Here is a 115343-nt window from a genome sequence, read left to right on the forward strand (position 1 = left end):
AACGGCAGTTCCTGACCATCAGTAACCGTTTCATCTACTTTTCCCATTGGAGGATGTTCAAGGTGACCATCTTTGAGAAGAGGGAGCTGCCCCTCAATATATGGTTTATCCAGCTCATGCGCATATATCTTGACTTGTGAGCCACACTCCTGCAAAATCTCGGGAAGACACCCGATATGGTCCATATCCTGATGCGTCAAAATCACTGCTTTAAGTTGGCTGATCGGCACACCAATCTTTTCGAGTGCGATACACAAATCGTCATATTGTCCAGGGAATCCGGTATCAATTAACACAACCATTTCTTCATCCCATATCAGCACAGGGTGAATTATATTCCCCTCAAAATCAAGCTGAAGCATCGTTATTCCCTTTGAAATTTCCATAATATCAGACCTCCGAGAGTTGAATTTCATATACATCGTTGCTCGTTATATTTCTTATGTAAACGAATAAAGACTGCAAAAAGATACGTTGGGGTGTTTATAGGGTGTACTTATAGAAATATTCAATGAATGGGGGAATTGACGCTTGCTGTTGGGAATGATAATTTAGATATATCATTTAAACCAATAAGTCCAATAAGATAAAGGGGGTATGTGGAATGACACATATCGTGCATGCAGCAGCTGAAGATATTCGGAGCGAGGAATCGCTACTATTGATCAAGGAACTGAGTGAAGAACTCGGTTTGTTATATGGCGGTGATGGAACGGCGGGATTTCAACTGTCAGACGTTGAGGTGCCCCGTGCGGCTTTTATCGTTGCCAGGATCGACGGGTATCCGGTTGGTTGCGGAGCACTTAGACCCCTTGATGAAACATCTGTAGAAGTTAAACGCATGTATACACGCAGTGGTTACCGCCGTAAGGGAATTGCCCAAGCTATATTGGCCGAGGCAGAGCGTCTTGCGAACGAACTTGGTTATACCAATCTGAAACTGCAAACTGGTCCCTTGCAACCAGAAGCTGCAGCGCTGTATGAGCGTGTAGGGTATTATCGGATTCCTGTTTTCAGTGGAAATTGGGACAGAGTGTTGGCCTACCAGAAAGATCTGGTACACGAAAAAGTATAATTATACGCATCACAGCTTTTATTTGCTGAACGGACAGAGGAACAGAAGATAAAAGTAAAAAAGTCGCCGATTGGCGACTTTTTGCATTTTAACATACTGCATTTACTCCAATTATCTCATCTGAAATATAGACAAAAGCGTTCAATCCGTTGCGCTATTATTGATCGAAGGTTCTTGATGTTGGACACCCCATTCGCATAGTCCTTCCAAAACGGGCAATAACGTTTCAGCTTTGGCTGTCAGACGGTACTCGACTTTAGGAGGGACTTGGGGATACTCTTTCCGTTCGACCATACCATCTGCTTCTAATTCTTTGAGTTGTGAACTCAGCGTTTTATACGTGATAGCGCCGATCTGTCTTTTTAGTTCATTGAAACGGACAGGTGGGTTTTCTGCCAGAAGATACAAAATCACCATTTTCCATTTACCACCAATAACAGACAACGTATATCCAAAAGGGGTATCTTGAATGTTTTTAACTTTACCGTGGTATTCAGCCATACTCATCATTTACACTATCCTTCCGGGTAGTACCTATCATAAAAGACCGTACTATTTATTTGTTTGGGATCAGTTTATACTAACCTTACTTTGAAGTAAAGGAGATTTACGATGACTCAAAAAACAATACGTCTGCTTATGCCACAATGGCAAGGTGGAGATAATCCTAACTACTCTTTTGGAGCGGAGCTGCTTGCATGGCTTGCACCTGACAATGATCAACCTCTCATTCATGTTCCTGTTGAGGCTTATGATGGAACATCTCTGGTAAGCGAGAACGGGATAAAAGGTAGAACACAACTACTTCAGCAATTGCAGGCTGCCCAACATATTATTCAAGCTCACCAGCCCGATCGCATTGTCATGTTTGGCGGTGACTGTTTGGTTGAACAAGCCCCGTTTGCTTATTTAAATGAACGATATGGCGGAGAACTTGGTTTGATATGGATTGATGCACATGGTGATCTGGTTAGATACGAGGGCTATGACAACGGTCATACTTTACCGCTCGGGAACCTTCTTGGGGAAGGCGATCCGGAGTTTGCCAAACATGTGAGTGTCCCTTTGAAGCCCGAACATGTCTTCATGGCCGGGTTGACAACCCCCACGGAACAGGAAACCGAAGTGATTCAAAGATTGGGTATCCGAACGGCTGGAACTGAAGAATTAACCCATGGCCTGGATTCGATTAAGAAGTGGATTAAAGAGACTGGGTTCAAACACCTGGCAATTCATCTTGATCTGGATGTGCTTGATCCCAACATGTTCCGTTCATTGTTATTCGCCAAACCTGGGGAACCTTATGTGTTTTCACCAGCGGGAACCATGCAAATACCTCACTTGCTTCGTCTGATCAAAGAACTGTCTGAAGAAACAGATGTAGTTGGATTAGGGATAACTGAGCATATGCCGTGGGATGCCATTAACTTGAAGAATTTGCTTGGAGAAATACCTATCCTGAACCAGTGATATAGGCAATAAGTCGCCAGAATATATCAGAATACTGATATAAAGAGTCAAAATATAGGAAGATTACAGATAGAAATATCAATATTATTATATGGGTGGTTCGACGAGAATCAGAAATTAAACAAACTGAGGAGAGACACCCAGATGGTCACGTTATTGTTAATCATTATTTATCTCGCATTTATAGGGCTGGGATTACCGGATGCTTTACTTGGCAGTGCCTGGTCCGTTATGAAAAACGATATACATGCGACAACAGAAATGGCTGGTTACATATCGCTAATCATTTCATTTAGTACAGTAGTGTCCAGTCTAACGGCCAGCCGATTGTTACACCGGTTCGGAACGGGTAAAGTCACGTTATTCAGTATCCTCTCAACAACGATTGCGCTGTTGGGATTCTCATTTTCTGAGAATTTTGTGTTTTTACTGATTCTGGCGATCCCTCTCGGCTTAGGTGCAGGTTCGGTGGATGCGGCACTAAGTAATTATGTAGCATTGCATTTCAAGGCCAAGCATATGAACTGGTTGCATTGTTTCTGGGGAATTGGCGCAGTGACAGGCCCACTCGTTATGGCATATTGGCTGAATCAAGCAAACAACTGGCGTGCAGGATACGTTACTGTGGCGTTGATTTTGCTTGGGATCGTGGTGGTCTTATTATCAACTTTGTCTCTATGGAAGATTTTTGAGAAGGGAAGAGTAGAGGGTTCAGGCGATGAGAAGAAACGCGTAAGCAACCGTGAGGCCATACGTATCCCCGGCGTGAAAATGTCGATGATTGCGATGCTCTGTTACAACGGTTCCGAAACTGCTGCCGGTCTGTGGATGGCTTCTTTCTTCATTGTTAGCAAAGGAGTTTCCCCAGGTACTGCCGCAGCACTATCCTCCCTATTTTTTATTGGCATCATCTTGGGACGTGTGATCTCAGGTTTTCTTTCCACTCATGTATCCAGCAAAATTCTCATCAGGTATGGTGGAATCGTTGGATGCTTCGGGCTGGTTATCCTGGTTATGCCGATTCCGTATTGGATTGCCGCAGGGGCATTATTCATCGTGGGATTGGGCGGAGCACCGATCTATCCGAGTATTGTTCATGCGACACCGGAACGCTTCGGTGAGAAGGCATCCCCAAGTGTAATTGGACTTGAAATGGCCAGTGCCTATACAGGTTCAACACTCATCCCGTTAGGTATGGGACTTATAGCCAGCCAATGGGGAATGTCAATGGTACCCCTGATCCTGCTGATTCTGTTCAGTGTTATGTTCGCGGCTACAGAGCTGGTTAACAGAAGCAACAAGGCTACGCGCCTGACCGTCTAGCTCTTGCTATAGGTCATTAAGGTTCTGCCACTATACAACAAAGGAACAACCATCGCTGGTTGTTCCTTTTGGTGTGTGGACTATTTTTTATAAGAAGATCAGTAACAATGTTCCTGCAGCAAAACAGTAATACGAAAAGTATTTCAGATTGCCTTTGGCCATAATGCCCATAAACCATCTCATGGAGAAATACGTGACAAAGAGTGTCGTGATGAATGCGATCAGATAAGGGATAGCCAGTTGTGATCGATTCGGATCATTGGCAATGTCGGATACCCCCATGATGAGTCCGCCAATACTTATGGGAATGTACAGCATAAAGGAGAACTTCAAAGCCGTTTCCTGTTTCATGCCAACAGCGATGGACGCAATTACAGTTGCCCCTGAGCGGCTAATCCCCGGAATAAGAGCGACCGCCTGAGCCAGACCTACCAACAATGCATCTTTCGTAGACAGATCACCGTCTTGCTTGCGACCACGAAGATTACGAATAAGCCACAAGGCAACCCCGGTGATTAATAGCGCGATGGAAACGGTATATACGGATGAGAAGATTTCTTCAATCCGGTCCTTGAACAGGACTGCAACGACAGCAGCAGGGATCGTACCAATAATTATGTATAAGCAAAACATGAAGTCTGCTCGATATTCTTCTTTACGAGTACGCAGGTAACCTAATGCACCAATAATCAACTTTTTGATATCTTCCCGGAAAATAAAAATAATAGCGATAAGTGATGCTGTGTTTGTTAAAATCTCAAATGACAATCCATTCTGCTTGATGCCCATAAGTTTCTGGGCGATGATCAGATGACCGCTTGAGGAGACGGGGATTGGCTCCGTCGCACCTTGAACAATACCTAAAAACAAATACTTTAACCACAATATAATCTCTTCCATGTTGTCCTCCTTTAATACGTTTCATTGGCTTTCCAATGATCTCTCTTTTTAATAAAAGTGACTTGTCTACTCTATTGATGATAGCTGTTTAAGTTGGTGACTTGCAAGTTAGAGTTCATAGAGGGGGTGAAATAAACATAGCTTGTCAAATCCTGCATAGCATGATATCGTTGATAACGATTATCAATATCAACGAAAAGGTGGGTTTATTTTGCGTAAACAGATAAAATCAATATGGATCATGATGGCACTTTTCTTGCTGATTGTACTTAGTGCATGTGGTCAGTCTGCTACGACCAATAGTACAACCGGGGACAGCACGAATGCGGCTGCGGAGACAGAAACCAAGACGAACTCGGATTCAGCTTCTTCCGCTGATAAAGCGGCAACTGCCGAAGAGGAACTTATTACATATCAATCGGATGCAGGCGAAGTACAGGTACCGAAGAATCCTAAGCGCATTATTGATTTGACATCATTTTCGACAGGCTACTTTGTTGCTCTGGATGCACCGGTAGTCGGCGCTTTATCAGGAGCGATGAACAACAAATATATCAAGGATCAACTTGCAGCGGCGGGCACAAGTGATCTGGGTCAAGAGCCTACACCAGAGAAACTAATCAGTTTAAAACCTGACTTATTTATCGTGTACACTGGAACAGAGGGCATCGACAAGCTGGAGCAGATTGCGCCTGTTGTACAAATTGCATATGGTAAGCGAAATTTCAAGGATCTAATGCTTGAAATGGGTAAGCTCACCAATAGAGAAGACGCAGCGAAAGCTTGGAATGCTAAATGGGAAGCGAAGATCAACGAACTGAAGCCCAAGGTTCAGGAAGCTGTAGGAGATCGTACCGTTTCCATACTGAATCCATACGCCAAAGGATTATTTGTATTTGGTCATAACTATGGTCGAGGCGGTGAAATTATTTACGGGGAGTTTGATCTCAAGGCACCGGCCAAGGCCCAAGCTGAAGCGATTGACAGCGGAACTGGATGGGCTTCGATCTCCATGGAACTATTACCGGAGTATGCGGGGGATATCATCTTCACCAGCCCGTGGTCGGGAGACACAACCGATCCAAAGATCGTATATGATAATACATTGTGGAAAAAATTGCCTGCCGTGAAGGCGAATCATGTGTTCCAGCTTGATCCGACTTCAGACTCGTACAACGATCCGTTAACGTTGGAAGGTCAGCTACAATTTATTTCCGATAGCCTGCTTACCGCGAAGTAAGATTAGACTGCATAAATGGTAATATTGGAGCATTTCTAAACGTCGTTACAAGACGGGGGAAATGCTCTTTTTATGAGCTTAGAATGTTATATACGTCGATCTTGGATGGATTTTGACCAATGTAATTAAGCTTGATACAATAGGATAACAGCTGATGAAAATTAAATATCAAGTGGGGTGATCTAGATTGCAGCAAAAGAGTGAACGTTTGAATGTTTGGTTGGCTTTCTCTAACATTCATACCCATCTGAACGAGAAGCTGGAACAAGCTCTGCTTCAACAATATGACTTATCTTTGAAGGAATTTTATGTGTTAAACTTCATATATAATGCGGAGGGTAAGGAATTACGCTTACAGCAACTTCAAGAACTAGTAGGGTTGAGCCAAAGTGCTACTTCCAGGCTCGTCGTTAGGATGGAAGCCAAAGACTGTGGGGCTCTGGAAAGACATGCATGTGAAGATGACCGACGTGGCATTTACACTCGTATTACGGAGCTTGGAGAGAATAAATACAAGAAAGCACTTCAAACGTTTAATCAGGTCTTGCAAACTGAATTGGAACAGGATGGATTTGAGACTCGATTAGAGAACCTCACTAAAGAATTGTTCTAAGGCTAGGGGAAATATAGGGTAATGTAGTCATTTACCCTATAAGAAGACTTGACACTCATTAATATATCCGTTAAATTAAATGCATGCGCATGAATTTAATATGGGTGCGGTGATTTTGTATAAAGGAGGTATTGAACATGAAGGTCTTCGTTGTAGGATCAAATGGACAGATTGGTCAACAGCTTATTCATCTTTTGAAGAATAGTGAAGAACACACCGTTCTTGCCATGGTACGAAAACAAGAACAGGTAGATTCATTTGCAGCACAGGGTGTGGAAACGGTGCTTGCCGACTTGGAAGGTACGGTTGACTCACTTGTAGCTGCTACAACGGGTTGTGATGCCATTGTATTTGCGGCTGGTTCTGGCGGTACAACGGGATATGATAAAACACTCCTGATTGATCTGGATGGTGCCGGGAAAACCATTGAAGCGGCTCAAAAAGCGGGTATTGATCGATTTATCATGGTGAGTGCGATCCAAGCCAATAATCGTGAGAACTGGCATGATAACATCCTTCCATATTATGCAGCGAAACACTATGCTGATAGATTGTTAGAGATCAGTGGATTAACATATACCATTATACGTCCAGGGATTCTAATGAATGAACCTGGAACAGGTAAAGTTACTGCTGCTGAGAATATCACAACCGGTAACATTGCTCGTGAAGATGTAGCTCATGTGATTTTGGCCAGTTTGAGTGAGAAGAATACCTACAAGCGTTCATTTGATCTAATCGCTGGTGAGGATACAATATCTGAGGCATTGAGTGGGCTTTGATCCAAAACAAAATTTTCGACGATATCTGATGAGTTAAGAGAGGGCTATACAATGATTATGTTGATGCTTTTGACCTTCATATTAGGTATCTTCATCGTTGTACGTCAATTTTGGCCAGTGCGCAATCTTGAATATATAGATTATCAAGTATTCCTCAGACAAGAGCGTGATTTTCGGCAGTATAAAGTGATTGATATTCGAGATGCGACGGATTATATGGCTAATCCTACTCCGGATACGATTAACATCTCATTGGGGCGTCTTGCTTTCACATGGGAAAAATACCTTCTTCGAGAAGATAACGTAATTATAATGTCACCTGGTATGCTTCAATCCAAAAAGGCTGTTCGTATTTTGCGAAAGCATGGATTTGAATGTATTTATGTAATGAAGTAAATGATAAATGTGAGATCTAAATCATACGAGTTATTAATTGTAGGCATTAATTTGATGCTTGCGCATGCATTTTTATTATTCATGATTCATGATGAAAAGGGGAGTTTTATTTTGATGACAGATTTGTTTAGTCCATATTCTTTTAAAAGCCTGGAGCTTAAAAACCGTGTTGTAATGGCTCCAATGTGCCAATATTCAGTTGAGCAAAAAGATGGTATTGCAACAGATTGGCATTATATGCACTACGTAAGTCGTGCCGTGGGAGGAACAGGTCTCATTATCATTGAAATGACAGATGTGGAGCCGGATGGCCGAATCTCAGATTATGATCTTGGGTTATGGTCAGATGAACAGATCCCAGCTCTGAAGCGGATCGTAGATGCGTGTCACAGTTATGGTGCCAAGGTCGGTATCCAGATTGCTCATGCGGGCCGCAAAGCAGAAGATGCCGAAGTACCAGTAGCTCCTTCCGCGATCGCATTTGATGAGAATTCCAAGCAACCAAGAGCGCTCACGACGGACGAAGTAAAAGGAATGGTTGAGAAATTCCGTAGTGCAGTATCACGTGCTGTGAAAGCTGGTTTTGATGCGATTGAGCTTCATGGCGCACATGGATATCTGATTCATCAGTTCCATTCTCCACTAACAAACAAGCGAGAAGACGAATATGGTCAAGATTTAACGTTATTTGGACGGGAGATCATTCAGGCTGCAAAGGCAGAGATGCCAAAAGACATGCCCCTGATGATGCGTATTTCAGCCAAAGAATATGTCGAAGGTGGCTATGGCATTAACGAAAGTTCCAAGTTTGCCAAAGCTTATAAAGAGGCAGGCGTTGACGTATTTGACATCTCATCTGGTGGCGAGGGACCTATTGGTGCATCGGGCAGACCAGGAACTCACGCAGCTTATCAAGTACCTCTCGCTAAAGCAATCAAAGAAGCTCTTGATGTGCCTGTGATTGCTGTTGGAAGGCTGGACGACCCGAAATTGGCAAATGCAGTCATCGGAAATGAAGAAGCTGATCTCGTTGCAGTCGGAAGAGGGTTGTTAAGAAATCCTTACTGGGCCTTGGAAGCTGCGTCTGCTTTGCGCAAGACAACGGACGTTCCAAAACAATATACGACTGGTTTTTAATAAATTAATCATTTAATGTTAATGATTTAGTGATCTTCATTAATACATGAATAAGAAAGGACTCCGACTGACAAAACAGAAGGAGTCCTTTTTGGGATTGAACTAGACAAGGTAAAGGAACGATACTAGCGAGTAACCAGTCAAGAGATGGTAGTCGTTTCATCGGCTCTGCCTCTCAAGCGTTTAATATCTTCTCTGGGCGGAAATCCGAACATGCGAGAATATTCACGGCTGAATTGGGAAGGGCTCTCGTAACCTACCTGAAATGCTACATCTGCTGCATCGGTGGACTTGGATAATAACAAGCGGCGCGCTTCTTGCAGCCTAAGTTGTTTTTGAAACTGAATCGGACTCATGGCAGTCACTTCTTTAAAGTGTCTGTGCAGCGAGGCAGTACTCATATTGGCCAAATCGGCCAATTCCTCAACCCGAAAATTCCGCTCAGAGTGATTCATAATATATTCAATAACGTCTCTGATTCGATAGGTATGGCTGCCCTCCATGGTAGCTTGTTCCAGGGCAGTCCCATGTGGGCCTTTCAGAACTTTATAGAGAATTTCCTTTTTGAACAAAGGAGCGAGCAGAGGGATATCTTCCGAATGATCTTCCAACAAACGGGCTAACCTGAAGACTGCATCCAGCAGAGACGGCTCAGCTTGGCTGACAAACATGGCACGTCTCGTTGTTTTCCGCGGTCTTGCTGGGAAATCGGAATGGTTCAATACCTCCAGAATCTCACTGGATGTGAATTCAAGTTTCAGGGCCAGATAGGGAGCCTCAGACGAGGCTTGAATTACTTGTCCACTAACCGGCAAGTCAACGGTTGCCACGATATAACTTCCTGGACCATACCGGAAACGATCCTGTCCCAGCAGGACCTCTTTTTCACCCTGAACGATAATGCAAAAGGATGGTTCATTCACTCTAAATATAGGTTCAGTAACGACCGATTCACGGATTAGAAATAATGAAGGGATTACCGTAGGATGCACCCCGTCCTTGTCAGAAAAACGGTCAATGAGTGTGGCTAATTCGTTCTGTTGTTCATGTATTTGATCAGACATGCAAAGTTCTCCTTTTTCCTCACAACATAATAATCACATTCTATCGTATATTGACCGAAGGCGGTAGAAAACGGATAGGAATAGGCAAACATTTGATGTGAATGGATAAGACATGCTGATTGCTGGTTACATAATCACAAGTACACAGGTCATGATATACAACAAGTACAGAAGATATACACTTACGGTTCAGCTAATACATGATAAGATGAGAATGAAAAGGGTATCTGCATCTTTTATTTACTGATCGTTCCCGATGTGTTAGATTGATTTTGGGAGGGAAGTTGAATGGCTAGAAGTAAAGAGTTTGAAGTGAATGAAGTATTGGATAAAGCAATGAAGATCTTCTGGGAACAAGGTTACGAGAAGACGTCGATGAGTGATCTGGTTGAGCATATGGGCATTCATCGCAGAAGTATATATGATACGTTCGACGATAAACATACGCTGTTTTTGAAGGCTATGGATCGTTATAGTGGCAAGATCAGCGCCACATTACTCGCAGAAATCAAGGCATCCAAGACGGCAGTGGAAGCACTGCATAAAATTTTCGATGTTATGATCAGTGCAGTAGAGGATACGCCATCGGGATGCTTGATCGTGAACTCCGCCGTGGAGCTAGGCACACGTGATCAGGAAGTGGACAACCGATCTCTTGAATCGTTTAACGAAGCTGAGCGGATGTTCGAGCAGATCATTCAATGGGGGCAGCGGGAGGGAGAATTCTCTTCTGATCATGATGCAAAGGAAATGGCAGAGTACCTGCACAATATTTCTGTCGGCATTAGAGCCATGGCAAGAACCTCGACGGATAAGGAAAAATTAAACCGGATTATCCATGTAACGATGAAACTTTTGGAAAAATGATGAGTAGAGACATACCCAAAAAAGTAGCTTGAAATCCGTTAGAGGACTTCAAGCTACTTTTTTTTGCGCTAATTTTAGAAAATAGAAAGCATGAACCATCAATTGGTGATGGCATTTTCCATCGGTTTAATTTTGTGAATCTCTTCGGTCCCAGCCTCCAAAGCTGTTTCGTAGTAGGAGCGTTTGTGCTCGATGACTTCCATGGTTCTTCTTAGTTCCTCCATTTGTGCTTCCACAATAGCTTTTCGCTCCGTAAACATGTCATATCTTTGCTTCAGCGAGGAGTCCCCTTCAGAGCACCATTCAATGAAGTCTTTAATGTCTTTAATAGGCATGCCGGTCAGCTTCAGACATTGGATGATCTTTAAAAAGTCAATGTCGGAGTCTTTGAACAAACGTGTTCCACTTGTGGTACGTTCCACAAAAGGCATGAGTCCTTCCTTGTCGTAGTAACGCAATGTATATACCGTAAGGTCTAATTTTTTGGCAACTTCACCGATTGAATAGGTCATTTTCATAAAATTCCTTTCTACTGGGGGTAGACTTCGAGTTAACTCTAGGATGATCCGAGTGAATTCTAACATGTTGGATTACTGGATGTCAAAGTACGTTGGAGATAAAAAAATAAGATAAACATTTGACCTAGAGTTAACTAGAGGGGGTAAGATTATTTTGAACTTTAAATTACTAGGAGGTTATATCATTGATTATAGCTAAAGCCAGAGCCGTTGACGGACCAGACCAACAATTCAGAAGTGCTGAAATCAAACGACGTGATCTGGATACCAATGATGTATTAATCGAGATTAAATATGCCGGTATCTGCCATTCTGACATCCATACTGCCCACGGTGAATGGGGCCCTGTGAATTATCCACTCGTTCCTGGACACGAGATTGCCGGGATTGTAACCGATGTAGGAACCGGAGTCTCCAAATACAAGGTCGGTGACCGAGTAGGGGTCGGATGTATGGTGGACTCTTGTGGTGAATGTGTTAACTGTCGCAAAGGTGAAGAGCAATACTGTCTCAAAGGAAATATTCAAACTTACGCTGGAGTAGACAAATACGGTGAGCCTACGCAAGGTGGATATTCAACTCATATTGTTGTCGTAGAGGATTTCGTCGTTCGCATCCCTGATAACATTGCACTTGATGCTGCTGCACCTTTGCTGTGTGCCGGTATTACGACGTATTCACCACTTCATCACTGGGGAGCTGGCCCAGGTAAGAAGGTTGCTGTTGTAGGTATGGGTGGTCTAGGTCATATGGCTGTCAAAATTGCACATGCGATGGGTGCGGAAGTAACGGTTCTCTCCCAATCCTTGAGCAAAAAAGAAGATGGACTGCAATTTGGTGCAGATCACTACTTTGCCACAAGCGAACCGGAAACATTCGAGAAACTTGCAGGCACATTTGATCTGATGATCAACACAGTAAGTGCGAATATTGACATTAACGCTTATTTCTCACTGCTCACACTGGATGGCACACTCGTGAACGTGGGTGCTCCTGCTGAGCCACTAGCCGTAAACGTATTTTCTCTTATCGGCCATCGCCGTTCATTCGCAGGTTCCATGATTGGTGGCATCCGTGAGACGCAGGAAATGCTTGATTTCTGTGCAGAACATAATATTGCGCCTAACATTGAGGTTATCTCCGCTGACCAGATTGACGAAGCATACAAACGTGTACTGGCTTCCGACGTGAAATATCGCTTTGTTATTGATATCGGCACCATGTAATTGTGAAGTGTGCAATAATGATAGTTAAAGATAGAAAAAAAGCAGCTGCCGCCAAGGTCAGCTGCTTTTTGCTTTTCAGCCTGTTAATTGCTGATCGTACTAAAACCTGCGCTCTTATCGCAACGAACAGAAGATACCTGCGTCTAATAACCTAGTTGGAAAAATATGAAAGGAGCGGTATGAGAAAGATGACAGTATCATTTTCACATCAGCCGGAAGGTTACGAATGTCCATTTTGTCGTATTTGGGGTATCGAGCGACCTGATCAGGGAACAAAACAAAGGGATATCATCTATCAGAATGAAATGGTAACGGCATTTATAGCGGGCAAATGGTGGCCAAACAATAAAGGACATGTTCTTATTGTTCCGAATCAACATTTCGAGAATATCTTTGAACTCCCTGCGGATTACGCTGTTGAAATTCACCGCGCGGCTCAGCTTACAGCATTTGCAATGAAAAGTACATATGGATGTGATGGGATTTCGACACGGCAACATAATGAACCTGCTGGCAATCAAGACGTCTGGCATTATCATCTCCATGTTTACCCCAGATACGTGAACGATCAACTTTATCTGACAAATGGTTCGCAGTCCGATCCAGATGAACGCGCTCTCTATGCGGATAAGTTGCGATCTTGGATAAAGGAAAACATTTAAAGTCTAGCAGGCTGCTCATTTTTTGTTGAGTTATCGGCAGATAAGGGTTTTTGAATTTGATATTCATGATAGAATAAGATTGAATTGGACAATATAAGTAGTAGATTTCTTGTTATAGGGGGAAACTAATGGAGACCTTTGCAGAATTTATAGCACGCATCGATAACCCGGAACACCAGGCACGAACGGAAGAAGTTTTGAACTGGGTCACTGAAAACTTCCCGAATTTAAAACAAAAAATAGCCTGGAATCAACCGATGTTTACCGACCATGAGACCTTTATTATTGGCTTTAGTGTATCCAAGCAACACTTGGCTGTTGCTCCCGAGAAGGCAGGAATTAATCGTTTTTCGGAAGAGATCACACAGGCGGGTTATGATCACACCAAAGAGTTGGTGCGGATGAAGTGGAAACAGGAGATTGATTTTTCGTTACTTGAGAGAATGATTGAGTTCAATATAGCGGATAAGGCAGAATGTTCAACATTCTGGCGCAAATAAATCGCGATATAAAAAGAAGACCCCCAACTTCCGGATACGGAAAGAGGAGGTCTTCTATATTTTAAGCAAAAACGATTATTGAGCACCTACTACAGGGTGAGGTACATAGGGTTCTTCAAGGAATGAGACGTCTTCTGAGGTCAACTTAACAGATAGAGCACCTACCGCATCTTCCAGATGCGATATTTTGGTGGCACCGATAATTGGTGCCGCTACAGTGTCTTTTTGCAGCAACCAGGCAAGTGCAATGTGTGTGCGAGGGACACCGTATTTTTCTGCAATGGATGCAACTCGTTCAACAACAAGCCGATCCGCATCACTTGTCGCATTGTACTTGGATTTCTGAATTTTGTCTGTCTCGGATCGAAGTGTTGATACGGACCAGTCACGGGTTAACCTGCCTGAAGCAAGAGGACTGTAGGGAGTCACACCAATCTTTTCTTCCTTGCATAAAGGCAACATTTCTCGTTCCTCTTCACGGTAGATGAGATTCAGGTGGTTTTGCATGGAGACAAACTTGGTCCAACCATTTTTCTCTGCTACATGTAATGCTTTTTGGAACTGCCATGCAAACATGGCCGAAGCGCCAATATATCTCACTTTACCGGACTTCACCACATCATGTAAGGCTTCCATGGTTTCTTCAATAGGCGTATTGTAGTCCCAACGATGAATGATATAGAGATCCACATAATCGGTTTCCAATCGTTTCAGGCTTTTATCAATCTCACTCAGGATGGCTTTTCTGGAAAGACCAGAACCGTTGGGTCCTTGATGCATTTGTCCGTGTACTTTGGTTGCAATGACAACCTCATCACGATTGGCATAATCCTTTAATGCCCGACCAAGGTATTCCTCGCTTGTACCCAGAGAGTATACATTAGCTGTATCGAAGAAATTAATGCCTAGATCCAGCGCTTTCTTTATCACCGGGCGAGAATTTTCTTCATTCAGTACCCATTCATGAACCCATTTACTGGCATCCCCAAATCCCATACATCCTAGGCAAAATCGAGATACGTCCAAGCCTGTATTACCAAGTTTAGTATATTCCATGTCATGTTCAAATCCTTTCTAATGTTTATTATTGCCACCTGTAGGGTGATCTATATACACATTATTATGTCATAACGAAGGGAACAACCTGTACCACATTTCTATCAAAGTTTTGCCTAATCCTATCAGAATCTCTGAATTTGAATCAGTTGAGCCCATTAAAGTTCTCATATAAAAAGAACAAACCACTCGTTTCTCCGTTGGAGATTCAAATGGCTTGTTCATAAAATATTATTTAATCATTGTTTGATGAATCCAATCGCTTATTTTGGTTAATTTAAGATTGGCTTTGATATTATCATCTAACTCTTCATACCGTGGAAGAAGATCTGTATGCCCATCAATCCATTGGTACAATCCTTTAAGACCTGCTGCTGTCTCACTTCCCAACAAAGGCTGAATCGCTGCTTCAAAATGATCAAAAGGTAGAGACATGAAGCTGATCTTTTCACCTAATACAGCACTGAATTGTTCCGCTAATTGTGTACCTGTCAGGGCTTCTAATCCGGGTGCTGGGATAATGCTTCCTGCCAATTCCGAATGAGTCAAGGCATAATAGTGGAATTGAGCTGCATCGTTTAAGCTAATCCAGGAGATCGGCTTGTCTGCTGGTACCGGGTAGGCCAAAACGCCATTGTTCAGTATTCCGGGAATCAGGAAGTTTTCCAAGTATACAATGGGTTCCACAATGATATATGGAAGACCACTTTGCTGCAATTCGTGGATAACTTCACGTTTCAATTCAATTCCTTTGGAATGGGTGATAGGGTCAGGAACATAGGTACCTGTGTTAACTACAATCAATTTAACGTTTGCCTGTATAGCAGCATCAATTGCATTTTTGGTATATTGTCTGATCTTATCCGGATTGAACTCCACCGGCAGGTTCAGGAAGACTTTACTTACACCTTCATGCGCCGTATGGAGCTGTTCCACATCTGATAGATCCCCGATGAAAGCTTCAATGTTTTGTTCCTTCAGTGTGTTGGCTGTTGCCTCATTTCGAGTAATCGTGCGAACCTCACAACCGTGTTGAACGAGTAATTGAGCGACAGCGCCGCCTTGGGAGCCCGATGCCCCATATACTAAAAATCGATCATTCTGTGTCATAGTGGTCAATAACTTCCTTTCAATATGTGATTGGAATGAATGAGTTAACACTCAGCATTGACCTCAGCATAACGGATTTAGAATAGGAGCGTAAGTACGCACATTAATGATATAAAGTATCCCTTGGGATACTATGGGAAGGCGTTTTACATATGTTTCGATCCCCAATCACCTAACTGAAACAAGATCGAAGTCAGGCTTTGTCCTTTTTCTGTAAGGGAATATTCGACTTTAGGCGGAACTACAGGGTGGGTAACACGGTTTATCAAACCAGCTTCTTCAAGTTCTCGTAATTGCCTGGTTAATGTGCGATGCGTAATGGGGTCAAGCATTTTCTGTAATTCATTGAATCGAATTGTTGAATGGCGGATGAGACGATTTATAATTAATAACTTCCATTTCCCACCAATCATATTGACTGCAAACTCAACAGGACACCGGTCCTCCACAGGTTCTATATTCATGTTTATGTATCCCTCCCAAAAGCATCAACTCATGTTTCATGTTTCGTTCATTTTATCGAATTTATAAAGGGGTGTATAGCTTACAGCGCATTCAGGGTATGACCATGCCCAGGACACAAAAAAAGATGCCCCAGTGTAGCTCGAGGGACACCTTATATAATATAAATTATTGTTCAACTCAGACAGAACAAAAAAAGCATTGAACGTGAAAAAAAGCCATGATATAATCTATAGCGCACTTGACATTTATATTGAATGTAAAGGGTGAATCATTATTTATCCTAATTTAATTTTACATCCGACATTCCGATTTGTCAATGCTCTTTTTTTGGTCCTAATAAATGGAAAAGGGAGTGGACTCATTCATGGATAAAAAAGTGGAATGGAAGTTGGAAGAGGAAAGACTAGTGCAGGTGAGGAACAAACTTCAGGCACGACTCGACGAGTTAGAACCGAAGGTTGCCGGACTGCATGAACAGGCTGCCGAAATTCGTAAACGGTTCTGGGAAGAAGTGACGATTAATACCGGTTCGTACACGGATTTTGAAGATGCATTCTATACCATTAATCAGCAGTCGAGAGTGTTGGCGGAGAGGGAGCGCGGGCACAAGCTGTTAACACAACAATGGAAAAATACAAAGAGACTGCTTCCAACGCCGTATTTTGGCCGTTTCGACTATAAGGAAAAAGGCATGACATTGACTGAACAGATCTACATCGGTGTATCATCCTTCATGGATGAAGATGGATTGAACTTTCTAATCTATGACTGGCGTACGCCAATTGCAAGTCTGTACTATGATCACTCTCCCGGGCCAGCAAGTTATGACACACCTTCAGGACGAATCGACGGAAAGATGGAGCTCAAGCGTCAATTCCAGATTCAACATGGGCAGCTTCATAGCATGTTTGATTCAACTGAGACGATTGGTGACGAACTGTTGCAGCAAGTGCTCGCCAGGGGAGCAGACTCACAAATGAAGAGTATTGTAGCAACTATCCAGAAGGAACAAAACGCCATCATCCGTGATGACCGAAGCCGAATGCTTATCGTTCAGGGGGCAGCTGGCAGTGGTAAGACGTCGGCTGCGTTACAGCGAGTCGCTTACTTACTATATAAACACCGCCAGACAGTTAAAGCAGATCAGATTGTACTTTTCTCGCCGAATCCGATGTTTACCAGTTATATCTCGACTGTGCTCCCGGAACTTGGGGAAGAGAATATGCAGCAGACGACTTTCCAGGAATATCTGAATTATTGGCTGGATTCCTCCATCCGACCAGAGGATGCCTTTGATCAGATTGAATATGTGCTGACAGCTCAGAATGATCCGGGATATGAAGCTCGTATGGAGGCGATCAAGTACAAAGCTTCCGAGACATTCCTGCAAGTGCTCCAAAACTACGGTAAGTGGTTAGGAAGAGAGGGGATGCGGTTTAACGGCATTCAATTTCGGGGACGTGAATTCATCAGTTCAGACCAAATCAAGACCCAATTTTACAGTTTGGATCAGAATCTTACCTTGTCCAACCGTATACTTCTTTTGCAGGAATGGCTGCTGAGAGAACTTGTTTCGCTGGAACGTCTGGAACGGGAAGCAGACTGGGTTCTGGAGGAGTTGAATTATCTGGACACGGATGAGTATGTGGAAGCTTTCCGCATGTTGCACAAAGAAAAGCCTGTGTTCGATGTAGCGGAAAAATACGCAGCACGAGATAACGGTAATGACAGCACAGTGCAAGATGAGGGTGCCTTTAACTTTGCAGTGCGAGAAGAGGAGCTGCTTCGTCAGAAACTGGTGAAAGACATGTTTAAACCGTTAAGAAAGAGTGTGCGGAAATTCCAGTTCGTGGATGTGAAAGGTATATACGAACAACTATTTGTAGATGAAGCCGCTTATCGGGAACAAACGAATGGGGCAATCCCCCCACAGCACTGGCCTGAGATCTGTAAACAGACCAAGACCATGATCCTTCAGAACAAGCTGTTCCATGAGGATGCTACTCCGTATTTATATGTAAAAGAGATGATCGAAGGCGTACGGACGAACACAGAGATTCGTTATGTCTTTGTCGATGAAGGCCAGGATTATTCGGCGTTTCAATACGAATATCTCAAGAAACTGTTTCCTCGTGCCCGCATGACGGTGCTGGGGGATTTCGGGCAAGCCATCTTTATGCAGGCTACGGATTTGGCAGCACCCAACTCGCCACTGGTTCACCTTTACGGAGCAGGCGAAACTACATTGATACGGCTCGTACGCAGTTATCGTTCAACCAAAGAGATTGTTGAATTCACGAGACAGATGTTACCAGGGGGAGAAGAGATTAGACCGTTTGAAAGGGGAGATCAGAAGCCTCTTTTAACAGGATTGAAGGACGAAAAACTGCGTGGTGCGCAGATTCTCGCAGACATCGCCGCGCTTAAGGCGGAGGGGTTTGATTCCATCGCTGTGATTACGAAAACCGCGGCTGAAAGCCGTGACGCCTATGAAAGGTTGCAAAGTCAAGGCGGCGAAGGGTTGCAGCTCATAACAAAGGACACACAGATTTTCGAAAAAGGAATCATGGTTATTCCTGTGTATCTCGCCAAAGGCGTTGAGTTCGATGCTGTCCTGGTCTATGATGCTTCACCCGTTGCTTACAGCCAGGAATATGATCGCAAGCTTCTGTATACGGCATGCACACGGGCCATGCACCGACTTCATCTATATACAGTGAGTGACTGGTCACCATTTGTGCAGGCGTTCCCTGCGAATCTGTATGACATAAGAACGTAATTCATAAGTAAAGTAAATCCATCTTAAATGAAGGACCACAGAAAGATGCTCGGAGCCTTATTTCAAAGGTTATCGGGCATCTTCTTTTATTAAAGACATGAATCATAAAAGTTATTCTTTACTGATCGTTCCCGATGTGATAGATTGTTATTAGAGATTATGAGAATGATCATTCCCATAACAACTCGAAAATGAATACATTCTCAATGAGAGGGAGTAATAATAAATGAATATTTCCAAACAAGTTGCTATTGTAAGTGGGGCTAATCGAGGGTTGGGCAAGGAGCTTGCTCTTGAACTGCTGGCGAGGGGAACCAAAGTGTATGCTGGGGCACGAAACCCTGAATCCATTGATCTGCCCGGGGCTATTCCACTGCAACTCGATATTACGGATCCACAATCTGTCATGGCTGCAGCTGAGATAGCTAGTGATGTAACCCTTCTAATCAATAATGCCGGTTCCGCTACGGGTGCTTCTCTGCTCACGGGTGAGCTGAACGATATTCACTTGGAATTCAATACACATGTATTCGGTACGCTTTCAATGATTCGTGCGTTTGCACCGGTAATAGAGAAGAATGGGGGAGGTTCGATACTGAATATCCTGTCTGCTCTATCTTGGCTCAGCCTTGGTAATTCAGGAGCATATTCAGCTGCAAAGTCCGCTCAGTGGGGAATTACGAATGCATTACGTCTCGAATTAGCCCCTAAGAACGTTAGCGTTGCCGGATTGCACGTGGCGTTCATGGATACGGATATGACGGCAGGTATCGATGCACCAAAAACGAGCCCAACGGATATTGCCAAAATTGCAATAGATTCCATTGAAGCGGATCTCTACGAAATTATTGCTGATGATACTAGTCGGAATGTACAACAGGGTCTTGCTGGTGGTGTTGCTGCCCTTTACCCGCAATTGTTTCAAAAATAGAGAGGTGTAGATACATTTCTCGCTATAAATAAAACAACCCCCGCCAGATCTGGTGGGGGTTAAGTCTGTCATGAATTCTCTAATTCCATTCCTTCAAGAACGGTGAGAATATGAGGTTTAACCTTTAACTGCACCGGCAGTAAGGCCGCTGACAATATATTTTTGCCCGAATAGATACAGGATGAATACAGGCAGGGAAGTAAGCACGAGATTGGCGAAGATCAGGTTCCAGTCCCGGCTATATTTGCCGTAGAAATTGTAGATCGACAGTGGCATCGTCCATGTGGAACTGTCTGTCAGGAAGTACACCGGAATTGTAATGTCATTCCAGACGGACATGAACACCATGATGGCTACCGTTGCGTTAACGGGCAGGATGAGCGGTGTGACGATGCGGAAGAACACCCCGAACACACTTGCTCCTTCCAGAAATGCCACTTCGTCCAGCGCTCGTGGAATGGTTTTGATGAATCCACTATACAAGAATACACTGAAAGCTGTATTTAACGCGGCGTAGATCAGGATGACACTTGTGATGCTGCCGTAGAATCCCAATCCCTGTACGACACGTATGGTCGTAATAATCGACATTGGCGCAATCAGTCCCATGAAGAAATACATGTAGATCGTGCCGGATAGTTTGGTTTCCCGACGTGCCAGAATGAATGCCGCTGCCGAAGAAGCAACGATATTAATGATGGAAGATACGCCAGTAATCAAAATGCTGTTGAAGAACGCTCGCGACAGACCACCTTCCTGGAAGACACGAACATAGTTCGAGAACTGCCATGTTTCCGGAAAACTCAGGGAGAAGCTAAGCACTTCGGCGCTGGTTTTAAATGAACCAAAGATCAGAATGACAAGTGGCAACAGAACGATAAGAGAGGCCAGAATCAGGAAACCTTCCACGATATAGTTGCGGATGGCGAGTTTGCGTGTATAGCCCATGTTATTCCGTAACCTCCTTACGCCGCATGAAGATCAATAGCGGTATAGCAATAATGGTAACGACCACGAAGAGAAGTGTGTTGACCGCGGTACCAAGTCCCCAGTTGCCTTCGCCGAAAGATCGCAGAATGATCGTACCTACGACCTGGGAAGCGTTACCCGGGCCACCACCGGTCATGACATATACTTCTGAGAATACTTTGAGTCCACCGATCAATGTCAGCATCAGGTTAATGTTAATCGCGGGCAGCAAGAGTGGTAATGTGATCTTGAAAAAACTTCTCCACGAACTTGCGCCATCAATCTTGGCTGCTTCGTAATACTCTTGAGAAATGGACTGCAGGCCCGCCAGATAGATAGCCATCTGGAACCCTGCACTCTGCCAGATCGAGACGATGGCAATCGTCCAGATCACAATCGATGGGTTGGTCAGCCAAGCTTGGCTTAACGAATGTAATCCTACAGATTCCAACAAATTGTTGATTGTACCTTCGGTACGCAACATGGGAGTGAACAGAATGCTGATCACAAGGATGCTGAGAATAGAAGGGGAGTAGAATATCGCGCGTAGCAGGTTCTTTGTTCTTAATCGCATGTTAAGTCCTACGGCCAGCAATAGGCCGATAACGTTTTTGCCAACGACAGTGACGATTGCAAATATCGCCGTGTTTTTCAGCGCCAGAATAAGCGTTTTGTCCGAGAAAATTTTCTGGAAATTATCCCACCCGATGAACTTCAGCTCCAGCCGATCCAGCCGCCAATCCGTGAATGAATAATAGAAAGCGGCGAGAGCAGGCACAACAAAAAAGATGGAGTAGATAATCAGTGCGGGAAATATCATGTAATACGAGTACAGATTTTTAGTCCTTTTCATGTCTCACACTCCGTTATAACTAGGCAGCATAACGACCGATCCTGTTATGCTGCCTTATATTTCACTTTTTAGAAACCTTCTACGCCTTTATCCTGCATCAGCTGACTGAACTTCTCATCCCAGGATTTCAGTACTTCTTCCGGTGACAATCCACCCGCAAATTGATCCTGCAATAATCGGTACAGTTCGCTGCGATCAACCAGCATGTATGCATCCGTTGTCAGCACAGTTTTCTTCGGCGTAATATAATTATCTACAATATCCTGTTTGTAAGCTGGCAGTTCCGGTGTAGTAACGTCACTGAAATTAGATACGTATCCTTTGGAATCGACGATCTGTTGTGCGACATCCTTGGAAGCGATATAGTCTAGGAACTGTTTGGCTTCATCCAAATGTTTGGATTTCTTCGGAATGAACAGTTGTCCGCCCAGTGGACTTGCACCCAGACCGGCATTATCCGACGATGGAATCGGGAATACGCCCAGTTCCATATTTGGATCTTGCTCGGCCACGCCTTCAATTAACCAATCGCCCATAAACATCATGGCCACTTCCTTGTTCAGGAATTTACCTACGGCCATGTCATAGCTGTCGCTAAGCACATCCGTGTTGGTGTAACCTTTGGTGTAAATTTCATATTGTTGTTCCAGGAATGTTTTGAATTCCGGGATATCAGACCATTTTTTCTTGTTGCTGTTCAAGTCATCAAAAAACGTCGGTTCATTTTTGGCTACAAAATCGGCAAAAGCTGCAGCAGGCCAGATGTTGGCAGCCCAGGCATCTTTGTACGGCATAAATACAGGTGTAATGCCACTTGCTTTGATTTTTTCACAGATCGCCAGGAATTCTTCGTAGTTGGTTGGAAGCGACAACCCGAGTTCTTCAAAGATTTGTTTGTTATAAACGACCCCTTGCATCCCCGTATCTTGGCTGACATGGAAGCTGTAGAGATGACCACCAGAAGAGAGGACGTCTTTGTTCACAATTCTGCTTGCCCAAGGCTCGTTATCCAGAATCTCGAAGTTACGTTCAAGGTTCAGGTCTGTGACTGCGCTCGCCAGATTGTACTGAATAATGTCAGGCGTTTCATCTACAGCCAGTTTGGTTTGCAGTACAGTTGTCGTTTGTTCCGCTGGAATCAGCTGCAAATTGACACGAATGTTCGTTTGTTTTTCGAATGCATCAAGAATGTCCTGCTGGATGAAAGCAGAGTCCTGAGAACTTTTAGAGATTGCCAGCTCCAATGTGACTTTGCCACTCTTGCTGTCCCCGCCAGCAGCTGTGCCGGAATCCGTACCTCCTGATCCACAAGCCGTTAATGAGACCGATAATAAACTGGCCAGAATAATGGAAAACACCTTTTTTCTTTTTATTGTTTTCAATGCAAATCCCCCTCTGAAACGTGTAGTGAATCCGTTTACAAGTCCGATTATAGATTCTTTTCTCGCCCCGGTACATGTCTGTGCTTGAACGTTGATGTGTAAAATCCTGAACTTGAAATCGCTATCATTTCATGAAATACCGTGATAGAGTAGACATGAATATAAGGGATTTCACATCATGTCAGAACAGGAGGGCATCTCTGAGAATGGCAAAGCTCATACATAAAGCAACTCAATTCAGTTTGCAGACAAAGGTGTTTTTGACATTTCTGGCTCTGCTTTTGTTTGTGCTGGGCTGTTTTATCGTGTATGTAAATGTGATCGTTGTCCGCCCGCTCAAACTGAAAACAGAGCAGGATACGCTCGTTACAGCTACGAAGGTAAGAGAGCAAGTTGATCTATACGTAGAACAACAGAACCAGATGTCGCAGCGAATATTATCCAGCAAAAATATATTTGTAGCCATGGACAAGAGCTCCTCAGCTCATAGTAACTATGAAAGACTGAAGCAAATTCGGATCATCAAAGACATCATGTTTCAGGCCATCGGGCCGAGCATGAATATCAAGGACATGTCCATCTACGACAATCACGGGGTTCTCCTGACATCATATCTGGGTTCGGGTAATCCTCCCGCAATCCTGAACACCATGATGGAGAGTAGTCAGGTCGGACGAGATTGGACGGAAAGTGGTTTTGTTCTGCTGCGTCAAGACGATACGATCTCATTTGTGCGCACGATCAATGATCAGAACGGCAAGGTGTACGGTTATCTTAGCATCCAGATGGAACAGGCCTATATACAGAACCTAACAGAGGGTATTACCGCTGGCGAAGTCTATATTCTGAATGAACAAGGCGAGCAGATGACAGGTTCGGAAGCGGGTGTGACATTTACCAATTGGACAAAGCCTGCATCAGACGAGGGACTGGATGTGGACAAAAACGACAATTATATCACGCATTCCACTTCACCCAGTACAGGCTGGATCACGTATATCATAACGCCCAAAAAATCTGTTCTAGGCTCGATCCATTCGGTTCAGACGATGTCCATTCTGCTGATTACAGCACTGATGCTGGTTTCATTTGTGTATATCTTCCTGTCGACACGTAACCTGCTGCTGCCTATCCGCAAGCTACGCGGTCAGATCTGGCGCATGAACTACAGCAATATGAATCTGAAAGTGGATGAAACGCCGAAGAATAACGATCTCTTATTACTTAACGAAGCCTTTCAGGATCTGATGGAGAGGCTGCAACAATCCATTGACCGGGAAAAATCGGCGCTTCATGAAGAAGTAAAGGCGCGTAATTCGGCGCTGCAAGCCCAGATTGCACCTCATTTTATTCATAATGTTCTATACCTGATCAGTATTGCCGCCCAAGAGGGGAAGACCAAAGTTGTATCGGATATGTGCAAACATCTTTCGGACAGTCTGCGTTATATTGTCTCTTCACCATACGCGCATGTGACTTTGGCTGAGGAGCTTCAACATACGAGACATTATCTGTCCCTTGTACAACAAAAGTACGAAGAGGATCTGGAGTGGGACATCTGTGCTGATGAGCTGGCGAACGATATCCGATTGCCGCGGTTGGTCATTCAGCCGTTTGTGGAAAACTGCATTGAACATGCCTTTGCCAACACCACGCCGCCTTGGCGTATCCAGATTACCGTGAAGCAATATAACGGATTATGGGCTTTGGAGATCAAAGATAACGGAGAGGGCTTTCCACCGGATAAGATCCAGGAGATTTTAGCCAATATTCAGGCATCGGGTTCCGGAATGAACCAGACTGCTGATCGTGGAACAGCCCTTGGTAACATGGGGATTATCAATAGTGTCAATCGACTCAAACTAATGTATAACAACCGGCTTTTTATTAATATATTTAACAATCATGCGGAAGAGCAACATGGAGCAACGATTCAAATCATCGGCTCACTGACGAGAGATTTTTACTAGCAAGGGGGTATAGGCGATGTATAACGTTATGATCGTTGAGGATAGCAAACCGATATTACGTAATATTAAAATGCTCTTGGAAACGCTGAGCTTCCCGATTCGTGTAGCGGCTACGGCAACGAATGGCGAGAAAGCCTTGGCGGCGATAAAGCAGTCACCGATTGATCTGCTGTTGACCGATATACGAATGCCGAAAATGGACGGACTGTCCCTGATTGAGCAAGCCAAAATTGCCAACCCGGATCTGAAGGTCATCTTGATTAGCGGTTACAGCGATTTTGAATACACAAGAAAAGCATTGAACCTGCAAGTGTTTGACTATTTGTTAAAACCCGTCGAGCGAGAGGCGCTTGAAGAAGTCATGGGTCGGGTAATTGACCAACTTGATCAACAGATGTCCAAGGAACTGCTGGATTTGCAGGAAATCATTCATCCCCAATGTGAGACTACGTCGAAACAGGGGGAGCATTTTCCGCCTTTATTCAGCCAGATGATGATCATTATGAGCAGACAGCCTTTTACCGCAGGGCATGAACGTTGGGTGCAGGTGGAACTTGAGGGTTTAGTGCAGGATTTTTTTGCATTCCATCCTTGTCGTGTTTACACCAGTCAAACTTCATATCAATTTATCGCTTTTGTCAACAAGAGTGCACTTGAGGTGTACTCTTCCGTACATGAATGTCTTGAATCGATGCGACGGCATTTGGTTGCGCATGACATCGATGCAATCATTGGAGGACAACTTCTATTCGCTGAGTCTGGTAATCTGCCGGAGCTCTATCACCGAATGTCGTCCATTTTGTCTGAGCAGCAACGGTTGAAACAAGGAATAGTGTTGGATACCGGGAATCCGGTGTCGATGGCCAGATCTGAGACAGGCTGTCTGGATCCGCTGCAGGAATCAGCTTTTGTACAGATGATACAGGCTCGGCAGAAAGAACGGTTTGCTTTTAAGTTATCCGAATTGCTGAATCGATGGGCAGAGGAAAATGTACATATGACCGAGGTGGAGCGGTTTATTGGATTGATTGTAGACACGTTTGCTCATCTGTACGAGGAACAGGGGTCGGGCATAAGATTGGGTCTGGAGCTTCGGTCAAGACAATTCGCCCAGGCACAGTCCTATGCCGATTTTTGCCGGGAACTGGCGGAATGGACGGGACAGTGCTTCGATATGCTGCAATCCCACGTTCGAAAAAGCAAGGCGATCCTGTTTGAACAGATTGACGATTACGTAAAACTAAATAAATACTCTCAATTATCTATCAACGACATTGCCATGAAGTTTCACGTTAGCCCGTCGTACGTCAGCAGAGTGATCAAAAATGCAACACAAATTACGTTTGTCCAGTATTACACCCGGCTTCGCATTCAGGAGGCCTGCAGACTGATGGAAAGTCAACCCGACATGAAGTTTAAGGAGGTTTCCGATTTACTTTCATTTAGCGACCAGCACTATTTCTCGAAGGTGTTCAAAGAGTATACGGGGCTAAGTCCTACGGATTATAAACAACAGATGTCTGGTATAAAGACCCAATCATAGTTAACAAACCCTTTTTAATTATGTTATAATACTAAACAAATACGGCTTGTTACTGAATTCATTCAGGCAATACCTATGTATATACATGCTCAAAGTTTCTTTGGGTGTGCATATATATGGGTTTTTTTGCGTTTACTGGCCGATTAGTTCTACCAAAAATGAATAAAGAGAGGAAGATTGAACTTGAAAAAGGAAAGTGAAAAAAGGTCATTTTATAAGAAAGGAGGAGCCGTTTTACGATTAATGAGCACTCGACTCATTGCAGCTTTCCTTGCGGTACTTATTATCCCGACTGCACTTATCGGTTATTTCTCATATGATAGTGCCAAAGATCAGGTACAACAAAAAATGACGGATCCCATCAACACCATTTTAACCATGACAGGGCAGCATATTAACAATCTGGTGGGGGAAAAAGCAGCATTATTGAGTTACATAGACAGTATGTATGGCACCACCCCCAGTCAGACGAACAACGAAGCAGTACAAGTAGGAATCGACCAATTAGCTGATACATATCCTGATATTCTTGCCATAACCGTAGGCAACGACCAAGGCAGTAATATATCTTCTCCAGCAATTGAGGATGCAACATATGATCCACGCAGCACAGATTGGTATTCTAATGGTGAAAGTAAGAATGGATCACTCTATTTTTCGAGTATTATGAAAGATCCGGTATCCGGGAAGATTTATGTAGAGATTTCAAAAGCTCTGTCAAATGAACAAGGTGTAGCAAGTATTAAACTTGATCTGGAGCCATTAGCAAAAGCGTTATCATATGTTGATGTAGGAGGCAATGGAAGTCTGATTGTGGTTGACTCCAATCGAACGATTGCGGCTTGGTCCGGTGCGATTGCAAAAGGTGGAGGAGGAGAGCTCGGCGGAGCACTTATTGAGGGAATTCCAGTCCATCCTAATACGGCTTCAAGTTCCGATGAACCGATGGCATTTTCCCAATTTGTTAGAACGGATCTGGCGTATGATCTGGAGGTATATAACGGTGTTAATGCTTTGACGGGTTGGAATGTCATTGCTTTGATGGGCCATGAAGATTTTATCGCCGCAGCGAAACCCATCATGATATCGAGTCTAACGGTCATTGTTATATCTGTATTGATTGCCGGTGTAATTATTTTCTTCATTCTGAGATCTTTTATTGTACCTATGCAAAAACTGCGAAAGGCAACCCGCAGCGTAAGCGAAGGGAATCTGTCTGAACGAGTGAATCTTAAAACCGAAAACGAATTTGGTATATTGGCAAATGATTTTGACCAAATGACCATCTCCCTTCAATCAGTGGTTGCTGAACTTCACCAGACGTCATCGTTGTTAAGTCACTCTTCCCAGATGATTCAGGAAAGTACAGAACAAACCACCCAATCGGTTCAACATGTGGCTGAAACCATGCAACAGACTGCGGAATCAGCTATCGTTGGGGCGGAGAATTCGGAACAAACCGCGAATGCCGTAGAAGAGATGGCGAGAGGCATCAGTTCAATTGCAGAATCTGCGAGTGCGATTGTGGATTCGGCTGAAGAGACGGAGCGCGCTGTTGCTAACGGTGGGAAAACGATAAACCAGGTCGGAGAACAAATGGAACACATTCTCGGAGCTGTTGAAGAAACCTCGGCATTGATTAATGAGCTGTCCAGTCTCTCCACCGAAGCTAATCGAATGAATGAAGCGATTGCGGATATCTCTCGGCAAACCAATCTTCTGTCACTGAATGCCTCTATTGAGGCATCAAGAGCAGGAGAACACGGAAAAGGTTTTGCTGTCGTTGCTGGTGAGGTGCGCACGTTATCGATGCAATCCAAACAAAGTGCGGACGACATTGGCGCTACCATTGGTAAAATGCTCGATCTGATTGCCAAATCCACGTCTCTTATGAATGATAAAGTTCGTAATCAAGTCGGTGAAGGAATGCGGATCAGCCAAGAAGCTTCTGCAACCATATCGAACATTGAACAATATACAACGCATATCGTGGATCAAATTCAGGATATTTCCGCTGTCTCAGAACAGTTGTCAGCCAGTACGGAAGAAGTCTCGGCTACCGTTGCCGCGATGAGTCATATCTCTAAAGTGTCGGCTGATAGTGCTCAGACAACTTCAGCAGCAGCCCAAGAACAAATGGCGGCGATGCAGGAGATATCGGCATCATCTGCACAGCTCTCCAAAACAGCTGAGAACATGCAAGAATTGGTTCGCCGCTTTAAGCTTTAGAGTAGAAGTAAGTAAATGTGTAAAGAAATATGTAAAGAGACATGTAAAGCACCAGGCGCTCCCCCAATGGAGCGCCTTTTTGCATGTAGTAAGATTAGTAAGAATGTGACACCTTATCCCCGAACATATCCTTTTGATTCTTTTTTCGGAAACTTCGTGGTGATTCACCAACCGTTTTGGTAAATAAAATCGTAAAGTAATTGGGGTTATCATAACCGACCAGTTTGGCAATTTCCCATATTTTTTTGTTGGTTGAGACTAATAATCGGGTGGCTTCACCCATTCTTCGTTGAATCAGGTAATGATAAGGAGAAGTGCCATAGTGATTTTTATACATATGAATTAAATAATAAAAATCGATATGAAATTGATCTGCCAATTCTTTGAGCTTAATGTTTTGCCGATAGTTGGTATCCAAATAGTCTTTAATGCTCTCAGCAAGGGTATTGCTCTCAACTGTCTCCCCACTAGGAAGCTGTTGACGGGACTGCCGATCGATGATCAGAAGTATTGCTTTCAGGACATGCCCAGAGATCGACTCGTATCCATGTTCCCGGATTGAAAATTCATTGAAGAGAGTCTGCATTAACGAATGGAGCTCATCGGAATATCGGTTGGCTCGAATGATCGGATTGTTAGAGGGAGGGATGACCCAATCCTCAAGGGTCTGGGTGCCTTCTGTAAAACGAAAGCCGCAATAAAAGGTGGATAACGGGAATTCAGGATTGGACTTCTCCTCGTGAAGAGTACCCTTGTTATATATGAGCATGTCCCCTTTTTGAGCCCAGTGTTTGGTACCGTCAATGGTGAACAATCCTTTGCCTTCAGTTACGTAAATAATCTCATGCAGATCGTCATGTTTATGCGTCGGAAAACTCCAATGGGGATTGTCGGCCAGTTTGCCTACATAAATAATGGTGCAATCTCGATTTGGATGCCGTTGGCCGGATTCGTGGTGTGTATTCATCTATGTCTTCCCTTCAGAATCAGTAATGAAAGTCTGTGTTGAAATGACAACATATATAATGTTTTGCAATAAAACCACAACAACCTTGATTGTCGCCATGGTATATCTGACAGTACAATTTCACTATCCAAAATGTACTATATATCGAAAGTGAAGGGATGGGAAAGCAGAAAATACATGAATTAATGATCGTAGACAGAATTGAAGCGCTTGCAACAATAGAAAGGATTAGTGAGTATTGATTTATGACTAGAAATAGAGAGAACCTACTTATTTTAACGCTTACGCTTGTTAGCTTTGTATTAGGAACAACCGAGTATGTCATCGTGGGTGTGTTGAAGGAAATTGAAAGTTACATGAAAGTATCACTTGCTGCCGCAGGTATGCTTGTCTCCGGTTTTGCGATTGCATACGCAGTGGGTACACCATTTGCTGTGGCCTTCTTAGCCAAAATATCCAGAAGAAGTTCCATATTGATTGGATTTGCAATCGTGTTAGCATTAAATCTATTGACCGTGTTCTCAACAACGTTCTCTTCTCTGATGGCCATTCGCATCGTGTCGGCCGTTGCTTGTGGACTTACGATATCACTTTCGATCTCGATTGTAAGCGACGCAGTGAACCGGGAGCGAAGAGGGGAAGCTATCGCCTGGATTTTGGGCGGATTTTCAATCGCAAATGTGCTGGGTGTTCCGCTCGGTACTTTTATCGGACAACATCTGAGCTGGTCCATGACGTTTGTTGTTACGGCATGCATAGGTGTTGTGCCGCTGGTGTTCATGTTCCGTATTCTGCCACGCCAAACAACAACGATTGCAGGTTCGTTCAGTGATCAGATGTCTCTCTTTTTAAAACCACGGATATTGCTGGCCTGTCTGATCCCTGTACTGGGAAACAGCTGTATTTTCGTCGTTTTTACGTACATTACGCCACTCCTGAGTGAGACGATGGGTGTGCCAGTACAATGGATTAGTGCCATACTCCTGATCTATGGAGCCTGCAGCATCCTGAGTAACTGGATTGGTGCCAAAATAGCCAAGGGTGACTTCCTGCCCAAGCTCAAGCGGCTTTTCGTCATCCAAGCCATACTGTTCCTTGGCATGAGTTTTACCGTTTCTAATGTGTGGATGGGCTTGGCATTCCTGTTCCTGATTGGATGTCTGTCATCCTCCATGAGCGCGGCATCCCAGTTATATTTGTTTGATGTGTCAGGATCGATCGCGCCGGGGTCCAAAGCATTTGCATCTACACTCCTGCCTGTGGCGGCCAATGTGGGTATAGCGTTAGGCTCTGGTGTCGGGGGAATTGCCGTCAATATGGGTGGTGTCCAGTGGGTGCCTCCAGTTGCTGTGATGCTTGCCTTGCTGGCTTTTGTCGTTACCCTGATATGCCAGCGTTCCATCCAATTGAATTCAGACGAAGCAACCACTGTAAAAGCAGCTTAGATGAGATGCTGTCTAAACTAAACGGATGAATGCATATATATGGTATATGAACTACAAACAAAGTCGCTGTTATGCGGCTTTGTTTGTTTTTTTAGTTTTCCAGCATTCCGGATGAAACGGGTTCGTAGATGATAGAGGTAGGATAATGCAATAATTCAGTGAATTTATATATGAAGAGATCTGATAAAATGAATGAAAAGCTTGGAGGTAATGCCATGAAAAAGCCCATGATCGGTGTACTGCCTTTATATGATACTGACAAAAAAAGTTACTGGATGCTTCCAGATTATATGAACGCCATAGAAGGAGCAGACGGGATTCCAATTATGCTTCCTTTGACAACGGATACCGAAATCATAGCAACGCTGGCTAATCAGTTCGATGGTTTCCTGTTCACCGGGGGACATGATCTCAATCCTGAGCTGTATCATGAGCATGCTGAGGTTACCTGTGGAGAGTTGTGTATTGAACGCGATATGATGGAGTCGATATTATTACAAAAGGTAATTGAGCTTGATAAGCCTGCCTTTGGCATATGCCGTGGACTACAGCTATTTAACGTTATGTTGGGTGGGACGTTATATCAAGACATTCCAACTAGCCTTCAACTTCATGGGAACAAGATCGTTAATCATAAGCAAAGTCCGCCGTATACGGATCTTGTACATGATGTACATATTGAGAAAAATAATATCCTATACGATATTTTGCAAACCGATACGATAAAAGTGAACAGCTACCACCATCAGGGAATCAAAATGTTATCGGATAAGTTAACTGCTGTGGCCGTCGCTGAAGATGGACTCGTTGAATCCGTGGTCATGCCAAACCGCTCGTTTGTTTTGGCTGTGCAGTGGCATCCAGAGTACAGCTATAAAGTAGATGACTACAGTCAGAAGTTATTTGCGGCGTTTGTTAATGCTGCTAAATCCCCACGCTATACTATCCATATTGAAGACATCACCGCATAAAATGTGAAAAAGAAAAAAAGACCTCCTGTTTATAAAAACTGAGGAGGTCTTTGTATTGGTTAATGCAGTCGTAATAGTAATCATGGTATCGCCGTTCTATTGGCAGAATTATTTTGATCCAGACTTCGTGTTGGCATGCTCTGCAGCATTCAGGGAAGCAATCAGCTTCTCGCCTTCAACATCCAGGTTTGGTAGAATGCGATCCAGCCATTTTGGAAGTGCCCAAGCTTTGTCTCCGAAAATAGCCATGATGGCAGGGACCAAGCCCATACGGATGATAAAAGCATCAATCAGAATGCCTACCGCCAAAGTGAAACCAATCTGCTTGATCATGACATCGTCAGTGAATATAAATCCTGCAAATACAGAGACCATAATCACTGCTGCGGCAACAACCACGCGACTTACCTGATTGTACCCATGAACAACGGATTCGGTCCCGCGATGACCATGCACATAGGATTCCCGCATGGAGCTCACAAGGAAGACTTGATAGTCCATCGCCAGGCCATACAGGATACCTGTTACGATGATCGGCATAAAGCTCAGCAACGGGCCGCCGGTATCGAAACCAAAGAGCGAATGCAGCCAGCCCCATTGGAATACAGCAGTGGTGATCCCGAATGTAGCCAGGATACTAAGCAGGAAGCCAATTGTTGCTTTGATGGGAACGATAATCGAACGGAATACGAGTAACAGGATGATCAGCGAGAGCAGGATGATGATGCCTACATAAATAGGGAACACCTGCGCCAGTTTGGCTGACATATCGATGTTAACAGCTGTGAGTCCAGTAACTCCGAGTTTCACATCATAGGTCTGTGCGATGCTGGAATCAGCCGCGCGTAGATCAGTGACCAGTGTTTTAGTGAGATTATCGTTAGGACCCGTTTTTGGAATGAGACTAAAGATAGCCAAATCTTCTGTCATCCCAAGCGGTGTAACCTGTGCAACGTTGTTTTGACCTTGAAGCTCCATCACCAGACCACCCAAGAGTTCCGGTGTAACTTTTGCGGAAGACTGATTAGGCTCTGCGACCAGAATAAGGGGTCCGTTGAATCCATCTCCGAAACCTTCGGAGATGGCATCGTAGCTTTGTCTTGCAGTTGTATCCAGATTCGCTGAGGAAGCGCCGGGGATACCCATTTCCATTTTCGCGATAGGTGTCGCGGCAAAACCAAGAATGACGATGATGGCGATAATGGTAGCCCAACGATTTTTGATAACGAATTTCACCCATCTGTTCGCGACTCCGTGGTTAGTGGCTTTAGGATGTTTCGCGCTTTTCTCACGAGCTTTGGCGGAACAGATGCGTTCTCCTACCAATCCCAGTAAGGCCGGCAACAGGGTTAAAGCAACAAATACGTTGATGAGCACGGTGGCAGCTGCGACCAAAGCCATCGTAGACAAGAATGTGAGACCGATGACAAGCATACCGCACAGTGCAATAATGACGGTTAATCCGGCAAAAAATACTGCGCTGCCCGATGTACCAATGGCTCTGGCCGTTGCTTCTTTTGCGCTCAAGCCTTGATCAATGATCATTCGACGCTGGCGATTAACAATGAAGAGCGCATAATCGATTCCAACAGCCAATCCAACCATTAGAGCTAGAACGGAAGTGACACTAGGCATTTCAATGAATTTGGAGATGGAGAACGCACCACCAACTCCAATGGCAACACCGAGGAGTGCAGTGATCAGAGGTAGACCTGCTGCAACAACGGAGCCAAGGGTGATCAGCAATACAATGATAGCAATGACCAGTCCGACAATCTCTGCCGAGCCGACTCCAATCGATACCGTTTTGAGCGTTTCGCCCGGCAGCACCTTAATATTGGTTCCTTGCTCTACCGTCATAACGGACTGAATAACGGAATCAAATACATCCTGTGTTATGGCAGACTGTTCAATTGTAAATTGGAACTGGAACAGTGCAATGCTGCCGTCTGAAGAGATCAGCATTCCAGGTACAGGAACACCATCCACCATCAAAGGTCCATAGGGAGGAGGCGTGGTTGTTGCGGATTGCGCCATATCAGTAGCCTGAGCATTCTGAGCCATTTCCGCCTGAGCACCCGAATTACCCGCTTCAGCTGCATAGTCCGCAGGGTTAATGACTTTGTCTAATCCGTAAACTTCATTAACACCTTTCATCATGGCGGCCAAACGTTCAGGCGTATCCAAACGCTCGTTGTCTGGAGCTTTGAAGACAACACTTCCTTGACCGCCGGAGGCGGCAGGCAGTTCTTTTGCCAATTGATCCAGAACCTTCTGTGACTCTGTGCCTTCAATCTTCATTTCGGAACTGATGTGAATACCATTGATGCTGATCATGGAGATGACAATTCCCAGAATTAAAACCCAGCCAATGATGAAATAGGCAGGTTTGCTAAAAGCGGTTTTCCCCACTCTGTATAATAATGTAGACATTTCTCTATTTTACACTCCTCTATGATGAATGTGGATGGTTGGCATGTTCAAATCCTGCCCGTAAATGATTAAACGTGGTTTCCAAAAATTGATCGAATGTTAAAACACCGGGCTTGGTATCTTCAGTAATGACTTGTCCGGGCAGTAACACATTGAGTCTTCCATCAATTAATGGCAGTATTGTTCCATATAGTGCGTTGATCAAAAGATAAGTATAGATCTCGTCATACTTCCCGTTAGATAAGTCTAATAAGGTATCTTGTGCCTGCGTCTGCATCCGGTGCATGGCTCCAAGGTAATGCGGTTCAAGCACGGGATAGGTCTGGGATAGCGATAGTAGCTGATGAAGTCTTCCTATTAGTTCTGTTGTAAGCTGCATCTTGATCAGGTTATACAGTACGTCAAGCAAGGAGACGTTGTCGGGCAATTCGGTGAGCAACTCTTCGAGTTCCGTTGTATTCTGAACGGATATTGCGCCTCTGGCTACTGCCTCTTCCTTACATGTGAAGTAGTTTGCAAATGTTCTGCGGGAACAACCCACCTGATGCACGATATCTTCGACCGTAAAGCCATCAAGCCCATGTTCAAGGGTAAGTTCAAATGCAGCACTAGCAAGTGCTTTTTCAGTTGCTTCTTTCTTCAAATGTCGCAAGTTTCGTTTGATCATTATTCTCCGCTTATGCGTTCACCTCCAACACCAATGACTATGGTTTAATTCTTTTAAGAAGAGCACACTTACTTAATATGCACTTTGTGAGGTTTATCATAACAAACAAGTTGCCCATTGTGCAAATTTACTCATTGTGCAATTATTTTATATGACAGCTATACTGCGAATCAATGCTTCAACTCCTGAGGAATGAATGTTAAAATCAATAGAAAAACTTGGGGCGATAACGAGATATGAGTAGTCGTAAACAAAGTTTATTGGAAACAGCACTTGCACTATTTTTAGAGCACAGCTATGCAAATACAACAATCCAGATGATCTTGGATCAATCGGGTGTATCCAAAGGCACATTCTACAAATTCTTCAGTTCAAAAGAAGACTGTTTATATTCTATTATTGATCAGCGTATGCAAGAGGATGTTTTCATTCGTAAAGAGCTTGAACAAAATCACTATACATCGGATTATGACCTGCTCGTAGATCAGATTGCGATTCCTATGTCTGTACCTAATAAAGAGCGAGTATGGGAATTATATTGGACGGGTTTTTATTCCGGGGAGATCAACTCAGCCAAACTGGCTACAGTTCACCTAAAATGGCTGTCCACACGCTTGATTCAGGTGTACGGGAACGATATTAGCTTATATGCCAACGAAGGGGCCATATTGTGCTACGGCATATTACATCAGATTGCCAACACATCAAGAAGTCTAAATACGCAAAAACCGGTATGGAGCGAAGTGGTTCCCAAAGTATTAACGTACATTGAAGTGATCCTAAGAACAATGCATCAGAGAAATGAACATATTTTCGACTTTCAGTCTCTCTATTTCCTGAATGCGGATGAGCGTAACCATGATATGGGTCTGGACATCGATAATATATTGATCGAATTTGATGAGTTCAACAACCGTGTACAAAAATCCAAGGAATCTGCATCATTCAAGCAACTTTCGAAGGGGCTCTTAGCGCTATTACAAGATCAAGAGGATTTAAATATTCCTGTAATCGAAGTGGTGCTGCAAGCGTTTCACAAAGAGTACAAATCCAGTGCGTTTCAATCTGAAGCCAATAGACTGACCGAAGCCTGTTGGTGGTATTTGGAACTAGTGAAGCAACGTAATTAATATGGGGGTTGGCTCGTAGCCGACCTCTTTTTTTGTTTTTTTATGTCTGTGGTTATTATTAATATACTATTAGTATATTAATAAATTGTTGTTATAACAGTTGTTTTGTACTGTTTAAACTATGATATTTGAAATTAATTATACGAGTAGTATATAATCGGAATGAACATATATTTCCATAGATTTGAAGCACTTCACTTCGAAAGGAAGATTTATATGAATAATTCGAATAACCAGACCTCAGAAAAAGTAGAATTTAATTTGTTTAGCGAAGAAAATAGTAAAGATCCATTTGCCATGTTTGCACAGATGCGTGCCAAAGGTTCCGTTGTCCCTATTCCTAATCCAATGGGTGGAGCAGGGCAAACCTGGATTGTAACTCGGATGGACGTTGCCATGGAAGTGCTGAAAGATCACTCTCGATTTACGGTAGATATGAACTCTATTGATAGTGGCAATGATATTCGAAAGAATCTCTCAGGTGAGCTTGGTTCATCGGAACCCCAGACCTTTTTTACCGGAAAGTCGATGCTTTTTGTTGATGAACCGGATCACCGAAGACTGCGTAGCCTGGTTTCCAAAGCGTTCACGCCAAGATATATGGAAAGCCTGCGTCCACGCGTCCAGGAAATTGCCGATGAGTTGATTGACCAATTCGAAGGAAAAGGAGAGATGGATCTTGTAAAAGACTATGCCTATCCTTTCCCAATCAACGTTATTTCCGAGATGTTGGGTATACCTCAGGAAGACCGACCTCAGATCCATGTATGGTCTGAAGCTATTGCAAAAGGTCTTGGTTTTGGTAAACAGGACCCTGCCGTAGCGCAGCACTTGCGATCATTCGCAGAGTACACCTCGCAACTTGTGGCGAACAAACGAGTAGAACCTTCAGATGACCTCATCAGTCAATTGATTGCGATTGAGGAGGAGGGAGATCGACTGAATGAAGATGAATTAATATCCATGATCACGTTATTGATATTTGCTGGACATGAGACAACTTCCAATCTGATTGCAACTGGTTCTTATCTTCTTCTGACCCATCCCGAACAACTGGAACAACTGAAACAAGATCTGAATCTGGTTCCTTCTGCGGTGGAGGAGTTGCTACGATATAACGGACCCGCCACTTCCTCAGGTCCTCGTTATGCAACGCAGGACACGGAGCTGGATGGACAATTGATTCAAAAGGGAGACGTTGTGATTCCCCTTCTGAAATCAGCGAATCGGGACGAGCAGCAGTTCACTGATCCCGAAGAGTTGGATATCGAACGCAAAATAAAACGGCATTTGGCCTTTGGACACGGCATTCATATGTGTCTTGGCGCTCCGCTTGCTCGTGTAGAAGGGGACGTGGCGTTTACTACGCTTTTACGTCGGCTACCGGATATTCAGCTCAGTATTCCTCAGGAAGAGATTCATTGGCACTCTGCTTTGTCATCACAGGGATTGGCAGCATTGCCCGTAAAATTTTAATAGATAAACTTAGTGTAACCCATTGGAGTATGACGAATTTTCGTCATACTCTTTATTTGTATAGATGATAGAATGGAATGAACAAGAAACATATTAATGGATTGAACACTGCTTAATGTAAAAGATAAAGTGGGATACATAATTTTTGTGGTGGAGGTAAACCTTATGAATAAAGATGAACAATTCATGCATAAAGCCATTGAGATTGCTCTGCAAGCTGGCAAAGAAGGAAACGAACCATTCGGCTCATGATCAATTAGCGGAAATTGCTGGTGGCAACATCATGATCTCGTGTGAAGAAGTATTCGACAAAAGTCCTCAAAAGCCTGAGGTAGTAGGGAAACTACTGGGCGCAGAAGGGTTAAAAGTATTCGAAGGATATTCAATTTCATTCCTAGTCGTTATCCGGACAAAAAATTATTTTTTGATAATTGCTTGATTTTTTTTTCAACGTCTGATAGTGTAAGACCTGTGATTTTGGGAAGTTAATTTATCAATATGAATTAGAGCTTTCCAGCAGATAATTTTGACCACTTCACCAGGAAGTTAAGGCCATACGGACAGCCGGGTCAAACGCCGATTGGCAACTTACGTTGCTTTATTGATTGAGTTCAAAGCTCAAATTTTATAAGTTGGTTACTTTACAACCAGTGCAATTGCACATCAACTTGTGAAACGGTCAATAAGAGTGGTAAAGGCGAATTATTTGCTATATAGACTCTGATCCAATATTGATATACATGAAGAAGCTTTCCGCCAAAGGAGTTCTTGTGAACTTTTTTGGTCATGGAGACTTCACGTCTTTTTTATGATGTATATCGATAAGCAAGTGTGATGATGCGCGATTGCGAGCATTTTTCACCTTGCTTTTTTTGTTGTCTTGTTGTCGCCGTATTAAACCAATTTAAAAAAAATACATATTGGGATAGGAGAATGTAAAATGGGAAAAGCACTAATCATCGGCGCCGGCGGCGTTGCTTCCGTGGCAGTACACAAATGCGTTCAAAACAGCGAAGTTTTTGAGGAAATCTGCATCGCGAGTCGTACAAAATCCAAATGTGATGAACTCAAAGCCAAGCTGGACGGCGGAAAAACAAAAATTACAACAGCACAAGTAGATGCTGACAATGTTGACGAACTGATCGCTCTGATCAACGAAGTTAAACCTGATATCGTTATGAACCTTGCTTTGCCGTATCAAGATCTGACAATCATGGATGCTTGTCTTGCAACTAAAACAAATTACATGGACACAGCGAACTATGAGCCACATGATACAGCGAAGTTTGAATACAGCTGGCAATGGGATTACAAAGAGCGTTTTGAACAAGCAGGCATCACTGCATTGCTCGGAAGTGGATTTGACCCAGGTGTGACTGGCGTATTCTCCGCTTATGCCCTGAAGCACTACTTTGACGAAATTGAGTACATCGACATTCTGGACTGCAATGGCGGCGACCATGGCTATCCGTTCGCAACCAACTTCAACCCTGAGATCAACATTCGCGAAGTATCTGCGAACGGAAGATACTGGGAGAATGGTGAATGGATCGAAACAAAACCGATGGAAATCAAACGTGTCTACGACTTCAAAGAAGTTGGAGAGAAAGACATGTACCTGTTGTACCATGAGGAATTGGAATCTTTGGCAAAAAACATGCCAGGTCTGAAACGTATCCGTTTCTTCATGACATTTGGTCAAAGCTACCTGACTCACTTGAAAGCTCTTGAAAATGTAGGCATGACTTCAATCGAGCCTATTGAATATGAAGGTAAACAAATTATTCCACTGCAATTCCTGAAAGCAGTACTGCCTGATCCAGCATCCCTTGGACCACGTACTGTAGGTAAAACAAACATCGGTTGTATTTTCAAAGGTAAAAAAGACGGCAAAGACAAAACATATTATGTTTACAATATCTGTGATCACCAAGAGTGTTATAAAGAAGTGGGTTCCCAAGCGATCTCTTACACAACAGGCGTTCCAGCAATGATCGGTGCAGCAATGGTCATGACAGGCAAATGGAACAAACCAGGCGTATATAATGTAGAAGAGTTCAACCCAGATCCATTCATGGAAGAGTTGAACAAATGGGGTCTCCCATGGGTAGAAGACTTCAACCCGGTACTCGTTGATGAGCTGCCAGAAGAAGTTAAAGAATCGGAGCTTGTTCGCTAAAATGCGGTTCGAGCAATTACCGACACCATGTTTTGTTGTTGACGAGGCGCTTATTGAGAAAAACCTGAAAATCCTGAACGGTGTTATGCAGCGTACAGGTGCCAAAATCGTACTGGCTCAAAAAGCATTCTCCATGACTGCGATGTATCCGCTGATTGGAGAATACCTGAGCGGTGCAACGGCGAGCGGTTTGTATGAAGCGCGTCTGGGCCATGAGGAAATGGGCAAAGAGAATCATGTCTTTGCTCCAGCATATCGTGCAGAAGAGATCGACGAGATTATCTCTATCTGCGACCACATTATTTTCAACTCATTTTCACAGCTTGCAAAATTCAAGGATAAGGCGCTTCAAGCTGGCCGTAAGGTCGGCTTGCGCGTCAACCCTGAATGCTCCACCCAAGAAGGACATGAGATCTACGATCCGTGTTCTCCGGGTTCGCGTTTTGGCGCGAAACTGGAGGATTTCGATGAAGACCTGTTGGAAGGTGTCTCTGGACTGCACTTCCACACACTGTGTCAGCAAAATTCCGACGATCTGGAGACTACGCTGAATGCAGTTGTCGAGAAGTTCGGACAATGGTTGCCGCAGATGGAATGGATCAACTTCGGCGGTGGGCACCATATCACACGTGAAGATTATGATATTCCAAGACTGGAAGCATGCATCAAACGTATGCAGAACGATTATGGCCTGGAAGTATATCTGGAGCCGGGAGAAGCTGTTGCGCTGAACGCGGGTTATCTGGTGACCTCTGTGCTGGACTTCCATAAGAACGGTATGGACATCGCTATTCTGGATACTTCAGCTACGTGTCATATGCCGGATGTGCTGGAAATGCCATATCGCCCGCCGCTGATCGGTTCGGGAGAAGTGGGTGAGAAGGCTCATCTGTATCGTCTAGGTGGACAAACCTGTCTGTCTGGTGACGTAATTGGGGATTATTCATTCGATCAGCCTTTGCAAGAAGGCGACCGTCTGGTATTCGAGGACATGGCGATTTACTCCATGGTGAAAACCAACACCTTCAACGGCATGCCGCTTCCAGCGATTGCAGTCAAAAGAAAAGACGGCGATTGCGAAGTTGTTCGCGAATTCGGATATCAGGATTTCAAAATGAGGCTGGCATAATTACTTCATTATATAGTAGGTATTAATATAGAATTGAAAATAAATACAAAGAAGGGAACCTGGAGACAGGTTCCCTTTTTAACGTCCAATGAAGTTTAACGATTAGATTTAATGATGTTTATCAGTGAGGTTAGGTGAATGTTTACCAGTATTGAGCCGACTTAGCTTCGACTTCGGTTTTCGGGTTAATTTTTCGGTTTCGAGGCTGCTCGTGCAGCGTACGGAAAAATCGGTTCTATTAGTTCAAAGTCATACGTCAACCCATCCACAATGCCGACTACACTTTCACTGTCATACAACTCCAGCAAAAATCCAGCCATTTGTTCCGCCGTATGGAACTTGGGAACTCTGCCTTCATATTCAAACTCGTCTACATTAAAGGAATGTTTCGCAAATTCCGTCTCGGTTGCAGCCGGTGCGAGAACTTTAGCTTGCATCGCTGCGTTCTTACCTTTTAACTCTTGCGCAAGTCCTTCGGTAAAGGCACTAACATAGAACTTGGTTGCGCAGTAGGTTACTGCATCGGCTACAATCGTATATCCACCACCAGAGGAGATATTAATGATCTGTGTGCCATCAACATCTGCATAATCACGTACATACAGGGAAGAAAGAATCGTAAGAGCTTCTATATTTAGATGAAGCATCTGCTCAATCTTGGGCAGATGTTGTTCGCCAACGGAAGCGAAATTCCCGAATCCTGCGTTGTTAATCCACGTCTCAATGGAGTAAGCCTGAAGACTCTCGTAGAATTGATGCACATTAGCGGCAATGGACAGATCCACTTCGCGAATGACAACATCCAGATCAGGATTGATTTCAGCTACTTTTGCTTTTAACTTGTCCAATTCATCGGTTCTGCGTGCTGCCAGAATCATATTTTTGCCACGAGCTGCAAAAGCTAAAGCAGCTTCATATCCAATGCCTGAACTGGCACCGGTAATCACTGTATATTTCATGGGAATTCCTCCTGGATCTGATTTCTTTTTTTATTGTGATGTGACCACGAGTTGATTATACTGATTAGAGCTTACTCTAAGTCAAGCGGGAAAATGGAGGGGAGGTTAACCATGCATACCATTGGTGAAGTGGCAGAATTACTCCATATCAGTGCACATACGTTGCGTTATTATGAGAAGGAACAGATTGTAACTCCTCTCCGAGATGCCAGTGGAGACAGGCGATACAATGAGTCACACCTGAAGTGGCTGCAATTTGTAATCAAATTAAAAGAGACTCAAATGCCCATTGCTATTATTAAGAAATATGCGTCCTTGTTTCAGGAAGGGGAGCATACGGCGGGGGATCGTTTGAAGCTGCTGGAGGAGCATAAAGAGTCGATTCAAAAACAGATGCACATACTTAACACAGCAGATGAGATGCTTGAGCATAAAATTTCGTCGTATCGGGCGCTCATCGGACAATGAAGTAACACACACAAATGACGATCTATTGCCAAAACAGTGATTTTTATTATAGACTGTTTTTTATCGGTTGTTCATCAAGGGGGAAATGCAATGCATCAAAACAGAAAACAAAAGTCAAACAAGTTAAAGATCCTCTCCAAAGTATTATTGATTATCATTGGGGGATTTATAACGGCATATGGCCTGGAAGCCATATTGATCCCGAATAATGTCTCAGATGGTGGTGTCACAGGTCTGAGTATCGTAGGATCACAGCTGTTCGGATTACCACTGGGGATGCTCATCGGGATTATTAACATTCCATTTGTGTGGCTCGGGTACAAGCAAATCGGAAAAAGCTTTGCGTTATATTCGATCATCGGTATTGCTTCACTCGCAATCAGCACCAGTCTGATGCACCATATACCAACCATCATTGAAGGTGATACCTTGCTTGTTACGGTTGTCGGCGGGATTATCATCGGTTTTGGTATGGGACTTGCATTACGTAATGGCGGGGCATTGGATGGCATAGATATGCTGGCTGTACTCCTTTCGCGAAAAGTACCTTTTGGAACCAGTGATCTCATCCTGTTCCTCAACATGTTTGTATTTATTGTCGTTTCTACCGTGTTTGGTCTGCAAGGCGCGATCTTGTCAGGACTTGCGTATTTTATTGCTTCTAAAGTAATACATATTGTTGAAGAGGGCTTGAGCGGTTCCAAAACGTTTAAAATTATTACGAATCAACCTGAGATTATGGTTGAAACCATTCGGGACCGTTTAGGCCGTGGAGCAACGTATACCGAGGCTTACGGTGGCTACTCTAATGAGCAATTCAAGGAAATTACTTGTGTCATTAACCGGATGGAAGAGAGTAAAATTAAAGATATCATTCACGAAATTGACCCAACTGCTTTTGTAGTCGTATACGATGTAGCTGAAGTCAGAGGTGGTAATTTCAAAAAGAAAGATATTCACTGATTCCGAAAAACAAAATTAACTTATACGTAGTTGGTCAACCAGGAACTTCTGGTTGGCTTTTTTTGTATGTTCACAGCGTAACTTGGAGTTTTAACAGGCGGATTTTCTTATTAGTTTGATACGAATATTTAAATTTGCAATTAAAATAAATGTGGTTTATTATTATATCAAATGATATAAAGTACTATCATTATTAAATGGAATGTTGATTACAAAACAACAACATGAATGCAGAAGAGGAGAATGTTTTATGGCGTGGTTATTCCTTATTCTTGGAGGGATTTTAGAGGTGGGTTGGGCATTAGGTTTGTCATTCTCCGATGGTTTTTCGAAAATCGAGATCGTAATCCCCACGGTTATTTTAATGATTGGCAGCTTCTACTTCTTTGCAAAATCCACTAAAGTACTTCCTGTATCAACGGCTTATGCGGTGTTTACCGGACTTGGTTCATTTGGAACCGCAATTGTGGGAATGATTTTTTTGGGGGACTCCGTAAGTGCAATCAAAATCGTGCTGGTCATGATATTAATCAGTTGCATCATCGGTCTGAAATTTGTATCCAATGAACCTAAACCAAAGGCAGGTGTATAGAATATGAGTTGGTTTTTCTTGATCTTAGCTGGTTTATTTGAAGTTGGCGGTGTAATATTTCTGAAACTTTCAGATGGATTTACCAAATTGAAACATACATTGATGTTCGCTATGTTTCTGGGATTAAGTTTCATTTTTCTTTCCCTGTCTTTGAGAGAGATACCAATCAGCATTGGTTATGGAATCTGGACAGGTATTGGGGCATCGGGCAGTGTACTATTAGGGATGTATGTATTCAAAGAGCCCAAAAATGCAAAGAAATTGGCTATCGTTAGTGGGATTATCGTCAGTATTGTGGGATTGAAACTAGTCTCTTAACTGGATAAATTAGCTGTACTAACAACGGAACGATATCCATCTCATCTATATTCATGCATAAGTACAGCTCTCTTATGGAAAACTTCTGTAGTACGAATTAAATTGCATGACTTCAAGTATGTATGGGAGGTTAGCATAGTGACAAAGCAGGACCCGCAAGAGCTTTTGAAGCAAAAACATGAACTGGATGAGCAAAAAAGACAGTTCACTAATTTTTCCCGAAATATTTCAGGTCATGGTGAGGTTGAAGCTGGTCAAGAGTTCAGTGTTGACCGGGTACCAGATGACCAAAACCGTATGAAATCGGTTGAGAACAGACGCGGCGAAGTCTAAAACGTTACAACATAAGCCGATCCTTTCATGGATCGGCTTATTCGTGCGTAGCATTTTATCGAATAGGAAGATATATGTTGTAGTTGAGAATGATTATCGATAGAATGGAGAAAAGTGAAAATATCCGCTGATTTTGCTGATGTTTTGCTAACTTAATGGGTTGTGGAAGGTGAAGGAAGAGATGCACGTAGAAGAGCATGTGAAGTTATGGAATCTGGCCTCAATTAAAATATGGGAAGTGCGTCACGTCGTCGTGCGCGCTGGCGAACCCATCCATGCCTATCGATTTCCAATTAGCGGTTTTATATATACAGTTCGCGGCAATGCAACGATTACACTGGATGATACGATGTACGCGATCGATCAGATGCAAGTCTTACATGGAGGCAAGGGGGTATGGATGAATATTTCCCTGAACGAGGATTCATTCGAATTTTATTTGATGTTTTATCGGGCTAATTTGTCGTTATCCAATACTCGTGAGAATCAAGCTCTGCTCAGGCGACATGTCCCGTTTCACGTGCAATATGCTTTCGCCCCAAGCTATCCCATTGACTTATATGATAAAGTCCAAAGAATAGAGCAACATTGGGAACGGACGGATGCGTTCTCGAAATTTCAGGTAAAGACATTATTTTATCAATTTATTAATGAATTAATGAGACAGTTAAGTGCACAAGGAATTGAGACTGCCAAGCCTGATCTGGTAGCTCAAGCCGTTCGTTATCTTCAAGAGAACTACATGTTGCCCGTTATGGTCGATCCGCTCGCAGAACTTCTGGACTGCAGTGCAGGGCATCTGTCGAGAACGTTCAAGAAAGAGACAGGCAGCAGTCTGATTACCTATTTAACTCGGATACGGATGTACAAAGCCAAGGAGTTGCTGTTGCACACAGATGCATCTCTTCAGAAGATTGCCGAGGCAATCGGCATTCCAGATGTGATCTATTTTAATCGTTTGTTTAAAAAGCATGTTGGCCTTTCACCAGGTCGGTTCAAACAAAAATGTATCGCCATGCCAACCGGTCAGAATAATGCTATCCAAGAATCAGAATTGTCCATTGTCAGTCCCATGCATCACGGTTATGATCCTATTGATGATGATAATTATTATCAATACAACTCAAAAGGAGAATCACTTACATCTATGAGATCGAGAAAACCCGTTGCATTGCTTTTGATGCTCAGCCTTACATTATTAATATCAGCCTGTTCCCCTTCTCAGGGCAGTTCAGCAACAAGCAGTAATGGAACAAGCGGTAACAATGCTCCAACCACCGAAGTCGCGCAATCCACCGAATCAGCAGTACAGGAGCGTGTTGTTAAACATCCTTGGGGAGAAACTGTCATCAAAGGTGATCCTCAGCATATTATTTCGTTGTTCCCGGCTGCAACTGACTATTTGTTAGCACTCGGTATTGTACCCCAGGCAGCATCCAGTAATGAGGAGGGGAGTGATCAGTTTCCTACCTACCTGTCCGATCAACTACAAGGAAAAGAAAATCTGGGCTGGCAGGTTGATCCCAACTACGAAAGCATATTGGCGGCAGAGCCAGACCTGATTATCGGTCAGGATTTCATGAGTGATGCCTATGACAGCCTTAGCAAAATTGCCCCTACCTTGCTGGCAGAGAAGCTGCAGGACGAGCAAGGTATTATTCGTATGAAGACAAGCCTGTTACATATGGGAGATATGTTAGGGAAGACGGATCAGGCCAAACAGGTCATTAAAGAATACGAAAAGAAGGCTGCAGAAGCCCGTGAGAAAATCAAGCAATCCATCGGAGACGAGACCGTGATGTTCCTGCGTTTATCCGATAAAGAAGTGCGTTATTACAGTAAAAGAAACTACGAGGTTCTGTACGACGATCTAGGCTTGACACCTCCTGTATCCATACCTGACCCGACAGATTCAATGAAAGTAATCTCCATGGAGTCGTTACCATCGATTAACCCGGATCATATTTTCCTGTTGTCATCAGACGAGAATGAAACGACAGAATTGCAAAAAACAGCAGTGTGGAAAAGCCTGAATGCTGTTAAAAACAACAATGTCTACATCGTTGACTACGGCTTGTGGTTCCAAGGTCCGGGAGGACCCATTGGACAGAGCAAGATTATCGACGAAGCGGTAAATTTCCTTACCCAATAAATAAGGAAACTAGACAGGAGGATTAATGCATATGGAAACGTCCGTCGTAGAGAAGCTCATTCGTGAACGAAGAACCATTCGTCAGTTCAATGGCAAACCGCTGGCGAAAGAAACGATCATGCACTTGCTGGAAGCGGCCGTGTGGGCACCTGTTCATTCCCGTAAAGAGCCATGGCGCTTCATATTATTTGTAGAAGAAGGTCGGAAGCAATTTGCTGATGCGGTGCTACATACGTTTTCCAAAGATGAGCGGGAGCGCTGGACAGAGAAGTTGCAAAAGGACTATTGCGAATCTATCCAAGCCCATCTGCTGGTTGTGATTGAGGCTGATCCGAGACAACGGGTATGGGAAGATGCTGTGGGGGCTAGTGCTGCCCTTATTCAAAATATTCAACTCCTGGCATGGGAGCAGGATATCGGGGTAGTGTGGAAGACAAATGAATATAATTTTGACCCTGATTTCTACGCCAAGACAGGTGTAAAAGCAGGGGAGAGAATCATTGGCACACTTCATCTGGGGTATTTTGATACAAACAAGGCTCCCAAACCTCGTCCTCGCACACCCGTAGAAGAATTGATGACCTTTGTCTCCACGGCAAGAGCAGAAGTACAGTAGTAGCGATACTTCATACGGTTCCGAGCTGTGAAACGAACCCATTGTAAGCCGCGAACATAGCGGCTTTTTTGCATAATTGAATATCGATGTTGATTGGATGTCAGACATTGAGGAGTTCAAACTGTTTCTGATTAACGTTATCTCACACTGCCTGCCAAATTATGAACGAAATGAAATACAAATTCGGCGGTCAATAAATGGATGGTTGAGGCCATATAGGTGGTAGTCAATCGTTGTAAAAGGTCGTATATTAATAATATGTCGATTGTGGGAGTGAACATGTACCACATCGCAAAATGATAAACGATTTTACATAGAAGGACGGGAAAAAATGGACTTTAAACCGCTTGCTTCATTTATTGACCGCATTACATCCTGGCGTGTACCGTGGGCAGAGGTGCTGGTGATGCATCGAAATGATACCGTTTTCCATTATCGTAATGGATACGCCAATCTGGAAGAGAAAACACCTATCGGTGATGGAGCTATCTTCAATCTATACTCCATGACCAAAATTATGACCTGCGTGGCAGGATTGCAACTGGTGGAGAGAGGCGAAATGCTGCTAAGCGACTCACTGTCTGATTATCTGCCAGAGTATGCTGAGATGACGGTAAAGAAAACGATGCCGAACGGGGAGATCCGACTGGAAAAGGCGACAAGAGCCATTACAGTACGTGATTTGTTCACCATGACCGCCGGGTTCTCGTATGACGTGGGTAGTCCAAGCATTCAAGAAGCTGTAAAAAGCACCGACGGAACATTACCAACACGTGACTTCGCGAGAGCGCTTGCGAAAGAACCACTGCTGTTTGAACCAGGGACACACTGGAATTACAGCATGTGCCATGATGTGTTAGGAGCCTTGGTGGAAGTGGTAAGTGGCAAACGCTTTGGTACGTATCTGCGGGACGAAATTACCGGACCCCTTGGCATGAACGATACAGCGTTTAATCTGAACGATGAGCAGCAGACACGCCTGATTCCACAGTATGCTTATAATGATGAGTTTGAAAAGGCTGTACGTTTTGACGGCAATGGATTCCGTGTGGGTACGGAGCTGGAAAGCGGCGGTGCAGGGTTGCTATCAACCGTTAGCGATTATGCACGTTTTCTGAACGCGCTTACTGGGCATGGTACGAGTCCCCAAGGCGTGCGCATTCTGTCACAAGCTTCAGTGGAACTGATGCGAACGGACCACCTGAACGAGATGACTCGTGCTGATTATTCCTGGGATCATATGTATGGATACGGCTATGGACTGGGGGTTCGCACACATATCTCCAAAGCAGCAAGCGGCTCACTGAGTCCAATTGGCGAATTTGGATGGAGCGGCGCTGCTGGTTGTATGGCTATTATTGATCCGGATTCAGAGCTTACAGTTATGTATGCACAGCACCTGCTGAACAGTCAGGAGCCATACGTTCAACGACGCTTACGTAATGTGGTTTACTCCTGTCTATAAATCATATCGTATTCGAAGTTACTTGAAGAGCCGCTAAATAGCGGCTTTTTTATGTTATATGGATCGAAATCTATTAATTAGATTGTTATTTCTTTATTAGAAAGGGTATGTTATCATTCTTAGGAAAATAGTACTAGTAGGAGGATATGCTTATTGAACATGAACTTAAATTCATTACATAGTTTGATCAAGATTACACGCTAGCAAGTACCTGTTTGAATGTTGAGATTGTGAACGATTCATAATTAGAAAAAGCTGTTAGATTTTATTTTTTACTCAAAGGAGAGTCATCGATGATACACCCTAAACACAATGCAAAATGGGCTTCTCTGGCCGTACTTACCTTAATCGCCTATGTTCTGAGCGCATTGCTTCTGCTACCACCCAATGCTGCTGCCAAAGGAGAGCAAATCTCCGCCAAAGAGCTCGAAAGTATGAGCCGGCTTTCATTTACGCTTCGTGATGCCAAACAAACGGCTTACACCGTTTATATTTTCGCTTATGATGAACAGAAGAGAACGCTGACCGAAGAAAATGGCTGGACCAACAATAAAAAAGGCGACAAGAGTTATTCAGGCACGTATCGTGCAGCCTTGCTGAAAAAAGGTGCAGCATACGGAACTGTTCAGGCAGCAAAACTGGATCTGAATACGATTATTTTGCCTCAAACCTGGAACTTCGTTGTGAAAAGCAAAGAGGCTAGTACACCAGACATGCTGATGATCACCGATTGGGGAACTTCTAATTTTAATGAGGTGAAAACGTATATTGTTCGTTCCGGGGAATTGCGCCGTGTAACATATGTCGATAATAAGGGAAAAAAAATCGACGATTCCTACTCTGCAAGCAGAGATGATGGAATCCGTACTCTTTCAGGTGCCCGAGTGCAGTTCAAAAATTACAACAACCTTCAATTCGTCTATGGAGTTGATACGTTTAAGCTGAATGTGAACAAATTGGAATTACGCTTGGAAGATACGCGAAACCTTCGTTCAGAAGCTTGGCCAAACTCGGGTGTTGGCGATCGCGCTTACCTGAAAAGCCTAAAGGAAGCCGCTTTAAAGGGTGTGCTGCCAGGCCGGACGGACATCAAGATTGGTATGACGCTTCAAAATGCGCAAAAAAAGCTGGGGAAACCCAATTCTCGTTCAAACGGGGAATGGGGAGCGTACTATTTTTATTCTAAATTCGGCGTCGGGTTTGATTCATACATGCACGAGCTTACCAATAAATCACGTATTGCCGTTTTTGATTTGTACAATGAAAAGCAGAATCTTTCACCACGGAATGTGAAAATATGGATGGGAAAACCTTCCTCAGAATATTACAATGAAGTCGTGGTTGGTTATGAGATGGTATACCAATTGGGTAATCACGCCATTGTATTCACTTATGAGGAAGAAGAGGACTTGATTGATTTTACGAGTATATATTAAGGTATAGCATTCATCGTAAAGAAATGAAGCATAGCTTAATCACATTTACAAAAAAAAGCCGCTGATTAGCGGCTTTTTTTGTTATCCATGAAAGTGGGAGCGTAGTCTATTTCATTGGAGTGTTATTAGAGCTTTGCACAGAACGTACACGATTAACTAAATAAATGCCGACTGACACGAACAGTAATGCGGCCAGATTTTTCAGTTCCAGAATCGTTTCCCCCAGGAATAACGCTGATAATAAAGCTCCAAATACAGGGATTAGGAAGTTATAGACAGACACTCTTCCGACCTTGTTGTACTTGAGAAGCATATTCCATAGACAAAATGCAACAGATGACAGCAAAGCCAGGTAGATTAAGTTACTGGTGGATTCCAGGGTGAAATGGGTGACCCGACCGCCGAGTGATAGACCTAACAGCGTAAGTACCAGTCCCCCGACGAATAAGCTGACACCTGTTATGATCAGAACATCGATGGTGGCGGTGAGACGTTTTGCGTAAAGGGCCGTAACGGAAAAAACAAGTGCCGCTATAATAACGAACCCTTCACCTGTGAATGAAAAGGAAAAAGCAAGCAGATCCGTATGGAAGTTTACGATGATTACGCCAACGAATCCAAGCAAGCAACCAACGATTTTATTTCTGCTTAATTTGTCGTTTTTATAGATGAAATGGGCCAGAACAACACTGAAAAAGGTCGTAGTTGCGTTCATAATAGAGCCTTTGACACCTGTCGTATTGGCTACGCCAACGTAAAAAAACATATATTGCAAACCGGTTTGCAATATACCTAACATGATGAGGCCTGTCCACTGAGGCTTGGTTAATTGGAGCTTCTGTTTTCTAACGATACGAGACAGGAGCAAGAGCAGCATACCCGCCAGTGTAAACCGGTATCCGGCAAATACATACTTAGAAGCAATATCTTCCGGCAGAATGTTAAACGCGATATATCCAAGTTTGATGGATGGGTACGCACTTCCCCATAACAAGCAACACAGGCTTGCCACGAGCATGACAAAAATGGGATCACTAAATTTACTCGGTTTCTCAAGGGTATTTCTCTCTATCACTTTCGATCTTCTCCTCACATTTCATGTACATATGTATGTATGAATCTATTAATATCCTCACTGACCATATCACATATCGCTAATCTTTGTAATGATAATTAATAAACCGCTCCTCAGCTGATAAGAATATCAAGAAGGAACGGTTCATGAGGAGTCTATGTTATAGATTCCTTTCTAGTAAAATCCCAACTTGTTCTGCGACAATATGAGGTTGCCGGGGTAATCCATTGGTGAAATAGAATTCCACGATACCAACGATTGCTGTACCAAAGAACGTGAGAATCACTTCTTTTGTTAGTCCTTTATTTTTCCCCTCCGTTATATTCACCTCATCTTCCAGTTCTTCAATGACAAGAGCCAGGAAGCGATTGCGGAAAAAAGGGGCTCCTTTACTCAGTAACATAGCCGAGAAAAATGAATAGTGAACTTCAAAATATTCGAACCAAAGTACATTGCTTTCTATAAAATCCAGATCGGATGCTTCCTTGCACAATCTTCTTAGTTCATCGATATGTTCTTCAATTAATTTATCCAGCAAGTCAAATTTGTCCGAATAGTAATGGTATATCGTTCTGCGGCCGACATTTGCATTATCAGAGATATCTTGCATCGTAATGGTATCAAAAGGTTTCTCATTCATGAGTTTGATAAAAGCGGATTTGATCGCTTCCTGAGACTTAAGTATTCTTCGATCTGTGATAGAAACGATAGTAATCACCATTCTTTCCAAAGAGTAATTGCACAAATGTTGTCTTCTTGCGCCATAAGGCACAGATCGAGTTCATTTGATCCTTGCAGAGGCAGTGCAATTACTTTATATTATACACGAATGTGCGATATCGCACGTATGTGTGTAATCATATTTAGGTCAACATAGGAGCAGGACGGATTAATCAATAAGATCACATTGGAGGAAATGAAATGGCTAAACATGAAGAAGTTAAAGATGGAGTGATATTCCCGGTAGGAGAAAAAAACGAAGCATTTTCCCAATATTTCATAGGGCAAAGTTATCTCCAATCCTTGGTTGCTGATCCCAAAGTGAATGTGGGTGTTGGGAATGTTACGTTTGAACCGGGATGCAGAAATAACTGGCATATCCATCGCGGTGGATTTCAGCTGTTGTTAGTGACTGGTGGGGAAGGTTGGTATCAGGAAGAAGGAAAACCTGCTCAATTCCTCAAAGCCGGCGATGTTATTGTGACTCATGATGGTGTGAAACACTGGCATGGGGCCGCTAAAGATAGTTGGTTTGAACACATTGCGATCACTGCAGGTACACCGGAATGGTTGGAACCTGTTACAGATGAAGTTTATGGGGAGTTATAAAATAAACGCTATGAATTGATTTATTCGAAAATGGTACTATCTAATTTGTTAATTAAAGGCTAATTAAGTTCAGGAGATTGCTGATTCTTATGTTGATCTGTTGCCATCACTCTCCGTTTTAATCGAGTGATGGCTCTTTACATCTATGAAGTATCAATCTCCTGGCAGGAAGAAACCATGATATAGATGAATTCTAGTGCACTTTATGTATACTTGGAGAAATTTCCAGAATGAAAACGCTTGTCAAATTAAAAATAATATGATAATTTAATGTCTGTAACCGGTTACACATAGAGGAGAGCAACTTATGACAACAATTAAAGACGTAGCTCAACTGGCTGGCGTATCTGTTGCCACCGTATCCAGAGTCATTAATGATAGAGGTTATGTTCATGCGGACACACGCAAGAAAGTGGAAAATGCTGTGAAGGCGCTTAACTTTTCACCAAATGAAGTGGCCCGCTCATTATATAAACGCAAGTCCAAACTGATTGGCCTGTTGTTGCCGGATATTACGAACCCTTATTTCCCGCAGTTAGCCCGCGGCGTAGAGGACCGGATGCAGGAGCAGGATTACAGACTGATATTCGGAAATAGTGATGAGGATGAACGGAAGGAGCAGGATTACATCCAGACGTTTATCCAGAACAACGTGGTTGGTGTGATCTCTTCAACGAACTACCCTCATTCTTCGATATATGAAAAACTGAAGATTCCCGTTGTGTTTCTGGACAGAACTTCACTGGATCGTCCATCCGTGTATGCGGACGGTAGGGAAGGTGGAAGACTAGCTGCAAGGGAGATTATCAAACGCGGCAGTCGCCGGATCACAGTTATGCAGGGACCGTCACAGATCAGACCCGCTCAGGATCGTTTTGAAGGGGCGATTGAAATCATCCGTGATGCTGAGTTAGACTACCGGGTAATCCAGACGACCTCATTTTCATTTAATGAGGCAAGTGTATGGGCTGAAGAATTATTCAGGAAGTATGCGGACACAGACGGGGTCATTGCCAGCAATGACATCGCAGCCATGGCAGTACTGCATGAGGCATCACGAATCGGAAGAAAGGTTCCTGATGACGTACAAGTGATTGGTTTCGATGATATTCCGATGAGCAGCCTGTTATCGCCGGCATTGTCCACCATCCGTCAGCCAGCATACGAGATGGGAAGAGAAGCGGCGGGATTACTTATCCAGCTTGTGGAACAAGCTGCAATAGAGAATAAAAACATACAGTTGCCCGTGAGTTTCATCGAACGGGGCACTACGAGAAAGGTGAGATCAGATGGCTAAAATATGTGTAATTGGAAGCAGTTCAATGGATCTGGTTGTTACTTCGTCAAGACGGCCGGGGGCGGGTGAAACCGTTCTTGGCGATAGCTTCAAAACGGTCCCTGGAGGTAAGGGAGCCAATCAGGCTGTTGCTGCTGCACGATTGGGTGCCGAGGTTGCGATGATCGGCCGGGTAGGCGACGATGCTTTTGGCAAAGATATTTTAGAGAACTTTAGAGCAAATGCTGTAAATACGCAAAATGTGAAACCGGTTACACATTTAGAAAGTGGAACGGCTCATATCATTCTGTCAGAAGGTGATAATAGTATCGTAGTGGTTGAAGCAGCGAATCGGGAAGTCACTCCTGCATATGTCGATGAAGCAGCTGAAGTGATCCGCGATGCAGATGTCGTATTAATTCAGCAGGAAATTCCGGAGGAAACGGTTGTGCATGTGAGTGCATTGTGTGCAGAATTCGGAACACCGCTACTGCTTAATCCCGCTCCGGCGAGAACATTGCCGCAAGAAGTGATCGACAATGCCGCATATATCACGCCGAACGAGCATGAAGCCGAGATTTTGTTTCAGGGCATGAGTCCTGCACAGGCATTACGTCAGTATCCTAACAAGTTGTTCATTACGGAGGGCAGTAAAGGTGTACGGTACTTTGATGGCACTGACGAAATTCTAGTCCCAACTTATAAAGTTGAGGCTGTTGATACTACGGGGGCAGGGGATACGTTCAACGCCGCATTTGCAGTTGCTTTGGCTGAAGGAAAAGCGTTACAAGAGAGTATACGCTTCGCCAATCGGGCTGCATCGTTGTCCGTCACCAAGTTCGGAGCGCAGGGCGGCATGCCGACGCGTGATGAAGTAGAGGAGAGCTTGTAATGAAAAGAAATGGCATGTTGAATAGTCACATTTCCAAGATTTTGTCTGATCTGGGCCATACGGACATGATTGCGATTGCGGATGCAGGTCTGCCGGTACCGGACGGGGTACTCAAAATTGATCTGGCCCTTAAACTGGGAACACCAAGTTTTCGCGAAGTGGTGGAAGCGATCGCAGAAGATATGGTCATTGAGAAAGTCATTGTGGCTGAAGAGATTTGCGAAGGCAATCCCGTAGCCATGCAATTCATCACAGAGAAATTCGGGGTAGAAGCAATCGATGCTTCCGTCAGCCACGAACAATTCAAAGCATTAACACGGCAGGTGAAAGCTGTTATCCGCACAGGTGAAGCCACACCCTATGCCAATTGCATTTTACAATCGGGAGTCCATTTCGGTTAAAAGGAGGTTGCGTAATGCACATTCAGATGCAAGACATTCATAAAGCGTTTGGAACGAATCAGGTGCTGAGCGGAGTGGATTTTGAACTAAAAGATGGTGAAGTTCATGCCCTGATGGGGGAGAATGGAGCCGGCAAATCCACACTGATGAATATCCTGATTGGTCTTCATCAGCGTGATCAGGGAACCATCAGCATAGACGGAGAAGAAAACTATTTTGCAAGTCCGAAGGAAGCCGAGAAACTGGGTATCACATTCATACATCAGGAACTGAATGTATGGCCTGAAATGACGGTGCTGGATAACCTCTTTATTGGTAAGGAAATGACATCATCATTCGGATTGCTCAACACAAGACAAATGAAAGCGCTTGCCAAAGAACAGTTCGCCAAGCTTTCCGTAGACATACCACTGGAACGTCCTGTGGGAGAGTGCTCTGTCGGGCAACAACAGATGATCGAGATTGCCAAAGCGCTAATGACAGATGCCAAAGTCATCATTATGGATGAGCCAACAGCAGCACTTACGGAGCGTGAGATCCAGAAGCTGTTTGGTGTAATCAGCTCGCTGAAGAAGGAAGGCGTATCCATCGTCTATATTTCTCACCGAATGGAGGAGATATTCACGATCTGTGACCGGATTACCATCATGCGTGACGGAAGAACGGTAGACACACAAGCTATTCCGCAGACAAGCTTTGATGAAGTGGTGCGGAAAATGGTAGGTCGTGAACTTACCGAGCGTTATCCTGTCCGGAATCCTTCTTATGGTGAAGTTGTCCTCGAAGTAAGGAATGCAAGTAGCAAAGGTCTATTCGAGAATATTAACTTCACCGTGAGAGCGGGGGAAATACTCGGTTTCTCAGGACTCATGGGTTCTGGACGAACAGAGATCATGAGAACCATCTTTGGTTTGGATACGTTGGATAGCGGTGAAATCTTCATCCGCGGCAAAAAAGCGAACATTCGTAAACCGGCAGATGCAGTGAAACATGGAATCGGGTTTATTACAGAAGACCGCAAAGATGAGGGGCTGGTGTTAGACTTTTCTATTCGAGAAAATATGGCGTTGACGAATCTGTTCAGTTTCTCAAACAAAGGTTTCATTTCAGCTTCGAAAGAACAAGACTTCGTAGATACATTGATCAAACGTCTACAGATCAAAACACAATCCTCCGAAACGGCAGCAAGGAATCTATCCGGGGGTAACCAGCAAAAGGTGGTTATCGCGAAATGGGTTGGTATCGGTCCAAGCGTACTTATCCTGGATGAACCTACCCGCGGAGTGGATGTTGGAGCGAAGCGCGAAATCTATGAATTGATGAATGAACTGACAGACCGCGGTGTTGCAATCATCATGGTATCGTCGGAGCTACCTGAAGTGCTTGGCATGAGCGACCGAATCGCAGTTGTGCATGAAGGACACATCAGTGGCGAGGTTGCAAGGGAAGTAGCAACACAAGAACACATTATGACATTGGCCACAGGGGGACAGTGATATGACAACAATGCAGGAAAACAAAACGGCTAAAAGCGGCTTCCGTTTCTCAAGTGTGATACAAAAATTAGGACCGCTGCTCGGTTTAATCATTCTTATTCTCATCGTATCGGTGTTGAATCCAAGTTTCTTGGAACCGCTTAATATCTTAAATTTATTGCGTCAAGTCTCGATTAATGCGCTGATTGCTTTTGGTATGACGTTTGTTATCCTGACGGGTGGAATCGATTTGTCGGTCGGCTCGATCCTGGCTTTATCCAGTGCTTTTGTAGCAAATATGATGTTGTCTGGTCTCGATCCGATCTTGTCCATCATTATTGGTGTAGCACTTGGTGGTGTCATGGGTATGGTGAACGGACTAATGATTACCAAAGGTAAAATGGCTCCGTTTATCGCTACATTGGCAACCATGACGATATTCAGAGGACTGACATTGGTGTACACCAATGGTAATCCAATTACAGGACTCGGGGATAACCTGTTGTTCCAACTGTTTGGCCGCGGTTACCTGCTGGGCATTCCGGTACCTGCAATCACGATGCTGATTACCTTCATGATTCTGTGGATTGTTTTGCATAAAACGGCTTTTGGTCGTAAAACGTACGCCATCGGCGGTAATGAGAAAGCTTCCATTATCTCGGGTATCAAAGTTAATCGCGTGAAAATTATGATCTACTCCCTGACAGGTATGCTCGCTGCTCTGGCAGGTGCAATTCTGACATCGCGTTTGAATTCAGCGCAACCAACGGCAGGTACATCCTACGAGCTGGATGCAATCGCAGCAGTTGTATTGGGTGGTACAAGTCTTGCTGGAGGACGCGGACGCATCGTTGGTACACTGATCGGTGTTCTGATTATCGGCGTGTTGAATAATGGATTGAACTTGCTTGAAGTAAACTCATTTTATCAAATGGTTGTAAAAGGTATCGTCATTGCCATTGCTGTCCTGCTGGACCGCAAGAAAACAGCATAAGGAGAGAAGCGAATATGAAAAAGTGGACTGTAACACTCATAAGTATGCTGATGATCATCGTTCTGGCCGGGTGCTCTCTGGAGCCACCGGAATGGGCGAAACCTAACCCAAACAAAAGTAACGGACAGAAGAAAATAGGTTTGTCGATATCTACACTAAACAATCCATTCTTTGTATCACTGAAGGACGGGGTAATGGCTGAAGCCAAAAAACAGGGAATACAGGTCATCGTGGTGGATGCGCAGAACGATTCGGCGAAACAAACCAATGATGTGGATGATCTCATTCAGCAAGGTGTTAGTGCACTTCTGATTAACCCCGCGGACTCTGCAGCGATCTCCACAGCGGTTCAATCCGCTAATAGTGTGGGCATTCCTGTGATCACGCTGGATCGCTCCGCAGATAAAGGCGAAGTGGCGGCACTAGTGGCATCTGATAACGTTAAAGGTGGACGCATGGCAGCTGATTATTTTGTGGAACAATTGGGTGAGGGAGCAAAAGTCATTGAACTTGAGGGTGTGCCTGGTGCTTCCGCAACAAGAGAACGGGGTAAAGGTTTCCATGAAGTGGCTGACAAGCAACTTGATGTGGTTTCCAAACAATCTGCTGATTTCGATCGCTCCAAAGGATTAAATGTCATGGAGAACTTGCTACAAGGTAATCCAGACGTACAAGCGGTATTTGCCCATAATGACGAGATGGCACTTGGTGCAATTGAAGCGATTCAAAGCTCAGGTAAAGACATTCCGGTCATCGGATTTGATGGTAATGATGATGCAATCAAATCCATTCAGGATGGGAAATTGACGGCAACAGTCGCTCAGCAGCCTATACTGATTGGCCAACTGGCGTTGCAAGCAGCTCTGGATGTGCTCAGTGGCAAGCAGGTGGAGTCATCGATTCCCGCTGAATTGAAGCTGGTAACGAAGGAAAATGTGAATGAGTAAATCATCATAAAACATGTATCTTCTTGGACATGAACATAGAACTAAACCAAGCCGCTAATTTAGCGGCTTTTTTCATTTTGGAAGAAGCGTGGGGGCATCACATCAATCAGATTATTGACTTTTAAAAGCATATTAAAGGAACCCCAATTGAATTAATGTCTACTTTGTCGTTTTGGACTGTTCCAAAATAGCATTTTTGGATATGTATATCCAATCCATGCGTTGCTATACTAGCATGACGTTCCACACAGTCTTCACAATACATAAGGAGGAGCTAATCTCATTGATTCATTCCTGTTCGGAATAGAAAGAAGGTGGCTGACATGAAACATCTAGTAGAAGAAAATCTTCAAGCTGTAAGACAGCAAATGGCATTGGCCTGCCAGGCTTCAGGTCGCAACATAGAGGACATCAAGTTGTTGCTCGCGACCAAAACGGTACCGCTAGAGAAATTACAAATAGCTATTCAAGCAGGTGAGGTCCTGTTTGGAGAAAACAAAGCTCAAGAACTCCGAGACAAATTCCCACTCATGGAACAAAGCAAGCAGGTGGAATGGCATTTTATCGGACATCTGCAAACAAATAAAGTAAAGGACGTAGTTAAATATGTTACTCTCATCCATTCCGTAGATCCTCTGAAACTGGGTCAAGCGTTACATAACCAGCTTCTCAAAGAGAATAAGACCTTAGACATTCTTGTGCAAATTAATACGTCCTACGAAGAAAGTAAATTTGGTGCCTCTCCAGAAACAGCCGTTGAGCTTGTAGAACAGTTGTCTCAATTCGAGACATTAAACGTGAAAGGTCTAATGACCATTGGAAAACTGAATGCGACAAACGAAGAAACGCGACATTGTTTTCGATTGTTAAACCAGATCCGTACACAGATTAAAGAGAAAAATATTCCACGCGTAGAAATGGATATTTTATCGATGGGTATGTCTGGTGACTTCCAAGTCGCCATTGAAGAAGGAGCTACAATGATACGTGTAGGGACAAGTGTATTTGGTCAACGCTATTTACCGGACGAGTATTACTGGAATGAAAACACACGCATCGATGATTAAGTGAGAGGTAGTGTTAAATATGAAGACAGCATCCCCTTCGTTACGCGGCCGTGATTTGATATCTCCGGTGATCGCCGCTTTAATATCCGTAATTGTTAATTACGGGGGTACGTTTATCCTTGTTTTTCAAGCTGCAAAAGTGGCTGGTTTAAGCCCGGAAATGACCGCTTCCTGGATTTGGTCCATCTCGATTGGGGTAGGCGTAACGGGAATTTGGCTCAGTTATCGATATAAGGAACCGATTATTACAGCCTGGTCTACACCGGGTGTGGCGTTTCTCGTTTCAGCATTAGCGGTAACCCCTTATCCAGAAGCTATTGGCGCTTACATGATTTCAGCAGTCGGATTTATTATTTTAGGTTTGTCAGGCATGTTTGAACGTTTCGTTCGACTTATTCCCCCAGGCATCGCTTCCGGATTGTTAGCCGGTATTTTACTACAGTTTGGTATTTCGGCCTTTGGAGGGGCGAAGGTAGATCCTTTGCTTGTGATTGTACTGTTTGCAGGCTATATCGTGCTAAGAAGGTTTACTTCCCGTTACGCCATTGTTGGCATATTGGCAATCGGTTTGATTTATTTGATATGCATGGGGAAAACAGACTTCAGTACAATCCAATTGGCTGTAGCATCGCCTGTATTTGTTGTTCCAGCGTTTTCGTTAAACGCCTTACTTGGCGTTGCCTTACCGCTGTTCATTATTACCTTGACGGGGCAGTATATGCCCGGAATGCTTGTTCTGCGTAATGATGGATTCAAGACAAGTGCCAATCCTATTTTAGCTGTAACAGGTTTGGGTTCGCTTCTTGCAGCCCCATTCGGATCACATGCTTTTAATGTGGCAGCTATTACAGCAGCGATTTGTACAGGAAAGGATGCACATGAGGATTCAACCAAACGTTATATTGCAGGTATTGTTTGTGGTGTTTTTTATATTTTTGTCGGCATTTTTGGCGTAACATTGGCTGCTCTGTTTTTGATTCTTCCTGCTACCTTTATTGCAACATTAGCGGGATTAGCCTTACTTGGAACGATCGGTGGCAGTCTTGCCAATGCATTAACGGACCCTAAGGGACGTGAAACTGCATTGATTACGTTTTTGGCGACAGCAGCGAATGTGACTTTGCTTGGTGTGGGTGGTGCATTTTGGGGACTGTTTGCAGGAATGATGGCACATCTACTGATGAATAGTAAATTTCCCAAAAAACAACTTGGAACGAATAAATAACCGTAATATGGAGAGGAAGATGTTCATGAAACATTTGGAGAAGCAAGATAAAGTAATAGGAATGGCTGTCCAGCAAGAGCTTGGAAGGCAGCGGGATAAGATAGAACTGATTGCATCAGAGAATTTTGTAAGTCAAGCTGTGATGGAAGCAACAGGTTCGGTATTGACCAATAAATATGCGGAGGGGTATCCGGGCAGAAGATATTATGGCGGGTGTGAGCATGTCGATACAGTCGAAGAGATAGCAAATAGCCGCCTTAAAGCACTTTTTGGCGCTGAACATACGAATGTGCAGCCTCACTCCGGTTCTCAGGCCAACATGGCAGTATATTTTGCCTCGGTTGAGATTGGGGACACAATACTTGGCATGAATCTATCCCAGGGTGGTCATCTAACACACGGAAGTACTGTTAATTTTTCAGGTAGGTTTTACAATTTTGTTTCATATGGTGTCGATGCACAGACGGGTCGCATTGACTTTGACGAAGTACGTAAACTTGCTTATAAGTATCGTCCACGCATGATTGTTGCAGGTGGAAGTGCATACCCGCGGACCATTGAGTTTGAATTATTTGCCCAGATTGCCGCCGAAGTGGGAGCTCTTTTCTTTGTAGATATGGCGCATATAGCAGGAATTGTTGCGGCAGGTTTGCATCCTAACCCGGTACCACATGCCCATTTTGTTTCAACCACCACACACAAGACCTTACGAGGACCACGAGGGGGAGCCATTTTGTGCCGGGAGCCCTGGGCAAAGGCGATAGACAAAGCTGTATTCCCGGGGACTCAGGGCGGGCCATTCATGCACGTTATCGCGGGGAAAGCGGTGGCATTAGGCGAGGCATTGCAAACCGAGTTCACAACATATATTGAAGGTGTTCTGAATAACGCCAACGTATTGGCAGAAACTTTAATGAATGAAGGACTTACCCTTGTATCGGGAGGAACAGATAATCATATCGTGTTGGTTGACTTACGAACTATGGGCCTTACAGGCAAAGAAGCCGAAGCTTTACTGGATGAAGTAGGGATTACGGCCAATAAAAATGCAATTCCTCACGATACGGCAAGTCCTTTGGTTACAAGCGGTATTCGTTTTGGAACTCCGGCTATGACTTCAAGAGGGCTTGGAGCCAGGGAAATGAAAGAAATTGCTCAGCTGATAGGGCTTGCTTTTAAAAATCCAAAGAACTCGGATGTGAAAAATCAAATATTAGGTAGTGTCCGTGAAATCACTTCGCAATTTCCTCTATATGAAGGGCTTAAATAGCTCAACAGCAGACACAAATAGAGCCTGCAATTGTTCCTAATAGATAACAATTGCAGGCTCGTAATGTGCTTGTTTATATTGAAACTTAAGACAGCCCTAGTAGGCTATACCTACACGAGACTGTACATACTCATCAGACATTAATTGCTGATAAGCAAACTCCGCAGTATCGATTACAGATATAGAAGTTCCACCGTCAGGCAAATAGTCGCGCTCAACCCGGTACTTACCAAGAGATTCTCCATCAAATAAGTAGGTAGGACACACGATGGTCCATTCTAACTCTGAAGCCTTCAGAATGTTGTACATCTCCAGATGCTCCTCAGCGGCTCGCGTGGACTTACGTTTGGACTCAGGGGATTGAAAACGAAGCAAGCCAGGATCCGTTCGACTTTCCAATATTCCTGCGGTACCAATGGTAATGATTCTTTTGATACGCTCCTGAGCCATAGCCTCAACAATATGTCCCATGGATTGCGATAATGTAGTCGTTCCATCGGTACTTAAGGAACTAACAACGAGATCCACACCCTGTATGGCGTGATGAATATCCTCTTTGACTAAAGCGTTTCCTTGATGTAGAACGAAATTGTCATCGTTGATTTGTACCTTTTCCGGGCTTCTAACCAGTGCAGTTACATGATGATTGGAACGTAGGGCATTGGAGACGAAATGACCTCCAACCCGTCCGGTGGCTCCTAACACTAAAATTTTCATTACAAAAAACATCCTTTCGAATCCGATTGCAGAGCATGTTCTCCATCATAATACAATCTTTGCAAGCCGATGTATGCCTTCCTCAATCTGCTCCTCATCCACTTTCGCAAAACCTAATATCCATCCTTTTCGATGACTCTCCAAGCAATATCTACTAAGCGGATACACGCGTACACCTTGATCAAGAGCAGCATTTGTCACCGCTTCTTCGTCAAATGACGTTTCAGATTCTAGAAGCATATGTAATCCCGTTTCCACACCACTTAATGTAAATCGTGAGCCTAACCCAGAAGCAACAATGGCTTTGGTCATGACTTCGTGTCTGCGTCGATATATGTTCCGAACTCTTCTCATATGGCGCATAAAATGACCACGCTCAATAAAATGAGTTAGCGTTAATTGTTCCATAATCGGCAGATGACGATAGGTTAATTCATGAACTTGGGTAAGGCGATCGATGGCTATTTTGGGGCCGATGATAGCGGATAGTCGAATGCCAGGTGCAACCATTTTGGAAAAACTCATCATATAAAGCGTATTCTGAGGTTGCTGACTAAATATAGTTGGAAGTGGATCTCCACGGTACCTAAATTCGCTATCGTAGTCATCCTCAACAATCCAATATCGATGATGAGCTGCCAAGTGCATCAATTGTTGCCTGCGTGGCTCCGACATAATAACACCAACGGCGCATTGATGAGAAGGTGTGACAAATACGAGTTTTGTCTGTGGGTGAATATGATCTACACATAATCCATACTCATCAACCGGAACGGGATCGACTTGCATCCGGCGGTATTTCATCGCCATCCAAGCGGCAGGGAAGCCGGGATCTTCAACCGAAACTCTGTCTCCCTCACTTAAGAGAGCCTGGGCAATTAAATCAATGCTATGTTGTGCACCTGAGGTTAACAAGATTTGATCAACATCGATATGAATGCCTCGTTCAAGTGACAAATAACGTTGAATCTGCTCTCTTAACGCCAATAACCCTCTGGCATCACCATAAGCCCAAAGATCCAGATTGGGTTCAGTAGAAGCTTGTAAAAAGGATTGCCTCCAGGCTTTTGTGAAACTTTCATCCAGATAAGGCTCGTGGGGATTAAAATCAATTTCTATTTTGCGATTGTCTCTATTGCCAAACCAACTATGCAGATGACCAATCGATTCGTTTAGTGTAGGCAGATCGGGCGGAATAGGCCCTTGCATCGTGATGCCTTCTGATGAGCGAGGTGCATATGTCCAATCACTAACTCTTGTCCCGGCTCGTCGGGAGGTTACCGTATACCCTCGACTGAATAATTCCTCGTACACAATCTGTATGGTTGAGCGTGAAACACCAATTAATTGAGCAAGTTCGCGTGAGGGGAGCAGCAATTCGCCTGGTTGCCATTTCCCGGTTGTGATATTATGAATCGCTTGATCCAAAAGTTGCTGCCAGATCGGGCGTTGGTCATTCCGATTAACTTTTAGCATTGCTTCAACTCCATTACTCATGGTGAATTATGGATTGCATTTATTTATGTGCTTAGCCATCTTACTGGCACTCCATTGATTGATATACCATTATAGCAAAAGTTTAATTTGCAAACAAAACAAAGCTGAACTAAAGCGATTTTTACCGTGTGTCCAACCTATTTTGGTCGGTCCTGCTTGGTTCATACTCGATTCATATTCAAGCCACAGACAGTTCATCTTCTTCGGTTACACTACGGGAGTACGAACACAGAGATTCCTAATCCATAGACTAGACAGGAGAAGATGAGATTGACACGAAAGAAACGAACGTCTATCGCCGCCATAACTTTGGTGTTTGCAATGATGTCCCCAATGTCGGCCATGGCCACACCCGCTACCAGTAACGGTAGTAGCTCTACGTATGATCTAACTAAAAAGGCAGTAAGTGCAAAGGCCAAGGTACTCACTGAATCATACGCTACGACAAGTGTGCAATACGCACTGATGGATGAGGGCGAGATTGTGATCTCCGGTCAGGCGGGCAAAAATGACCTGATAAACAACATCCCGCTTTCTTCAGATACCATGTATGGCATTGGTTCAACCAGCAAAATGATGCTCACAACCGCCGTAATGAAGCTAGTGGACCAGGGCAAGATCGATCTTGATGATCCTGTCGAGAAGTATATTCCGGACTTTAAAATGAAAGACAAGCGTTACCAACAGATTACACCACGCATGTTACTGAATCATTCATCCGGACTTCTCGGAACGTCAAGTAACAGTGCAATACTGTTTGGAGATAATGATACCCATGCACATGATACGTTATTGGAACAATTGGCGACGCAACATCTGAAGGCCGATCCTGGCGCATACTCGGTGTATAGTAATGACGGTTTTACATTAGCTGAAATTTTGGTTGAGCGGGTCAGTGGCATGGACTTCACAACTTTCATGCACCGGTACATAACCGAGCCTCTTGGTATGGAGCATACCAAAACACCGCAGGATATTGTAGAGCTTAGCAAGATGGCAGCAACATATGCCCCTTCGGATGAGGAGCAACTTCCATTAGAGACTACAAATATGATTGCCTCGGGAGGCATCTATTCCACCGCTGAAGATCTGGTTCAGTTCTCGAAAATCTTTACAGGTGAGGTTGAAGGTGTTCTTTCGGAGGAATCCGTAGAGGCCATGGAGCAAGAAGAATACAAGAGAGGCATGTGGCCGGAAGAAGGCGATTCTTCTATTGGTTACGGCCTGGGCTGGGACAGCGTGAACCTGTTTCCTTTTAATGATTACGGCATCCAGGCAGTAAGCAAAGGTGGCAATACAATAACCTATCATTCCTCATTGATTGTACTTCCGGAGTATAATATGGCTGCTGCCGTGACCTCTTCGGGTGGTCATAGTTCAACGGATCAATTGCTGGCAACTGAGCTGTTGCTTAGTGCGCTTGAGGAGAAGAATATCATTCCAGAGCGTAAACCGGAGAAGTCACATGATGCACCGGTGAAAACAACCATGCCGAAGGAACTTACACAGCACACAGGCATGTACGCGGGTGGGGCAAACATGTTAATGAAGATGGACGTAAAAGATGATGGGCAATTAACGCTATCTAATCTGTCGACTCCTAACAGTCCTGATCAGACCTATACGTACACCCCTGATGGATCATTTGTTAATGATGCGGCTACGGAAAAGCTGAAGTTCGTTCAGGAAGTCAACGGGCACACATATTTGTGGTCTCGCTCGTATCAGTCTGTTCCTGGACTTGGACAAGTTGCTTCCTCGGAATATAAAGCAGAAAAGCTTGAAACCAATGAATTGTCTGCAGAAGTAAAGGCCGCATGGCAGAAACGGGAAGGCAAAGCCTACGTCTTGGTCAATGAAAAATACACATCAACACTGTACAACGCAGCGATGCCGATGATTCCCATTCATACTTTTAATGAGCTGCCGGGTTATGTCTACACGAATAAAATCGTTGGAGCTAACCAAGCTGTGAACCAATTGCAAATTCCTGGATTAGCGGGCCGTGACACGATGGAGTTTAATTTCTATGAGGAAAATGGCGTGGAATATGTTACAGCTGGAGGCAACGTTTATGCTGCTCAAGACATCATCAAACCGATCTATGCGGGAAAACAATCGAAGACAACGATTCAGGCAAATGGTCATGCCACATGGTATTCGATTCCTGCATCAGCTGCAGGTAAAGAAATGACGGTCAAGATGTCTGCAAACAGCGCATTTGCTGTATATAACCAAGCTGGCATAGGCATTAATCATACAGTGGTCAGTGGACAAAACGAAATTGTATTGCCTGAGAACGGAACTATTGTATTCGCGGGTGAAGCTGGTTCGAAGTTCGAGATTGTATTGACAACCAGAGCAAATTAATAGATTATAAAAAACTGTACAATAAAAAGTCGCGGAAATCGCGGCTTTTTTGAGTTTTAAATTTTAAATAATACGTTTTAAAGTAAATGTACCTTTTTTCAGATTCACAATGTAATATTGGGTTTCGCGAAGCTTACCTAAAGGGTAAGTATTAAAAGGACTTTTACTGGTTGGAAAAAAATGATGGAGGAAAATGTTGCAAGTGGAAAGGCAAAGCATTGATTGTTAATATACAGTAAATAATAACAATCAAATGGGCAGAAGATCTACAAAAAGCATAACCGTAATACCGATTCCAAAGAAAATAATGATTATTCGGACAATACCGAGACGGGGAGGACACATGAAAACAACGAAGATCTCATTTTTTATACTTTCACTGATGCTGCTCCTGGTGAGCGGTCTATCAGGATGGGTAGGGAACGCTGCCGCAGCGTCCGATTCCGGTAAAACCTATGTTATCGGAACTGATGTCACATTTGCTCCATTCGAATATGAAGATGAGAATGGTGATTTTGTTGGTATCGACATGGATTTGCTGGATGCCATCGCCAAAGATCAAAATTTCAAGTATCAAATCAAATCCCTGGGATTTAACGCGGCTGTACAGGCACTTGAGGCCAATCAGGTCGATGGTGTAATCGCAGGGATGAGTATTACGGATGAGCGAAAAGCGAAATTTGATTTTTCAGAGCCATATTATGATTCAGGCGTTGTTATGGGGATTAGTTCCAATAATGATACCATTAAAAGTTACGAAGATCTTCGTGGTAAAAAGGTCGCTGTAAAAACGGGAACAGAAGGGTACAGCTTTGCTGAGTCCATCGCCTCAAAATATGGCTTTACCGTTGTCCCATTCGATGAATCATATCAAATGTATGATGATGTAAAGACCGGTAATTCGGTGGCCTGTTTTGAAGATGAACCCGTTCTAAGGTATGGGGTAAAGCAGAATAATGGTTTAAAAATCGTTACCGCCAAAGAAGACGGGGCTTCCTACGGATTTGCGGTAAGTAAGGGTAAAAATCAGGAACTTCTGGAGATGTTCAATGCTGGTCTTGTGAATATCAAAGCTAACGGTGAGTACAAGCGCATTATCGAAGAATATGTTGGAGAGAATGCCCAAGTCGCAAATCTGGGGCGTTGGGAGTTAATACAGAAATCTCTTCCTGCACTTTTTAAAGGTCTGGGAAAAACACTTTTATACACGATTGTATCCCTGTTCTTCGCGTTTATCATCGGTCTGATTTTCGGATTCATGAAGGTGGGACAGAACAAATTCCTTCGAGTTGTTGCCACCGTATTTGTGGATATCTTCCGCGGTATTCCGCTGATTGTCCTGGCATTCTTTATCTATTTCGGGATTCCACAGGCGATGGGCTTCACGATGCCATTGTTCCTGGCGGCTATTCTGACACTTAGTCTGAATGCAGGGGCGTACGTAACCGAGATTATCCGAGGCGGGATTCAATCGATTGATCGTGGTCAGATGGAAGCTGCCCGTTCATTGGGCATTCCTTATCGCAAAGCGATGATAAAGATCGTTATTCCGCAGGCAGTGCGGGTTATGATTCCTTCCTTCATTAACCAGATGGTTATCACGTTGAAGGATACGTCAATCTTATCCGTTATTGGTCTCGTAGAGTTGACACAATCGGGTAAAATTGTTATTGCAAGAACGTTCTCCTCTTTTGACATTTGGTTAACGGTTGCGGTTATGTACCTGATTGTCATTATCACATTGACCAAAATTGCTGATTATCTGGAGGTGAAGGTTCGTCGTGGCTAAAATAAAAGTTGAAGGTTTGAAGAAAAGTTTCGGCTCGAATCAGGTCCTCAAGGGAATTGATGTGGCGGTCAACGAAGGAGAAGTTGTCTGTGTCATCGGGCCTTCCGGTTCGGGAAAAAGTACCTTCTTGCGCTGCATTAACCAATTAGATGTGATTACGGCAGGCCGGGTTATTGTGGATGATCAGGATCTGAATGACCCTAAAACCAACCTGAACAAAGCTCGCGAAAATATTGGAATGGTATTTCAACATTTTAACTTGTTCCCTCATTTTAGTGTGCTTAAAAACATCATGTTTGCGCCCAGAGAACTCGGGATATTAAATGCACAGCAGGCGCGTGATACAGCACTCAAATTACTTGAGCGTGTGGGTTTGTCTGATAAAGCAGATAGCTTCCCAACACAACTGTCAGGTGGACAAAAGCAACGTGTAGCTATCGCTCGTGCGCTTGCTATGAATCCGGATGTTATGTTATTTGATGAACCGACTTCAGCTCTTGACCCTGAAATGGTAGGAGAAGTTCTTGGTGTTATGAAGGACCTCGCGAGCGAAGGTATGACGATGATGATCGTTACCCATGAGATGGGTTTTGCCCGTGAAGTAGCTGATCGTGTGATCTTCATGGACGGTGGTTATATTGTCGAGCAGGGCACTCCTGAAGAGATATTTGGAAATCCGAAGAATGAGCGGACGATCAGCTTTTTGGAGAAGGTACTCTAGCACTGAATCGAGAATGAATACATTGAAAGTCGCTATTTTAGCGGCTTTTTTTGTTATATTTATGAGGTGATTTAATAGAAAGACCGAACAAACTAAGCCAAGAAAGTGAGGTCTATGCTCTATGGAAAACGTGTCACAAGAAGATCAACTGCAATCCATTAAAGCCTTTCAATCAACCATCCGCAAATCGGAAAATGCCTTAGTGAATATGACTGAGAAAAGGAATAACACAACATTGTTACAGAAACGTCTCCAAGCTTTATACATCGGCCTAGCACTGTTGGATAAACACTGGAATCAAAAAGCTCATTCATACACCAAGGAAGATATAACAGAAGCCCGTCTTGTTTTGATTGGATTGTTTCCATCCCTTGAGAACATGTATGCCAAGTCCAAAGAAGGTAGCCCACAAAAGACTCTTCTGGAAAGAAGGATTAAAGCATTTCATCTGGCCGTTCAAGCCATGGATACATACTGATGAAATGAGAGAGAGGTCTGTCTAATGAACGACAGACCTCTCTTTTTCTTTTGCAAGCTTAGGAAAACCGATAGAGACGCACACCGTGCGCAGGTACAGTAGTAACTAAGGTATTCTCTGTTAATTGAACTGCTTCTCGGCTCCACAATTCAGTACCTTCGGTGCCAGACAGTCCGACCTCATCAATGGACAGATCCACAGGTAAAGCATTCTCACCGATGTTGAACACAGCGACGTAAGAGGAACCATCCGTATGCTGGGCAGTCCACACAATAAGATCTTCTTTGCGTAAGGCTTCTCTGGCTCCGTAACTCTCGCGATGCATTCGCAGAACCTCACGATTGGTTAACAGGGACAGTGTCCAGTCATCGTTATCTCGCAGTTCACCACCAAAAATGAGCGGGGAACGGAAGATGCTCCACAGTGACATCATCGTCAACTGCTCGTCAGGTGTGAACCGAGTCCAGCGATCTGCTCCACCACCGTCTACAGAACGGATACCGATATGACCCAAAGGCAACATATCACAGTCTGGCCAGCAGCCTGCTTGGGGAACTCCCTGCCACGTCCGGCAGCGGTCGAACATATCCAATAATAGCGGCCAAAGGTCCCAGAAATCGTCCGTGACACGCCACATGTTGGCATGATCAGCCAAGAATTCTGAGTATTCCACCGGAGCAGGGCCAGGAGAGAGACTTAGTACCATGGGCCGACCGGAGCGCTCAATCGCTTTGGATATCATTTCGATCTCTGGCTGATGGGTGTCATAGAGCCTTGAAGCAGCAATATCGTCTACCTTGACCAAGTCAACGCCCCATTGTGCATACAGTTTAAAAAGGGAATCGTAGTAGGCCTGAGCGCCTTCTTTTGAGCTATCAACACCATACATATCTGTATTCCACGGACAGATGGAATTCGGATGAGCAATATCGCGCGCAGTGGCGGTTGTGCCCAGGATTGGAGTAGCGGCATGTGCAGCTTGACGTGGAATACCGCGCATGATGTGAATGCCAAATTGCAGCCCAAGACTATGAACGTAGTCGGCTAATGGCTTAAATCCCTGTCCACCTGCAGCGGAGGGAAACCGATTCTCGGCAGGCATAAGCCGCGAATATTCATCCATGATGAGTGGAACGAACGGACGATATTGCGAAGAATTGGCCAAAGGCTCATACCATTGAATGTCGACCGTAATGTAGCTCCAACCGAAGTCTTTAAGATGTTCTGCCATGTACTCGGCGTTGCCACGAATTTCGTCTTCTGTAACGGCCGCACCGTAACAATCCCAGCTGTTCCAACCAAGCGGTGGAGTTGATGCTGCAAGCGTATGATTCATGGGAATGCTCCTTTATGGATTAATTATTGCTCTCGCTCAATTCATCATAATAAAGGATTTTATTAATATCTACAGTAATGTTGAGTGTAGAATAGCAAAATATTGCGGTTAATCAAAGAACAATTTACGGTACACAAGGCTTTCTCCGCCACTACGAAATTCACCTGGCGTAACGCCGGTTATGCTGCGAAAGGCTTTGATAAAATAACTTCCGCTGGAATACCCGACTTGCGCGGCAATGACTTCAATGCTAAGAGAAGTTCCGCGCAGCAGTTCCATTGCTTTCTCGGTACGTACACGGGTCAGATAAGCACCTGGCGTCAAGCCCGTACTGGAGGAAAAGCGACGTATAAAATGATATTTGGAAAGGGAAACATGCTCCGCAAGGTGATCGATACTGATCATCTTGGAGTAGTTGTTTTCTATGTATTCAACGGCTATTTGAATGTTTTCAGACCAATTCTCCCTGTTGCGCAATGTTGTTTTCTGTAATCGAGTCAATTCTGTCATGAACTGATATACGCTGGATGATGCGATCAGAGGATCCGTGATTCTGCCTGCCGCCGCATCAGTCACGATCATCCGCAACAGTCGGATGGGTGTACAATCAGCGGGAAGATAGGGAACTTCTCCCGCTTCACGAAGAAATTTTCGCCAATGGGGCAGAATAAGAGTGGGCCTGAACAGCAGGAACAGAAACTCCCAAGGTTCTTTTGATGCTGAATGGTAGTAATAGCGATGTGGCCCTGGAATTTCTGCCAAAAAAGCTTGTCCTGCGGTAACATGATGAATGCGATTATTCGACTCAAATACACCTTCACCCGAGATTGTATATTGGAATAACAGGAGAGGCCCGTCCGAACGTTCGAGTCCATCCCAATGATAAGAAGGATCGGTTATTGAATCACATCCTGCCGCATACAGTACACACAATTGGAGCTCCTTGTCTTCCGCGAATCGAAACCCATAGGTTCCTCTAGGGATATTCATGTCAGCTCTCCTTGTTGCCCTGAATTTTTACTGCGCTCCGCGAATGAAAATATCTACTAGCTTTTGGCCCAATGAAAGATTGGAACCATATTTATGCAGGTTATCTTCCCGATTACCCATTAACATCAAGGTCGAGAAGGTCTCTGCCAGGAAAAATGGATCGTCCGTTCGCAGTCTGTTTTCATCCATTGCCCGTTGGAAATGGGAGGCTAACACTTCATGAATCTGATGCTCCGCGTTGCGTATATCCTGAATTTGAGCTGGTTCAAGAAAAGGTTCAGCTTCTCTGAGCATGGTTTCAATCTCCGCATGTGGATTGCCCAGTCTGGCCTCTGCCAGACGAACAAGCCCCGACTCCAGATTCTCGGCTTGATCAAGGATATGCGAGGTTAACCGGCTCACATTCTGTAACATCGTTGTAAAGGCAACCTTAAAAAGCTCTGGTTTGCTGGTGAAATGATAATAAATGGTTGGTTTTGACACGCTGCATGTTTTGCCAATTTGCTGAAGCGTGACTGTTTCGTAGCCATACTCCATGAATAAATGTGAAGCAGTTTGAATAATGGTTTGCTGAATTGAGATATCGTCGTTGCCATGTTTGGGTCTTCCAGGCAATCTTTTAGGTGATTTTTCTGTCATTGGACTTCCCTCCATGAATATTTTATGACAAATAACGATAGTAAGCAAAATCATCTTGTAATTATACTTACCGGTAAGTATAATTATGAAGAGTTAAAAAAGACATATCATTATCCTCATACTAAGGTGGTTTTAAGGTTGAAAACAGCACAACGTACTAACAAATGGAAAAAAATAATCATGTGGACCATCTTGTCCATCGTTATCATCGTGGCCGGCGTTTACGTATATCTCAATTCGGTTACGTATAGTCCCTCTGAGCGAGCTGAAACGGCGATGACAAGTGATGCTCAGGTTAATGTCGCCAAGCTTAAGGACGGTTACCGATTTGAACTCGTGGGTACAGAGATAACCAAACCGAATATTATTTTTTATCCAGGTGGTCTGGTTGAACCTGAAAGTTATTCTCCACTTGCCAGAGAAATGGCAGAACAGGGTCACCGCGTATATATCGCGAACATGCCAATAAACTTGGCGATTTTCGGTCAAAACAAGGCTGATTCCTTTATCGAGGAACATTCTGACGAAGCGTTTGTTATTGGTGGTCATTCGTTGGGAGGGTCATTTGCATCACGGTATGCTACGGAGCACAATGAGAAGTTGGAAGGAGTCTTTTTCTTGGCTTCTTATGCAGATGAAGGAGGTAGCTTGAAGAATACGGACTTGTCTATCTTACAGATTACAGGCTCGGATGACGGAGTGCTTAACAGGGAAGACTGGGAGAATGCCAAAGCAAATCTTCCGGAAGACACGACATATGTGAGTATTGAGGGTGGAAATCACGGTCAATTTGGTTCATATGGCATGCAAAAAGGAGATAATCAACCTGCAATTACGGAAGAAAAGCAGTTGGAAGAGGTAGTTGTTGCCCTAGAGAACTGGATGGGTACATTAAATTAAACTGTTAAATGAATGTGTTGAATAGATAATTACGTGGTACGATTAAAGTCGCTATTTTAGTGGCTTTTTTTGTTGAACGATATATGTATCAATGGAGCAAAGTAGGCTTAGCTGCTTTTACCGATTGGATTTGTCTCAATGATTGGCTTACAGAATTGCATTAATTACTACAAATCGTTAACATTAGAAGCATTGTCATCGAAATAGCACCAAAACGGAAGACAGCAAGAGCAAGAACATCAAAAGGAGAAAAGATTATGTTTTTCAGAAAATTTGCTTACACGTTAGTGATCATCATCGCTGCATTATTGTTCTCAGGTTGTACGTCAGAGTCTTTGCGTGATCTCGGATCACCTCAAGTTTCGGAGGATATGGGATTTGATGAGGTTGCCAATTATATCTCGGAACACAATGAACTCCCACCAAATTACATTACCAAGAAAGAGGCCAGAGAACTGGGATGGGAACCAAGCGAAGGTAACCTGCGAGAAGTTGCTCCAGGCAAAAACATCGGCGGCGACGTGTTCAGGAACCGGGAAGGATTACTCCCCAACAAAAAAGGCCGGATCTGGTACGAAGCCGATATAAATTACTCAGGAGGACGACGCGGAAGCGACCGAATTCTATACTCGAATGACGGTCTAATCTACCAGACGACAGATCATTACAAGTCATTTGAACAGTTAAAATAAACGGAGGAAATGATATGAGCATCATTCAGATTAACGGAAACGACTTTCACAGCAAGGAAGAGCTTCATCAAATTTTGCAGAACCAGCTTGAGTTAGACGAGAGCTATGGAGGCAATTTGGACGCACTATGGGATGTCTTAACTGGGGCTGTAAGCATGCCGCTTACTGTTCAATGGATTGGTTTTGAGAAAAGCAAAGAGATTCTTGGAGATTACGCTGACCAAGTCATGGAATTGTTGCGGGATGTGGAAGGTGAGATCCAAGGATTTACGTTGGAATTATATTATTGAAAAGTAGCTTTGGCTTTATAAGGCGATGGGCAACCATCGCTTTTTTGGTCTTCACATTTTTACTGAGACTCATGTCTAGATCATGCTAATTTCATGGCTTAATAATCAAGGTTGGGGTGATTAGACTTCCTTATACTTTAAACATGGAATAGGGTAGGCAGGATTGTAGTCGTTTACTAACGGTTGAATATGTAAGCGTATACTATATCAAAGTGAACCATCGTAATGTCTGGATTGGTTATAACGACTAACACCATTTAGGGGGCAGAAAAATAATGAGAGCCATTTCAAAAATGCTAGGAGCATGTCTCGTAACAAGTGTTGTGTTAGTTTCCGCCGGTTGCGGAAACGCTGGAGAGAATTCCGAATCAAATACGAGTGACCCCAACAGCCCAATTACATTTACCTTCTTCGGTGCAGATGCAAGTCCCAACTGGAACAAAATGCAGGATGCGGTAGGGAAGAAAATTACGGAAGAAACCGGTGTAAGTATTGATGCAGAATTCGATATTTCGAGCGGAGGCGGAAACGACCGCATTTCCCTGATGGCTGCCAGCGGCGATTATCCGGATTTGATATTCCCCAAAGGGAACTTGACCAGACTCGTTGATGCCGGGGCAATGATTGATTTGACAGATCTGATCGAAGAACATGCCCCCAACTTGAAAAAGATCTACGGTGAGCACTTCAAGCGGTTGAAATACAGCAATGACGATCCTTCAATCTATTGGATTCCAACGAATGGTGCGATCGATCAGGTCAGCTTTGATGCCACGAATGGTACTGCCATTCAACATCGTGTAGTCAAGGAACTCGGGTATCCTGAGATCAAAACCTTAAACGATTTCGAAAAAGTGCTACGTGAATATTACGAGAAACATCCGACCACAGATGATGGCCAACCCACAATTCCGCTGACGCTTAGTGCAGATGGATGGCGGCGAATGATCACTGTTACTGATCCCGCTGTCATGTCTACTGGAGGACCTGGAGATGGTGAATATTTCATCAACCCGGACACCTACGAAGCCGTTCTGCATTACAAACGTCCCGAGGAGAAAGAATATTTCCGTTGGTTGAACAAGATGTACAATGAAGGCTTGCTGGACAAGGACAGTTTTGTTCAGAAGGATGACCAGTATAAGTCCAAAATCGCCAGTGGTCGCGTGTTATCCTTGCTTGATCCAAGCTGGGGATTCAGTGATGCGGAAAATGCTTTGAAAAGCGCAGGAAAAGATGATATGGCCTACGGATTCTATCCGGTCACGCTAGATGACAGTTTTCAGCGGAAAGACTTCCAGAATATCGGCTTTGATGGTTATGGCATTGGCATAACAGTCGATTGTGAAGATCCTGTCCGTGCTATTAAATTTTTGGACTGGATGTCCTCTGAAGAAGGGCAAGTATTGAGAAACTGGGGCGTTGAAGGCGAGCAATATAATGTGGAAGACGGTGTTCGCACCATCCAGGCCGATGTACAGGAACGTAAAAACAAAGACAATAACACATTCACCAAAGAAACCGGAGTAGGCTTGTATTACATTTTTGGTGCTCACTACGGGGATGGCGTTAAAGATTCAACGGATAACTACTATACAACGAATTATCCTGAACAGATTCAGCAAAGTTATTCTGATGAGGAAAAAGAAGCTTTGAAAGGCTATGGCATCACCACATGGAAGGATTTGTTCCCTTCCGAAGAGGAGTTTCCGGTGAAAGAGTGGGGCGCGGCTTACAATATGCCGATTCCTTCGGATAGCGGGGATTATAACGTTGTGTATCAGAAAACGCAGGATATTATTCAGAAACGGATCGCCGAAGCGATTACATCCTCTCCGAGTGCCTTTGAAGGCATATACGACAATATGATTACCGAACTTGATAATGCAGGTGCAGTAGCCATGGAACAGCAATATACGGAGTGGATTAAAGATCGCGTTCGATTGTGGACGGGTAAAGAGATCAATTAACTGGCGTATAATCACAGTAATGCATTGTTTGCAGATCCGAAGTAGTATATCAAGAACTTAAAGAACATCGAGCCATGCAGGATGGCTTGATGTTTTTTAGTTTACATTGAATGAGCTCACCATTATTTTGGCAGTGCTTCAATTGCATCACGTCTTTGTTTGATATATCTACCGGGGGAGATGCCAACCATTTTGGTAAAACTGCGAATAAAATTGGCATAGTCACTAAAGCCCGATTGAAAGCATGCATCCGTAATACTCATTCCTTCTGACAGGTGGAATTTGGCCCGTTCAATACGACGACCCAAAATGTAGGAACGGATGGTTAATCCAGTATGCTTTTTGAACTGGCGGCTGATATAAGTACTGTTCATGTAGAACACTTCAGCAAGTTTGCGAAGCGTAATGTCTTGATTTAGATGTGTTTCAATATAATCCATGGTTTCACGAACCAGTTCAGGCATAATGTCATTGGGAACAAAGGAATTGTTATGAAACCAGACGTTAATCATGACCAACAATTGGGCTACGGCTGCATTTATTTTGATATCGGTGCCATAAGCATCGGAAGCAAGCAATCCTTCCAGTTCGTTTGTACATTGCAGCATCTGTTTCAAGTTATAGTCGTCTAAATGTACGATGTTGCCTGTTCCTTTGGGGCGATGATCAAAACATGACGATAGATTGGTTGATGGTGTGGAAAGTTGAAATAGATATGTTTTTTTGAGGTTGATTGTAATTCGCTCATACTCAGATTCATCCAGAATAAAGGCTCGGTGCATCTCCTCGGGTGACATCACAAGCAGATCACCAGGCTGTACATGGTAACATCGATTTTCTACATAAAAGTGAACGTTGCCACGAAGAAACAGGTAGATCTCGTATGCATTATGGCGATGATAGCTCGTTTCCAGCTTATACGTCGTTACGCTGTGTAGATATAAGAGCTCAGGCTGGATGGGATCATAAAAACACTCAGAGGATCCACTCATGAAGTACCTCCCGTCATTTCACGCAATAAATAGAGCGGTTAACGCAATGAAATTGTACTCAGCTTACCTTAAAATGTAATCATCCTATCATGATACCTTTTGTATTGCAAACGCTTTCTCGTAAAAATACACAACTAAAAACGATTATAGGGGGATTCTTTTGATGAATCATCATTCTACACCACAAGCTGGTGAGCAAAAGCAAGACCAAGCTGCCAATCTGGAGCGTATTCCAGGGGAGATTGGAAAGCTTCGTCCCAACGGTAACCCTTTGGTGGCCCACAAATTTGGAGCCGATCCCTATGCTTTAGTATTTAACAATCGAGTCTACTTATATATGACTAGTGATAAGCTGGAATATGATAAGGACGGTCTTCCTCAGAAAAACAGCTACAGTTCAATCAACCGGATTACGGTCATTTCTTCGGATGACTTAATCAACTGGACCGATCATGGGGAGATCAGAGTTGCTGGACCTCAAGGCGCAGCAACATGGGCTTCACAATCCTGGGCCCCGGCAGCTGCTCATCGAATCTTGGATGGAAAGAACTGTTTCTTTCTTTATTTCGCCAACAATGCCAGTGGAATAGGTGTACTGTCTGCACCCACACCTGTAGGTCCGTGGATAGACCCTATAGGAAAAGCACTTATTACAAGAGAGACTCCGGGAGTGGAGGAAGTAACCTGGCTATTCGATCCGGCTGTCATTGTAGATGATGATCATCAGGCCTACATTTATTTCGGTGGTGGTATTCCACAGGGGAAAGCAGAAAGACCGGATACGGCAAGAGTGATGCGATTGGGAGACGATATGATCAGCGTTGTTGGCAAAGCGAAGGTTATTCAGGCGCCTTATATGTTTGAAGATTCAGGGATACATAAATATAATAATAGTTACTACTTTACGTATTGTTCCAATTTTATTGAGGGTGATCGGCCAGAGGGCAGCCCACCACCTGGTGAGATAGCATATATGACCAGTGTTCAGCCAATGGGGCCATGGACATATCAGGGTACGCTACTCCAGAATCCAGGACACTTTTTTGATATTGGCGGCAACAATCACCATGCTATATTTCAACTATCGGATCAATGGTACATTGCCTATCATGCCCAGACATTATGCCAAGCCATGGATATTCCCGAAGGTTACCGTTCAACACATCTGAATCGAGTCGAACATGATGAGGCCACGGGTAAGATCAAGAAGGTACATGCCGATTATCAGGGCGTAGATCAAATCAAATGCTTCGATCCTTATGGGCGGGTAAGCGGTTCAACGATTGGATGGAGTAGCGGAGTATCAACAGAGCAATATCTTGACTCTGGTGAGATGTCTGCATCAGATTCGAATATGATTTCCGCTAAACTGCAAAATGACAGCTGGATAGCTATATCGAAGGTGGACTTTGAAAGTGAAGGACCCACAACCTTCACAGCCACGATTGCGAATCAAGGAACCGAAGGTACGTTAGAACTTCGACTTGATCGTGCAGACGGACTGTTAATTGGAGAAATCATTGTTCCGCCTGCGACCGAATCCCTTCACTGGATGGAACTAACAACTAAGGTTACGGGTGCGAAAGGTGTGCAAGACTTGTATATTAAGCTTAAAAGTTCAACAGACAGCTCAACCATCCTTTTAAGAGAATGGAAGTTTAACAGACAAAATGAGGTGTAATTAAAGTATGTATCCGAATCCGATTATTTGGGCCGATTACCCGGATCTTGACGTTATTCGTGTAGAAGACACATATTATATGGTCAGTACAACCATGCATATGATGCCGGGATGTGTCATCCTGCGTTCATATGACCTGATCCATTGGGAAGTAGCAACATATGTATACGACACATTGGACGATACACCTGCCCAACGGCTGGTGGATGGTCATCACGTTTATAGTAAAGGCATGTGGGCTGCATCACTCCGCTATCATCAAGGGATGTTCTATGTGATCTTTGTTGCGAATGATACCCGTAAGACATACTTGTATACGTCGACCTCCATCTCGGGAGTGTGGAAGAAACAGATCGTGGAAGGGTTCTACCATGATTGCTCCTTATTTTTTGACGATGATGAACGAGCATATCTCGTGTACGGTAATACCGAGATCTATCTGACCGAATTAAGCTCTGATCTGTCCGGGCCCAAACCTGGTGGAGTGCATCGCTTGATTGTAAAAGACGAGCAGCCTCATCACCTTGGTTATGAAGGAGCACATTTTTACAAGATCAATGGTAAATATATTGTGTTCCTGATTCATATAACAAAAGCTTCCGGACGGAGAACACAGGCGTTTTATATGGCAGATTCTCTGGAAGATGTCTTCACTGGTGGAGAAGTATTTAATGACGATATGGATTATTTCAATTCAGGTGTTGCTCAGGGCGGTATCGTGGATACACCGGATGGAGACTGGTATGCAATGCTGTTTCAGGATCATGGGGCTGTTGGCCGGGTTCCTGTTTTGGTTCCGCTACACTTTGATCAAGGTAAACCGATCTTTGCAAGCAAAGCGCCGAAGCAGATTGATATCCCGAGCACGAGACCAGAGCACCGTTATAACCCGTTAGTGGGTAGCGACAGTTTCAATTATGAACCCGAAGAAGATGGAAACATCCGCCTCCGTGATTTTTGGCAATGGAATCATACACCTAATCATGAACTTTGGTCCGTTACAGAGAAACCGGGAGTGTATCGTGTTCGAACGGGACAGATCAGCCCAAATCTGACGTTTGCGGTCAACACACTAACCCAGCGTTCAATGGGGCCCGCTTGTGAAGCAATAGTTACGCTTGACGGCGATCGTCTCAATGATGGGGATTATGCCGGGTTGTGCTTTCTGATCGGTTCGTACGGTATGATCGCTCTCACGAAGCAGGATAGCAAGTTTTACTTGGTCATGCATGCCAGAGATAGTGAGGATTCAACCATATTTGGTAATCTGATCGACCAGAAGCCAGCCACTGAACATGAACGTATCCCGGTATCAGATTCAGTAGTTAAACTAAAAGCATTCGGAAATTTTGAGAACAATCTGGATGAGTGCTCTTTTGCCTATTTCGATGGAACTGAATGGAGAGATATAGGGATTGTTCACAAAATGATATATAAACTGGATCATTTTATGGGTTGCCGAACAGGGTTGTTTGTATATTCAACTGAAATAGCTGGAGGAACAGCTGACTTTTCGAATTTTGAATATCGCGTGATTAATCCTGATGAGAAACAATGAAAATACGTAAAAGCCGCCCAACGGCGGCTTTTCGTATTCAATGAGTACAAGTTGTTGTACAATGATATGGATTAAAGTTGACAGAGAGAAGAGAGTTGTTCAAACCGAACTGGGGGCATGTCGTCATGTATAAGAGATGTCTGGACATAACAAGATGGACCTTCATTCTGTTCCTTGCTGTATCCATACCAGCAGGTCATACCGAAGGTAATACCAAACAACATCATCCGCAGCAAGATGGGCAGCAGATTCAACTTCCCGCTACGTTTGAGAGGTATTCTCCTCCCATCGTGGTCTCTTTTGTCAGGGAAACGGGAGATGACCTTGAGCGCATGATTAGTCAGTTACCTGGTGAGACGATACTGGATAATCGCTGGACTCGTTTGTACGAGAAAGAGCTAGGTATTCAAATTCACTATGACTGGACTGCTAAGGGAGATGTATACAATCAGAAGTTGGGTGTATCCCTTGCTGCAGGACGTTTTCCAGATGTGGTGAAAGTTAATCCATATCAACTTAGACAACTGAGCAACGCTGGAATGATCGAAGATTTAACCCATGTGTACCAAGAGTATGCTTCCCCACTTACAAAGAGTATATTGGAGGCGGAGGGAAGAGGCGCATTTGATGCGGCAACCATTGATGGCAAACTCATGGCTATTCCCGAATCATCTTCCTCCATTGAGACAGCGCAGTACCTGTGGATTAGAACCGATTGGTTGGAGCAACTGGGGCTACGGCCGCCTGAAACGATAGAAGAGCTTCTCCAGGTTTCGAAAGCGTTTACAGAGGAGGACCCCGACGGGAACGGAGAGCATGATACATACGGACTTGCGCTAACGAACCATCTATGGGATCCAGTTATGGGAGCTGCAGGGTTCATGTCCGGCTACGGTGCCTACCCTAATATATGGGTTAAAGATGCAGAAGGAAACCTCACTTATGGAGGTATACAGCCTGAAGTTCGGGAGGCTCTGAAAGTACTGCAAACGTTGTATCGTGAAGGCCAACTTGATCCGGATTTTGGTTATAAAAGTGGAAACAAGGCGTTTCGTCTAGTTCAAGATGGAAAAATAGGGATGCTTTACGGCGAACAGTGGACATCCTTTATGCTTCAGAGCACCCGTGATACAGATACAGGTATAGATGTAGAATGGCAGGCATATCCGATTGTTGCCAAGTCGGACCGGAGTCTGTTCGTACCGCTACGTTCCAACACTGGGCAATACTTTGCTGTAAAAAAAGGCTTCTCTAATCCGGAAGTTGTTGTAAAGCTCATGAATCTGCATCTGGACATCAACTGGGGGGATCAGGCACAGTATGAAACATACTACAATGACGACTCCCGAGCTGTGTGGATGCTTTCACCAGTAACTCCTTTTCCCGGTAATAAAAATATAGATGCATACAAACAAATTCGGGATGCCAGAAGTACAGGAGACTTCTCGGCTCTGCAGAATGAAGCTCTCGCCATTCACAAACGCATTGTGGCCTATGAATTGGAAGATGTAGAGAGCGGCTGGGGTTGGAAACAAACCTATGGGCCTTCGGGTGCTTTTAGCATTGCAGATTCTTACGAGAAGAACGGCCAACTTCTCTATGATCAATTCACGGGCGGAATTACGGACACGATGGTTGATCGACAAATTATTCTTCGGGATCTTCAGCTTGAAGCCTATATGAACATTATTCTAGGCAGGTCGATAGATGAGTTTGATCAATTCGTTGAGAACTGGCGCAAGCTGGGGGGAGATCAGATCACATCGGAGGTTAACGCGTGGTTTCGCGCCAGCAAGCCAAAGGAGCGCTAATGTTCACTTTATTTTTACAAGGAACCCACTCAGCCTTTGGCATTGGAGGTGAATGTATTGATCAAGATCCCTGCTAAATCATGGTTTAACAGTATATTTGCGCGATTAATAATCACCTATCTGGTATTTGTGCTCCCCCTTATTCTTCTTGGCGTGTATCTGTATCATTGGAGTTATGACAATGCAAGTCAGGAAATATCGTTGTCAACGGAAAGACGGTTGAACCAATATGTAGTGGAATTGAACAGAGAGATAGAATGGATGGAATTACAGCAGTTTGATATCGTTGAGGATCGAAAACTCAATCGTCTAGCCATTCTCTGGGACATGATGGATCAGGTTGAGCGGCGTGATACATTAAATTACCTGACTGAACGACTCGCTTCATTCAAGAATAGCACTGCTTATATCAAAAACGTTCATGTACATATCCCTTCTGTTGGCAAAAGTATATCCGCGATCCAAGGCATCGATGATTTCGATAAAAGTTCTTATCTATATTTCAGTTCAGGCATGCAAGGAAAAGGTACACGTTTCACGGTGAAAGAGGACGCCTTGAACTTAAGTGCCGTCAGGCTGACAGGCACGAGAGGAGAACCCCCGCTTTTTGTCATTCAGGTGGAGCTGGATACATACCATTTTCAGAATGAACTCACACGGCTTAATTTGTACCCGGAGAGTTCAACGTTTCTGATTGAGGACAAAACGGGGCATGCCATCACAGATAAACAACAAGCTAGTGTTATTCTCGCGAATTACCGTGAGCACAGTGTAAAGGGTACACTTGATGGCTTTCGGATGAAGGTGGGGGACACCATGTACCATGTTAGTCAGTTGCATATGGACTCCCTGGGCTTATCCGTAGCTACATATCTACCCGAGGCAATTGTTACCAAGCCACTTAGCAAGTTCTATCATTGGGCTTGGCTGTTTGCAATTACATCATTTGTTGCCATCACGGCGTATCTCTATTCAAGTTACAAGTTGATTCATATCCCGTTGCTGTTGTTGGTGAAAAGATTCAAAAAAATGGAGGGAGGCATGCTCGATGTCCCCATTGCGCATAACCGAAAGGATGAATTTGGCTTCCTCTACACCCGTTTTAATCTAATGATTGAAAATCTTCAATCCCTTATCGATCGAGATTTTAAGAAAACATTGATGATGCAGCGGGCCGAGTTGAAACAGCTTCAATCGCAGATTAATCCTCATTTTCTGTACAATAGCTTCTTTATTCTGAATTCACTGGCAAGGACAGGAGAAACCGAACGTATTGAGCAATTCACGAACATGCTTGGAGAGTATTTCAGGTTCATTACGCGGAATGAAACAGACCATGTGAAGTTGAAAGTGGAAGTTGAGCATTCACGAATCTATACAGAGATTCAACAATTACGATTCTCCAGACGAATCAAAGTTGATTTTGGGCCACTACCTGCTGAGATGGAACATATTAAAGTTCCCAGACTCATTATTCAACCTATTATTGAGAATGCCTACGAACACAGCCTTGAAAAGAATACGGACTCCGGTCTTCTAATTATTGGGTTTAATATGGAAGGTTCATATGCCGAGATCACCGTAGAGGATAATGGAAATGAGTTGGAAGAGCAACACATTCAAACTCTTCAACATCGTTTGCATAAGGACGGAGGTACAGACGAAATGACCGCGTTAATAAATATTCATCGACGTTTGGTCCTGACGTATGGAGAAGGAAGTGGCCTTTTCCTATCCAGAAGTGAACTGCAAGGGTTAAAAGTCACAATTCGAATCCAGTGGAAAGAGGGGGAAAACGAATGTATCGACTTTTGATTGTAGATGACGAGGAGATTATTACGGATAGTCTCTATGAAACGTTCGCCAGACATATACCCGAACAGCTTGATGTATGTAAGGCCTACTCTGCAACAGAAGCATTGTCCTGGATGCAACGGTCGAGAATTGACATTGTTCTAACGGACATCCGTATGCCGGGCATGAGTGGGTTGGAACTGACAGAGCGGATTCAAGCCAGTTGGCCGAATTGTCGCGTCATTTTTCTGACAGGACATAGCGATTTTGATTATGCATATCAAGCTTTTCAGATGGCTAATGTGCGTTACTTGCTCAAAACGGAAGGTTATGACAAGGTGATGTCTGTTGTAGAAGATGTGATGGAAGAGATCCGGCAAAGTCACAGCATGGTTGAGTTGTTGGAACATTCTCATAAAGTCAATTCGCAGCTTGCACTGATACAGCAAAAAGAGTATTTGCGGAAGTTACTTCAAGACTGTACGGCGGTTATAGATTCTACTATGGATATGCAGGACGAATTATTCAAACGAGATATAAGATTACAGAACAACTCACCTGTGTATCTCATACTGGGTCGGTTCAATAATTTGCCAGAAAAAGGTTCGGACCTCACACAAGTCCAAGAATCTGTGCGCATTATCGGCTCTTCTCTGATGAATGAGCGTACAGTGTGCGCAAGTGTAACGGACCATTATGGGGATACGATCTGGCTGCTTCAGCCGAAGCAGGAGGAAGAGATGACAAATGATAAACTTGTGCGATTTCTAGAAGGTACACTGGAACTGGTACAGGAAGCATGCATGGTATCACTCGGCGTATCCATTGCTTTTTCATTAAGTAGTCGCAGCTGCAATTGGTCCGAGTTAACCAAACAATATGAACGTCTGAGATTACTCCAGTGGATGAAAATTGGGGATGGTGTATCCATGGTACTCACGGATCATCGTAATGATCTCTCATCTGATGTACCCAAAGAATCCATGCGGATCTCAAACCGGATCGAGATTATGTCAGGATATTTGGAAACGGGACGAATTCAGCCATTTTACGATATATTTGAGGAGCTTGCAGGAGAACTGCTGCAACAGGAAATTACGATGGAACGTGCCATGGAGACATACTACAATCTGGCATTATTATTGCATTCAACGATCAATCGTTGGGGTCTTCAACAGAAAATCCCGGATCAACGAAGCTTGCTGCACTTAGGGGAGTATACATGCATGAAGGATGCAGTACAATTTCTATATCGTGCTGCTGATGAATTAGTCCGCTACAAAAGATCAAATGAACAGGAACGCGCTAACGTTGTCATTCATTCCTTATGCAGTTACGTCAAGGAGAATCTGGAGAAAGATCTCTCTCTGGTGAGACTGGCAGAACTTCATCATTTTAATCCATCCTATCTGTCGCGATTCTTTAAGCAGGAAATGGGAATAAACGTGTCAGAGTTCATTGACGACTGCCGAATACGGAAAGCCAAAGAATTGCTTCAGAACACAAATCTTATGGTGCGTGAGGTCGCACTTCAAGTGGGGTACGAGGCTGCCCATTCATTTACCCGACTTTTTAAGAAAATAACGGGAATGACTCCCCAAGAATACCGGGAATCCCTTTTGGTACGTTAACGGTGAATACTCTGGAATTGACCAAACCCAAACAACCACAAAAAAACGCAGGAAGTAGAATACATCCCCTGCGTTTTTTTGTGGTTATTATCTAATTGATAAACAAACCGATTCGGCGACCCACCTTTAGGCCGTGTGGATTTTTTGTCTTCTATAAGCATTGGGACTCGATCCGGCATACGCTTTGAACTTTTTATAGAACCAATCAATATCCTTATAACCTACCTCAATAGCAATCTCATATATTCGCAGATTCGTGGAAGACAACAACTGCTGTGCCTTTTCCATACGTTGCTGGAGCATATAATCATTGAAAGACATCTTCTCTTCCAGCTTGAACTTCTGTCCAAGGTACGCACAGTTAAAATGAAGCATGTCAGAGATCTTCTTCAGCGTGATTTCATCACTCAGATGATCCCGTACATAGGCCTTAACGATACGAATAACATGACTGGAGTGCATGGGTTTACCGTTCATTTGAACGGGTGTTTTGAAGAACGACGACGTTTTGTGTGCCGGGTCGGTTTCAAGGTGGGATCTAAGTCCATGCAGACTGTTAAGTAAAGAAGAAGGACTAACAGGATACGGGAGATAATCATTTACCTGATACGTCAGGGCTTTGCGTACAAACCTGAAGTGATCTCTTCCACCCATCAGGAGGATAGGTATCTGACTTTTTTTTCGAATGTCATTGCATAACCAGAGCCCCGCGGTATCAAACCTCTCTGTATGTACCATAACAAGGGAAAAGTCTCGTTCTGACAATGCGGTCAAAGCCTCGGCCGATGAGAACACACAATTTGCGATAGTATATTGAGCTTTGCTCCGTAGCAACATCTGTTGCAACTCTCCGCACAAACGACGGCTGAAATCCACAAGTAAAATATCATACATGAAGCAATACCTCACCTTCTGCTGAATTGTAATGCGCTAGATTAACTGAAATTTGACTTAATTTCATTATGGTAATAAAAGAAAGCGCATACAATGTGCATATTTTTGTAGACAGTGCATTTCTTTACCAATTAAAACCTATAATGCACTTTGCTCGTGCAAAATTACGCAAATCTATATTCAGCCCGGGTAAACATCTGTATTTCGGCAGGTTGTTTGCGCTTTCATTTGAACGATACACTGTGATAGCAAACGACAATCAGGGGGGAAGACGATGAGAAAACACAAGTTCATGCTACTGAGCCTGGTATTTGCGGTCTTATTGGTGATTGCTGCATGCAGTTCTGCACCTACCGCTCAACCCGAGCCGGAAAAGACAACACCACAGGAGGAACAAAAACCCGCGGAAACCGAGCCAAAGAATGAAAACTCCACGCCAGAAATGGACTTTGACATGGGTGGCAGAACGATCAAGGTTGTTGCTTGGTGGGACATGGAAATACAGGGGAACAACCCGGACAACATTCAACGCCTTGAGAATCTCGAAGCGCTGAAGAAAAAACACAACTTTAATATTGAATATGTTTCCATCGATTTTGGTGAATATCAGGAAAAAGTAGTTGCTTCCCTGATGGCCGGTGAACCGCTTGGCGATCTGGTGAGACTGGGCAAAAACTATGCCATTCCGGCATTGACCAAACAGGATCTGTTATGGCCGGTGGATGATTATATTAAAAACGACAAGGTATTCAACCAGAAAACAACCAAGGAATACATGCAGTATGAAGGCAAAGGTTACGGCTTTACCGAGGACCAGTCCTCGTTTATCAACGGGATTTTCTATAATCGCACACTCATGCAAGAGCTCGGCTTGAAGCCACTTCAGGAGTATGTGGATGCCGATGAATGGAACTGGGATACGTTTATCAGCGTTGCCAAGCAAGCGAACAAAGATCGAAACAATGATGGCAAGCTAGACACTTGGGGACTCGCTCAAACGGGCTTGCTGGAACCGATTCTGTATTCCAACGAGGCTTCTCTGACCAAAGAGGATAAGCAGAACCTGGAAGATCCAAAAACGAAAGAAGCGTTGAACTTCCTGTCCAAACTGGCTACCGAGAAGGTCGGTAGAGCTTCTGAGGGCGGAGATTGGACAGAGCCATCCACGTTCTTCCGTCAAGGCAACACCTTGATGTATTCAGGTGCCATGTACGAAGTTGAAGGTATTATGACGGATATGAAGGACTACGATATTGGTTTTGTACCGTTTCCAAAAGGTCCAAGTGCAACAGCGTATCACTCCGGTGAGTCACGTTACCAAGCTATAACGATTCCAAAAGCAGTAGAGAATCCGGAACAACTGATGTACATCTGGGAGAAAATTAATGAGATCGAATCGATCTATGAGTATCCGGGACAATCCACACTGGAGACACATCTGACCGATGAAGCAGATATCAACAACGCCAGAGAGGTTGCGGAAGGTATGTTGGTTCTCGACCATAACACATTCCCGTCCTTGCCGTTCTGGGATTTTGATGGGGAACTCAAAGAAGGGGTATCCGTATCTACGCTGATCGAGAAATACAAGGCTCCTTTCCAGGCTGCGATTGATGAGGTTTACAAATAAGTATCACGTTACACGGGCAGAACGCACCAGTGAAGGTGCGGTCTGTCCGGGTTAGTCAATCGTTCAGTTCTCTCAACGCTTACAGGAAAGGGGATACATTCAAACATGCGGTCACGTAAGAAAAAGGGACTAATCCTGGTGCTTGTCCTGGCCTTGGTGCTCTCCATATGGACACTATATCCATCGCGGGATCGTAATCCGGGAACGGTACATGCGCTTGAGGACTTTGAGGCGGTATCGGGAACCGAGGATTCATTCAGTTATGAGCATTATCTGACTGCTAATGATAATACGGCCAAACCGGATGAAATTGTACGCATCGAAGGCGAATCTTATGTTCAGGCAGAGGATGGAGAATTTGAGGTTGTGCAAGGGTACGCCGGATTAGACGGAAATGCCGTAATTACGCCGGAAACTGGAACCATTCGCTGGGATGTTCCCGTTCAAGTGAGCGGTTTGTACAACATTCGCATTCACTATTATCCCGTAGAAGGCAAAAGCTCCGGGATCGAACGCAGGCTTGAGCTTAATGGTAAGGTCCCGTTCAGAGGGGCCGATATTCTTCTGTTTGACAGGGTATGGGGGAATCGCGAGGACAACGTCCGGCAGGACGATCGTGGCAACGAGCTTAGACCAAGACAAGTGGAACAGCCCGAATGGCAGCTGACTTCCTTCAAGGACAGCGCAGGGTACTTCGAGGAACCGTTTCAGTTTTATTTTGAAAAAGGCAGTCAGAAGTTATCGCTTACTTCATTAAGAGAAAGCATGGCGATCGATTATATTGAGCTATATCAAGAAAGCGAAGTTCCTTCCTATGCAGAGCTGGAGCAAACCTATGCCTCACTCGGTTTGAAACAATCGGCTCCTGTCATGCTGAAAGTACAGGGGGAGGAAGCTGTCAGCAAATCATCCCCTACACTGGCACCAATCTCGGACCGATCAAGCCCTTCACTCGAGCCTTATAATGTATCGAAAATTCGGATGAACGCCATCGGGGGCATTAACTGGAAACTGCCGGGCGAATGGATTGAATGGGAAATTGACGTGCCTGAAGACGGACTGTATCAACTGGCGCTTAAGGTAAAGCAGGATCAATTGCGTGGCATCTATGCCACCCGCAGTCTGACGATTAACGGCGAAGTTCCGTTTAAGGAAATGAAACGCATTCGATTTAACTACAGCCCGGCCTGGCAAACTCAGGTGTTGGGTTCGGGAGAGGATAAGCCATATCAGTTTCATCTTGAAAAAGGGAAACACCGAATCCGAATGACAGTTACACTTGGCGACATCGCTCCGCTGCTGCGGACCGTGGAATCCAGCGTGCTGGAACTGAATGAGATGTATCGCAAAATATTAATGATCACCTCCAACAGTCCGGACCCACTGCGGGATTACCAGCTGGAACGGCGTATTCCAGAGATGACGGAGGTGTTTGAACGACAAGCTGACACCTTGCGCTCCGTTGCAGATTACCTGGAAAAGGCCACGGGTGAGCAAAGTGACAAAGTGGCCGTACTGCACGCTATGGTATTGCAGCTTGAAGATATGGCGGCCAGACCAGAGACGGTTCCCAAACGGCTGGATACGTTCAAAATTAACGTAGGTGGTCTCGGCACATGGATTCTATCGGTACGTGAACAGCCGATTACGTTGGATTACCTTGTTGTATCTCCGCCGGGTGAATCGTTGCCCAAAGCGGAAGCGAGCACCGTCCAGCAGGTGAAGCACGAACTGGGCGCATATGTTGCCTCGTATACCGAAGATTACGACAGCATTGGCAACGTGGAACAAAAGAAGGATGCCATCACCGTATGGATCACGACCGGACGAGATCAGGCCCAAGTACTGAAAGGCATGATCGACGATTCGTTTACCCCGGATACGGATGTGTCCGTGCAGTTACGTCTCGTTCCGCCTAATATTTTACTGCCCGCAACACTCTCGGGGGAAGGCCCGGATGTAGCCATGCAGATGGGCGAAGACATTCCGGTGAACTATGCGATGAGGAATGCAACGGCGGATCTGAGCCAGTTCCCTGATTTCGAGGAAATTTCGGGCAGGTTCCGTGAAAGCGGATTGACGCCATACCGCTACAACGACGGGGTATATGCCCTTCCGGAGCAGCAGCATTTTCCAATGCTCTTTTACCGCAAAGATATTCTGAATGAACTGGGCCTCGAACCGCCAAAAACGTGGCAAGACGTATATAACGCCATCGCCGTGCTGCAGAAGCATAACATGGAGTTTTATCTACCGATTGAGGATACGCTGAACAATGCCAACCTGGTTCCGAATTCAACCTTTGCGATGTTGTTATATCAGAATGACGGAACGTTCTACACCGAAGACCAGAAGAAAAGTGCACTGGATTCGGAGATTTCAATGGACGCGTTCAAACGTTGGACACAATTTTATACCAATTACAAGTTTCCGCTCAAAGCTGACTTTCCGAACCGGTTCCGTACCGGGGAAATGCCGATCGGAATTGCTGATTACACCACGTATAACATGCTGACGGTTATGGCTCCGGAAATCCGCAATCTCTGGGACTTTACGATTGTTCCGGGTACACAGCTTCCGGATGGATCCATACGGCATGAAGTGGCCAGCGCTACGAGCGCGGTGATGATGCTCGAAAATGCCGACAACAAGGAAGCGGCGTGGAAGTTCATGAAGTGGTGGACTGCTGAGCAGACCCAGATTGAATACGGGAGAGAAATGGAAGGTCTTATGGGAGCGGCTGCCCGTTACCCGACGGCCAATATCGAAGCCTTGAAGCAATTGCCTTGGCCTGTGAAGGATTATCAAAATCTCGAGAAACAATGGGAATGGGTACAGGGAATCCCGCAGCTTCCTGGAGGTTACTTCACGGGACGACATCTGGACAACGCCTTCCGTAAGGTGGTCAATGCAAATGAAAATCCGCGTGAAGCCTTATCGGACTATGTATTGTACATTGATGATGAAATTGAGTTGAAACGCAAGGAATTTAATCTGAAATAGAGGAAAGGGAGGGTAACGGTTGCAAGCTAAAACTACCAAGACAGCCGCCGCTCCTGCCGTCCATACCCGCCAGGTCGGCTGGTGGTCCCTATTGAAGCGGGATCTGTATCTCAGCAGGCATTATTATGTATTGATGGCACCGTTTATGCTGATTTTTTTCATGTTTACTGTCATTCCGGTCGGCATTTCACTTGGGCTCAGCTTTTTTCACTTCAATATGCTGGAGCTGCCGCGATTTGTCGGCTGGCAGAACTATTCCCGGCTTTTCCTGAACGATGACGTATTTCTGATCGCGCTCAAAAACACGCTGCTTTTTGCCGTAATTACAGGCCCTCTCAGTTATATAGCCTGCTTTTTGTTTGCGTGGATCATCAATGAGCTGTCTCCTAAAATTCGGGCGGTCATGACGCTGGTTTTCTATGCCCCATCCATATCGGGCAACGTCTTTTTCATCTGGCTGATCATCTTCTCGGGTGACAGCTACGGGTATATGAACGGCTTCCTGATGCGCCTTGGCGTCGTACTGGAACCGATCCAATGGCTCGCAGACGAGAAGTATGTACTGGCAATCGTCATTATTGTACAGCTGTGGCTGAGCCTGGGAACCAGCTTCCTGGCCTTTATTGCAGGACTGCAAACCATTGATCGTTCTCTGGTTGAAGCAGGAACCGTAGACGGGATCAAAAATCGCTGGCAGGAGCTCTGGTACATCACCTTGCCTTCGATGAGACCGCAGCTGATGTTTGGTGCGGTAATGCAGATTACCGCTTCCTTCGCCGTAGCTGAGATCTCCATCGCACTGGCAGGTTTCCCGAGCGTAAACTATGCGGCACACACAGTTGTCACACATCTGATGGACTTCGGAACCATTCGTTTCGAGATGGGCTATGCCTCGGCCATCGCAACGGTTCTGTTTGCCCTGATGCTGGGTACAAACGTTTTCACGCAAAAAATGCTTAGAAAGATAGGTGAATGACGATGACCAGCAAAGTACGTGCCGTGTTTGGCATGCCAAAAAGGCTTAATCGGTCATTTACCGTCAGCCTGATGTTATTTGCATTGCTGGGCGTGTTCGGCTCCTTTATGGTGCTTCCGCTCATCTATGCTGTCAACAATGCATTCAAGCCGCTGGATGAGCTGTTTATTTTCCCGCCGCGCTTCTGGGTGAACAATCCGACAACGGAGAATTTTGCCGATCTGATCAATCTCATGGGCAATTCGTGGGTGCCGTTATCCCGCTATATTGCCAACACATTGCTCATTACGATACTTGGCACAGCGGGGCATATCCTTCTTGCATCTGCAGCAGCTTATCCGCTGGCGAAGTATCGTTTTCCGGGTTCCAAAGTGTTGTTCACCATTGTCATTCTGTCCCTGATGTTCTCGCCGCATGTTACGGCGATTCCGAACTACATGGTCATGTCCTGGCTTGGCTGGATTAACACTCATGCCTCCATAATTGTGCCATCACTTGCGTTCTCGCTGGGACTTTTCCTGATGAAACAGTTCATGGAGCAGATTCCCGATGCTTTGCTGGAGGCAGCCAAAATCGACGGAGCCAATGAATACCGGATATTCTGGAGCATCGTGATGCCCAATGTGAAGCCGGCATGGCTCACGCTCATGATCCTGCAGTTTCCAGCGTTATGGGGAACGGATGGCGGGAGTTTCATCTACAGTGAAAATCTCAAAACGCTGCATTATGCGCTCAGTCAGATTGTGCAGGGAGGGATTGCAAGAGCTGGTGTAGGTGCGGCTGTTGCTTTGCTGCTGATGATCGTACCGATCACTCTGTTTATCATCTCTCAGAGCAGTGTTATGCAGACGATGGCCACTTCGGGCATGAAAGAATAGAAAGGAGGCAGCGAGGTGCGAAGAAGCACATGGAAAAAACGTAAATCGATCATCATGGGCATGATCTGCCTCCTGTTGTTCGTTCAAGAGGCGCCCTACGTGAATGCAGACGGTAAAACGGATGCGTATCATTATTCCTTCTGGGGTGACGCAGTTCCTTCACCGGCGGCATATGAGGCAACAACCATTATCACCGGCAAGAAGCTGAACACAACTCCTATGAAAGAGCCAAGTGACATGCATGTTACCGCCAATCAGCACGTCTTTGTGCTCGATTCGGGCAATGGCCGCATCATTGAGATGGATCGCAACTTCAAGCTGGTACGGACGATTGATTCATTTGAGCAGGAAGGCAAGGAAGATCATTTTAAAAATCCACAGGGATTGTACGTCACGGAAAAAGGCCATCTGCTGGTCGCTGATTCGGATAATCACCGGGTGGTGCATCTGGATGAACAGGGGAAGCTGGTCAAGATCGTGTCTGAACCAAAATCGGATCTGCTTAAAGAAGACTTCCAGTTTAAACCGATGCGGATTGTTATGGACAAAGGGGAGCGTATCTACGTCATGGCCGAAGGCGTATTTGATGGATTCATGGAGTTCAGCGCCGATGGTACGTTCTCTTCCTTCATTGGAGCGAACAGAGTTCAGGTGGACCCGGTGGAGTATCTGTGGAAACGGTTTGCAACACGGGAGCAGCGGAGCCAGATGGTGATGTTCACTCCAACGGAATTTACCAATCTGGATATGGATGAAGAGGGCTTCATCTACGCCACTAGCGGGGATCGCGGCAAAGATCCGGTCAAGAAGCTGAATGCCCAGGGTACAGACATTTTGCGCAGAGAAGGCTATCAGACTCCGCAGGGTGATTTGCTGTATACCCAAGAAGCAGGGCCATCCCGCCTGATTGATGTGGATGTGGGTGACAGTGACATGTATTCCGTACTGGATTCCAGCAAGGGCCGAATCTTTACCTACAATGGAGACGGATATCTGCTCCATATTTATGGGGGCATCGGGAACCGGCTGGGCCAGTTTAATACACCTGTTGCCCTGGAACGTGCGGGAGACCGGATGTTAGTTCTGGATAAAGCGCTGGGTGAAATCACCGTCTTTCAAACAACTGAATACGGACGTACACTCCACGAAGCGGTGCGCAGCTACTATAACGGTGATGAAGATCAATCTTCGGTGCTGTTTGCCCAAGCTGCCGAGATGAACGCTAACTTGGAATATGCGTATGCGGGAATTGGCAAAGCATTGCTTCGTCAGAAGGAATACGCCGAGTCTGCGAAATATTTCAAGCGCAGCATGGAGCCCAAAGGGTATTCCAAAGCTTTTCTTTTGTACCGCAAAGAGCTGATGCGTGAGCATTTTTCATGGATGATGTCCGGTATATTCCTGGCTGTCGCTGCGATTGTCACCGTCATCATCGTTCGCAGGCAGAAAAGGAGGACTACGAATGCAGGCATCAAGTAAGCAACTATACCAGTACCCGCTGCATCTGATTTTTCATCCGTTTGACGGATACTGGGAATTGAAGTATGAACGGAACCAGAGAAACTCACTGCTGATTGCTTTCATGATCCTGGTGCTTCTGGTCATCACCAAAATTTTGCATGCCCAGTACAGCGGTTTTCTCATTAATCTCAGTAATCCAAAGTACCTGAACAGTCTGCTCGAAATGTTATATGTCATTATACCGGTACTGTTTTGGTGTGTGGCTAACTGGTCGTTAACCACATTGATGGACGGGGAAGGCAAGTTCTCCGAGATTTTCATGTCAACGTGCTTTGCACTGGTACCGTTGTTACTCATTCATTTTCCATGGATCTGGCTGAGTCTTGTGATCTCTGCGCAGGAAACTGCCTTTTATTATTTCTCCAATGCACTTGCCATTGCGTGGACGGTATATCTGTTATTTGTAGGGAATATGACGGTTCATCAGTACACACCAGCCAAAACGGTGCTCACGATGCTGCTGACACTTGTGGCGATGGCGTTTATGGCATTTCTGTGCCTGTTATTCTTCAGTCTTGTACAGCAGATTGTATCGTTTGTCGTAACCATCTATCAGGAATTAGTGCTTCGGGGCTAAGGGAGGAGGAATTTGTTATGAATTATACCGTAGCCAAAAAAATAACAGGAATGCTGCTCGCGGGCAGTCTGCTTCTGGGCGGTTGTCAATTCTCGCCAACACCGCTCGCTCACGAGACAGTGACTGCCGCTGATCAGACGGACTTTCCCTCCCTGCCTCCCGGAGAGAAACTGAAATCATCGTTCAGCGATGTCCGCCTTCCCGGCATGGTAGGTATTGCGCAGAATGCTGCGCTGCAGTTGTTCATTAACGAAGAGACTGCCGAGATTGCAGTGATTCACACGCAGAGCGGGCAGATCTGGCGCAGCAATCCTGCAGATCGTGAGCAGGATGGGGTTGCTGCCGGGATAAACAAAGACCTTTTGTCATCACAAACGAAGCTCAGCTTCTTCAACAGCCTCGGACAGAGCAGCACCGTAAATTCCTTCACGGATAGTGTTGCACACAAGCAGATAAGCTACGAGGTGCTGCCAAGCGGCGTGCGGGTCCACTACCAGTTTGGAAGCACTGAGCGATCCATAGAAGACTTGCCGATGAAGATCAGCAAGGAGCGATTCGAACAAAGGCTGCTTGCACAGCTAGACAAGGCCGGGCAACGGGCCTTGAAGGTCGGCTATGCGGAAGACAAGGATGAAGGCGCTTACGTCCGGATTGATAAGGCGATGCAAGGATTGCAATTGTCCCGGGCCTTGAAGGCTTTTGACACAGCCGGTTACACATCGGAGGATCTGGCTCAGGATCATGCCGAGTTTGGCATTGAAGAGGAACGAAGTGGACCACGGCTGTTTATGCTTACGATGGAATATGAGCTGGATGGAGAGGATCTGCTTGTACGTGTTCCGTCCTCAGGCATTCATTTTCCGGAGGAATATCCGATCAACAGCATATCTGTAATGGATTATTTCGGGGCCGGGGGTTCAGAAGAAGAGGGCTCCATACTGGTGCCGGACGGTTCTGGAGCGCTGATCCATTTTAACAATGGCAAGCTGCAGTATCCTGCCTACCAACAAGATATATACGGACCGGATATGACCATGAAACTACGGGAAGCAAGTTCGAATGAAGCCAGAGCCAGGTTGCCGGTATTTGGACTGATTCGGAAAGAGGGAGCTTTCCTGGGCATTATTGAACAAGGGGATGCCGTTGCAGTTGTGAATGCCGATATCAGCGGCAAACTGAACAGCTACAACAACGTATATCCCAGCTTCTATGTGGTGAACAAGAGCGATGTGACGCTTCAGGCAAGTGATATGGTTCGTACACTTCCGAAATTCCAGAAGAAACCGACCGCGTCTGATTTCGTCGTTCGATATGCTTTTGTGGGGGGGGATAAGGCCTCGTACTCAGGGCTTGCATCACTCTATCGGGATTATCTGATGCAAAACGGCGGACTTCCCGAGTTGAACGCCAGCAAGGAGCAGAGTAACGTTCCCTTTTATCTGCAACTGTTCGGTGGCATGACAACAAGACAGCATATGCTGGGCATACCGTATGATTCAACGGAGGCTTTGACCACGTTTGATGAAGCCAAAAACATTCTCTCCGCCTTGACGGAGAAGAAGGTATCCAATATTCAGGTGCGCTATGCAGGATGGCTTAACGGCGGGCTTCATCATCGACTGCCGGATTCCATCCAAGTAGACGGCGCGGTAGGCGGGAAAAAGGGATTGCGGGATTTCAGCGCATACACACAAGAAGCGGGTATCGGTTTCTATCCCGATATCGCTCTGCTGAATGTGCAATCCAAAAAAGGGTTTAAACCGTCCAAAGAAGCTTCACGCACATTAACTCAGGAACCCGCGGTCTTGTATCCGATGAACCAGGCCATCCAGCGGCGGGACCGGGATCGTTCACCATCCTATGTGCTTTCGCCCAACATGCTGGAGGACGTGACGGCAGACATGTTAGATGAGTTGAGGTCCCTTCAAAAGGATGGACTGTCGCTAAGCCTGAATGATCTGGCAGCTCAGTTAAACAGCGATATGAATCCGAAAAAGCTGGTGGACCGAACACAAGCGCTTGGCTCCGTGAAGAAGGTACTTGAACAGATCGGGCAGCAGGCTGGCTCGCTTGTTGCTGAAGGCGGGAACGCTTATGCCCTGCCGTATGTAACTGGTCTGACAGATGCGCCGATGACCAGCAGTCGTTTCAAGCTGGAGGATGAAGAGATTCCGTTCTATCAGCTCGTTGTACACGGCAGCATCGGTTATACGGGGACGCCATACAATCTCTCCACATATACCAATGCAAGGCAATATGTGCTGAAGCTGATTGAATATGGAGCCAGCCCTTACTTTGCATGGTTCAATGCGCCAAACCATGTTGTGAAAGAAACGGATTATGATGATCTCTACGCGGCGAATTATGAACAATGGATCGATCTGGCTGCCGAGATCTACAACGAGGTGAACCAGGTGAACCAGCCGTTTGCCGGACGTTCCATGATGTCCCATGAATCCCTGGAGGAGGGTGTCTTCCGGACAACATATGAAGGTGGCGGGTTCGTAATCGTCAATTATAACGACTTCCCTGTAGAAGTTGACAACGATACAGTGGAAGCCCAAAGCTATGTGACTGGTGGTGAGCAGCTCTGAAGACGCTCCTGAAATGGAAATGGGGAAGTCGTACGTATGCTCAGCAGAAAGCCATGTGGGGCGTAATCTACGTGCTTCCCTGGCTCATTGGTTTTGTGTTGTTTTTCTTCATTCCGCTGTTAGCCTCTCTGCGATACAGCATGAGTACAATTCAGGCTAACGCAGAAGGCATAGCGATTCAGTTCAACGGTGTTGCCAATTACATTCAGGCGCTGACCGTCAATACAAGCTTTAACCGTGCGTTAATTGAGGCGATCACAGACGTGCTCATCAACGTACCGCTTATCGTTATATTCAGTCTGTTCCTTGCCGTCATCCTGAATCAGAAGTTCAGGGGCCGGGCTGTAGCGCGGTCGATCTTTTTCCTGCCCGTTATTCTGGCATCGGGAGTGATTATGACACTGGAGAGCACCAGCCTGATTGAAGCGGTTAATCAGAGCAGCACAGGTGGAAGCTCACTCGGGACATTTGAACTCGAAAATCTGATGGTTAACGCCGGAGTGAGCGATTGGATCGTCACGTATCTGAGTAGCGCCGTAGATCGGATCTATCAGATCGTCAGTCAATCCGGTGTACAGATTTTGATCTTTTTGGCAGGGATCCAGACGATTTCCCCTCAACTGTATGAGGCTTCGAAGATGGAAGGGGCAACGGGTTATGAAGCCTTTTGGAAAATTACGTTCCCAATGGTCAGCCCGCTTATTTTTGTCAATGCGATCTATACAATCATTGATTCGTTTGCCAATAACGCCATGACGGAACTGATCCGGGATACCGGCTTCGTCAAATTTGACTTTGGATTAAGTTCTGCCATGGCATGGGTCTACTTTCTGGCCATTGCCATCATTCTGGTTATCGTAAACATCATTTTCTCGAAGCGAGTCTTCTATCAAGATTAGAAAGGAGGGTGTCCCACGTGACAACATCACGATTATTATCGCTGGAGCATTGGAAAGGCTGGCTGTGGGCCATGATCCGATTCGTTCTGATTACCGGGCTTTCCTTCGTTATCCTGTTTCCCATATTTCAGAAGGTTTCCACATCCATCAAAGCTAAAGGTGATCTGTATTCGGCAGTGGTGGTGTGGATTCCACAGAACTTCTCCATCGACAATTTCAAAGAGGCGATACGCGTAATGGATTACTGGGCAACGCTGTTTAATACGTTTGCCCTGTCTGCAACGACTACACTGTTGACTACAGCATCCTGTGCACTTGCAGGATACGGATTCGCCAGACTGAAATTCAGGGGAAGCAACTGGCTGTTTGCTGGTGTAATTCTGACGATTCTTGTACCGCCAACGACCATTCTCATTCCGGTATACCTGAATCTGAAAAGCTTTGATCTCATGGGGCTTATGACGCTTATAGCCGGCAAACCTGTTAATTTGCTTAATACCTATTGGCCGTTTATTCTGACGGCGATTACGGCCAATTCACTTAAGGCCGGCTTGTACATCTTTATCTTCCGGCAATTCTTCAGAGGTATTCCGAAGGAAGTGGAGGAGGCGGCCTATGTGGACGGCGCGGGCATCGGACGAACATTTTCAAGAATCATGCTGCCCAATGCCATTCCGTCCATGGTAACAGTCATGCTGTTTTCCTTCGTATGGCAGTGGAACGACAGCTTTTATACGACGACTTATCTGACTTCAAGTAAAGTCATGTCGACTCAGTTATCGTCCCTTCCGTATAATCTGGCCCAGCAGGTTACTGACGGTGCAGCTTCCCAGGCCGATCCGTTCTATTTGAGCATGATCCAAGATACAGGAATTCTTCTTGCCATTCTGCCTTTGATCATCATCTATTTGTTTGTGCAACGATATTTCGTAGAGAGTGTAGAGCGTACGGGAATCGTCGGTTAAGTTCTTCTGTACGTTAGGAGTGGGATCAGACTGGAAGAGGGAGGAGGAACTTCATGCAACATTCCATCTGTGAAAAGGGGGCATGTAACGATCTCATGAACGTCTGCTCACAGCAGAACCGGGATCCTTCCCTGCGCAGGATCCCCCTGCTGGTGTGGAACGGGCTGCGGGAGCGGGCGCCGACCCTGAGCGATCTGTTTGATCAGAGATACTCTGACGGAACTTACCTCGCATTATTGCAAGGCAATATATCAGATCAGGAGGAATTAAAGTGAAGAAGTTCATGACATCTTGTAAACTTGTACTCATTCTGGCTTTATTGATCACAATTGCTCCATGGGGAGGCAGCCGTGCCGAAGCATGGGTGGGCATGCCGATGGGCAAGCTGCACGTAAACGGCAAAAACCTGGTGAACAGCAACAACCAGCCTGTGCTACTGAACGGTTGGCATCAACCCTCAGGTGCCTACTGGACATATCAGGACAGCAATTATTATCTCAATCTGCACGGCAATAACCGTCATGCAGCTACACTGGCTTATCTGAAAGACATTACCGATACTTTTGCTGACACCAGCGCGAAGTACGGAAGCAATCATGGCTGGAATATGAATCAGGTGCGTCTGTTCATCGATCGTCAGGACATGGGAGATGTGGCTGCTGGTACATATAACTTTGCCGGTGTGCAGACCGTTACGCAAAATGTAATTATTCCGTACATTCAATATGCCAAAACAAAAGGTGTCTATGTTGTCCTGGGACTGGACTTCACACTGAAGGATGATCAGGCAACAACACCTGCCAACCTGCAAAAATTCAACGAAATCTGGGGTTATCTCGCTTCACGCCCGGAGATCAAAAGTGCAGACAACGTTCACTTCGAACTGATCAACGAACCGGTGAAATCCTATGCCAATGGACATTGGGGTGGATACAACGGGGAAAATGACTTTGTGGATCACTGGAATGACTTGCGTAATTTCCAAAATTCCATGATTTCAACAATTCGCAGCAAAGGTGCGGACAACGTCATCTGGGCGGCAGGTCTGGGATACAACCAATTTTACAGCTTGACGGCAAGCCATCCATTGACTGATCCGCTCAATAACTATGGATATGCGGTTCACTGGTACCCTGGTTATGGCGCATATGACAACTTCTCTATCCTGCAAGACCAGTGGAATACCAACGTGAAGGCAGCTGCTGACAAATATCCGATTAATATTACCGAGGTAACCTGGTTCAAAAACAAACCTGGCGATTCGGCCTATTGGAACTTGTTTAATGGCAGCAATGAAGGTTTTGGCACCAATACCAAAACGATTTTCAACGCATCAGGCAATGTCAGCATTGCAGCTCATATGAACGGATTCATTCTAAGTGAAGGACCACGAAGCTCCTTTGCCGACCCAACGGCTGGACTGAAATGGGATGGAGATGCTTCACGGAGTGCCATGGGACGATTCCTGTTCAACTGGTACCATGAACGTGCCCAGACTTATCCGGGCAGTGGACAAGGTGGCGGACCGACAACGGGTCTTGTATCCGGTGCAACTTATAAAATCGTAGCCCGGCATTCCAACAAAGTTGTTGATGTTCCTGGTGGTCAAAATGAAAATAATCTTCAGCTCCAGCAGTGGAGCGATCTGGGCGGTAACCCTCAGAAGTGGGTTCTGACTTCGATCGGTAACGGCAACTATACACTGACAAGTGTGAACTCGCCGGACAAAGTCATCGACATTCGCAACGGTACCCTCACCAATGGGGAAGCGGTTCAACTCATGAGCAATCTGAACACAACCGCTCAGCATTTTAAGGTCAACGATCTTGGTAACGGGTACTGGAGTATCATTAACGTGAACAGCAATAAAGCGATTGAAGTGGCAAACGCTTCCACTTCGGATGGAGCCAAGCTGCAGCAGAACACCTACACAGGTGCTACAAACCAACAATGGAAATTTGTTGCCGTTAGCAACTAATAGCACAACGTTAAACAAAAACCTCCCCAAGTCATTCCATGTCTTGGGGAGGTTTTTTGCGTTTATTTTTGATACTTTGTGATGGATGTCATGCGAAGGTAAAATACAACTATATTTGTGCGCTAACCCGCAGACCAACAATTATTTTCATGCAAGCATTGTACGCTACAGTATGTAAATGTACCATAAGGAAGAAGTTGTACCTTCACCAGGAAGAAATGCCCGGTGTATCATTGAACAGCTACCTTAACACAGAGAAATGTAAGCGCTTGATAAAAAAAGGGAGGGTACATATGCAGCTCCTATGGTCCAAATTTTCACCCGTATTCCGCCGATTCCTCATTTCGTATCTTGTCATTCTGATGATTCCTCAAATTGCGGGATATGCCTCTTACCGAGCTTCCATTGAAGCGGCCCGTTCCAGCTCCATTGAGAACAGTTTGAAGTCGCTGAGTCTTGGCAAAGAGATCATTGAGCGAAATCTTCTTCAAGTCGAAGCTTTTACCAGACAGCTTGCCGTCAATCCCGATTTGCAAAATTTAATTGCTGGGCCAAAGCCGCATGATCTCTACAATGTCTACGGTATGAACCGTATGCAGCGGAGCCTCTCCATGTACAGCAGTACCAATGATTACTTGTCCCATTTCTTCATTCACATACCAAACTACAATGCCATCATCACACCAAGAACTGTGTATTATCGTCCAGAGCATTATTATGCTGCCAATCAGCTGGACGGTATGTCGTTTGAACAATGGCATGACCAAATTCTCAAACAACCACACTTTAATGAAATCATACCGCTTCGAAACTATAAACGTGAAATACTCGGCACTGTGCTTGCAGACGTTCCCGCCATTACGTTTCTGCAATCTCTGCCTTTGAACAGCTTCAACAAACCGCAAGCGACGATTGGTGTCATGATTGATCAGGATCAGATGGCCAGCCTCACTCAAAATATTGTGGATCAATATGGCGGCTGGACTCTCGTCACTGATGCGGAAGGGCAGATCATTTTCTCCCATGGCATTGAACAAGCCGAAGCCGAGCAAATGGCACAGAGTCGCCAGAAAGAAGGTAACGCTGCGGAAACGGAGCTGAACGTGCAGAGTGTACAGCCTGGAAGTGATGGTCGGCTGCTGATATCGATGCAGTCCAGTCAAAATGGATGGAATTACATGGCAGGGATTCCGGAGAAAGCACTCATGACAAAAGCGGACCAAATCAAACAAGTCACGCTGGTCTTTACTTTGGCAACCATTGCCTTGGGACTGTTATTCGGGCTGGTTCTGGCCTATCGGAATAGTGCACCCGTATACAGATTGTTGGCCTCTTTTCGGGAACAAATCACCGATTCCCCAGGCAGACGGGGCAATGAATATGATTTTTTGGCAAGCCATATTAACAATCTCATTGCCAATAATGACTCACTTAAAAACGCCATGAATGAGCAGATTCCGTTATTGAGAGACGGTTTTATCAAACGTTTGTTAACGGGAGAAGTCTATACCTCACTTGAGTTGGAGGTTATCTCATCCCAGGCGCACATTTCTCTTCATAGCAGCAAGGGCTTGGCAGGCTTAGTGAAGGTAAACGGATATGCCAATCCGGACAGTGAAGAAACGATTCATGAACTGGGTGTCGCAAGGCTGCTCATCAAACAGGTACTTACAGAGTGGAATGCGCAGCTGCTGATCACGGATTGGGGAACAGACCAGATCGCTTTTGCCTGTCCATTGGATGAGAACCAACTGAATGAAGCTATAGGGAGATGTGAAAAAGAGCTGAACACCTTGATGGAAGTGATCTACCGGGAGCATCGGATATCCACAACAATTGGCACAGGTGCAGCTTACGAGGTCTGGAATGATGCAGGGCGTTCCTTTGACGAAGCCAAACAAGCTCTGGATTATGCCATTCATATGGGAACAGATCATCTGGTGAGATTTGAAGATACGATGAAGGAAAATGAAATGTTCTATTATCCGATTGAGTCTGAACAGCGCCTGCTGAACACAATCAAAGTCGGTGAGCCTGAAGAGGCGATACGCATTCTGGAGCAATTGTTTCTTCGTAATTTAGAGGAGCGGGAACTGTCCTACGAGATGACACAGCAGTTCATCATGGAACTGAAGGGGACTTTTCTGAAGCTGGACGAACCAAAATTCAAGTTGGATGCCTCCCTGCTGGAGGAATATAAAACCCGGGTGACATCCATTCAGATGACAGAAACGATTACTTCGCTGCGGGCAAAATTCAAACGGTTAACGGAAGACATCTGCGGTGATTTCCAGAGAAGAAGAGCAGGAGCACATGCGGATACTGTAAGCGAAATGATTTGTTTTATCCAACAACATTATGGGGATGCAAACTTGACGATCTATCGGATTGCCGAGCACATGAGCAAATCCGAGAAGTTTATATCCCAACTGTTCAAAGAACATACGGGAGAGAATCTTTCCGATTATGTAGAACGGGTACGCATTGATGCTGCCTCGAACTTGTTGCACTCCACTGGTCAGACCATTGACGAGATAGCGGAGGCCACCGGGTATAACAGTGCACATTCATTCCGCCGAGCTTTCAAGCGGGTACGCGGCATTTCTCCGAGTGTATTTCGGAAAATGGACGTTCATAGCGGTTAATGTAGGCTGTTTCTCGGGAACTATATTCGCTTTTTGTACTTTCTCAGCGTAACTGTACCTTTACGCATCCCCAGCGCAATCTTATGATTACTCAAAAAGTAAGCGCTACCAAGTTGAGCTGAAGTTCAGCACGATTTGGAGCCAAGAATGGGGGGATGATTCTGAGAACCACAATGACCAGTGAATCAAAGTCCGTGAAGAAACCAAGTAAAGCGTTTGCCTTGAAGCAAGCATTATCCAGAAGCTGGAGGCGACATTGGCAGCTATATCTGCTGATCCTGCCACCGATTGCTTACTTTATTATTTTCAAGTATGTACCCATGGTGAATGCGGTCCTGGCATTTAAAGATTACAACGTCATCAAGGGGATCTGGGGCAGTCCGTGGGCCGGAACCAAGTATTTCGAATTACTTTTTAAAAATCCGGCGTTTGTCATGCTGATCAAGAACACACTCTACATTTCGTTTTACAGCCTGATCGTTGGTTTCCCGATTCCTATATTACTGGCGCTCGCGCTGAACGAAATCAAAAACATACGATTCAAAAAAACAGTACAAATGGTGACATATGCTCCATATTTCATCTCTACTGTTGTTATGGTCTCCATCATTATGCTCTTTCTGTCTCCTAGGCTGGGTATTGTCAACACGATTGCAGGTGCCCTTGGTTTCGAAGCGGTGAATTTTCTCGGTGAGCCCGGACTGTTTCGATCCATCTACGTATTCTCCGATGTGTGGCAGGGAATGGGGTACTCGGCTGTGATATATCTGGCTGCTCTGGCAGGTGTTGATCCATCCCTGTATGAAGCCGCCAAAGTGGACGGAGCCAACCGAATACAGAAAATCATCAATGTTGATCTGCCTGGACTACTTCCGGCAGCCGTCATCATTCTGATTCTGAGTGTAGGGAATATCATGGCAGTTGGGTTCGAAAAAATATATTTGCTGCAAAATCCGCTCAACCTGTCTGCTTCGGAGATTATCTCCACGTATGTCTATAAAATAGGATTGCTGAATGCCAATTATAGCTTCGCTACTGCGGTTGGTCTGTTCAATTCGGTGATTAACCTGATTCTGCTATTAATTGTAAACGCGGTTGCCAAGCGACTGTCCAATACAAGCTTATGGTAACGGGAGCGAAAGGAGGAGAACCAACCCATGCCTAACACACAGACAAATGCAGGTCGTTCGCAGATCAAGAGCAGCAGTACGATTCGTGAATCCTGGGGAGACCGCGTATTTATAACGGTTGTTTACTTCATGTTGACAGTGGTGCTGATTGCCGTGCTGTATCCCTTGATATATATTGTGAGTTCTTCGCTCAGCAGCCCTGCTGCCGTCTCCTCGGGAAAAGTCTGGTTGTGGCCCATTGACCTGACGTTTGACGGTTACAAGTCTGTATTGCGGAATGATCAAGTCCTTACCGGGTATGCCAATTCCCTTTTTTATACAGCCTGCGGCACCTTCATCAGCGTGGCACTGACCATTATGATTGCTTATCCATTATCCAAAAAAACGTTTGTTGGCCGCAGCTCGTTAATGATGTTTATTACCTTCACCATGTTGTTCTCAGGCGGCTTGATCCCTACCTATCTGGTGGTCAAAACCATGGGACTGATTGATACCCGCTGGGCGTTGCTGATTCCCAATGCCGTCTGGGTATGGCAAGTCATCATTGCCCGCACCTTTTTTCAGAATTCGATACCGGAAGAATTGTCCGAAGCAGCAGACATCGATGGCTGCAGTGACATCCGGTTTATCTTCAGTATTATCCTGCCACTCGCCAAACCGATTATCGCCGTGTTGTCACTTATGTACGCTGTCGGTCAGTGGAATGCATACTTTGACGCCCTCATCTATCTGAAATCACAGTCGCTCTATCCGCTACAGCTGATATTACGCAGCATTCTTATTCTGAACAGCAGTACGGGGAGTATGGATGCATCGGAAATGATCAAACAGCAGCAGATGGCTGAACTCATGAAGTACTCGTTAATTGTGATGGCCAGCTTGCCGGTGCTAATCATCTATCCTTTTGTTCAACGGTATTTCGTGCAAGGTATGTTGATTGGCTCAGTTAAAGGATAAGTTCATTTTTTCTATTATTCATGAAGGAGAGGATTATATTGAAAAAAGCGGGATTCATCATTCTTGCCTGTATGCTGTTTACCTCGTTGGTACTTGCCGGATGTTCAAGCTCTGATAAGGGGAACGGAGAAGGCAGCGATCCGTCAGGCAAGACGGCCATTAATGTGTTTGCTCACCAGGGTTCGGATACCAATCTGTCCACTAACAAATTCACGAAGAAAATGGAAGAGAAGTTTGATATTCAGTTCAACTGGACTACGGTTCCATTCGACGGTGCAGCGGAGAAAAGACAGATTTCACTGGCTTCCGGTGATTATCCGGACTTGTATCTGCTCATCCCTTGGGTAGATCGTTTCTCCCAGACAGACTTGTTGAAGTTTGGTCAGCAGGGGGTTATTTTGCCGCTGAATGATCTGATTGAGGAGCATGCTCCCAATATTAAAAAAGTACTTGAGAGCAATGACTATTATCGGGCCATGAACACTGCTCCTGACGGAAATATCTATGGTCTGACGGGTCTGAATGAATGTTTTCACTGTTCATACCCAAACAAGATGTGGGTCAACACCAAATGGATGGAACAACTGGGCCTGACCGAACCCACGACGACAGAAGAATTTAAGGAAATGCTTCGGGCGTTTAAAACGAAAGACCCGAACGGGAACGGCAAAGCCGACGAAGTACCGCTAAGCGGTTCGACTGAAAATTTCGGTGTGCACATTATTCCGTACTTGATGAACGGTTTTATCTATGACGACGATCGGAATTATCTCATTGTCAATCAGGGGAAAGTGGAGACCGTAGTGAACAAACCGGAGTGGAAAGAAGGGCTTGCCTATATTAAATCCCTGTACGATGAAGGGTTGATTGATCCAGGGGCATTTACCCAAAACGTCGGGGCCTTCAAAAAAATTGGAGATAACGCTGATGCACAGCTTCTCGGTGCGGGAGCAGCGATGCATCCATCATTATTCGTAACCACTGCCGAAGGTTCTCCTTACGGGAATGATTACAATCCCATCCCTCCATTGAAGGGACCCCATGCTGCTTATGCTACGTACAACTATCCGATTGATCCCGGAGCGTCTTTTGTACTGACAAACAAAGCCAGTGAGGAAACACAGATCGCGGCCATAAAGCTGCTGGATTATCTCTATACCCAGGAAGGAACCATGGCATCATATCTGGGAGAAGAGGGCGTAAGCTGGCGCAAACCTCAAGAAGGAGAAGTGGCGCTCAATGATCAGATTGAGCCGTTATATAAAGCCATTCCGCTTCCTTCTGGAGAAGAACCTCGTAATGACAGTTGGGCTGCATTGAGTCAGTACAATCATTATCAGGCATATCGGGACTCCGAAGTACAGGGGACAGACATCTATGCCAATGATGGTGGTGAGCGACGTCTCTATGAGGCGACATTGTTAATGGAGGGCAAGGAACCAAAAGAGATTTTCCCTCATTGGGCATTGTGGGTAGATCCGTCCCAAGCTGATGAAGCCAGCATGATGCAGACCAATCTCAAGGATTACATCGATCAGAACGCCCTGCAATTTATTACAGGCGCCAAAAGTCTGGATAAGGATTGGGATGAATATGTGAAAGGCCTGGAGGGACTGAACATTAATCGATATCTGGAGATTATGCAGTCTTCCTATGATACTTCTTCTGTTTCCAAATAAATAAAGTATCTGAATCATACAGAGCGGGAAAAGTTACTGCCTGTATTTGTACAACCAAACGTTCCCGGTTCGCAGTAAACATATGCGAGCCGGGAACGTTTTTTATTGATATAGATTAAATCGTAATATCGTTGCATTTTTCTTAAAATTCAGTGATTGAACCTGTCCTGCAAGCCAAATGTTCACAGGACAGGTTCAACGGCTCATGCACATTCCCTTAGTTTAGTACATGCGATATCTTCCGCTTAGAGCGAGCATGCTGAAAAAATACAGGCAATTGTCGTAATAACGTCGCTCTCCTTGACGCAGAGGTGTGTTCCAGAACTTGCGAACGAATGTGTCAGCATGTGGACCGTCCGCAGCCAGTGAAGCCATGGCATTGGTAGCCAGCAAACCTACAGGATGCAGTGAAGGTTCGTCGAAAGGTTCACCTTCTATTGTATAACGACGATAATCGGACATTTCAATATCACTGAAGAAGGATTGAATCCGATTGGATTGTTCGATCTGCCAGTGATCCTTGCGGAACCATTCCCAGTCCAGCGCTATATTTGCAGCAACACGGTAGGCATCACTGTAAAAATGTCTGAAATCACCATGCGGCTGTATTGGAGCCGGAGAGCCATCATAGTTCGCATATTCAGGTGATAGTCCGGTTACGGGATGGCAGGCTGTATGAAGGTAGGCCCGACTAGCGGTCGCCGCTTCTTTCCAGAAGCTCTGATCTTCTTCATCCGCATATTTCGCAAATAGTTCATAAAAATGAGGCAGATGGTAGGATGGGTCGCTAAACGGTGTTTCTGGTATGAATTTGATCAGTTTTGTTTCCGGGTCCCACATGGGATCGCCTTCGCTGTCTTCGCCCTGATGTATACATGCACGAAGGATCTTGCGGGCTTGTGCCTTGTAATCATAAGGTTCAGCGCCATCGCCCCAGCGGTTGGATGCAAAAAAAAGCGCCATGGCAAAAAACTCCTCACCATCAGGAGCAGGACCTTGTGAGAGTCGGGTTCCGTCAGGCTTGCAATGCCAGGCAAAATAATCTTTATAACGACCCGCTTTATGTTGCATAAACGTGAGTGAGAAATTCCAGAGTCGATCAAATTCCTCCTTTTTGTCCATTTGAACAGCCATCATCATGCCATAGGACATGCCCTCGGAGCGAACATCGAGATTACCAGTGTCCAGCAAATAACCCTTGTCCTCACCCATGGGGTAATATATTCGAGTATTGTCATCGCCATAAAACAGCTCGTTCCATGTTTCTTCCAATCTGTTCGTGATCTCATTCTCATCGTAGCCTAGCTTCAAGAAAAGATTTGTATATGTACCCGTATCCCACGCGCCTTGACCCGTGATATTCATGAGAATCCTCCTTCATCAATGAGGTTTCTCAAAATTATAACATGGAAATAGTATACAAATTAAAGCGTTTACATGAAAAATTATAGGTGTTCAGATCTGCATGTCATTGTACTCAAATTAAAATGATATATTGGTTAAAATCCTATACTTTGTCAGGTTGTTGTAAAATTATGTAAGGGATACACTTTGGGAGAAGGATCACATCTGATCTAATAATACAAGCTGTGATTCTTTAAAAGTTGTTTGAGGATGGTCAGAATCTAAACCGGAAGGATGTGATGATGATTTATGCTCCAGGATTCAGGAGATGCAGGTGAAAACACGGAATTCACTGCACCGCGCGATCCAGTTGGAGTGACAGCGTCGGCAGTCAAGCCCGCAATTGATTTTGAGTCACATAGATATCGCGACATGATTGGCCGATCTCTTCTGAACAAAGGAAATAATGTCAGATTAAAACGAGCCATTGAGAAGGCAAAAAACGGCGAACCTGTCGTTATCGCTTATATTGGAGGCTCCATTACCCATGGTGCTGGTGCAGCACCTATTCATCTCCAAAGTTACGCTTATCGGTCGTATGAGTCGTTCAAGTTTATGTTTGCGCTTTCAAAAGATAGTCCGATTCATCTGATTAAAGCAGGTGTGGGTGGAACTCCTTCAGAACTGGGGATTGTACGATATGATCGTGATGTGCTGAGGGGAGGTGCCGTTCAGCCGGATATTGTCATAATCGAATTCGCAGTCAATGACGCAGATGATGAAACCCAAGGTAAATGTTACGAGAGTCTGGTACTCAAAGCACTTACTGCCGATAACAAGCCAGCGGTCATCTTGTTATTCAGTGTATTCGAAAATGACTGGAATCTACAGGATCGTCTCGCTCCGGTAGGCTGGCATTACGATCTGCCAATGGTAAGTGTGAAAGATGCTGTCGTAGATCAGTTCAAAAAGACAAAAGGTGAAGGCAACGTTATTTCCAAAGAGCAATTTTTCCATGATATATATCATCCAACTAATATAGGGCATCGAATTATGGCCGATTGTTTGGAATATTTGTTCGACGTGACGAATCGTTCTGAGTGGGATGAGAAAGATCATGATATTGAAAAAGCTCCGCTAATTGGAAATGAATTTGTTAATGTGAAGCTGTTGGATCGGAAAAACGGCAATAATATTGCCCGAATCGATGCAGGCTCTTTTTGTAAAACGGACACGGATCTGCAGATGGCTGAGATGGATGCTCATGACTATGGTACACCTCAGTTCCCCAACAACTGGATGCGTACAGGAGAGGGAAAAGAGGATCAGAGTAGCTTTCGGATAAGTTTGCAGTGCAAACGCCTCATTCTGATCTTCAAGGATTCTGGTAACGATGAATTCGGAACTGCACATATCAAGGTAGATGGGGTATTCGTCCAAAAAGTCGATCCGCGTCAAGTGAACTGGACCCATTGCCATGCCACACTTCTGCTTAACGAAGAGCATGTGGGGGAGCACTCCATCGAGATCGAAATGGCGGAAGGCCATGAACATAAATGCTTCACTATTCTGGGTTTTGGCTATGTGGATTAACTGAAGACTGAAAGTCACTCATATGTTCGGAGGAAAAGAGAATGGAATTGATCTCACCAGCAGTAACGGGATATGACCAGTATCGGGAGAATATACCACGTGGAGTCATGGAGACGGTAGAGTATCCTTCCACCACGGTTGGCAATTCCCGTAAAGCGATGGTGTACACCCCACCAGAATTTTCTTCGACAACGATGTATCCTGTACTTTTTCTTTTGCATGGTATTGGCGGAGACGAAACCGAATGGCATACTCATGGTTCTCCGCAAATTATTCTCGATAATCTGTACAACGATAATTTGCTTGAGCCGATGGTTATTGTTTTCCCCAACGGTCGCGCAATGTCGAATGACCGAGCCGAAGGAGACCTGTTTGAACCTGAGAAAATCAAAGCATTTAAACGGTTTGAAGCCGATCTGCTCAACGATTTGATACCTTACATGGAGTCGAACTACCTTTTGCATAAAAGCCGGGATAAAAGGGCGATTGCTGGTTTATCCATGGGTGGAGGTCAATCCTTAAATATCGGATTAAGTAATCTAGACCATTTTGCATGGATCGGTGCTTTCTCCGCAGCCCCAAACACCAGAAGTCCGGAGCTGCTTCTCCCTGATCTTTCGAAAGCGCCTTCATTACTCTCGCTGTTATGGATCTCTTGCGGTGAACAGGACAATCTTATAGAGATTAGTCTTGGGGTTCACCAATATCTGGCGCAACACGGAGTACCTCATATTTGGCATGAGGAAAGTGGAGGACATGATTGGCCCGTGTGGAAGAACGATCTGTATCTGTTTTCGCAACGTCTTTTCAAGTGAATTTTCTGAAGAACATTCATATCGGATTGTAGCATCAACCAAATCTATTAAAATATCAGGAGGTATCATCCATGTTCAAATTTGGCAAAAAATTAATGACCGTTGTTCTCGCAGCTTCCATGAGTTTTGGTGTCTTCGCAGCAACATCAAGCGCAGCAACAGATTATTGGCAAAATTGGACAGATGGTGGAGGAACGGTCAACGCCGTGAATGGATCAGGCGGGAATTACAGCGTGAATTGGCAAAATACCGGGAACTTTGTTGTCGGGAAAGGGTGGACATACGGTACGCCTAATCGAGTGGTCAATTATAATGCCGGTGTATTCTCTCCTTCAGGTAACGGCTATCTCACCTTCTATGGTTGGACTAGAAACGCTCTAATTGAATATTACGTGGTGGATAGCTGGGGAACGTATCGTCCTACCGGAACGTATAAGGGCTCGATGACTAGTGATGGCGGCACATATGACATCTATACAACGATGAGATACAATGCACCTTCCATTGATGGTACTCAGACTTTCCCTCAGTATTGGAGTGTTAGACAGACCAAGAAACCAATCGGAGTCAATTCTACCATCACGTTCAGCAATCATGTGAATGCATGGGCGAGCAAAGGGATGTACTTAGGCAACAGCTGGTCCTATCAGGTGATGGCAACGGAAGGTTATCAAAGTAGCGGAAGCGCAAACGTGACGGTTTGGTAAAAATGATGTGATGCAGTTCAACTTCTGCACCTGCATTTGAAATTCAATTTTCCGGTAGCGTTGAGTAACGTTATTCTCCAGACTAACGGACCTCGACGTTGCCGGATTTAAGCTAGTAAAGGAGAATAATTGAATGAAGAAGCTGGTATGGTTAACTTTAATCGCTATAGTTGTTAGTTTAAGTGCTTGTTCAGCAAGTAATACGAAATTAAGCGATGACTTGGTATTCGTCGAAGGAGGAGCCTTCAAGAGCAGTAAGCCGAGTCAGATTGATAGGAATGAAACGCTGGATTCCTTCTATATTGGCAAATACGAAGTAACTCAAAAAGAATGGATGGAGGTTATGGGGGAAAATCCTTCTGGCTTCAAGGGAGATGACCTGCCTGTTGAAATGGTCAGCTGGTATGACACAGTGGAATACTGTAATCAAAAAAGTATAAAAGAAAACCTGAAACCTTATTACAATATAGATAAAGACAACCAGGACACGAATAATCACAATGAAAACGACACTATAAAATGGAATGTAACGATCAACGAGGACGCCAACGGTTACCGTTTACCCACAGAGGCAGAATGGGAATACGCTGCAAGCGGAGGTCAAAAGAGCTTAAATTACACATACAGCGGAAGTAACAATCCTGATGAAGTTGCTTGGTACTGGGTAAATGCCGGCGAGAACATTCTGACGGGTGACTGGAGCTGGCCCGCTATTGAGAGCAATCGTAATCAAACCAAAAAAGTCGGAACTCAGAAGGCGAATGAGTTAGGAATCTATGATATGTCTGGGAATGTGAGAGAATGGTGCTGGGACTGGTACAGCGATTCGGAGAGTCCAAATCAAACTTGGCGAGTTGTGAAAGGCGGAGGCTGGATTGGCGGTGTCAATAACAATGAAATATCATTTCGAGGCAAATTTGATGCAAATGGTTTTGGTCCCGATCAAGGATTCCGTATTGTGCGTGGGGAATGAAAACTCCTTTTCCTGGCAATAGATTACTTCTGAGCTAAACCTATACTTTGTCGGGTGAAAACCTATAGTTTAACAGGTTGTTGTACCAAAATGTAAGCGTTACACTTGAATTGTTATCCCGGCGCTTCGCTAAAATCGGAGCGTTCTTATAGTACGGTCCGATGGAACCATGTTCTATGTTATTGATAAATGAAATTTTGTTCTCCAAAGTTGTGCGAGCAGACAACAATCCTGCTGTTGTTCTGCTGTTTAGCGTTTTCAGAACAACTGGAATCTACCTATTGATATAGATAAAATACATGCAGCTGATCAAGGATAAAAGTGAGGTGAGCTAATGTACAAGGTCATTGTCGCGGATGATGAGCCGTTTATGCTAGAAGGATGGAGAACAATGATTGACTGGCGAGCTTGTGGATATGAACTCTGCGGAACGGCAACGGATGGGGAGGAAGCACTTGCTCTATTCAACTCGGTTGAACCGGATCTTGTCGTCACTGATATTCAAATGCCTGTTATGGATGGTCTTGGTTTGATTCACACCTTGCGAGAAGATCTCGCCTATACCTCTAAAATTGTTATCGTTACAGGATACTCCGATTTTAATTACGCGAAGCAAGCCATACGGTATCAGGTCGATCAGTACGTGCTTAAACCTCTTGTTCCCGAGGAGATTCATCAAATCCTTATGGAAATGATTGAACCTCTGGACAAACGCAGAAATGAGAAAAAACAGCAAAATGGAGTCACGGTTACAGATGAAGCCTATGAAAATCATCTTAATGAATATCGAATAAGCGAAGAATATGATTTAGAGCAAATGATGAACATCTCCAAAGAGATCTTGGCGTTGATCGAAGCAGAAAATACGTATTCTATCGATATTGCAGTGAGTGCACTGTTAGAGAAAAGTGAGAAAGCAGAGGTTTCGTTGGAATGGATACATCATGTCATCCGATATATCCATGGGGAGTTGCTACGTAAATATGGAAAAAGAGAGGGTTGCAGAGAAATACTATGTG

General features: G+C 44.6%; 100 protein-coding genes (2 of these 100 running past the window's edge). 75 read left to right on the plus strand and 25 right to left on the minus strand.

Going from position 1 to position 115343, the window contains the following annotated elements; genetic code table 11:
• Positions 1-386 carry the 5' portion of an MBL fold metallo-hydrolase gene (locus tag MHH92_RS14325; protein WP_340904502.1) on the minus strand. It extends 280 nt beyond the left edge of the window, so 386 of the gene's 666 nt are visible here — the first part of the coding sequence; it begins with the start codon at positions 384-386; its stop codon lies beyond the left edge, outside the window.
• Positions 387-604: 218 nt separating this feature from the next.
• On the opposite strand from MHH92_RS14325, the gene MHH92_RS14330 reads away from it, so the two are divergent.
• Positions 605-1075 (plus strand): GNAT family N-acetyltransferase, encoded by a 471-nt coding sequence (locus MHH92_RS14330; RefSeq protein ID WP_340904503.1) that lies wholly within the window; start codon positions 605-607, stop codon positions 1073-1075.
• A gap of 141 nt (positions 1076-1216) precedes the next feature.
• Here the strand turns inward: MHH92_RS14330 and MHH92_RS14335 are convergent, their stop codons facing one another.
• On the minus strand, positions 1217-1582 hold the full coding sequence (locus tag MHH92_RS14335) for a winged helix-turn-helix transcriptional regulator (protein ID WP_036608870.1): 366 nt from the start codon (positions 1580-1582) through the stop codon (positions 1217-1219).
• Positions 1583-1687: 105 nt separating this feature from the next.
• Here MHH92_RS14335 and MHH92_RS14340 point away from each other — a divergent pair, with 105 nt between their 5' ends.
• Both MHH92_RS14340 and MHH92_RS14345 read left to right on the plus strand, forming a co-directional pair.
• Positions 1688-2545 (plus strand): arginase family protein, encoded by an 858-nt coding sequence (locus tag MHH92_RS14340; RefSeq protein WP_340020329.1) that lies wholly within the window; start codon positions 1688-1690, stop codon positions 2543-2545.
• A gap of 144 nt (positions 2546-2689) precedes the next feature.
• On the plus strand, positions 2690-3868 hold the full coding sequence (locus MHH92_RS14345) for an MFS transporter (RefSeq protein ID WP_340904504.1): 1179 nt from the start codon (positions 2690-2692) through the stop codon (positions 3866-3868).
• Between the two features lie 87 nt (positions 3869-3955).
• Here the strand turns inward: MHH92_RS14345 and MHH92_RS14350 are convergent, their stop codons facing one another.
• Positions 3956-4768, minus strand: coding sequence for an undecaprenyl-diphosphate phosphatase (locus MHH92_RS14350; RefSeq protein WP_036608062.1), 813 nt, complete (start codon positions 4766-4768; stop codon positions 3956-3958).
• Positions 4769-4979: 211 nt separating this feature from the next.
• On the opposite strand from MHH92_RS14350, the gene MHH92_RS14355 reads away from it, so the two are divergent.
• The 5 genes from MHH92_RS14355 to MHH92_RS14375 all read left to right on the plus strand — a co-directional run bounded on the left by MHH92_RS14355 (position 4980) and on the right by MHH92_RS14375 (position 8936).
• Entirely contained in the window at positions 4980-6008 is a 1029-nt protein-coding gene (locus MHH92_RS14355; RefSeq protein ID WP_340904505.1) for an ABC transporter substrate-binding protein, read from the plus strand.
• Positions 6009-6195: 187 nt separating this feature from the next.
• A complete protein-coding gene (locus MHH92_RS14360) occupies positions 6196-6621 on the plus strand; it encodes a MarR family winged helix-turn-helix transcriptional regulator (protein ID WP_017688556.1) in 426 nt (141 codons plus the stop codon).
• 137 nt (positions 6622-6758) lie between these two features.
• Positions 6759-7403 (plus strand): SDR family oxidoreductase, encoded by a 645-nt coding sequence (locus tag MHH92_RS14365; protein WP_340904507.1) that lies wholly within the window; start codon positions 6759-6761, stop codon positions 7401-7403.
• A gap of 51 nt (positions 7404-7454) precedes the next feature.
• Positions 7455-7799, plus strand: coding sequence for a rhodanese-like domain-containing protein (locus MHH92_RS14370; RefSeq protein ID WP_047842903.1), 345 nt, complete (start codon positions 7455-7457; stop codon positions 7797-7799).
• Positions 7800-7913: 114 nt separating this feature from the next.
• Positions 7914-8936, plus strand: a complete 1023-nt coding sequence (locus MHH92_RS14375) for an NADH:flavin oxidoreductase/NADH oxidase (protein ID WP_340904509.1) — start codon at positions 7914-7916, stop codon at positions 8934-8936.
• A gap of 140 nt (positions 8937-9076) precedes the next feature.
• Here MHH92_RS14375 and MHH92_RS14380 read toward each other — a convergent pair whose 3' ends face one another.
• Positions 9077-10000 carry an AraC family transcriptional regulator gene (locus tag MHH92_RS14380; protein WP_340904510.1) on the minus strand — a complete coding sequence of 308 codons (924 nt, stop codon included), beginning with the start codon at positions 9998-10000 and terminating at the stop codon, positions 9077-9079.
• A 288-nt stretch (positions 10001-10288) separates the two neighbouring features.
• Here MHH92_RS14380 and MHH92_RS14385 point away from each other — a divergent pair, with 288 nt between their 5' ends.
• Entirely contained in the window at positions 10289-10867 is a 579-nt protein-coding gene (locus tag MHH92_RS14385) for a TetR/AcrR family transcriptional regulator (RefSeq protein ID WP_100526198.1), read from the plus strand.
• A 98-nt stretch (positions 10868-10965) separates the two neighbouring features.
• Here the strand turns inward: MHH92_RS14385 and MHH92_RS14390 are convergent, their stop codons facing one another.
• Complete coding sequence (locus tag MHH92_RS14390; RefSeq protein WP_017688550.1) at positions 10966-11379, minus strand: MerR family transcriptional regulator; 414 nt, start codon at positions 11377-11379, stop codon at positions 10966-10968.
• Between the two features lie 191 nt (positions 11380-11570).
• On the opposite strand from MHH92_RS14390, the gene MHH92_RS14395 reads away from it, so the two are divergent.
• The 3 genes from MHH92_RS14395 (at position 11571) to MHH92_RS14405 (ending at position 13773) form a co-directional block, all read left to right on the plus strand.
• Positions 11571-12611, plus strand: a complete 1041-nt coding sequence (locus MHH92_RS14395; protein ID WP_076249360.1) for an NAD(P)-dependent alcohol dehydrogenase — start codon at positions 11571-11573, stop codon at positions 12609-12611.
• 188 nt (positions 12612-12799) lie between these two features.
• Positions 12800-13273, plus strand: a complete 474-nt coding sequence (locus MHH92_RS14400; protein WP_340904512.1) for an HIT family protein — start codon at positions 12800-12802, stop codon at positions 13271-13273.
• Positions 13274-13401: 128 nt separating this feature from the next.
• Entirely contained in the window at positions 13402-13773 is a 372-nt protein-coding gene (locus MHH92_RS14405) for an iron chaperone (protein WP_036670872.1), read from the plus strand.
• Between the two features lie 75 nt (positions 13774-13848).
• On the opposite strand, the gene MHH92_RS14410 is transcribed toward MHH92_RS14405, so the two are convergent.
• From MHH92_RS14410 to MHH92_RS14420, 3 genes are all read right to left on the minus strand, one after another.
• The gene (locus MHH92_RS14410) at positions 13849-14829 is read right to left on the minus strand and encodes an aldo/keto reductase (RefSeq protein ID WP_036608033.1); all 981 of its coding nucleotides are present in this window, start codon (positions 14827-14829) and stop codon (positions 13849-13851) included.
• 231 nt (positions 14830-15060) lie between these two features.
• Positions 15061-15939: an SDR family oxidoreductase gene (locus tag MHH92_RS14415; protein ID WP_074095023.1), complete on the minus strand. Its 879-nt coding sequence runs from the start codon at positions 15937-15939 to the stop codon at positions 15061-15063.
• Between the two features lie 146 nt (positions 15940-16085).
• Positions 16086-16403: a winged helix-turn-helix transcriptional regulator gene (locus tag MHH92_RS14420; RefSeq protein WP_017688544.1), complete on the minus strand. Its 318-nt coding sequence runs from the start codon at positions 16401-16403 to the stop codon at positions 16086-16088.
• Between the two features lie 365 nt (positions 16404-16768).
• On the opposite strand from MHH92_RS14420, the gene helD reads away from it, so the two are divergent.
• Together helD and MHH92_RS14430 are read left to right on the plus strand one after the other, a co-directional pair.
• Positions 16769-19183, plus strand: coding sequence for an RNA polymerase recycling motor HelD (helD, locus tag MHH92_RS14425; protein ID WP_036670875.1), 2415 nt, complete (start codon positions 16769-16771; stop codon positions 19181-19183).
• A 226-nt stretch (positions 19184-19409) separates the two neighbouring features.
• Positions 19410-20114: an SDR family oxidoreductase gene (locus tag MHH92_RS14430; protein ID WP_047842912.1), complete on the plus strand. Its 705-nt coding sequence runs from the start codon at positions 19410-19412 to the stop codon at positions 20112-20114.
• Between the two features lie 117 nt (positions 20115-20231).
• On the opposite strand, the gene MHH92_RS14435 is transcribed toward MHH92_RS14430, so the two are convergent.
• From MHH92_RS14435 to MHH92_RS14445, 3 genes are all read right to left on the minus strand, one after another.
• The gene (locus MHH92_RS14435; protein ID WP_017688542.1) at positions 20232-21062 is read right to left on the minus strand and encodes a carbohydrate ABC transporter permease; all 831 of its coding nucleotides are present in this window, start codon (positions 21060-21062) and stop codon (positions 20232-20234) included.
• A 1-nt stretch (position 21063) separates the two neighbouring features.
• Positions 21064-21936 carry a carbohydrate ABC transporter permease gene (locus MHH92_RS14440; RefSeq protein WP_036670879.1) on the minus strand — a complete coding sequence of 291 codons (873 nt, stop codon included), beginning with the start codon at positions 21934-21936 and terminating at the stop codon, positions 21064-21066.
• Positions 21937-22004: 68 nt separating this feature from the next.
• Complete coding sequence (locus MHH92_RS14445) at positions 22005-23318, minus strand: ABC transporter substrate-binding protein (protein WP_340904521.1); 1314 nt, start codon at positions 23316-23318, stop codon at positions 22005-22007.
• Between the two features lie 206 nt (positions 23319-23524).
• Here MHH92_RS14445 and MHH92_RS14450 point away from each other — a divergent pair, with 206 nt between their 5' ends.
• The 3 genes from MHH92_RS14450 to MHH92_RS14460 all read left to right on the plus strand — a co-directional run bounded on the left by MHH92_RS14450 (position 23525) and on the right by MHH92_RS14460 (position 29060).
• Positions 23525-25288, plus strand: coding sequence for a sensor histidine kinase (locus MHH92_RS14450; RefSeq protein WP_076253012.1), 1764 nt, complete (start codon positions 23525-23527; stop codon positions 25286-25288).
• A gap of 16 nt (positions 25289-25304) precedes the next feature.
• The gene (locus MHH92_RS14455; protein ID WP_076253013.1) at positions 25305-26831 is read left to right on the plus strand and encodes a response regulator; all 1527 of its coding nucleotides are present in this window, start codon (positions 25305-25307) and stop codon (positions 26829-26831) included.
• A 243-nt stretch (positions 26832-27074) separates the two neighbouring features.
• Positions 27075-29060, plus strand: a complete 1986-nt coding sequence (locus MHH92_RS14460) for a methyl-accepting chemotaxis protein (protein ID WP_340904523.1) — start codon at positions 27075-27077, stop codon at positions 29058-29060.
• A 94-nt stretch (positions 29061-29154) separates the two neighbouring features.
• Here MHH92_RS14460 and MHH92_RS14465 read toward each other — a convergent pair whose 3' ends face one another.
• Entirely contained in the window at positions 29155-30027 is an 873-nt protein-coding gene (locus tag MHH92_RS14465) for an AraC family transcriptional regulator (protein ID WP_340904525.1), read from the minus strand.
• A gap of 245 nt (positions 30028-30272) precedes the next feature.
• Between MHH92_RS14465 and MHH92_RS14470 the strand changes: the two genes are divergently transcribed.
• A complete protein-coding gene (locus tag MHH92_RS14470) occupies positions 30273-31472 on the plus strand; it encodes an MFS transporter (RefSeq protein ID WP_340904527.1) in 1200 nt (399 codons plus the stop codon).
• A gap of 215 nt (positions 31473-31687) precedes the next feature.
• The gene (locus MHH92_RS14475; protein ID WP_340904528.1) at positions 31688-32443 is read left to right on the plus strand and encodes a gamma-glutamyl-gamma-aminobutyrate hydrolase family protein; all 756 of its coding nucleotides are present in this window, start codon (positions 31688-31690) and stop codon (positions 32441-32443) included.
• A gap of 108 nt (positions 32444-32551) precedes the next feature.
• On the opposite strand, the gene MHH92_RS14480 is transcribed toward MHH92_RS14475, so the two are convergent.
• Together MHH92_RS14480 and MHH92_RS14485 are read right to left on the minus strand one after the other, a co-directional pair.
• On the minus strand, positions 32552-34876 hold the full coding sequence (locus MHH92_RS14480) for an MMPL family transporter (RefSeq protein ID WP_340904529.1): 2325 nt from the start codon (positions 34874-34876) through the stop codon (positions 32552-32554).
• A 19-nt stretch (positions 34877-34895) separates the two neighbouring features.
• Positions 34896-35543 (minus strand): TetR/AcrR family transcriptional regulator, encoded by a 648-nt coding sequence (locus MHH92_RS14485; protein WP_076253018.1) that lies wholly within the window; start codon positions 35541-35543, stop codon positions 34896-34898.
• A gap of 236 nt (positions 35544-35779) precedes the next feature.
• Here MHH92_RS14485 and MHH92_RS14490 point away from each other — a divergent pair, with 236 nt between their 5' ends.
• The 4 genes from MHH92_RS14490 (at position 35780) to nspC (ending at position 41457) form a co-directional block, all read left to right on the plus strand.
• Complete coding sequence (locus MHH92_RS14490) at positions 35780-36673, plus strand: TetR/AcrR family transcriptional regulator (protein ID WP_036616015.1); 894 nt, start codon at positions 35780-35782, stop codon at positions 36671-36673.
• Between the two features lie 216 nt (positions 36674-36889).
• Positions 36890-38149 carry a cytochrome P450 family protein gene (locus MHH92_RS14495; RefSeq protein WP_036616012.1) on the plus strand — a complete coding sequence of 420 codons (1260 nt, stop codon included), beginning with the start codon at positions 36890-36892 and terminating at the stop codon, positions 38147-38149.
• Between the two features lie 940 nt (positions 38150-39089).
• A complete protein-coding gene (locus MHH92_RS14500) occupies positions 39090-40328 on the plus strand; it encodes a saccharopine dehydrogenase family protein (protein WP_340904531.1) in 1239 nt (412 codons plus the stop codon).
• Position 40329: 1 nt separating this feature from the next.
• A complete protein-coding gene (gene nspC / locus MHH92_RS14505) occupies positions 40330-41457 on the plus strand; it encodes a carboxynorspermidine decarboxylase (RefSeq protein WP_340904533.1) in 1128 nt (375 codons plus the stop codon).
• 185 nt (positions 41458-41642) lie between these two features.
• Here the strand turns inward: nspC and MHH92_RS14510 are convergent, their stop codons facing one another.
• A complete protein-coding gene (locus tag MHH92_RS14510) occupies positions 41643-42416 on the minus strand; it encodes an SDR family NAD(P)-dependent oxidoreductase (RefSeq protein WP_340904535.1) in 774 nt (257 codons plus the stop codon).
• 111 nt (positions 42417-42527) lie between these two features.
• On the opposite strand from MHH92_RS14510, the gene MHH92_RS14515 reads away from it, so the two are divergent.
• The 9 genes from MHH92_RS14515 (at position 42528) to MHH92_RS14555 (ending at position 50759) form a co-directional block, all read left to right on the plus strand.
• Positions 42528-42884, plus strand: coding sequence for a MerR family transcriptional regulator (locus MHH92_RS14515; protein ID WP_340904536.1), 357 nt, complete (start codon positions 42528-42530; stop codon positions 42882-42884).
• A gap of 90 nt (positions 42885-42974) precedes the next feature.
• On the plus strand, positions 42975-43847 hold the full coding sequence (locus MHH92_RS14520) for a YitT family protein (RefSeq protein ID WP_017688526.1): 873 nt from the start codon (positions 42975-42977) through the stop codon (positions 43845-43847).
• Positions 43848-44097: 250 nt separating this feature from the next.
• Complete coding sequence (locus MHH92_RS14525) at positions 44098-44439, plus strand: DMT family transporter (RefSeq protein WP_076327622.1); 342 nt, start codon at positions 44098-44100, stop codon at positions 44437-44439.
• Positions 44440-44442: 3 nt separating this feature from the next.
• A complete protein-coding gene (locus MHH92_RS14530; protein ID WP_100526216.1) occupies positions 44443-44757 on the plus strand; it encodes a DMT family transporter in 315 nt (104 codons plus the stop codon).
• A gap of 138 nt (positions 44758-44895) precedes the next feature.
• Positions 44896-45090, plus strand: coding sequence for a hypothetical protein (locus MHH92_RS14535; RefSeq protein WP_017688524.1), 195 nt, complete (start codon positions 44896-44898; stop codon positions 45088-45090).
• Positions 45091-45271: 181 nt separating this feature from the next.
• Complete coding sequence (locus tag MHH92_RS14540) at positions 45272-47242, plus strand: AraC family transcriptional regulator (protein ID WP_340904537.1); 1971 nt, start codon at positions 45272-45274, stop codon at positions 47240-47242.
• Positions 47243-47273: 31 nt separating this feature from the next.
• Positions 47274-47858 (plus strand): nitroreductase family protein, encoded by a 585-nt coding sequence (locus MHH92_RS14545; protein WP_340904538.1) that lies wholly within the window; start codon positions 47274-47276, stop codon positions 47856-47858.
• 331 nt (positions 47859-48189) lie between these two features.
• The gene (locus tag MHH92_RS14550; RefSeq protein WP_340904539.1) at positions 48190-49323 is read left to right on the plus strand and encodes a serine hydrolase domain-containing protein; all 1134 of its coding nucleotides are present in this window, start codon (positions 48190-48192) and stop codon (positions 49321-49323) included.
• 293 nt (positions 49324-49616) lie between these two features.
• Positions 49617-50759 carry a DUF4309 domain-containing protein gene (locus tag MHH92_RS14555; RefSeq protein ID WP_340904540.1) on the plus strand — a complete coding sequence of 381 codons (1143 nt, stop codon included), beginning with the start codon at positions 49617-49619 and terminating at the stop codon, positions 50757-50759.
• A gap of 106 nt (positions 50760-50865) precedes the next feature.
• Here the strand turns inward: MHH92_RS14555 and MHH92_RS14560 are convergent, their stop codons facing one another.
• Together MHH92_RS14560 and MHH92_RS14565 are read right to left on the minus strand one after the other, a co-directional pair.
• The gene (locus MHH92_RS14560) at positions 50866-51834 is read right to left on the minus strand and encodes a DMT family transporter (protein WP_253508370.1); all 969 of its coding nucleotides are present in this window, start codon (positions 51832-51834) and stop codon (positions 50866-50868) included.
• Positions 51835-51994: 160 nt separating this feature from the next.
• Entirely contained in the window at positions 51995-52555 is a 561-nt protein-coding gene (locus MHH92_RS14565) for a TetR/AcrR family transcriptional regulator (protein ID WP_340904541.1), read from the minus strand.
• 200 nt (positions 52556-52755) lie between these two features.
• Between MHH92_RS14565 and MHH92_RS14570 the strand changes: the two genes are divergently transcribed.
• The 10 genes from MHH92_RS14570 to glyA all read left to right on the plus strand — a co-directional run bounded on the left by MHH92_RS14570 (position 52756) and on the right by glyA (position 62710).
• Positions 52756-53163 (plus strand): cupin domain-containing protein, encoded by a 408-nt coding sequence (locus MHH92_RS14570; RefSeq protein WP_076253026.1) that lies wholly within the window; start codon positions 52756-52758, stop codon positions 53161-53163.
• A 307-nt stretch (positions 53164-53470) separates the two neighbouring features.
• Positions 53471-54460 (plus strand): LacI family DNA-binding transcriptional regulator, encoded by a 990-nt coding sequence (locus tag MHH92_RS14575; protein ID WP_338708811.1) that lies wholly within the window; start codon positions 53471-53473, stop codon positions 54458-54460.
• Positions 54453-55331 carry a ribokinase gene (rbsK, locus tag MHH92_RS14580; RefSeq protein ID WP_340904543.1) on the plus strand — a complete coding sequence of 293 codons (879 nt, stop codon included), beginning with the start codon at positions 54453-54455 and terminating at the stop codon, positions 55329-55331. Before MHH92_RS14575 ends, rbsK begins: the two co-directional genes overlap by 8 nt.
• Positions 55331-55732: a D-ribose pyranase gene (rbsD, locus tag MHH92_RS14585; protein WP_017688515.1), complete on the plus strand. Its 402-nt coding sequence runs from the start codon at positions 55331-55333 to the stop codon at positions 55730-55732. The genes rbsK and rbsD overlap by 1 nt, the downstream gene beginning before the upstream one ends.
• 14 nt (positions 55733-55746) lie before the next feature.
• Complete coding sequence (locus MHH92_RS14590) at positions 55747-57228, plus strand: sugar ABC transporter ATP-binding protein (protein ID WP_338708813.1); 1482 nt, start codon at positions 55747-55749, stop codon at positions 57226-57228.
• A gap of 10 nt (positions 57229-57238) precedes the next feature.
• Positions 57239-58201 carry an ABC transporter permease subunit gene (locus MHH92_RS14595; RefSeq protein ID WP_397387004.1) on the plus strand — a complete coding sequence of 321 codons (963 nt, stop codon included), beginning with the start codon at positions 57239-57241 and terminating at the stop codon, positions 58199-58201.
• A 14-nt stretch (positions 58202-58215) separates the two neighbouring features.
• On the plus strand, positions 58216-59148 hold the full coding sequence (gene rbsB / locus MHH92_RS14600; RefSeq protein ID WP_338708814.1) for a ribose ABC transporter substrate-binding protein RbsB: 933 nt from the start codon (positions 58216-58218) through the stop codon (positions 59146-59148).
• A 323-nt stretch (positions 59149-59471) separates the two neighbouring features.
• The gene (locus MHH92_RS14605; RefSeq protein ID WP_340904544.1) at positions 59472-60215 is read left to right on the plus strand and encodes a YggS family pyridoxal phosphate-dependent enzyme; all 744 of its coding nucleotides are present in this window, start codon (positions 59472-59474) and stop codon (positions 60213-60215) included.
• Between the two features lie 19 nt (positions 60216-60234).
• Complete coding sequence (locus MHH92_RS14610; RefSeq protein ID WP_315371799.1) at positions 60235-61440, plus strand: benzoate/H(+) symporter BenE family transporter; 1206 nt, start codon at positions 60235-60237, stop codon at positions 61438-61440.
• A 25-nt stretch (positions 61441-61465) separates the two neighbouring features.
• The gene (gene glyA, locus MHH92_RS14615) at positions 61466-62710 is read left to right on the plus strand and encodes a serine hydroxymethyltransferase (RefSeq protein WP_340904545.1); all 1245 of its coding nucleotides are present in this window, start codon (positions 61466-61468) and stop codon (positions 62708-62710) included.
• Between the two features lie 96 nt (positions 62711-62806).
• Here glyA and MHH92_RS14620 read toward each other — a convergent pair whose 3' ends face one another.
• Positions 62807-63427, minus strand: a complete 621-nt coding sequence (locus tag MHH92_RS14620) for an NAD(P)-dependent oxidoreductase (RefSeq protein ID WP_127548490.1) — start codon at positions 63425-63427, stop codon at positions 62807-62809.
• Positions 63428-63472: 45 nt separating this feature from the next.
• On the minus strand, positions 63473-64903 hold the full coding sequence (gene pdxR, locus MHH92_RS14625) for a MocR-like pyridoxine biosynthesis transcription factor PdxR (RefSeq protein WP_047842942.1): 1431 nt from the start codon (positions 64901-64903) through the stop codon (positions 63473-63475).
• 285 nt (positions 64904-65188) lie between these two features.
• Between pdxR and MHH92_RS14630 the strand changes: the two genes are divergently transcribed.
• The 4 genes from MHH92_RS14630 to MHH92_RS14645 all read left to right on the plus strand — a co-directional run bounded on the left by MHH92_RS14630 (position 65189) and on the right by MHH92_RS14645 (position 70282).
• Positions 65189-67294 (plus strand): serine hydrolase domain-containing protein, encoded by a 2106-nt coding sequence (locus MHH92_RS14630; RefSeq protein ID WP_340904548.1) that lies wholly within the window; start codon positions 65189-65191, stop codon positions 67292-67294.
• 343 nt (positions 67295-67637) lie between these two features.
• Positions 67638-69083: an amino acid ABC transporter substrate-binding protein/permease gene (locus tag MHH92_RS14635; protein WP_282321447.1), complete on the plus strand. Its 1446-nt coding sequence runs from the start codon at positions 67638-67640 to the stop codon at positions 69081-69083.
• Complete coding sequence (locus tag MHH92_RS14640) at positions 69076-69804, plus strand: amino acid ABC transporter ATP-binding protein (RefSeq protein WP_076327608.1); 729 nt, start codon at positions 69076-69078, stop codon at positions 69802-69804. Before MHH92_RS14635 ends, MHH92_RS14640 begins: the two co-directional genes overlap by 8 nt.
• 121 nt (positions 69805-69925) lie before the next feature.
• Positions 69926-70282: a hypothetical protein gene (locus MHH92_RS14645; RefSeq protein ID WP_340904552.1), complete on the plus strand. Its 357-nt coding sequence runs from the start codon at positions 69926-69928 to the stop codon at positions 70280-70282.
• A gap of 58 nt (positions 70283-70340) precedes the next feature.
• Here the strand turns inward: MHH92_RS14645 and MHH92_RS14650 are convergent, their stop codons facing one another.
• The 3 genes from MHH92_RS14650 to MHH92_RS14660 form a co-directional block, all read right to left on the minus strand.
• Positions 70341-71618, minus strand: coding sequence for a glycoside hydrolase family 27 protein (locus MHH92_RS14650; RefSeq protein ID WP_340904553.1), 1278 nt, complete (start codon positions 71616-71618; stop codon positions 70341-70343).
• Between the two features lie 108 nt (positions 71619-71726).
• A complete protein-coding gene (locus MHH92_RS14655) occupies positions 71727-72608 on the minus strand; it encodes an AraC family transcriptional regulator (protein WP_340904555.1) in 882 nt (293 codons plus the stop codon).
• A 27-nt stretch (positions 72609-72635) separates the two neighbouring features.
• Positions 72636-73247: a TetR/AcrR family transcriptional regulator gene (locus MHH92_RS14660; RefSeq protein ID WP_340904556.1), complete on the minus strand. Its 612-nt coding sequence runs from the start codon at positions 73245-73247 to the stop codon at positions 72636-72638.
• A 138-nt stretch (positions 73248-73385) separates the two neighbouring features.
• Between MHH92_RS14660 and MHH92_RS14665 the strand changes: the two genes are divergently transcribed.
• From MHH92_RS14665 to MHH92_RS14680, 4 genes are all read left to right on the plus strand, one after another.
• Positions 73386-74147, plus strand: a complete 762-nt coding sequence (locus MHH92_RS14665) for an alpha/beta hydrolase (RefSeq protein ID WP_340904558.1) — start codon at positions 73386-73388, stop codon at positions 74145-74147.
• A 257-nt stretch (positions 74148-74404) separates the two neighbouring features.
• Positions 74405-74839: a ribonuclease domain-containing protein gene (locus MHH92_RS14670; protein ID WP_340904559.1), complete on the plus strand. Its 435-nt coding sequence runs from the start codon at positions 74405-74407 to the stop codon at positions 74837-74839.
• A 14-nt stretch (positions 74840-74853) separates the two neighbouring features.
• Positions 74854-75129, plus strand: a complete 276-nt coding sequence (locus tag MHH92_RS14675) for a barstar family protein (protein WP_017688496.1) — start codon at positions 74854-74856, stop codon at positions 75127-75129.
• A gap of 275 nt (positions 75130-75404) precedes the next feature.
• Positions 75405-77099 carry an ABC transporter substrate-binding protein gene (locus MHH92_RS14680; protein WP_340904561.1) on the plus strand — a complete coding sequence of 565 codons (1695 nt, stop codon included), beginning with the start codon at positions 75405-75407 and terminating at the stop codon, positions 77097-77099.
• 122 nt (positions 77100-77221) lie between these two features.
• Here MHH92_RS14680 and MHH92_RS14685 read toward each other — a convergent pair whose 3' ends face one another.
• Complete coding sequence (locus tag MHH92_RS14685) at positions 77222-78091, minus strand: AraC family transcriptional regulator (protein WP_340904562.1); 870 nt, start codon at positions 78089-78091, stop codon at positions 77222-77224.
• 163 nt (positions 78092-78254) lie between these two features.
• Here MHH92_RS14685 and MHH92_RS14690 point away from each other — a divergent pair, with 163 nt between their 5' ends.
• From MHH92_RS14690 to MHH92_RS14710, 5 genes are all read left to right on the plus strand, one after another.
• Positions 78255-79772, plus strand: a complete 1518-nt coding sequence (locus MHH92_RS14690; protein ID WP_340904564.1) for a glycoside hydrolase family 43 protein — start codon at positions 78255-78257, stop codon at positions 79770-79772.
• Between the two features lie 7 nt (positions 79773-79779).
• Positions 79780-81330, plus strand: a complete 1551-nt coding sequence (locus tag MHH92_RS14695; protein WP_340904566.1) for a glycoside hydrolase family 43 protein — start codon at positions 79780-79782, stop codon at positions 81328-81330.
• A 125-nt stretch (positions 81331-81455) separates the two neighbouring features.
• Complete coding sequence (locus tag MHH92_RS14700; RefSeq protein ID WP_083684744.1) at positions 81456-83141, plus strand: extracellular solute-binding protein; 1686 nt, start codon at positions 81456-81458, stop codon at positions 83139-83141.
• A 48-nt stretch (positions 83142-83189) separates the two neighbouring features.
• Complete coding sequence (locus MHH92_RS14705; protein ID WP_445744707.1) at positions 83190-84956, plus strand: sensor histidine kinase; 1767 nt, start codon at positions 83190-83192, stop codon at positions 84954-84956.
• Entirely contained in the window at positions 84941-86566 is a 1626-nt protein-coding gene (locus tag MHH92_RS14710; protein WP_076253035.1) for a response regulator, read from the plus strand. Before MHH92_RS14705 ends, MHH92_RS14710 begins: the two co-directional genes overlap by 16 nt.
• A 126-nt stretch (positions 86567-86692) precedes the next feature.
• Here MHH92_RS14710 and MHH92_RS14715 read toward each other — a convergent pair whose 3' ends face one another.
• Positions 86693-87460, minus strand: a complete 768-nt coding sequence (locus MHH92_RS14715; protein WP_047842955.1) for a helix-turn-helix domain-containing protein — start codon at positions 87458-87460, stop codon at positions 86693-86695.
• Positions 87461-87734: 274 nt separating this feature from the next.
• On the opposite strand from MHH92_RS14715, the gene MHH92_RS14720 reads away from it, so the two are divergent.
• The 15 genes from MHH92_RS14720 to MHH92_RS14790 all read left to right on the plus strand — a co-directional run bounded on the left by MHH92_RS14720 (position 87735) and on the right by MHH92_RS14790 (position 108892).
• Positions 87735-89090 (plus strand): extracellular solute-binding protein, encoded by a 1356-nt coding sequence (locus tag MHH92_RS14720; RefSeq protein WP_036615912.1) that lies wholly within the window; start codon positions 87735-87737, stop codon positions 89088-89090.
• A 105-nt stretch (positions 89091-89195) separates the two neighbouring features.
• Complete coding sequence (locus MHH92_RS14725; RefSeq protein WP_340904571.1) at positions 89196-92093, plus strand: extracellular solute-binding protein; 2898 nt, start codon at positions 89196-89198, stop codon at positions 92091-92093.
• A gap of 19 nt (positions 92094-92112) precedes the next feature.
• The gene (locus MHH92_RS14730; RefSeq protein ID WP_036615906.1) at positions 92113-93069 is read left to right on the plus strand and encodes a carbohydrate ABC transporter permease; all 957 of its coding nucleotides are present in this window, start codon (positions 92113-92115) and stop codon (positions 93067-93069) included.
• Between the two features lie 2 nt (positions 93070-93071).
• Positions 93072-93947, plus strand: a complete 876-nt coding sequence (locus MHH92_RS14735) for a carbohydrate ABC transporter permease (RefSeq protein ID WP_026081082.1) — start codon at positions 93072-93074, stop codon at positions 93945-93947.
• 15 nt (positions 93948-93962) lie between these two features.
• Positions 93963-95426, plus strand: coding sequence for an NHL repeat-containing protein (locus tag MHH92_RS14740; RefSeq protein ID WP_339187369.1), 1464 nt, complete (start codon positions 93963-93965; stop codon positions 95424-95426).
• The gene (locus MHH92_RS14745; protein ID WP_036615901.1) at positions 95410-96045 is read left to right on the plus strand and encodes a YIP1 family protein; all 636 of its coding nucleotides are present in this window, start codon (positions 95410-95412) and stop codon (positions 96043-96045) included. The genes MHH92_RS14740 and MHH92_RS14745 overlap by 17 nt, the downstream gene beginning before the upstream one ends.
• 17 nt (positions 96046-96062) lie before the next feature.
• Positions 96063-98639: a DUF5696 domain-containing protein gene (locus MHH92_RS14750; protein WP_340904576.1), complete on the plus strand. Its 2577-nt coding sequence runs from the start codon at positions 96063-96065 to the stop codon at positions 98637-98639.
• A 53-nt stretch (positions 98640-98692) separates the two neighbouring features.
• Positions 98693-99538, plus strand: a complete 846-nt coding sequence (locus MHH92_RS14755) for a carbohydrate ABC transporter permease (RefSeq protein WP_082219083.1) — start codon at positions 98693-98695, stop codon at positions 99536-99538.
• A 17-nt stretch (positions 99539-99555) separates the two neighbouring features.
• Positions 99556-100503: a carbohydrate ABC transporter permease gene (locus MHH92_RS14760; RefSeq protein ID WP_036615897.1), complete on the plus strand. Its 948-nt coding sequence runs from the start codon at positions 99556-99558 to the stop codon at positions 100501-100503.
• Positions 100504-100556: 53 nt separating this feature from the next.
• Complete coding sequence (locus MHH92_RS14765; protein WP_076253039.1) at positions 100557-100778, plus strand: hypothetical protein; 222 nt, start codon at positions 100557-100559, stop codon at positions 100776-100778.
• The gene (locus MHH92_RS14770; protein ID WP_340017195.1) at positions 100775-102481 is read left to right on the plus strand and encodes an RICIN domain-containing protein; all 1707 of its coding nucleotides are present in this window, start codon (positions 100775-100777) and stop codon (positions 102479-102481) included. The genes MHH92_RS14765 and MHH92_RS14770 overlap by 4 nt, the downstream gene beginning before the upstream one ends.
• Before the next feature lie 293 nt (positions 102482-102774).
• A complete protein-coding gene (locus tag MHH92_RS14775; protein WP_340904578.1) occupies positions 102775-105126 on the plus strand; it encodes a helix-turn-helix domain-containing protein in 2352 nt (783 codons plus the stop codon).
• A 275-nt stretch (positions 105127-105401) separates the two neighbouring features.
• The gene (locus tag MHH92_RS14780) at positions 105402-106256 is read left to right on the plus strand and encodes an ABC transporter permease (protein ID WP_036671100.1); all 855 of its coding nucleotides are present in this window, start codon (positions 105402-105404) and stop codon (positions 106254-106256) included.
• Between the two features lie 27 nt (positions 106257-106283).
• The gene (locus MHH92_RS14785) at positions 106284-107213 is read left to right on the plus strand and encodes a carbohydrate ABC transporter permease (RefSeq protein ID WP_253508429.1); all 930 of its coding nucleotides are present in this window, start codon (positions 106284-106286) and stop codon (positions 107211-107213) included.
• Positions 107214-107233: 20 nt separating this feature from the next.
• On the plus strand, positions 107234-108892 hold the full coding sequence (locus tag MHH92_RS14790; protein ID WP_100526248.1) for an ABC transporter substrate-binding protein: 1659 nt from the start codon (positions 107234-107236) through the stop codon (positions 108890-108892).
• Between the two features lie 222 nt (positions 108893-109114).
• On the opposite strand, the gene MHH92_RS14795 is transcribed toward MHH92_RS14790, so the two are convergent.
• Entirely contained in the window at positions 109115-110257 is a 1143-nt protein-coding gene (locus tag MHH92_RS14795; protein WP_340904581.1) for a glycosyl hydrolase family 8, read from the minus strand.
• Between the two features lie 288 nt (positions 110258-110545).
• On the opposite strand from MHH92_RS14795, the gene MHH92_RS14800 reads away from it, so the two are divergent.
• The 5 genes from MHH92_RS14800 to MHH92_RS14820 form a co-directional block, all read left to right on the plus strand.
• Complete coding sequence (locus tag MHH92_RS14800; RefSeq protein ID WP_340904583.1) at positions 110546-111829, plus strand: SGNH/GDSL hydrolase family protein; 1284 nt, start codon at positions 110546-110548, stop codon at positions 111827-111829.
• A gap of 41 nt (positions 111830-111870) precedes the next feature.
• Entirely contained in the window at positions 111871-112644 is a 774-nt protein-coding gene (locus MHH92_RS14805; protein ID WP_340904584.1) for an alpha/beta hydrolase, read from the plus strand.
• A gap of 71 nt (positions 112645-112715) precedes the next feature.
• Positions 112716-113351, plus strand: a complete 636-nt coding sequence (locus tag MHH92_RS14810; RefSeq protein WP_100526251.1) for a glycoside hydrolase family 11 protein — start codon at positions 112716-112718, stop codon at positions 113349-113351.
• A gap of 133 nt (positions 113352-113484) precedes the next feature.
• A complete protein-coding gene (locus MHH92_RS14815; protein WP_340904588.1) occupies positions 113485-114324 on the plus strand; it encodes a formylglycine-generating enzyme family protein in 840 nt (279 codons plus the stop codon).
• 334 nt (positions 114325-114658) lie between these two features.
• Positions 114659-115343: the 5' portion of a response regulator transcription factor gene (locus tag MHH92_RS14820; protein WP_340904589.1), read on the plus strand. 431 nt of this gene lie beyond the right edge of the window; 685 of the gene's 1116 nt are visible here — the first part of the coding sequence; the start codon lies at positions 114659-114661; its stop codon lies off the right edge, out of view.

The organism is Paenibacillus sp. FSL M7-1414 (genome assembly GCF_038003195.1).
Taxonomy (GTDB): Bacteria; Bacillota; Bacilli; order Paenibacillales; family Paenibacillaceae; genus Paenibacillus; species Paenibacillus amylolyticus.

Bases quoted from the DNA above. Each gene is read 5' to 3' on its own strand.
- MHH92_RS14810 (WP_100526251.1), top strand. From the start codon at position 112,716: ATGTTCAAATTTGGCAAAAAATTAATGACCGTTGTTCTCGCAGCTTCC.
- MHH92_RS14440 (WP_036670879.1), bottom strand. From the start codon at position 21,936: ATGAAAAGGACTAAAAATCTGTACTCGTATTACATGATATTTCCCGCA.
- MHH92_RS14790 (WP_100526248.1), top strand. From the start codon at position 107,234: ATGAAGGAGAGGATTATATTGAAAAAAGCGGGATTCATCATTCTTGCC.
- pdxR (WP_047842942.1), bottom strand. From the start codon at position 64,903: ATGCTAAAAGTTAATCGGAATGACCAACGCCCGATCTGGCAGCAACTT.
- MHH92_RS14745 (WP_036615901.1), top strand. From the start codon at position 95,410: ATGCAGGCATCAAGTAAGCAACTATACCAGTACCCGCTGCATCTGATT.
- MHH92_RS14350 (WP_036608062.1), bottom strand. From the start codon at position 4,768: ATGGAAGAGATTATATTGTGGTTAAAGTATTTGTTTTTAGGTATTGTT.
- MHH92_RS14520 (WP_017688526.1), top strand. From the start codon at position 42,975: ATGCATCAAAACAGAAAACAAAAGTCAAACAAGTTAAAGATCCTCTCC.
- MHH92_RS14555 (WP_340904540.1), top strand. From the start codon at position 49,617: ATGATACACCCTAAACACAATGCAAAATGGGCTTCTCTGGCCGTACTT.
- MHH92_RS14430 (WP_047842912.1), top strand. From the start codon at position 19,410: ATGAATATTTCCAAACAAGTTGCTATTGTAAGTGGGGCTAATCGAGGG.
- MHH92_RS14495 (WP_036616012.1), top strand. From the start codon at position 36,890: ATGAATAATTCGAATAACCAGACCTCAGAAAAAGTAGAATTTAATTTG.
- MHH92_RS14575 (WP_338708811.1), top strand. From the start codon at position 53,471: ATGACAACAATTAAAGACGTAGCTCAACTGGCTGGCGTATCTGTTGCC.
- glyA (WP_340904545.1), top strand. From the start codon at position 61,466: ATGAAACATTTGGAGAAGCAAGATAAAGTAATAGGAATGGCTGTCCAG.
- MHH92_RS14390 (WP_017688550.1), bottom strand. From the start codon at position 11,379: ATGACCTATTCAATCGGTGAAGTTGCCAAAAAATTAGACCTTACGGTA.
- MHH92_RS14660 (WP_340904556.1), bottom strand. From the start codon at position 73,247: ATGACAGAAAAATCACCTAAAAGATTGCCTGGAAGACCCAAACATGGC.
- MHH92_RS14415 (WP_074095023.1), bottom strand. From the start codon at position 15,939: ATGACACAGAATGATCGATTTTTAGTATATGGGGCATCGGGCTCCCAA.
- MHH92_RS14565 (WP_340904541.1), bottom strand. From the start codon at position 52,555: ATGGTGATTACTATCGTTTCTATCACAGATCGAAGAATACTTAAGTCT.
- MHH92_RS14570 (WP_076253026.1), top strand. From the start codon at position 52,756: ATGGCTAAACATGAAGAAGTTAAAGATGGAGTGATATTCCCGGTAGGA.
- MHH92_RS14465 (WP_340904525.1), bottom strand. From the start codon at position 30,027: ATGAATACACACCACGAATCCGGCCAACGGCATCCAAATCGAGATTGC.
- MHH92_RS14670 (WP_340904559.1), top strand. From the start codon at position 74,405: ATGTTTTTCAGAAAATTTGCTTACACGTTAGTGATCATCATCGCTGCA.
- MHH92_RS14765 (WP_076253039.1), top strand. From the start codon at position 100,557: ATGCAACATTCCATCTGTGAAAAGGGGGCATGTAACGATCTCATGAAC.
- MHH92_RS14630 (WP_340904548.1), top strand. From the start codon at position 65,189: ATGAGATTGACACGAAAGAAACGAACGTCTATCGCCGCCATAACTTTG.
- MHH92_RS14675 (WP_017688496.1), top strand. From the start codon at position 74,854: ATGAGCATCATTCAGATTAACGGAAACGACTTTCACAGCAAGGAAGAG.
- MHH92_RS14650 (WP_340904553.1), bottom strand. From the start codon at position 71,618: ATGAATCATACGCTTGCAGCATCAACTCCACCGCTTGGTTGGAACAGC.
- MHH92_RS14380 (WP_340904510.1), bottom strand. From the start codon at position 10,000: ATGTCTGATCAAATACATGAACAACAGAACGAATTAGCCACACTCATT.
- MHH92_RS14805 (WP_340904584.1), top strand. From the start codon at position 111,871: ATGGAATTGATCTCACCAGCAGTAACGGGATATGACCAGTATCGGGAG.
- MHH92_RS14410 (WP_036608033.1), bottom strand. From the start codon at position 14,829: ATGGAATATACTAAACTTGGTAATACAGGCTTGGACGTATCTCGATTT.
- MHH92_RS14400 (WP_340904512.1), top strand. From the start codon at position 12,800: ATGACAGTATCATTTTCACATCAGCCGGAAGGTTACGAATGTCCATTT.
- MHH92_RS14540 (WP_340904537.1), top strand. From the start codon at position 45,272: ATGCACGTAGAAGAGCATGTGAAGTTATGGAATCTGGCCTCAATTAAA.
- MHH92_RS14735 (WP_026081082.1), top strand. From the start codon at position 93,072: ATGACCAGCAAAGTACGTGCCGTGTTTGGCATGCCAAAAAGGCTTAAT.
- MHH92_RS14715 (WP_047842955.1), bottom strand. From the start codon at position 87,460: ATGTATGATATTTTACTTGTGGATTTCAGCCGTCGTTTGTGCGGAGAG.
- MHH92_RS14815 (WP_340904588.1), top strand. From the start codon at position 113,485: ATGAAGAAGCTGGTATGGTTAACTTTAATCGCTATAGTTGTTAGTTTA.
- MHH92_RS14800 (WP_340904583.1), top strand. From the start codon at position 110,546: ATGCTCCAGGATTCAGGAGATGCAGGTGAAAACACGGAATTCACTGCA.
- MHH92_RS14710 (WP_076253035.1), top strand. From the start codon at position 84,941: ATGTATCGACTTTTGATTGTAGATGACGAGGAGATTATTACGGATAGT.
- MHH92_RS14695 (WP_340904566.1), top strand. From the start codon at position 79,780: ATGTATCCGAATCCGATTATTTGGGCCGATTACCCGGATCTTGACGTT.
- MHH92_RS14545 (WP_340904538.1), top strand. From the start codon at position 47,274: ATGGAAACGTCCGTCGTAGAGAAGCTCATTCGTGAACGAAGAACCATT.
- MHH92_RS14605 (WP_340904544.1), top strand. From the start codon at position 59,472: ATGAAACATCTAGTAGAAGAAAATCTTCAAGCTGTAAGACAGCAAATG.
- MHH92_RS14405 (WP_036670872.1), top strand. From the start codon at position 13,402: ATGGAGACCTTTGCAGAATTTATAGCACGCATCGATAACCCGGAACAC.
- MHH92_RS14720 (WP_036615912.1), top strand. From the start codon at position 87,735: ATGAGAAAACACAAGTTCATGCTACTGAGCCTGGTATTTGCGGTCTTA.
- MHH92_RS14645 (WP_340904552.1), top strand. From the start codon at position 69,926: ATGGAAAACGTGTCACAAGAAGATCAACTGCAATCCATTAAAGCCTTT.
- rbsK (WP_340904543.1), top strand. From the start codon at position 54,453: ATGGCTAAAATATGTGTAATTGGAAGCAGTTCAATGGATCTGGTTGTT.
- MHH92_RS14370 (WP_047842903.1), top strand. From the start codon at position 7,455: ATGATTATGTTGATGCTTTTGACCTTCATATTAGGTATCTTCATCGTT.
- MHH92_RS14590 (WP_338708813.1), top strand. From the start codon at position 55,747: ATGCACATTCAGATGCAAGACATTCATAAAGCGTTTGGAACGAATCAG.
- MHH92_RS14775 (WP_340904578.1), top strand. From the start codon at position 102,775: ATGCAGCTCCTATGGTCCAAATTTTCACCCGTATTCCGCCGATTCCTC.
- MHH92_RS14480 (WP_340904529.1), bottom strand. From the start codon at position 34,876: ATGTCTACATTATTATACAGAGTGGGGAAAACCGCTTTTAGCAAACCT.
- rbsD (WP_017688515.1), top strand. From the start codon at position 55,331: ATGAAAAGAAATGGCATGTTGAATAGTCACATTTCCAAGATTTTGTCT.
- MHH92_RS14475 (WP_340904528.1), top strand. From the start codon at position 31,688: ATGAAAAAGCCCATGATCGGTGTACTGCCTTTATATGATACTGACAAA.
- MHH92_RS14385 (WP_100526198.1), top strand. From the start codon at position 10,289: ATGGCTAGAAGTAAAGAGTTTGAAGTGAATGAAGTATTGGATAAAGCA.
- MHH92_RS14635 (WP_282321447.1), top strand. From the start codon at position 67,638: ATGAAAACAACGAAGATCTCATTTTTTATACTTTCACTGATGCTGCTC.
- MHH92_RS14795 (WP_340904581.1), bottom strand. From the start codon at position 110,257: ATGAATATCACGGGTCAAGGCGCGTGGGATACGGGTACATATACAAAT.
- MHH92_RS14680 (WP_340904561.1), top strand. From the start codon at position 75,405: ATGAGAGCCATTTCAAAAATGCTAGGAGCATGTCTCGTAACAAGTGTT.
- MHH92_RS14595 (WP_397387004.1), top strand. From the start codon at position 57,239: ATGCAGGAAAACAAAACGGCTAAAAGCGGCTTCCGTTTCTCAAGTGTG.
- MHH92_RS14490 (WP_036616015.1), top strand. From the start codon at position 35,780: ATGAGTAGTCGTAAACAAAGTTTATTGGAAACAGCACTTGCACTATTT.
- MHH92_RS14750 (WP_340904576.1), top strand. From the start codon at position 96,063: ATGAATTATACCGTAGCCAAAAAAATAACAGGAATGCTGCTCGCGGGC.
- MHH92_RS14340 (WP_340020329.1), top strand. From the start codon at position 1,688: ATGACTCAAAAAACAATACGTCTGCTTATGCCACAATGGCAAGGTGGA.
- MHH92_RS14785 (WP_253508429.1), top strand. From the start codon at position 106,284: ATGCCTAACACACAGACAAATGCAGGTCGTTCGCAGATCAAGAGCAGC.
- MHH92_RS14755 (WP_082219083.1), top strand. From the start codon at position 98,693: ATGTGGGGCGTAATCTACGTGCTTCCCTGGCTCATTGGTTTTGTGTTG.
- MHH92_RS14610 (WP_315371799.1), top strand. From the start codon at position 60,235: ATGAAGACAGCATCCCCTTCGTTACGCGGCCGTGATTTGATATCTCCG.
- MHH92_RS14375 (WP_340904509.1), top strand. From the start codon at position 7,914: ATGACAGATTTGTTTAGTCCATATTCTTTTAAAAGCCTGGAGCTTAAA.
- MHH92_RS14435 (WP_017688542.1), bottom strand. From the start codon at position 21,062: ATGGGCTATACACGCAAACTCGCCATCCGCAACTATATCGTGGAAGGT.
- MHH92_RS14530 (WP_100526216.1), top strand. From the start codon at position 44,443: ATGAGTTGGTTTTTCTTGATCTTAGCTGGTTTATTTGAAGTTGGCGGT.
- MHH92_RS14550 (WP_340904539.1), top strand. From the start codon at position 48,190: ATGGACTTTAAACCGCTTGCTTCATTTATTGACCGCATTACATCCTGG.
- MHH92_RS14500 (WP_340904531.1), top strand. From the start codon at position 39,090: ATGGGAAAAGCACTAATCATCGGCGCCGGCGGCGTTGCTTCCGTGGCA.
- MHH92_RS14450 (WP_076253012.1), top strand. From the start codon at position 23,525: ATGGCAAAGCTCATACATAAAGCAACTCAATTCAGTTTGCAGACAAAG.
- rbsB (WP_338708814.1), top strand. From the start codon at position 58,216: ATGAAAAAGTGGACTGTAACACTCATAAGTATGCTGATGATCATCGTT.
- MHH92_RS14620 (WP_127548490.1), bottom strand. From the start codon at position 63,427: ATGAAAATTTTAGTGTTAGGAGCCACCGGACGGGTTGGAGGTCATTTC.
- MHH92_RS14365 (WP_340904507.1), top strand. From the start codon at position 6,759: ATGAAGGTCTTCGTTGTAGGATCAAATGGACAGATTGGTCAACAGCTT.
- nspC (WP_340904533.1), top strand. From the start codon at position 40,330: ATGCGGTTCGAGCAATTACCGACACCATGTTTTGTTGTTGACGAGGCG.
- MHH92_RS14455 (WP_076253013.1), top strand. From the start codon at position 25,305: ATGTATAACGTTATGATCGTTGAGGATAGCAAACCGATATTACGTAAT.
- MHH92_RS14510 (WP_340904535.1), bottom strand. From the start codon at position 42,416: ATGAAATATACAGTGATTACCGGTGCCAGTTCAGGCATTGGATATGAA.
- MHH92_RS14700 (WP_083684744.1), top strand. From the start codon at position 81,456: ATGTATAAGAGATGTCTGGACATAACAAGATGGACCTTCATTCTGTTC.
- MHH92_RS14515 (WP_340904536.1), top strand. From the start codon at position 42,528: ATGCATACCATTGGTGAAGTGGCAGAATTACTCCATATCAGTGCACAT.
- MHH92_RS14685 (WP_340904562.1), bottom strand. From the start codon at position 78,091: ATGAGTGGATCCTCTGAGTGTTTTTATGATCCCATCCAGCCTGAGCTC.
- helD (WP_036670875.1), top strand. From the start codon at position 16,769: ATGGATAAAAAAGTGGAATGGAAGTTGGAAGAGGAAAGACTAGTGCAG.
- MHH92_RS14460 (WP_340904523.1), top strand. From the start codon at position 27,075: ATGAGCACTCGACTCATTGCAGCTTTCCTTGCGGTACTTATTATCCCG.
- MHH92_RS14690 (WP_340904564.1), top strand. From the start codon at position 78,255: ATGAATCATCATTCTACACCACAAGCTGGTGAGCAAAAGCAAGACCAA.
- MHH92_RS14655 (WP_340904555.1), bottom strand. From the start codon at position 72,608: ATGAATATCCCTAGAGGAACCTATGGGTTTCGATTCGCGGAAGACAAG.
- MHH92_RS14725 (WP_340904571.1), top strand. From the start codon at position 89,196: ATGCGGTCACGTAAGAAAAAGGGACTAATCCTGGTGCTTGTCCTGGCC.
- MHH92_RS14485 (WP_076253018.1), bottom strand. From the start codon at position 35,543: ATGATCAAACGAAACTTGCGACATTTGAAGAAAGAAGCAACTGAAAAA.
- MHH92_RS14420 (WP_017688544.1), bottom strand. From the start codon at position 16,403: ATGAATATAGAACCTGTGGAGGACCGGTGTCCTGTTGAGTTTGCAGTC.
- MHH92_RS14330 (WP_340904503.1), top strand. From the start codon at position 605: ATGACACATATCGTGCATGCAGCAGCTGAAGATATTCGGAGCGAGGAA.
- MHH92_RS14470 (WP_340904527.1), top strand. From the start codon at position 30,273: ATGACTAGAAATAGAGAGAACCTACTTATTTTAACGCTTACGCTTGTT.
- MHH92_RS14345 (WP_340904504.1), top strand. From the start codon at position 2,690: ATGGTCACGTTATTGTTAATCATTATTTATCTCGCATTTATAGGGCTG.
- MHH92_RS14525 (WP_076327622.1), top strand. From the start codon at position 44,098: ATGGCGTGGTTATTCCTTATTCTTGGAGGGATTTTAGAGGTGGGTTGG.
- MHH92_RS14335 (WP_036608870.1), bottom strand. From the start codon at position 1,582: ATGAGTATGGCTGAATACCACGGTAAAGTTAAAAACATTCAAGATACC.